Genomic DNA, 114,497 nt, shown 5'->3' with positions numbered 1-114,497 from the left:
TTCTTCAGCGCGGTGACCGCGATCTTGCCCTGGATCTGGCTGAGGCTGGTGACGGCGTTGGCGGACAGCCAGCGCTTGGGCAGCGAGATCTTCTTGAACTGGCGCGGGCTCAGCGTGGTGTACGGCGTGACGTCGGAGCGGAGTTCGTACGCGGTGACCTTGGGACCGACCTCGGACTTCGCGTTGTCGATGACCGAGAGCACGCCGGCGAACGCGGCGAGCGCGCAGATCACCGACAGGATCAGGAGTATCACGCCGCGGCGCTGACGGGAGTTCATGGACCGTGCGACCTCATCGGGGAAGCGGGGAGAGTGGGGGAACCGAGCGATGGCGGGGGGTACGGGTCAGGCGGGCGTCCGCTGTTCCAGCGCGCGGGGCGCCGGCGGGTCGTAGTCGGGCGGGGTGGCGGAGCAGAAGACGCAGCGGTCGCCGATGACGTCGACGCCGCACCAGTGGCAGCTGGTCTGCCGTACCGAGGTGACCAGTTGGTAGAGGACCGACAGGTCGGCGAGGTAGCTGGTGAACTCGATCATCCGGCCGGTGCCCCACCACACGGGCGACTCGGCGGGCAGCGGGGTCTCGCGCAGGCCGTGCGCGCCCCAGGACTTGGCGAGACCGCCGATCCAGTCGGACTGCAGCTGCCCCCGGGCGACCAGCATCCAGGTGCTGAACTCGGGGCCGTTCAGCACGGCCTCCGGGGCGATCCGGACCAGTTGCGGCTCGGGGTGGGCGACGACCCCGAAGTGGGTGCCGGGCATCCAGGACTTGGCGTGCGCCTTGAGGCCGACCGGGACGCGGTCCAGCTTGGCGACGGAGCCGAGGACGGCGCCGGAGTGGATGTAGTGGGTGAGCAGCCGGCCGGCCGACGCGAGGACGCCGGGGCTGAGGTCGCAGGAGGCCAGCTGGCGCAGCTGCCGGGCCAGGACGGCGATGCCGAGCGGCGGCAGGCCGGGGCGGAACAGCGCGATGCGGTCGCTCTCCAGGAGGGAGCGCAGGGTGTGCAGGCGACGGACCACGGCCTCGGGCACGGCGTCCGAGTACACGACGACCACATACCCGTACTGCTCGATGAGGGCCACGAACTCGGCGAGGGTGTGGTCGAGGGGCCGCCGGTCGAGGTCCTTGAGGACGACCGCGGGCATGGTCCGCTCGTCCTGGACGGGCAGCGCCATGTCGGCACTGGTCACGGCAATGGCAGTTGGCACGCGCAGCTCCCCGCTCTTCACACCCGGCGGCCCACCGGCGTTACTCCAATGAGCCGGGACGACTTCATTGCGTGACTTCCTCAGCACTGTAACCACGCGCCTGTGACCGGAGAACAGCGTTTGTGTAGCTGTCTGGGATCCGTGACCGCACAAGTGACGCCAAAACGGGACAGGTTGAGCATATGACCGGGGCTCGTTCCGCCTCGCGGGTACTTCCCCGGACCTTTGAATTTGGTCTGGACCTATTGACACGTGAATTGGTCTGGACCACCTTGATTGTCATGCCCAGACTCATCCCCCGGCTCGCGTCCCGGCATGCCGGACAGCGACGCATCCGCATCTGGTCGGCCGTGGCCTCCCTCGCCACGGCACTCGCGATGGCGGGCCTGGCCTCCGCGCCGGCCTCCGCCGCCGACGTCAACAACGTGAAGAACCCCGGCTTCGAGTCGGGTCTGTCCAACTGGACCTGCTCCGCGGGCAGCGGGACCACGGTCTCCTCCCCCGTGCACTCCGGCGCCGCCGCCCTGAAGGCGACCCCGGCCGGGCAGGACTACGCCCAGTGCAGCCAGACGGTGGCGGTGAAGGCCAACTCGACCTACACGCTCAGCGCGTGGGTGCAGGGCTCCTACACCTACCTCGGGGTGACCGGCACCGGCACCACGGACGTGTCGACCTGGACCCCGAACACGTCCTGGACGCAGCTGTCGACGACCTTCACCACCGGCGCCTCGACCACCTCGGTGACGGTCTGGACGCACGGCTGGTACGGCCAGCCGGCCTACTACGCCGACGACGTCTCGGTCTACGGCCCCGACGGCGGGGGCGGATCCGACCCGGCCCCGACCGTCCCGGCGACCCCGACCGGCCTCGCGGTCTCGGGTACGACGTCGTCCTCCGCCTCCCTCTCCTGGGGCGCGGTGTCGGGCGCGACCGGCTACAACGTCTACCAGAACGGCACCAGGGTCTCGGCGGTCACGGGCGCCTCGGCGACGGTCACCGGGCTCGCGGCCTCGACGTCGTACTCGTTCCAGGTCAGCGCGACCAACTCGGCGGGTGAGTCGGCGAAGTCGTCGGCGGTGACGGCGACCACGACCGCGTCCGGCGGCAGCGGCGGCGGCTCGCTGCCCAAGCACGCGGTGACGGGCTACTGGCAGAACTTCAACAACGGCGCCACCGTCCAGAAGATCTCCGACGTGCCGTCCTCGTACGACATCATCGCCGTCGCCTTCGCGGACGCGACCAGCACACCGGGCGCGGTGAGCTTCACCCTCGACTCCGCCGGGCTCGGCGGCTACACGGTCGACCAGTTCAAGGCCGACATCCAGGCCAAGAAGGCGGCCGGCAAGAAGGTCATCATCTCGATCGGCGGCCAGAACGGCACGATCTCGGTGAGCGACTCGGCCTCCGCGACGAACTTCGCCAACTCCGTGTACTCCCTGATGCAGACGTACGGCTTCGACGGCGTCGACATCGACCTGGAGAACGGCATCAACGCGACCTACATGAGCCAGGCGCTGCGCTCGCTGTCGTCGAAGGCGGGCTCCTCGCTGATCATCACGATGGCCCCGCAGACGATCGACATGCAGTCGACGTCCAACGGGTACTTCCAGACGGCCCTGAACATCAAGGACATCCTCACGGTCGTCAACATGCAGTACTACAACAGCGGTTCGATGCTGGGCTGCGACGGCAAGGTGTACAGCCAGGGCTCGGTGGACTTCCTGACCGCGCTCGCCTGCATCCAGCTGCAGGGCGGTCTGTCGCCGTCCCAGGTGGGCCTCGGCCTGCCGGCGTCGACCAGCGCGGCGGGCAGCGGCTACGTGTCGCCCACCGTCGTCAACAACGCCCTCGACTGCCTGACCAAGCTCACCAACTGCGGCTCGTTCAAGCCGTCGACGGCCTACCCCGACCTGCGGGGCGCGATGACCTGGTCGACGAACTGGGACGCGGCGGCCGGGAACGCGTGGTCGTCCTCGGTGGGCGCCCACGTGCACGCCCTGCCGTAACCCCTGCCCGGGTCCCGCCGGCCGGACCGGCCGCCGGGACCCGGGCCGTGCGGCGCCCCGGCCGTCGCCGGCTCGTTCACGCGTACCGCGTGCTCACACGTACTGGACGCGGATCCTCGCCCCGTCCCCTGGCACCCCGTCCCGGACATCGACGTACGCGCACACCTGGCGCGTGAACCACAGCCCCTGCCCCGGCTCCGGTTCCCCGCCGGGCGGCGGCACGAACCCGGCCAGCGGGTCGGCCACCGCCCGGCACAACCGCAGCTCGCAGACGCAGGCCGGGGCCTCGCCCCAGGCGAGGACCTCGACCACCGGCCCGTGCGCGGCCGCCGCCGCCCCGACGGCCCGGCCGAACAGCCCGGCGTCCACCGCCGGCAGCCCGCACCCGGCGGCCCAGGCCGCGACCGCCTCCGGCGCGGGCAGCCGGGCCGCGGACTGCGGCGGCGGGGGCAGCGGTACGGCGTCCAGCTCCCGCACCAGGACCGGTGGCTGCTCGTACACCCCCGTACCCGGGTGGGCCCTGCGGGCCGCGTCGACGACGGCCGGGCCCGCCGTACGGGTGTCGTACGCGCACAGGGCGGTGGTGGCGAAGGGGGCGAACAGCAGGTTGGCGAGGGACTCGTAGCGGATCCACTCGATGCTCTCCCGTGCCGAACGGCCCGCGCGTCCCGCCCAGTCGGGCTCCATGAGGAGGTGGACCCGGCCCCCGGGCCCGGCGTTCGCCGCGAGGTAACCGGCGCCCTGGGCCACGGCGTTGGCGGCCGTACCGGTGTACCAGTCGGTGTGGTCGATGAAGCCGACGTCCCGGGCGTCACCGCCGAGCGCGTCGCGCAGGACGGCCAGCAGACCCGGGGCGGCGATGGCGACGGGCGGAGGCTCGTCCGGAGCGGCGAGGCCCTCGGCGAGGAAGGGCAGGGCGGCGGCGACGAACCCGTCGTCCGACCCGAACACGGCCATCCGGTGGTCGAACTGCCCGTGGGACGCGGCGGGGCGCCCGCCCGTACTGGTGCTCATCGGGTCTCCTGTGCGTCAGCGCCGGGCGGTCACCAGGGCGGCAGCCAGCAGGCCCCGCGCGGCGCCGATCCGCCCATGATCAGCCAGCCCTCCTCTTGGCCGTCCGACCACGGTCTCCCGGCGGACCGGGAGAACGCACACGGACGTCACGCGGGTGGGTGCACTTCGGCGGGGTCCGCTTGCGGCGGCAGGTACGCGCGTACACTGCGCGGCCGATTCGCGCGGCCAATTTTACTATCTTGACCTGTCCATGCCATTCCCTGGACGATGAGCGGCACTCGCACAGCCATCACACAGGTACACAGGCACGTCGCACTGAACCACCCCCACCTCCCCAGGAGACTTCATGCGACTTCGCATACGCGGCTCCGGTGCCCGCACCGGCAGACGGACCGCCGCCCTCGGCGCCCTGCTCGCTCTCGCCCTCGCGGCCCCCGTGTCGGCGACGGCGACCCACGCGACGGCCGACAGCGCCCGCCCGTCCGCCCCGTCGGCCGACGACGTCCGGCAGTACGAGATCCACCAGAGCACCACCCCGGTGACCCGTGCCGCGATCCAGCAGGCCGGCGTCTCCGTGGACGAGGCCGACGAGGAGACCGTGGTCGTCTCCGGGCGGCCCGCGCAGATCGCCGCGCTGAAGCGCCTCGGCTACGACGTCGCACCGCTCGGCGCGGCCCCGGACCGGTCGTCCGCCGCGGACCGCCTGCGCCTGTTCGACTTCCCGACGGCCGACTCGAAGTACCACAACTACGCCGAGGCGAACGCCGAGATCGACCAGCGGCTCGCCGCCTACCCCTCGATCATGAGCAAGCAGGTGATCGGCAAGTCGTACCAGGGCCGGGACATCGTCGCGATCAAGGTCAGCGACAACGTGGCCACGGACGAGAACGAGCCCGAGGTCCTCCTCACCTTCCACCAGCACGCGCGCGAGCACCTCACGGTGGAGATGGCGCTGTACCTGCTGCGGGAGCTGGGCGCCGGATACGGATCGGACTCCCGGGTCACGAACATCGTCAACAGCCGGGAGATCTGGATCGTCCCCGATCTCAACCCCGACGGCGGCGAGTACGACATCGCCACCGGCTCCTACCGGTCGTGGCGCAAGAACCGGCAGCCCAACTCCGGTTCGTCGTACGTCGGTACGGACCTGAACCGGAACTGGAACTACAAGTGGGGCTGCTGCGGCGGCTCGTCGGGCTCGACGTCGTCCGAGACGTACCGGGGCGCGTCCGCGGAGTCGGCACCCGAGGTCAAGGTGGTCGCCGACTTCGTGCGCAGCCGGGTGATCGGCGGCAAGCAGCAGATCAAGGCGGGCATCGACTTCCACACGTACAGCGAGCTGGTGCTGTGGCCGTTCGGCTACACGACCGCCGACACGGCCACCGGGATGACCGCGGACGACGCCGCGGCGTTCAAGGCGGTCGGGCAGAAGATGGCGGCGAGCAACGGCTACACGCCGGAGCAGTCGAGCGACCTGTACATCACCGACGGCTCGATCGACGACTATCTGTGGGGCACCCAGAAGATCTTCGACTACACCTTCGAGATGTACCCGACGTCCAGTTCCGGGGGCGGCTTCTACCCGCCCGACGAGGTGATCGAGCGGGAGACCTCGCGGAACCGGGACGCGGTGTTCCAACTGCTGGAGAACGCGGACTGCATGTACAGGTCGATCGGGAAGGAAGCGCAGTACTGCGGGTAGCCGACGGGTGAGCCCCTCCGGCGGTGGGGCAGCCACCGGGGCCGGAGCGGCTCGGCCGCGGACGGGACGGGGCTACTCCTTGCGGAGGGCCCCATCCTTGTCCGCGGTCTCGTCGACGGCCTTGTCGCCGGCTTCGGCCTCGGCTTCACCTTCGTCCGCGGCCTTGTCCTCCGCTGCCGCCTCCGCCTCCTGGGCGTCCTCGGCTTCGTCTTCCGCGCCGTCGTCGAAGTACGCGTCGAGGACCTCGTCCAGCTGCTCCTCCCACTCCTTGAAGCGGGAGCGGGACGTCGCCTCGATCTCGATGGGGTACCAGCGGCGCTCCGGCGTGTGGACGGTGATCGTGAAGCGCTTGCCGAAGCGCGGCGCCTCGGTCTCGACCGCACCGATCTCGTCCCAGCGGAACTCGCACTTCTCCTCGTCGAGGCTGAGGCGCACGCCCTGGTGGTCGGCCACTATCCGGGCGCGCCGGTCGGCGGCCTCGAAGACGGGGCCCGAGGAGGTCTCCGCGGCGTCGTCGGTGTCGCCGTCGGCGGCGTCCGCGTCGACGGCGGCGTCCGCGTCCACCGTGGCCTCGGCACCGGCCGCGGCCACGGGTTCTGCCGCCGTCACCGCCGCCTCCGCGTCCACGGTCTCCTCGGCCTCCGCCGGCCGGGCGTCCTCCGGCTGCGCGTCCGCGGGCTCGGCGGACGCGGGTGCGGTGAGCCCGGGGATGAAGGCCGGGTCGAATCCGGCGCCCTCCAGGGGCTGGCTGTTGGCTCCTATGCGCTGCTCCACAGCGGGCAGTATGGTCCAAGAACCTGTGCTGGACACAGCCAGCCCCGGACTTCGTTATCAGACGCCTACACGAAGACGCTGAGCACGCCCGCCACCGCGAACCCGGCCACCGACAGCACCGTCTCCAGCACGGTCCAGGTCTTCAGGGTGTCCCGCTCGCTGATGCCGAAGTACTTGGCCACCATCCAGAATCCGCCGTCGTTGACGTGCGAGGCGAAAATGGATCCTGCCGAGATCGACATGATGACGAGGGCGACGAAGGCCTGGGAGTGGTGGCCCTCGCCGAGGAGCGGCGCGACGATGCCGGCCGTCGTCACGATCGCCACCGTCGCGGAGCCCTGGGCGACCCGCAGCACCACCGAGATCAGGTACGACAGCACGATCACCGGGAGCCCGACGCCGTGAAAGGTGTCGGAGAGGGCCTGGGCGACGCCGCTCGCCTTCAGCACGGCGCCGAAGATCCCGCCCGCGCCTACCACCAGCAGGATGTTGCCGACCGGCTTGAGGGACGCGGTCGACACGGTCTCCAGGGACTTGCGGGACCAGCCGCGCCGGATGCCGAGCAGGTAGTAGGCGAGGACCAGGGCGATGGTGAGGGCGACCATCGGCGTGCCGAAGAACTCGAGGACCGAGCGGCCGGTGGAGGGGTCGAGGGCGATGGAGGAGAAGGTCGCGGCGAGGATGAGGACGAGGGGCGTGCCGATGATGGCGAGGACCGTGCCGAGCGGCACCGGCTTCTCCTGGGGCGCCACCCCGGCCGCCCGCTGCTCGGCCACCACCGCCTGCCTGGCCTCCTCGGCGGCCTCGACCATGTCCTGCGGTACGGCGACGAAGATCCGCCTGCCGATCCACGCCGAGTACGCCCACGCGGCCAGCACCGCCGGGATGCCGCAGACGACGCCCATGAGGATGACCCAGCCGAGCTGGACGTGCAGCAGCGCGGCGGCGGCCACCGGGCCGGGGTGCGGCGGCAGGAAGGCGTGGGTCATGGAGAGGCCGGCGAGGAGGGGGAGGCAGTACAGGAGGATCGACTTGCCACCGCGTTTGGCCGCCGCGTAGACGAGGGGGGCCAGGACGAAGATGCCGACGTCGAAGAAGACGGGGATGCCGAAGATCAGGCCGGTCAGGCCCATGGCGAGCGGGGCCCGCCGCTCGCCGAAGAGGCCGAGCAGCCGGCCGGCCAGCACCTCGGCACCGCCGCTGACCTCGAGGATCGCGCCGAGCATGGTGCCGAGCCCGATGATGATCGCGACGTGGCCGAGGATGCCGCCCATGCCGGACTCCACGGTGGAGACGGCGTCCGAGCGCTGGACGGTGCCGAAGAGTTCGGTGACCGAGAGACCGGCGAGCAGGCCGACGGCTATGGAGACGGCGAGGAGGGCCACGAAGGGCTGGAGCCGCGCCTTGATGATGAGGAAGAGGAGCAGGGCGATGCCGATGGCGGCGACGGTGAGGAGTCCGGCGGTGCCGTCGAGGAGGAGGAGCAGGCCTCCGGTGTGGGGTGGGGTCGTGGGGGTGGCGGAGGCGGCGAGCGGTAGGGACATGTGGGGGTCCTCTGCGTAAGTTCATCGGGCTTTCGGGCAGGGGGCATCGCGGCACGGCGCCGCGGGACGCGCCGTGCCGTGCCGTGACAGCCGTACGGCGTGCGGGAGTTGAGGGAGTGTCGGCCTCAGCCGCCGACCTCAGCCGAGGACGGCGAGGGCGTCGATCTCGATGAGGAGGCCGGCGGGCAGACCGACGTACACGGTCGTGCGGGCGGCGGGCGGCGCGGTGAGGCCCTGCTCCTCGAAGTAGATGTTGTAGATGCCGTTCATCTCGGCGAAGTGGTCCACGTCCGTCAGGTAGACGCGGATCATCATGACGTCGTCCCAGGATGCGCCGCCCTCCTCCAGGATCGCCTTGACGTTGGCGAGGGTCTGGAGGGTCTGCTCGCGCAGGGTGGGACCGGCCGGGGTCGGCGGCTTGCCCTCCTCGGCGGGCAGGAAGCCGACCTGGCCGGCGACCTGGAGGATGTTGCCCTTGCGGACGCCGTGCGAGAACTTCGCGGGCGGGGTGGTGTGGGTCGTGGGGGTGAGGGCGGTCTTCTCGGTCATCTGGTGCCGGCTTCCTTGATCGGTGTTCTGCCTGAGTACTCGCCGCTGATCGCGTCCGCCGTACGGCGCACCTGCGGGAGCAGGGTGAGGAGTTCGTCGGCGGTGACGACGACGTTGGGCGCGGAGACCGACATCGCGGCGACGACACGCCCGTCTGCGCCGCGGATCGGTGCGGCGACGCAGTTGATGGACTCCTCGTGGCCGCCGAGGTCGGTGGCCCAGCCCTGTTCGCGCACCTTGGCCAGTTCCCTGAGGAACGCCTCCGCGTTGGGCGTCGAACGGGCCGTGTACATGGGGTAGTCGAGCTTGTCAGCGAGGGCGCGCCGCTCGGGCTCGGGCAGGTCGGCGAGGAGCAGCTTGGCGACGGCGGCGACGGTGATGGCGACGGGCTTGCCGATGCGGGAGTACATGCGCACCGGGTAACGGCTCTCGACCTTGTCGATGTAGAGGACCTCGCCCTCCTCGAACACGGCGAGGTGCACGGTGTGTCCGCAGGCCGCGTTGAGGCGGGCCAGGTGGGGGTGGGCGATCTCGCGGACGTCCAGGTTCTCCATCGCCTCCTGGGCGAGGGCGAAGAGGCGGGCGCCGAGGCGGTAGCGCTGGTCGGACTGGCGGTAGACGAGGCCGTGTTCGTGGAGGGTGCGCAGCAGCCGCAGTGCGGTCGACTTGTGCACGCCGAGGCGGTCGGCGACCTGGCCGAGGTCGGCGGGGCCCTCGGCGAGCAGGGGCAGGATGCTGAGCGCTCGGTCGACGGTCTGGCTCATGGGGTGCGTTCCTCCTCTTCGGCCGCGCCGGCTTCGGTCCAGCCGGGGCCGAGTCGAAGTCTCTCCCACGCGCCGGCGTCCAGGGCGGTCAGCCGGTCGGTGGTGTCGCGGTCGGGGGGCGGGGCGAGGTCGGCGGGGGTGGTGAGGGCGGCGGCGGCGAAGAGGTGCCCGAGCCGGAGCGTCTGCCGGAGCGGGAGGCCGCGCAGGACCCCCGAGAGGAAACCGGCGGCGAAGGCGTCGCCGGCGCCGACGGTTGCCACGACGTCGACGACGGGGGCGGGTTCGAAAGTGCCGGGGGTGGGGGCCGGGGTTACCGGCGCTGGGAGGAAGCGGCGGCTGTAGCGCCCCTTGAGGGGCGCGGGGAACTGCGCGACCAGCCCCCACCGGGCCGCGGCCGACACGAAAGCCGTCGCCCCCGTTGCCCCCTGCTTCACCACCAGCACCTCAGGCTCGGGCAGCAGCTCCCGAACGGCCGCCGGTCCGCCCCCCACCCCCCACGCCAGCTCCGCCTCGTCCTCCCCCACAAAAACGATGTCGGCCCGGCGCGCCAGCTCCAGCAGCACCTCCGCGCCGTCGGACCCGCCCCACAGCCCCGCCCGGTAGTTCACGTCGAACGACACCACCGGCGGCCGTTCCCCGCCGGAAGCCGTCAGCTCGCGCAGCAGCCCCAGGCAGCCCTCCGACAAGGCGGCCGTGATCCCCGACAGGTGCAGGATCCGCCCGGCGCGCACCGCCGCCAGGTCCACCGTCGCCGCCGACATCGCGGACGCCGCCGAACCCGCCCGGTAGTACGCGACCTCGTGCGCGTCCGTCGCCCGGTCACCGGCCGTACGGAAGTACACCCCCGTCGGCCGCCCTGGGTCGCGGCCCACGTACGAGACGTCCACGCCGTACGCGCCGACGGTCTCCCGCAGGTGGTCGCCGAACCCGTCCGCGCCGACCCGGCTGACCCAGCGCACGGCGTGTCCGGCGGCGGCCAGCGCACAGGCCACGTTGGACTCGGCGCCGCCGATCGCGCGGTCGAAGGACGGCACGTCCGCGAGGCGCCCGGGCCGGGTGGGCAGAAACGTGACCATGGACTCGCCGAGCGCGACGACGTCCACGGCGTCGACCGCGCCGGTGGCCTTCACGATGGTCGTGGCTCCTCGTCGTCGGGGAAGGGTCGCTACGGGCTCCATTGACCCGGCGTTGGCGTGGATGTTAGACAGCGGTAAGCGACATACGCAATGGACGTTGCACAGCATGCAACCAACCTGATCAGGGAGGCTCCGTGTCCCTCGACACCGGCACCGAAGCGCTCGCCCGGCTCGCGGAGGAACGCGTCGACCACCGTTTCAAGGGCCTCCCGCCGGACGCAGAGGGCCTCACCGTCGGCGAACTGGCCGCCCAGCGCCGCAACCTGTTCTCGGACGGCTTCGCGACCCCGGTACTGGCCCTGTCCGCCGAGCGCCTGGAGCACAACCTCGCGCTGATGGAGTCGTACACCGAACGGCACGGACTGGCCTTCGCCCCGCACGGCAAGACCTCGATGGCGCCGCAGCTCTTCCACCGGCAGACCGGGCGCGGGGCATGGGGCATCACCCTCGCCGTGCCGCACCAGGTGCGGGTGGCGCGGGCGTTCGGCACCCGCCGGGTCTTCCTCGCCAACGAGCTCGTGGACGCCCCGGCGCTCCGCTGGATCGCCGCCGAGCTGGAGCGCGACGCGGACTTCCGGTTCGTCTGCTACGTCGACTCGGTGCGCGGGGTCGAGCTGATGGACGCGGCGCTGCGCGGGTCCGGCCGCCCGGTGGACGTCGTGGTCGAGCTCGCCGCCGGGGACGGCGCCCGTACCGGGGTCCGTACCGAGGCGGAGTGCGCGGCGGTCGCCGACGCGGTGGCCGGGACGGAGACCCTGCGGCTGGTCGGGGTGGCCGGGTACGAGGGCGAGGTCCCGCAGGCCGACCCGGACCGGGTGCACGCCTATCTGCGCCGGCTGGTCGCCCTCGCCGTCGAGTTCGACAAGGCGGGCCGGTTCGCGGGCCTGTCGGAGATCGTGGTGAGCGCGGGCGGCAGCGCCTGGTTCGACGCGGTCGCGGACGTCTTCGCCGGGATCCCGGAACTGTCCGCTCCTGTACTGAAGTTGCTGCGCTCGGGCGCGTACGTCTCGCACGACGACGGCCGTTACCGGGACGTCACCCCCTTCAACCGGGTGCCCGAGGAGGGCGCCCTGGAGCCCGCCTTCCGGCTCTGGGCGCAGATCGTCTCCCGCCCCTCCCCCGAGCAGGCCTTCGCCAACGCGGGCAAGCGGGACGCGGCCTACGACCTCGACCTCCCCGTCGCCCAGGTGATCCGCCGGGCGGGCACCGAGCGACCGGCGACCGGCATCGAGGTCACCGGCCTGTCCGACCAGCACGCCTGGCTGCGCACCGAGCCCGGGGCGGACCTGGAGGTCGGGGACTGGGTGGGTCTCGGCCTCTCCCACCCGTGCACGTCGTTCGACAAGTGGCAGCTGATCCCGGTGGCCGAGGCGGACGGCACGGTCGTCGACTACATCCGCACGTTCTTCTAGGAGGGGCCGTGGAGCAGCTCGTCATCCGGGACGCGGACGTCGTCGACGGCAGCGGGGAACCCTCCTACCGCGCCGACGTGGTGATCGACGGCGGCCGGATCGTGTCGATCGTCAAGGAGGCCGCTGCGGCGGGCTGCCAGCGCCCGCGCGCGATGCGCGAGCTGGACGCGGAGGGGCTGGTCCTCTCCCCCGGGTTCGTCGACATGCACGCGCACAGCGACCTGGCGCTGCTGCGGGACCCCGACCACAGCGCGAAGGCCGCGCAGGGGGTGACCCTGGAGGTGCTGGGCCAGGACGGCCTGTCGTACGCCCCGGTCGACGACCGCACACTGGCGGAGGTCCGCAGCGCGATCGCCGGCTGGAACGGCTCCGGTGACGACGTCGACTTCGACTGGCGGTCGGTGGGCGAGTACCTGGACCGCCTCGACCGGGGCATCGCCGTCAACGCGGCCTACCTCGTCCCGCAGGGCACGGTCCGTGCGCTCGCCGTCGGCTGGGAGGACCGCGCGGCGACCCCGGACGAGCTGGACCACATGCGTCGGCTGGTGGCCGAGGGCCTGGCCCAGGGCGCGGTCGGCCTGTCCTCCGGGCTCACCTACACCCCCGGCATGTACGCACCGGACGCCGAACTGACCGAGCTGTGCCGGGTGGTGGCGGAGTACGGCGGCTACTACTGCCCGCACCACCGCTCGTACGGCGCGGGCGCACTGGAGGCGTACGCGGAGATGGTGGCCCTGGCCCGTCAGGCCGGCTGCCCGCTCCACCTGGCCCACGCCACCATGAACTTCGGCGTGAACAAGGGCCGGGCCCCCGAACTGCTGGCCCTGCTCGACGAGGCCCTCGCCGCCGGCGCGGACATCACCCTCGACACCTACCCCTACACCCCCGGCAGCACGACCCTCGCGGCGATGCTGCCGAGCTGGGCCAACGAGGGCGGCCCGGCGGCGGCCCTCGCCCGTCTGACGGACGACGCGGCATCCGAACGCGTCCGCCACCACCTGGAGACCGTCGGCTCCGACGGCTGCCACGGCGTCCCCATCGAGTGGGACACCATCGAGATCTCGGGCGTGACCGACCCTGCCCTCACGGCGTTCGTCGGCCGGACGGTCCAGGAGTCGGCGGACGCCCGCGGGGAGTCCCCCTGGACGACGGCCCGCCGCCTCCTGCTCACCGACCGCCTGGGCACCACGATCCTGCAGCACGTCGGCCACGAGGAGAACGTCCGCACGATCATGCGCCACCCGGTCCACACCGGCGGCTCGGACGGCATCCTCCAGGGCACGAAACCCCACCCCCGCGCGTACGGCACGTTCCCGCACTACCTCGGCCACTACGTACGGGAGCTGGGCGTCCTCTCCCTGGAGGAGTGCGTCGCCCATCTCACCGCCCGCCCCGCGGCCCGGCTGCGCCTGCCGGACCGCGGACTCGTACGCGAGGGCTACCGCGCCGACCTCGTCCTCTTCGACCCGCGGACGGTGGCGGCGGGCTCGACGTTCGCGGACCCGCGCCGCCTCCCGACCGGCATCCCGCACGTCCTGATCGACGGCCGCTTCGTGATCGAGGACGGCCGCAGAACGGACGTACTGGCTGGACGAGCGGTACGAAGAGCGCCCCTTTAGGGGCGCTGGGGGTACCCCGGCCGAAGGCTGGGGGAGGAACTGCGCAACCAGCCCCGACGGCGCCGCACCCGGCAACGGCGCCCGCCACCCCCTACGGCTTGGGCAGGGTGCAACCACTCGCACCGAGGTTCAGCACGTTCCCCGTCGTGAAGCACGCCGGGATGATGTACGTCTCCTCGGCGTAGTTGATCCCCTGCCGAACCGTCACGTTCCCGTTCTGGTCCACCTCGCACGGGTTGTCGACGGTGCACCGCTCCCCGTCCTCGTTGCCCGTGTTGTTGACGGCGACGACCTGGCCCGTCGTGGTGTCGATCACCGGCGACCCCGACGTCCCCCCGATCGTGTTGCACGCGGAGGTGTAGCGGACCGAGTCCTTCCAGGTCCAGTCGCCCTCCTTCAGCCGGTACACGAACCCGTCGACGTTGCAGCTGTAGATCGTCTTCCAGTAGCCGGAGACGACCTTGATGGCGGTGCCGGCGACCGGGTGACTGGCGCTGACGGTGAGCGGGCTGATGCCGTAGGAGCTCTTGATCGCCGCGTACGTCGTGGTGGTGCGGTAGATCGTGATGTCGGTGTCGGTCATCGTCGAGTAGACGACCTGGTTGGCGCGGAGCGTGGCGACCTTGCTGCCGGAGGAGTTCAGCAGGCCGAAGGTACGGCTGGAGGACTGGCCGGTGATGACCTCGTCGGGCTCCGGGAAGCCGGTTTCCAGGCAGTGTCCGTTGGTGAGGACCAGTGCCGGGTCGCTGTCCGCGGAGTTCGGGAAGCGGATGACCGAGCCGGAGCAGTTGCTGAGCGAGACGGTGCCCGCGAAGTTGACGGTCACCGCGGCGGCCTTCGCCGTCTGCGGCACGGCGACCGCCGGGGCCGCGCCGATCCCGGTGATGGCCAGGGAGGCGAGCGCGGCGACGAGAGGCTTGTTCATGTGGGGGTCCCCTCTATACGACGAGGTGACCGGAGATCTTCCGGCCACCCGCTTCTTTGTCATGCACATTCTCATCGCAGAGGGCCGCACGGGCAAGGAGCTGTTTCAGGAACGGCGTTGGCGGATTTCCGCACAGGCGGCGTCGATGTGCTCGAAGAGGACCGAGGACCCGGAGGTGATGCGCGCGCCGAGTTCGCGGCAGTCGTGCAGCAGCGCGGCCATACGCCGGGCGGCCTGCCCGGCACCGAGCAGATCGGCCTCGGGGCCGGTCACGGGCTCGTCGTTGAGCAGCAAGAACCCCATGCGGCCCCCTTCGTCCAGGGGGTCGAACCATGTATTTCCGCGGCCACTTGGGGCCGCGCGCACCGCCCCGCCCGCGGCCTCGCCGCTAACGGCCCCTGCCGCCGCCTCGCCCGTGCCCCCAGCCGTGCCCCCCGTACGTGGGGCTCGCCGCCGGGGACGTGGTGGTGGCGGTCGGCGAAGGTGACGCGCTCGCGCTGCGCGTCGGGGCGGTACTCGCCGAGTGACCCTCCGATGCCGGCACCGGTGTCCCGGCCGGAGACGTGGAGCGGGCCGACGGCGACTCCACGACCGGCGCGGCCGACTTCACCGAGGGCGCGACGGACGCACTGCTCGAGTTCTCTCCCGGCACCTGCGCCGGCGCCGACGACTCGCCCACCGCGTGCTTCACGCGCTCCTGCTCCACCTGGCCGCCGCCGGACGACGGGGAGAAGGCGAAGCCGGCGACCAGCGCGGCCACGGACGCGGCGCCCACCGCACCCACGGCGACCGCCACGTGCTTCGCACGCAGGCCGCCCACGCCACGGGCCGCCCGCCGCCGCTCCGCCCGGCCCGGCCCTGGTGCCGGCGCCGCAGGCGCGATCCGGGGCAGCTCGCGCGTCTCGTCGTAGGCGTTGAGCCAGCCGTGCGCGGAGGCCGGATCCCGGTACTCCTCGTACACGGGGGCCGGTCCGCCCTCGGGTCGGTAGATGCTGGGCGCCCCGGTCTCGTCGTCGGCAGGTCTCGGCATGGACGCGGATTCTAGGGAGAGCAGGGCCCTTTGAGACAGCTACCGGCGATAACAGGCCAAAACGCCGGGGCCGCGCCCCACCCCCGCCTGTCACCCACACGTGTCTCACGTGGCGGAAAACACGACCCGACCGGCGTTACCGCCCCGTAAGCTCACGGACATGCAGGTGATCCAGTCGACCAAGCTCGCCAACGTCTGTTACGAGATCCGGGGTCCGGTTCTCGAGGAGGCGATGCGGCTCGAGGCGGCGGGGCACCGCATCCTCAAGCTCAACACCGGCAACCCGGCCGCCTTCGGCTTCGAGTGCCCGCCGGAGATCCTGGAGGACATCCTCCGCAACGTCTCCTCGGCACACGGCTACGGCGACGCGAAGGGTCTGCTGGCCGCCCGGCGCGCGGTCGTCATGCACAACCAGACCATCGGCATCGAGACCGACGTCGAGCACGTCTTCATCGGCAACGGCGTCTCCGAGCTGATCGTCATGGCCATGCAGGGGCTGCTCGACGACGGGGACGAGGTCCTCGTACCGGCGCCGGACTACCCGCTGTGGACCGCGGCGGTCTCCCTCTCCGGCGGTACGGCCGTGCACTACCGCTGCGACGAGCAGTCGGACTGGATGCCCGACCTCGCCGACGTCGAGCGCAAGGTCACCGACCGCACCAAGGCGATCGTCATCATCAACCCGAACAACCCGACGGGCGCGGTGTACGACGAGGCGATGCTGCGCGGGCTCACCGACATCGCCCGCCGCCACAACCTCCTCGTCTGCTCGGACGAGATCTACGACAAGATCCTCTACGACGGCGCCACGCACACGCCGACCGCCGCCGTCGCCCCGGATCTGCTCACGCTCACCTTCAACGGCATGTCGAAGGCGTACCGGGTGGCCGGCTACCGGGTCGGCTGGATGTCCGTCTCCGGGCCCCGGGCGCACGCCGACTCCTACATCGAGGGCCTGACGATCCTCGCGAACATGCGGCTGTGCGCGAACATGCCCGGTCAGCACGGGGTCGTGGCCGCGCTCAGCGGACGCCAGACGATCAACGACCTCGTCCTGCCGGGCGGGCGGCTGAAGGAACAGCTGGACCTCGCCTACGAGCTGCTCACCCAGATCCCGGGCGTGAGCTGCGTGCGCCCCAAGGGCGCGCTGTACCTCTTCCCGCGCCTCGACCCTCAGGTCTTCAAGATCAAGGACGACCGGCAGATGGTCCTCGACCTGCTGCGCCGGGAGAAGATCATGGTCGTCCAGGGCACCGGCTTCAACTGGCCGGAGCCGGACCACTTCCGGGTGGTGACCCTGCCGACGGTCGGGGACCTGCGGGATGCGATCACCCGGATCGGGCGGTTCCTGGACGGCTACGGCCAGCCGTGAGCGGTCGCCGGACCACTGTCCGTGAACCGGGTCAACTTTAGACTGAATCTAAGCTAGGATGGCTTCCTGACAGAGCACAGGAGGCCATCTCCCATGTACGAACCGATCCGCACCAAGTCGGTCCACAGCACGATGGCCGGCCCCCCTTCCGACTTCCCCCACCGGACGCGCGAGGAGGAGCTGGACATCCAGCTCGCGGGGCACCTCTCGGCACTCCTCGCCGTCACCGACGAACTGCGCGCCCTCACGCCGTCCACCGACCTCGACGCCGCCGCGACCCGGCTGGCCGAGCAGGTGACCCGGCTGCGGGGCGGTCGTACGCCGGTCCGCGCACCGCTGACGGCGGGCCGGGAACCGGCCGCGCTGCACGAGCGCGCGCACGCTGTCGCCGGTCGCGCCCTGCTGGTCGCGGCGTCCCGCGCGGACACCGCGGCGGCGATCCTCGCGGCGGAACGCATGGACGCCCACGCAGCGGCCACGGAACTCACCACAGCCGGCTGACCACCCCCGAACGGCCCCGGTCCGCGCGCTCCCGCAGCGACGCGCGGACCGGGTTGCCATATCTCAGTACGCTGAGGTCATGGGCATGGACTACCCGAAGATGCGCGCGATCGCCGAACAACTCGGGGCCTACGCGGAGCAGCTCGAAGGGACCTGGAGCGTCGAGATCGGACCGTCCGGCCCGCCACTGGCGATGATGTGCCCGTCGAAACGGCATGAGGGCACCGTCCGCCGCATCTGCAAGCAATTGGACCAGCAGCTCCTCACCACTCACCCGGGCTACGGCTGCATCCCCGGCCCCGAGGTCGAGCACCCGGCCCTCGGCCGCATGCGCCGCCCCGACGCCGTCGTGATCCCCGAGGACGTACTCGACGAGGAGGGGATCGCCGTGGACGCCTCCCACGTGCTGGCAATCGTCGAGATCGTGTCACCGTCCAACCCGGACAACGGCTACGTCGAAGAGATCAGCGAATACCCGGCCATGGGTATCGCCCACTACATGATCGTCGACCCCCGGAAGGGCACGATCGAGGTCCACTCCGAGCCGTGCGGGAACCGCTACCGGCGCATGGACCCGTACATCTACGGCGACCTGGTGCCCTTCGGCCCCTGGCAGGTGGAGACCTCCGCCTTCCGCCGATACGGCAAGGCCGGGAACGACCCCGCCTGACGGCGCCCGGCGGACTTCGGTGCTCCGGTTTCGTTCCGGGGCGCCCCCTTCACCCCTCGTTCACCCGTTCCACCCAGGACCGAGGGATTCCGGGAGCACTCTCCACCTCGTGAGACGTATCGCGGGAATCGTCCTCGCGGTGCTGCTGATCGGGGGCGTGGTGGCTGCCGTCGTCGCAGGCCGGCAAGGGGATGACAAGGGCACGGCAACGAAGACCGTGCGTGGTGTGATCGGTTCGGAGAAGTCGGACTTCTTCGCCGATCCCGATGTGGTGAAGGCCCTCGCCGCCAAGGGCTACACCGTACAGACGGAGGCGTCCGGGTCCTGGGCCATGGAGGATCTGGACCTGAAGGGCTACGACTTCGCCTTCCCGTCCAGCTCGGCACCCGCCGACACGCTGGCCGCGAAGTACCACGCCCGCCAGCCGCTCCCCCGCCCCTTCTACTCGCCCCTCGTGGTGGTCGCCCACCGCAGCGCGGCCGAGGTGCTGGCCGCCAACGGGCTCGCCGTGCTCGACGGCAAGGGCAAGGGGACCCTGAAGATGGCCGCCTACCTGGACGCCGCCCGGCACGACCGGACCTGGCAGCAGCTCAAGGGGGCCACGGCGCACGGGGAGCTGACCGGGACGCTGTACATCACCAGCACCGATCCGGAGACCTCCAACTCCGGCGCGCTCTATCTCGCCGCCGCCTCCTATGTCGCCAACGGGGGGAGGGTGGTGGCGAGCGATGCGGACGTCGCGGCAACCGCGCCGCTGCTGCGCAAGCTGGTCAGCGTGCAGGGGGCGCAACAGCCCAGCAGCGACTCGGTGTTCAGGGACTTCATCAGCGGCGCCGGCAACCCGCTGGTGTGCCTGTACGAGTCGCAGGTCGTGTCGCTCCTCGGCGACCGGGGCGGACAGCAGGGCGCCGACAGCGACCTCGTCGTCCTCTACCCGGACACCACGGTCAACAGCGACCACACCATCGTGCCGCTCGACGACGCGGGCCGGCAGCTCGGCGAACTCCTCAGCACCGACCCGGCCCTGCGCAGGCTCGCCGTCAGGCACGGCTTCCGGCCCCAGGGCGACTCCGCCGAGTTCGTCAAGGCCACCGCCGGCCGCGCCGCCTACCTCAACCAGACACTGACCGGCGTCCGGCAGGCGCCCGTGCCCACCTCCGCGGTGCTGCACGAGATGGCCCGCCGGGCGCGCGGCTGACGGGGGGATCCTGTGAGCAACTTCGACAAGACGAGGCCGAGCGGCGGCGAGTCGGCGCACCCGCCCACGCTCAGCGGCGACGACGTCTTCACGCTGACCCCGCCGGAGGCGGTGTCGCCCGTGCCGCGGGAGAAGGCGGGCGGGCTGGTGCCCGTAGACGACGACGTCCGTACGGACATGGCGCGCAAGGCCTCCGACTACGTCCGGGACCTCGCGGCCCTGGACGCCCGGTCGCCGGAGTTCGCGAGCAAGGTCGGCGAGATCACCGGCCTCGGCGCCGGCGAGATGCGCACCGCCGCCTCGCAGTCCAACCGCATGCTGGAGCGCGCCGTGCGCAGCCTGCCCGACAAGGGGGGTGACGCCCAGGCCAAGGTGGCCGGCTCGCTGGTCGAGCTCCGCCGGGTCGTCGAGGACCTGGACCCGCGCGACCTGCCCGCGAGCAAGGGCCGCAAGTTCCTGTCCCGGCTGCCCGGCGGCAACCAGCTCCGCGACCACGTCGCCAAGTACGCCTCCGCGCAGGGGACGTTGAACAGGATCGTGGGCTCGCTGCGCGGCGGCCAGGACGAACTGCGCCGGGACAACGCGGCGTTGCAGACGGAGCGGGTGCGGCTCTGGGAGACCATGGGCAAGCTCCAGGAGTACGTCGTCCTCACCCAGGCCCTGGACACCGCCGTCGAGCAGCACCTCGCCCGGATCCCGGACCCCCAGGAGGCCGACGCGGTACGGGCGGACGTGCTCTTCCCGGTCCGGCAGAAGCACCAGGACCTGCTCACCCAGCTCGCGGTGTCCGCGCAGGGCTACCTCGCGATGGACGTCGTACGGCGCAACAACGACGAGCTGATCAAGGGAGTCGAGCGCGCCGCCACCACCACCGTCTCCGCGCTGCGGATCTCGGTGATGCTGGCCTCCGCGCTCGACCACCAGAAGAAGGTGATCGAGCAGGTCAACGCGTTGCGCGGGACGACCGAGGACCTCATCCGGGGCAACGCCGAGATGCTCGCGACCCAGAGCGGGGAGATCCAGCGGATCGCCGCCGACCCTGCGGTGGGCGCCGAGACACTGCGGGCCGCGTTCCAGCAGATCTACCGGACCCTCGACGCCATCGACACCTACAAGGTGCAGGCGACCGAGGCGATGGCGACCACCGTGCAGTCCCTCACCGACGAACTCCACCAGGCCAGTGCCTACCTGGAGCGCAGCCGCTCGAAGAGCGCGCTGGAGGGCGGCCTCGGATGAGCAGACGCCCGCTCCTCGCCCTCCTCGCGGCGGCGGCCGTCGTCCTGACCGGCTGCACCACCGAGGACCACGGCGACGACTCCACGGCCCCGAAGCCCGGCACCCTGCGGGTCCTCGCCTCCTCCGAGCTCAGCGACATGACGGCCGTCTTCGACCGGGTGCGCAAGGACACCGGGGTCACCGTCCGGCCCACCTACATGGGCACCCTGGACGCCATCGACCTGCTGGCGAAGGGGCAGACGGACGGCAGGTACGACGCGCTCTGGCTGTCCTCCGACGACTATCTGCGGCTGCGCCCCGAGGCGGCGAAGAAGGTCGTCTCCGAGACGTCGGTCATGTCCAGCCCGGTCGCGATCGGCGTGAAGACGAGCACCGTTCAGGCGCTGGGCTGGAAGCCGGCCGACGTCACCTGGTCGCAGGTCGAGCAGGCCGTGGAAGCCGGCCGGCTGACGTACGGCATGACGGACCCGGCCCGCTCCAACTCCGGTTTCGCCACGCTGGTCTCGGTGGCCTCCGCGCTCTCCGGCGCCCAGTCGGCGCTCACGGACGACGACGTCACCAAGGCGACCCCGCGGCTGAAGAAGTTCTTCAAGGGCCAGACCCTGACCTCGGGCTCCTCCGGCTGGCTGGCCTCGGCCTACCGGCGGCGCGGCACCGTCGACGCCCTGCTCAACTACGAGTCCGTGCTGCAGGGCATCCCCGGTCTCACCGTGATCCGCCCGAAGGACGGCGTGGTCACCGCCGACTACCCGTTCTCCTCCCTGGCCTCGACCTCCTCCGCCACCCGCGAGGACGTCCGCCGGGTCACGGAGGACCTGCGCACCACGGCCGTGCAGAAACTGATCACGGACACCACCCACCGCCGCCCGGTCGTGGCCTCCGTCGCCCCGGCCGCCGGCCTGGACACCACCCGCCGCCGCGAACTCCCCTTCCCCGGCAGCCGGTCGGTGGCCGACGGGCTGGTCTCGGCCTACGAGAACGACCTGCGCCGGCCCTCCCGCACGGTCTACGTCCTGGACACCTCGGGCTCGATGGCAGGCGGCCGCCTCTCCCGCCTGAAGGCGGCCCTCACCGGCCTGACCAGCGACTTCCGCAACCGCGAGGAGGTCACCCTGATGCCGTTCGGCTCGGAGGTGAAGAGCGTCAGCACCCACGTGGTCGACGGCAAGGCCGATCTCACCGCGATCCGCGAGGACACCGACGCCCTGCACGCCGACGGCAACACGGCGATCTACACCTCCCTGGAGAAGGCGTACGGCAGGCTGAACCCCTCCGCGGACACCTTCACGTCGATCGTGCTGATGACCGACGGCGAGAACACCACGGGCGCCAAGGCCGGTGACTTCGACGACTTCTACAACAAGCTCTCCGCCGACCGGCAGCAGATCCCGGTCTTCCCCATCCTCTTCGGCGACTCCTCCCGCACCGAGCTCCAGCACATCGCCGACCTGACCGGAGGCCGTCTCTTCGACGGCCGGCAGGGCTCTCTGGACGGCGCCTTCGAGGAGATCCGTGGCTACCAGTAAGGCTCTCGCCTACCTCGAATCCCGTAAGAACCTCACGGGCAGCGGGGCCGGTCTCGTCGGCCTGGTCCTGACCTTCACGGGAGTGGCCGGCACGTACTGGCCGGTCGTGGTGGCCGGCCTGTACGGCGCGGGCGCGCTGATCGCCCCGCCGGAACGCCCCGCGCTGCCGGAATTCCCGACGCCCTCCGCCCAGCTGGAGGAGGTGCGGGCCGACTTCCGCAAGCTGGAGACCTATCTGGCGGAGGTCGGCCTGCCCGCCTCGACGGAGGCCCGGCTCGCCGAACTGACCGACCTGCTGACAGCGTTGCTGGACCCCGGCTGGGCCGCCGAACTCCTGGCCCAGGACCCGGAGGGCGTCCACGTGCTCTCCCGGACGGTCCGGCAGGACATCCCGGAGGCGGTGGACAGCTTCGTCCGTACCCGGTGGTGGACCCGCCTGACCCCCGGCCAGGAACCTCCGGAACGCCACCTGGAACGCCAGCTGGCCGTACTCAAGGAAGAGGCAGGCCAGTTGGCGGCCGGGCTGCGGGACACGGAGGCCAGGCGCCAGGAGACGCACACGCGGTACCTGGAGGACCGGAACAACTGAACCGGCCCCCCGCGTGCGCGCGAGGGGCCGGGCCGGAGCGGGTGCTCAGGGGCAGCTGATGCGGCTGTCCCCCGGGTCGGTGGTACAGGTGTCGAAGCCGAGGCCGCCGTTGGCCGTGTCGTTGCCGGACACACCGTCGGTGGTGATCACCCGGTCGTTGCCGGCGGACCCGTTCACCGTGTCGTTGCCCGGGCCGCCGTACAGCGTGTCGTTGCCGGGGCCGCCGTCGATGTTGTCGTTGCCGTAGTCGCCGTAGACGGTGTCGGTGCCGCCGTTGCCGTTGAGGGTGTCGTTGCCGCCCAGGCCGCAGATCACGTCGTTGCCGACCGTGCCGTTGAGGGTGTCGGCCCCGCTGGTGCCGATGATCGTGCAGCCCCGGGAGTTGTTGACGGTGCCGGTCGCGGTGGCGGTGTTGTTGCCCGACGCCGGGTCGGTCTGGGTGGCCGTGACCGTGGCCGTGTTCGTGAGCGTGCCGGTGGTGCGGGGTTCGGCGACGACCGTGACCGTGGCGCTCGCGCCCGGCGCGAGGGTGCCGAGGGCGCAGGTGGCGGCGGTCGCGGTGGTGGTGCAGCCGCCCTGGGAGGGCGTGGCCGAGATCGGGGTCGCGCCCGCTCCGGAAAGGGTGTCGGTCAGCGTGACGCCGGTGGCGGCCGCGGTCGAGGCGGTCGCGTTGGTCACGCGGACGGTGTACGTGGCCCGGTCGCCGATGGTGACGGTGGACGGGCCCGTCTTGGTGACGGAGAGGTCCGCGCTGGGCGGCGGGGGTGTGCTGCCTCCGCCGCCCAGGTAGCGGGCGAGCGCGAAGTCGTTGTCCGGTCCGCCCTGCCCGGCGGCGACGATCCGGCCGTCGGACTGGAGGGCCACGCCGTGGGCGGCGTCGCTGCCGCCGAAGCTCGTGGCCACCCGGCCGCCGCTGCCGAAGCCGCTGTCCAGGCTGCCGTCGGTGTTGTAGCGCAGCACGTTGAAGCCGCCCGGCCCGCTGCCGGAGACGACGATCCGCCCGTCGCTCTGCAGCTTCATGTCCTCGGCGCCGCCGCCGGGGGTGACGACCAGGCCGTTGCCGTCGAAGCTCGGGTCCAGCGTGCCGTTGGTGTTGTAGCGGGCCAGTGCGGCCCGGCCGCCGCTCGAACCGGCCGCGACGATCCTGCCGTCGGGCTGGACCGCCAGCGCCTCCGCCGAGTCGTAGTCACCGAAGTCGGTGCGCTGGATGCCGCCGGAGCCGAACCCGGTGTCGAGGCTGCCGTCGGTGTTGTAGCGGACGAGCACGAAGTCGAAGCGGGTCGTCCCGACCTCGCCCGCGACCACGATCTTGCCGTCGGGCTGTACGGCCAGGGCGCGCAGGTCGCCGCCCTCCTCGAGGGACCCGCCCAGAGCGGTGGTCACCTTGCCGTCGCCGCCGAAGGTGGGGTCCAGGGAGCCGTCGGCGTTGTAGCGGGCCACCGCGGCCTGGCCGCCCACATAGCCCGCGGCGACGATCTTGCCGCCGGGCAGCGCCACCACGTCCGTGGCCTCCTCGGGAACGCCGAAGTCGGTGAAGACCCGGCCGTCGCCGTTGCCGAAACTCGTGTCCAGCGAGCCGTCGCTCGCCTTGTACCGGACCAGCGTGAACCAGCAGCAGTTCTCGGGGCCTCGCCAGCTGCTGCCCGCCACCACGATGTTGCCGTCGTCGGGCTGCAGGGCCACGGCGTGCGCCTCGCTCCACTGGAGGCCCTCGTTCGACGGCAGGTTGTTGACGGCGGTCGTCACCCTGCCGTCGCCGCCGAAGGTGGGGTCGAGGGAGCCGTCGGCGTTGTGCCGGGTCAGCGCGAAGTCGCTCTCGGCCCCGGAGCTGTCGAAGGAGGTGCCGACGGAGACGATCCTGCCGTCGGACTGCACCGCCACGTCGGCGGCGGAGTCGTTGCCGCCGAAGTCGGTGAGGACCGTGCCGTCGCCGGCGAAGGCGGGGTCCAGGTCGCCGGGGGCGGCGACCGCGGTGCCGGGCAGGGCCAGGACGAGCGCCAGGAGGGTGGCCGCCACGGTTCCGGCTCGGACCGTGAGTGATCGAACACGAGGTGTGAACGATCGAACGTGAGGTGTGAGCATGGGCGACAGCGTTCCGACGCGGGCCCACACGTCGGCTCGCCACGAGCCGTGTTGCGCTCACCGGCCGCAGGGAATCCACCCGCGCGGGTGAGGCCCGCACAGGCGAGGGCCTGTCGCCGCCGGACGCCCGTCGGGGCGGACGGGAGCAGGTGGCGACAGGCCCAGGAGCCGCGCACGCCGTTGTGCGCGGCCTCGCCGTTTCACACCGCGGCCGGTCGTGACGATCGCTGGTCAGGGCACATCCAAACCGGCCGCGGAGTCTTTCGGAGGGGAGTTGTCCGGAGTTATCCCAGCCGCTCCACCAGCGCCCGGTACTCGGCCCACAGCTCCTTCGGCGTGTGCTCACCGAAGGTGTTGAGGTGGTCGGGGACGAGCGCCGCCTCCTCCCGCCAGACCTCCTTGTCGACGGTCAGCAGGAAGTCGAGGTCGCTGTCGTCGAGGTCGAGCCCGTCGGTGTCGAGAGCGTCCCGGGTCGGCAGCACGCCGATCGGCGTCTCCACGCCCTCCGCCTTGCCGTCCAGCCGCTCCACGATCCACTTCAGGACGCGGGAGTTCTCGCCGAAACCGGGCCAGACGAACTTGCCCGCGTCGTTCTTGCGGAACCAGTTGACGTAGTAGATCTTCGGCAGCTTGGCCTGGTCCTTGTCCTTGGCCACGTCGATCCAGTGGGCCATGTAGTCGCCCATGTTGTAGCCGCAGAACGGCAGCATCGCGAACGGGTCGCGGCGCAGCTCGCCGACCTTGCCCTCGGCGGCGGCGGTCTTCTCGGAGGCCACGTTGGCGCCGAGGAAGACGCCGTGGTTCCAGTCGAAGGACTCGGTCACCAGCGGGACGGCGGTGGCTCGGCGGCCGCCGAAGAGGATCGCCGAGATCGGCACGCCCTTGGGGTCCTCCCACTCCGGCGCGATGATCGGGCACTGGGCGGCGGGGACGGTGAAGCGGGCGTTGGGGTGGGCGGCCGGGGTCTCGGAGCCCGGCGTCCACTCGTTGCCCTTCCAGTCCGTGAGGTGGGCCGGGAGCTCCTCCGTCATGCCCTCCCACCAGACGTCGTCGTCGTCCGTGAGCGCGACGTTGGTGAAGACCGCGTTGCCCCACAGCGTCTTCATCGCGTTGGCGTTGGTGTGCTCACCGGTGCCGGGCGCGACGCCGAAGAAGCCGGCCTCGGGGTTGATCGCGTAGAGGCGGCCGTCCTCGCCGAACCGCATCCAGGCGATGTCGTCGCCGATCGTCTCGACGGTCCAGCCGGAGACGGTGGGCTCCAGCATGGCGAGGTTCGTCTTGCCGCAGGCGCTCGGGAAGGCCGCGGCGACGTACTTCGACTCGCCCTGCGGGGGCGTGAGTTTGAGGATCAGCATGTGCTCGGCGAGCCAGCCCTCGTCGCGCGCCATGACGGAGGCGATGCGCAGGGCGTAGCACTTCTTGCCGAGCAGGGCGTTGCCGCCGTAGCCGGAACCGTAGGACCAGATCTCGCGCGACTCGGGGAAGTGCGAGATGTACTTGGTCTGGTTGCACGGCCAGGGGACGTCGGCCTCGCCCTCCGCGAGGGGCGCGCCGAGGGTGTGGACGGCCTTGACGAAGAATCCGTCCTCGCCGAGCTCGTCGAGGACGGCCTGGCCCATGCGCGTCATCGTGCGCATCGAGACGGCGACGTACGCCGAGTCCGTGATCTCCACGCCGAGGGCGGACAGCGGCGAGCCGAGGGGGCCCATGCAGAACGGGACGACGTACATCGTCCGGCCCTTCATCGAGCCGCGGAACAGGCCGTTCTCGCCGGAGAAGATCTCCCGCATCTCCGCGGGGGCCTTCCAGTGGTTGGTCGGGCCTGCGTCCTGCTCGCGCTCGGAGCAGATGAACGTGCGGTCCTCGACCCGGGCGACGTCGGTCGGGTCGGAGGCCGCGTAGTAGGAGTGGGGGCGCTTGATCGGGTCGAGCTTCTTGAAGGTGCCCTTCGCCACGAGCTCCTCGCACAGTCGCTCGTACTCGGCCTCGGATCCGTCACACCAGACCACGCTGTCCGGCTGCGTCAGTTCGGCGATCTCGTTGACCCACGAGACCAGTTCCTGATGTTTGGTGGGGATGACGGTGGGAGCCGCGATGTCGCGCGCCACGATTGCTCCTAAATGAGGGATTTTTGATCTTGTGGCCGTGTTTCAGGCCTTGTCGCCCCGTGGGGGCTGCGACCCGGATGCTTCGTAGCCGCTCATCCGGTGCCGACCGCACTCATTTGATCCTCCGACTCGATCTCCCATCTGTCCAGAGGGAGTCACAGATGAGCGACGTGAGGAAGGCCACGGTTTCTGGGTCCACCTGCGTTTCTTTGCGTCCACATTGAGTTCGCCTCAAGGTCTTTTTGCTCACCGATATGAGCCGACGCGAGCGCAACCGGGACTCCGTGAGACGATGGCCACTATCAGCCGGTCATGGAGCGGGACTGATCCGTAACTTACGGTTCCGTAGGTACGATGCCCCTCATGACTGCGTCCGTCCCCGACGCGCCATCGGAACCGCCGGCCGCCGGCCGCGGTCCCGCTGCGCTCTCCTCCCTGTCGCAACAGGTCAAGCCCAAACTGCGCGGCTGGCTGCACCTGGGCATGTTCCCGGCCGTGCTCGTAGCGGGCCTCGTCCTCACCGCCCTCGCCGACTCGGCGCGCGGCCGTATCGCCTGCGGGATCTTCGCCCTGACGGCGTGCCTGCTGTTCGGCGTGAGCGCGCTGTACCACCGGGGCAACTGGAGCCCGCGCATGGACGGCGTGCTGCGCAGACTCGACCACGCCAACATCTTCCTGATCATCGCGGGCACCTACACCCCGCTGACCCTGCTGCTCCTGCCCGCGGCCAAGGGCCAGTGGCTGCTGTGGGGCATCTGGGCCGCGGCGGCCGCCGGCATCGCCTTCCGGGTCTTCTGGGTCGGCGCCCCGCGCTGGCTGTACACGCCGTGCTACATAGCGATGGGCTGGGCGGCGGTCTTCTACCTGCCCGACTTCATGCGCACCGGCGGCATCGCGGTCCTGGTCCTGGTGATCGTCGGCGGCCTGCTCTACAGCGCGGGCGGCGTGATCTACGGCATCAAGCGCCCGAACCCGTCACCGCGGTACTTCGGCTTCCACGAGGTGTTCCACTCCTTCACGCTGGCCGCGTTCGTCGTGCACTACGTCGGCATCTCCCTGGTGGCCTACCAGCACGCGTAGCCCCCACCGCCGCTCCTCGAAGCGGCCACGGCTTCACGAGCCGTGGCCGCTTTTTTCATGCCCGCCCACACATTACGACACCGACTTGCCATTGACAGCAACTAGATTTTGAGAGCTACTCTCATTTCATGGCTACTGTCACTCATCTCGAAGAGACGCACCAGAACCCCCGCCGGTGGTGGGCCCTCGGTGCCCTGGTCGCGAGCATGCTGGTGCTCGGCTTCGACACGACGATCCTCAACGTCGCTCTCCCGACGATGGCCGGGGAGCTCGGCGCCACCACCAGCCAGCAGCAGTGGATGGCGGACGCGTACGTCATCGTCTTCGCGTCCCTGATGCTCCCCGCCGGACTCCTCGGCGACCGCTTCGGCCGCCGCCGGATGCTGGTCGTGGGCCTCCTGGTCTTCCTGGCCGGGTCGGTGATGGGCTCGCTGGCCGGCGACGTGAACTGGGTGATCGCCGCCCGCGCCGCGATGGGCGTCGGCGCCGCGCTGGTGATGCCGCTCGCGATGTCCGTGCTGCCCTCGCTGTTCGGGCCCGCCGAGCGCACCCGGGCCGTCGGCATCGTGTCGGCCGCCTCGGCGCTCGGCCTGCCGCTCGGCCCGATCATCGGCGGCTTCCTGCTCAACCACTTCTGGTGGGGCTCGGTCTTCCTGATCAACGTGCCGATGGCCGCCATCGGCGTCGCCGCCTGCGTCTTCCTGCTCCCCGAGACCCGCGACCCCGCCTCCCCCAAGGTCGACGTCCTGTCCACCACGCTCACCGCGACCGGCCTCGGCGCCCTGGTCTACGCGATCATCGAGGCCCCCGCCCGCGGCTGGGGCGACCGGCTGGTCCTTGCCCTGTTCGCGGTCGCCGTCGTCCTCGGCGCGGCGCTGGTGCTGCGCGAAAGCCGGGCGGACCGGCCGATGCTCGACATGGAGCTCCTCACCCACCGCGGCTTCCTGCTCAACACCCTCGCCGCGACGCTCGTGATGTTCGTGCTGTCCGGCCTGCTGTTCGTGCTGCCGCAGTACCTCCAGGCGGTCCTCGGCAACGACGCCTTCGGCACCGGCCTGCGCCTGCTGCCCATGATGGGCGGCCTGCTCATCGCGGCACGCGCCGCCCAGCCGGTCGTCGCCCGCTTCGGCGCCCGCGCCGTGGTCGCCGCCGGACTGGTCGTGCTCGCCTTCGCCGCCCTGCTCGGCAGCCGCACCTCGGTCGGCGACGGCTACGGCTTCACCGCACTGTGGCTGTCCGTCGCGGGCCTCGGCTTCGGCTTCTCGGTGGTCCCCTCGATGGACGGCGCCCTCGGCGCCCTGCCCGCGGACCGGGCCGGCAGCGGCTCCGGACTGCTGATGACCACACGCCAGGTCGGCGGCGCGATCGGCATCGCCCTGCTCGGCAGCCTGCTGGCCGGTACCTTCCGCGACCGCCTCGACGTCACCGGCCTGCCCGCCCCGCTCGGCCACACCGCGGGCGAGTCGGTGGTCGCCGCCCACCTGGTCGCCGGGAAGACCGGCTCCGCCCACCTCGTCGCCTCCGCGAACGCCTCCTACGTCCACGGCATGGGCCTGGTCCTGCTGGTGTGCGGCATCGCCGCCCTCGCCACCGCCCTGCTGGCCGCCGCGCTGCTGCCCAACACCCCCGCCGAGCGCCGTACCGAAGGAGACGAGCCCCCGGCCGTGGCCCCCGCCACCGCCGATGCCGGACAATGACCGGCATGACGGCTCCGCACACCTCCCCCCAGCCCGGCCTCCGCGAACGGAAGAAGATCAAGACCCGCGAGGCCATCCGCGCGGCCACGTACGCGCTGGTCGAAGAGCAGGGCTGGGACGCCACGACGATCGAGCAGATCGCCGACCGCGCCGAGGTGTCGCCGTCGACGGTCTTCCGGTACTTCCCGACCAAGGAGGACATCGTCCTCACGGACGAGTACGACCTGTTGATCATGGAGGAGCTCCGGTCACGGCCCGCCGACGAGCCGTGGCCGACGTCCCTCCGCCATGTGATGCACCGGGCGATCCGGCTGGGCGTCAAGGACGATCCGGTGGTCTCACGGCTGCGCACCCGGCTGATGGTCGAGGTCCCCTCGGTGCGCTCCCGGATGATGGAGAGCATGTCGTCCACCGGGCGCCTGCTCTGCCAGGCCATCGGGGAGCGCACCGGCCGCGACCCCGACAGCCTGGAGGTCCGGGTCTACGCGATGTCCTTCGTCGGCGGGCTGATGGAGGTCTCGATGTACTGGGCGGAGAACGCGCACGAGGGCGACTTCGAGGCCCTCGTCGACCGCGCCCTGGACGTCATCGAGTACGGCCTGCCCCCGGAAAACCACTGAGGTCACGGCCGCCGCCCGTGCCATCCTGACCAGGTGAACGCTTCCGAGATCCAGGTCGAAGTCGCCCCCGAGCTGGCCCTGTTCGTCCCGCACGCCCGCCGCGTCGGCGTCCACCCCCTCACCGTCGACGGCGTCTCGACCCTCGGCCACGTCATCGAGTCCCTGGGCGTCCCCCTGACCGAGGTCGGCACCCTGGTGGTGGACGGCCGCGAGGTCCCCGTGGCCCACATCCCGGCGCACGGCGAGCGGGTGTCCGTACGCCCGGTCGCCCGCCCCCAGCACGTCCCCGGCGCCCCGCTCCGCTTCCTCCTCGACGTCCACCTCGGCACCCTCGCCCGCCGGCTGCGCCTGCTCGGCGTGGACGCGGCCTACGAGTCGACGGACATCGGCGACCCGGCCCTCGCCGCCCGCTCGGCGGCCGAGAAGCGCGTGCTGCTCAGCCGCGACCGGGGCCTGCTGCGCCGCCGTGAACTCTGGGCGGGCGGTTACGTCTACAGCACCGGCCCCGACGACCAGCTCCGTGACGTCCTCGACCGGTTCGCCCCCGACCTGCGCCCCTGGACCCGCTGCACCGCCTGCAACGGCCTGCTGAAGGAGGCCACGAAGGACGAGGTGGCGGACCAGCTGAAGGGCGGGACGCAGAAGTCGTACGACGTCTTCGCGCAGTGCGCCGAGTGCGGCCGCGCGTACTGGAAGGGCGCACACCACCAGCAGCTGGAGGCCATCGTGGCGCGCGCCCTCGCCGAGTTCGCCTGAACCGGTGTCGGTCCGGGGTCAGTTGCGGCCCAGCGCCCGGTACTCCCAGCCGGCCGCGCGCCACTGGGCCGGGTCGAGGGCGTGCCGGCCGTCCACGACCCGGCGCCGGTTCACCACCGCTCCCATGGCCGCCGGGTCGATCTCCCGGAACTGCGTCCACTCGGTGAGCAGGACCACGACGTCGGCGCCCGTGGCGGCCTGCAGCGCGTCGGTCCCGTAGTCCAGCTCGGGGTGGACGCGGCGGGCGTTGTCCATCGCCACCGGGTCGTAGACCGTCACCCGGGCGCCGGCCCGGTGCAGGGTGGCGGCGACGTCCAGCGCCGGGGCGTCGCGGATGTCGTCGGAGTTGGGCTTGAAGGCCGCCCCGAGCGCGGCCACCTTCGTCCCCGCGAGATCGCCGCCGACCAGCTCGCGGACCAGGTCGACGGTGCGGGCCCGGCGGCGCTGGTTGATCGCGTCCACCTCGCGCAGGAAGGCGACCGCCTGGGCGACGTCCAGTTCCTCGGCACGGTGGATGAACGCCCTGATGTCCTTGGGCAGGCAGCCGCCGCCGAAGCCGAGACCGGGCTTCAGGAACCGGCCGCCGATCCGGTCGTCGTAGGCCAGCGCCTCCGCCAGCCGGTGCACGTCGGCGCCGGTGGCCTCGCAGACCTCCGCCATGGCGTTGATGTACGAGATCTTCGTGGCGAGGAAGGAGTTGGCGGCGACCTTGACCAGTTCGGCGGTCGGCAGGTCGGCGACCACCACCGGGGTGCCCTGGGCGATGACCGGCGCGAATGCGGCGCGCAGCTGCTGCTCCGCCCACGCGGACTCGGTGCCGAACACCAGCCGGTCGGGGTGCAGGGTGTCCTCGACCGCGAAGCCCTCCCGCAGGAACTCCGGGTTCCAGGCCAGCTCCACGGCGTCCCCGGCCGGTGCGGTGGCGCGGACCAGCTCCGCGAGGCGGGCCGCGGTGCCCACCGGTACCGTCGACTTCCCGACCACCAGGGCCCGGCGGTTCAGGTGCCGGGCCAGTTCGGTCACCGCGCCTTCGACGTAGCGCAGGTCGGCGGCGTAGGAGCCGGGCTGCTGCGGGGTGCCCACGCAGACGAAGTGGATGTCGCCGAACTCGGCGGCCTCCGCGAGGCTGGTCGTGAAGTGCAGCCTGCCTGACTCCTGTGCCTTGACCAGGAGTTCGGGCAGTCCTGGCTCGAAGAACGGCACCTGCCCGGCTCTCAGCAGCTCGATCTTGCCGGGGTCGACGTCGACGCCGAGCACCTCGTAGCCGAGCGCCGCCATGCACACGGCGTGCGTGGCGCCCAGGTACCCGGTGCCGATGACCGTGAGACGGGGAGCGCCGACGGCGGATTCGGTGCCGTGGATGGCGGCGGGAAGAATGTCCATGATGCCTCCGAGGGGATTCCGGGCTGGAAGCGCGCATGCCGAGGACGCGCGTGGGTGCGGTGGGTGAAGGAGAGGAGCGGAGAGCGAGCCGCGGTCGCGTGGGGCCCGGGTGCGGGCCGGGCCCCACGCCCTCAGGAGGAGCAGGCGATGTTGGCGAGGCCCTTCGCCGCGTCGGTGACCTTGTTGTCGCAGGTGACCTTGTTGTTCTCGACGGGCGCGAAGTGGAAGCCGTAGCCGGGGCCGTCCACCTGCGCGGTGTTGGCCTGGAACACGTTTCCGGTGCCCCAGCCGTCGAGGATCCGGTGGGTCTGGAAGCCGTCCTCGTTGGAGTGCCGGCCGGTGTTGCCCTTGATCAGCCAGTCGTTGCCCTTGACGTCGACCCAGGAGTCGTCGTGACCCCCGCTGAGACCGGCGCCGTCGAAGGTGTTGCCGATGAGGGAGCCCCCGGTGGTGCCCTCCTTGATGTCGACGGACTCCGCGGTGGTGTCGCTGACGTGGTTGCCGCGGATCACGTTGCCGTCGCTCTTGTCGGGCTTGCAGTCGGTGACGGTGCACCAGTTGGACTCCGCCGACCCGACGTAGATGCCCTCGCCGAACTGCTCCTTGCGCTTGCCCGTGGCGCGGACGGTGTTGTTCTCGACCACGTTGCCGGAGCTGAAGTCGCGCAGGTGGATGCCCTCGTCGCCGATGTTCTCGACGGTCAGGCCCTGGATGACGGTGCCCTGGACCCTGTCGGCCATGACCCCCTTCTGGCCGTTGCGCACGGTGAAGCCGATCAGCCGCCAGTGGCTGGCGCCGTCGAGGTGGAAGGCGTAGCCGCCGTCGACACCGCCGGCGTCGATCACCGCGCCGGGACCGCCGCACAGGAAGATCGGACGGTCCGCCGTACCGGGTGTGGCGGCGGTGAAGCGGTCCGCGTAGACCCCGTCCCGCATCTCGATGACGTCACCCGGCCGCGCCTGGTCGAGTGCCCCCTTCAGGGACTTGGCGTCGCTGACGGTGACGGTCGCGGCCGGGCACTTCACGGGTCCGGAGGCGGCGGCCGGGCCGGTCGCGGTGGGCGTGGCCGGGCCATCGGTGGCCGCCGTGCCGCCCGGTGCCGGATCTGAGGCCGTGGCGCCGGCGTCGCCGGGGTCGCCGGTGTCCCCGTCGTCGGTGGGTTCGGCGACCGGGATGGTGGGGCCTGCGGTGGGGCCGGCGCCGTACACGACGGGCCGGTCGTCGCCGGCCGAGACGCCCGCCACGATCAGCGCCACCACCGAGATCAGCAGGGCGGCCGAGGCCACCCAGAGCGGCGGCCCGCCGGCGAGCCAGATCCGGCGCGCCCGCTCCGCGGCGGACTCGGCCGGTGCGGAGCCGCCACCGTCGCCCGGCACGCCGTGGCCGCCCGGACCACCGTCGCCGGGAACGCCGTCGCCGCCCGGGCCACCGTCGCCAGGAAGGCCGTCGTCGGGCGAAACGCCGTCGTCGGGCTGAAAGCCGTCGTCGGGCGGTACCGCGGGGTTCTCCTCGCTCATTCGCTCATCACCGGCTCCCGGCGGCGGCCGACCACGGCGATCTCGTGCGGCGGCGGGGCGGGCAGCGGCGCCTTGTCGGAGTACGGGTGCACGATGCCCGCACCCTGCCCGGCCGCTCGCCGCCTGCGCCGGCCCATGGCGGCCGAGAACAGGATGAGGAGCAGGATGCCCGTCCACAGCAGGGTCATCGGGCTGGCGTAGTGCTTGACCTTGACCCAGAAGGAGCTGGTGTCGTACCAGGCGAAGGTCTGGTTCTCCCTGATGTCGGCGCCGCCGTGGGAGCGGCTGGAGTCCAGGGCGCTGGGGCCGACCCCGCCGATCACGTTGTAGGAGACCGTGGTGCCGTCCACGCCGCCGACCAGGCTGACGCCGTGGTGGGTGGCGTCCTGGACGGTGTTGCCGCGTATCTCGGCGTCCGAGTCGCGGACGTAGACGCCGGTCCGGGGCCCGTCGATGATGTTGCCGGTGACGGTGGCGTCGGTGACGCCGTCGCGGACCGAGATGCCCTGCCGGTTCTGGCCGCTCAGACGGTTGCCGGTGATGGACACCTTGTCCGCCGCCAGGCGGGCCACTATGCCCATGTCGCCGCCCTCGATGCGGTTGTTCTGCACGCCGACGTCGAACCCGCCGAGCACCTCGACGCCGTAGCGGCCGTTGTCCTTGGCCACGCTGTTGGCGACCGAGTTGGAGCCGTAGCTGTCGACGGCCTGCCCGGAGGCGGAGGGGCCGTCGGCCAGCGGCTTGCCGCTGAGCGTGTAGCCGTTGCCGCCGTTGCCCTCGGCGATGGAGCCGCTGACCCGCACCTGCTGGGTGGCCCGGGAGAGGATGAAGCCGTCGCCGCCGTTGTCCTTGGCGACCGTGCGCTGCACGAGCGAGCTGGAGACGAACCGGTGCATGACCACCCCGTCCTGCAGGCTGTTCTCCACGGTCGTGTCGCTGATCTCGATCCCGGTGGCGCTGGAGATGAAGATCCCGAAGTCGTTGCCGGTGATGGTCGAGTGCGTGATCGACCCGGAGACGTAGGACATGCCGCCGGTCGAGAACCGGGCGTCGGGAGTGGTCAGTTCGCCCGAGGGCATGGCCGTGACGTCACCGCTGGAGGTGTTCTGGTCGTTCTCGTCGCCCTGCCGGTGGGCCCGCTCGCGCGCGGTCTTGCCGTGCACCTGGCCGGTGTCCTCCAGCGAACCGGTGTTCGGCCGGTCGGTGCCGGTGAGGCTGAGCCCGCCCGTACGGCCGCTCCAGAACCCGAGGTCCGCGAGTTTGGCGTGCGTCATCTCGAACTGCCCGCCGATGGTGCGGATGTAGGCGCGGCCGTCCCGGACGTCGCTGTCGGCCTTGTTGCCCTGCGGGTCCCAGCTGGTGACGGTCAGCGGCGCCTGGGCGGTGCCCTGCAGGACCAGTTCGCCGCCGAAGGAGACGATGGAGACGAAGCCGCTGCGGTTGCTGGCCATCCGCAGGGTGAGGCCGCCCGGGTTGGACAGCTTCAGCTTGGCGCCGACGTTGAGGTAGATGTTCTCGGTCAGCAGGTACGAGCCGTCCTTGCGCCGCACGAAGGTCTGCGGGGCGAGTTTGAGCAGGTCGGCGATGGTGTAGGCGTTGCTGCGCTGGGTGAGTACCAGGGTGTACCCGTTGTCGGTGTCCAGCCGGTACGGCACCGTCCACTTGGTGCTCTGCAGGGGCGCCACCGAGCTGAACGCCCGTACCTGGTTGAGCCGGTGGTCCTCGTCGGCGACCAGCGCGGCCTCGGTCTCCGCGTCCTCGACGGCCGGTTTCTGCTTCGTGTCGCCGTTCCCGCCGGCGTGGGCCGTGGCCGAGGTGCCCAGCAGCAGCGTCGCCGCCACCGCGAAGGCGCCCAGCAGGGCCGCCGTCCTGGCACCGGCCCGGCGCAGCCGGGTGCCGGGGCCGGGGCCGGGTCTTCTCTTCGTCGTGGGATGCGTCATGAGGGGGGTGGTCATGGCGTCAGATCACCTCGGGCTGGAGGGCGGTGTGGCTCTGGCCGCCGCCGGCGGATCCGGAGAGCGTGGCCGCGCTCTGGCCCTCGCCTCCGATGCTGGTGCTGGTGCGGGTGAGCCAGCCCTGCTTGTTCATGGTGACGAATGCGTAGAGCTTGATCGGCAGCGAGATCATGATGACCACGAGGGCCGTCAGGGGCAGCAGGAGGATCTCCTGCGGGTGTCTGCGCAGGTGCGAGTAGCCGCGGACGGCACGGCCCAGCAGCAGCCAGATCAGGGTGAGGACGATGCCGCGGCCGCTGAAGTCCAGCCGGCTCGTCAGCAGGTAGCCGAGGGCCATGCCCATGGTCACCGGGGTCAGCAGGATCTGCAGCACCGTGATCTTGGTGACCAGCGGGACCCGCCACAGCCAGCCCTTGTACAGCGCGGTCAGGTAGCACCGGTAGGAGTTGCGGCTCCACCGGACGCGCTGCTTCACGAAGGCCCGGAAGGAGGAGGGGAACATGGAGATGGCCCGCGCGGAGGACTGGTGCACGGTCTTGTAGCCCGAGGCGAGCACCAGCCAGGTCAGCCGGCCGTCGTCGCCCGCCACGCAGCGGCGGCCGAAGAAGAACTCGTTCTCCAGGTTCTCGAGGACCGGCAGGACCGCCTCGCGGCGGTAGGCGGCGGTACGGCCGGACAGACAGGCCACGGCACCGGCCCGGCCCATGGCCGGAACGTAGTCGTAGTAACGGAGGTTGACCAGCCAGTCGGCGACCCGGCGCCAGACGCTGGTGGTGCGCTGGTAGACGTTCTGCTGGGTGCCCACGCCGCCGACCGCCGGGTCCTCGAACGGCATCTGCACGGCGTCGAGGAGGCCCGGCTCCCAGCGGGTGTCGGAGTCCACCAGGACGAGGAGTTCACTGGTGGCGGCCCGTATGCCGACCCCAAGGGCGGAACGTTTCCCCCTGTGCTCGAAGGCGAGCACCCGGACCCGGGGGTCCTCCACCAGCGACAGCCGGTGCAGTACCTCGTGGTCCTCGACGTCAGGAACGATGATGATCTCGGCCGGATCCTGGGCGAGCCAGCTCTCCAGGCACTCCAGCAGGATCTCCGGGTCCTCCCGGTAGGCCGGGACCACCACGGAGACGCTGGTACGGAAGTCGTTGACGACTGGCTTGGCGAACCGGGAGAGCACCGCTCGGTACAACCACAGGGCCCAGACGAACAGTCCGGCCAGCCCCAGCGGCATCAGCTCTCGCCACGAAGTTTCCCCCACGGCCTCGACGATCCACGACCAGACCTGGTCGAAGAACTCGGACAATGTTGCGCTCTCCCCCCACATGACACGACTGCCGCGGTCCGAAATGCGACAGAACCGGGCACTGCTCCAGCGATGCTAGGGGCGTTCGAGTGAACGGCGATCACACTAAACACGAACTTCACTTACAGAATCTTCACGCCCACCCTGCCCCAACCGTGACGGCAGGTCACTTCCGTCACGGCACGGAGGGATCCTATGGGGACGATGTGAAGGGCGTGAACTCGGTTGATAAATGGCATGTTTCAGCCCGACGGCCGGAAAGCGCGCCCTGTGCGCCCCCGTGAGGGGCGCGGGGAGCTGCGCGAGCAACCCCCACGCGCCCGCAGCCGACAACGCACCCACACCCCTCGGCGGACTCGGCGGGCTCCGGCGGACTTCAGCCCCCCAGTGCCGCCCGCAGCCGCTCCGGATCAACGGTCGGCGCATCACACGTGAAGTTGCGGCACACGTACGCGGCCGCCTCCCCACCGACGAGCGGCCGCCCCGCGAGCAGCGGGAACTCGTCGCTCTCCACCGTCCCCACGGCCACCACCGCGCCGGGCGCGGTGCCCAGCAGCGCCGTACGGTGCAGATCGGCCGTGCGGGGATCCGCCGCGTCCGGTCCGACGACCGCGACCTCGCGCGGGCCGTCCAGCAGCGCCTCGGCGACGGCGAGCCCCCACCCGACGAAGCGCGGCACGCGCGGCCCGAGGGTCCGGACGATCCCCAACGCCCGCTCCGCCGCGATCCGGTGAGGCTCGGAACCGGTGTGGGCCGCATAGCCGAGCAGCGCACCGGCGGCGGCGGTCCAGCCCGAGGGCGTGGCGTTGTCGGTCGGGTCCTGCGGCCGGCGGATCAACTGCTCGGCGTCCGCTGCGGTGTCGTACAGGGCACCGGTCTCCGGGCTCTCCTGGTCGGTGAAGCGGGCCAGGACATGGCCGAGGAGGAGTCCCGCGAACTCCAGCCAGACACCCTCGCCGGTCACGGACGCGAGCGCGAGGAAGCCCTCGGCGACATCGCCGTAGTCCTCCAGCACGCCCGCGTTGGCGCCGACCCTGCCGTCCCGGCTGGTGCGGGCGAGCCGCGCGTGGTCGTCGAGGTGGAGACGTACGAGGAGATCGGCGGCGGCGACGGCGGCCTCGACCAGGTCGGGGCGGTCGAAGTAGGCGCCGGTCTCCGCGAGCGCGGCGACGGCGAGGCCGTTCCAGGCGGCGACGACCTTGTCGTCCCGGCCCGGGGCCGGGCGTCCGGCCCGTGCGGCCAGCAGCCGCCGCCGCACGGACTCGATCTGCTCGGCGTCGAACACGGCTTCCTGCTGCGGGAGTTGCAGGACGGACCGCCCCTCCTCGAAGGTGCCCTCCGCGGTGACCCCGAAGTACCGGGCGGCCAGGTCCGCGTCGTCCTCCCCGAGGACCTCGCGGAGCTCGGCGGGCGTCCACACGTAGTACGCGCCCTCGACGTGCCGCCCGCTCCCGTCCTCGCTGTCGGCGTCCAGTGCGGAGGCGAACCCGCCCTCGGCGGTGCGCAGTTCGCGGACCATGAAGTCGGCGGTCTCCAGGGCGACCCGGCGGGCCAGGTCGGACCCGGTGGCCCGCCACAGGTGGGCGTACACCCGGCAGAGCAGGGCGTTGTCGTACAGCATCTTCTCGAAGTGCGGCACGACCCAGTCACGGTCGACGGAGTAACGGGCGAACCCACCGCCGAGCTGGTCGTAGAGGCCGCCCCGGGCCATCCGCTCGCAGGTGTCCACGACCATCTGCAGCGCGCCCTCGGAACCGGTCCGGGCGTGGTGCCGCAGCAGGAACTCGATGACCATGGACGGCGGGAACTTGGGCGCACCGCCGAACCCGCCGCGCTGCGGGTCGTACTCACGGGTGAGCCCGAGCAGCGCCTGCGCCAGCTCCTGCTCCCCGGGCGGCCGCCCGCCCTGGTGCCCCAGCTCCCGCTGGGCGAGATCCCGGACGATCTTCCCGGCCACCTCGGCCACCTCGTCCCGCCGGTCCGCCCACGCGGCCCGCACCCCCTCCAGCACCTGCCGGAACGAGGGCATGCCGTGGCGGGGGGCGGGCGGGAAGTAGGTACCGAAGTAGAAGGGTTCGGCATCCGGGGTGAGGAACACCGTCATCGGCCAGCCACCCTGCCCGGTGGCGGCCTGCACGGCCTCCATGTAGACGGCGTCGACGTCCGGACGCTCCTCACGGTCGACCTTGATGCTGACGAAGTGCTCGTTGAGGTAGCCGGCGGTGGCCTCGTCCTCGAAGGACTCGTGGGCCATGACGTGGCACCAGTGGCACGAGCTGTACCCGACGCTCAGCAGCACGGGTCTGTTCGCGGTCCGCGCGACCTCGAAGGCCTCGGCCGACCAGGGCCACCAGTCGACGGGGTTGTCGGCGTGCTGGAGGAGGTACGGGGACGTCTCATGGGCCAGTCGGTTCACCCTCCCACTCTCCCACGGGGTCGGGAGCGGCGTAGAAGCGCAGATTCACCCGGCGCGCCCCCTCGGGGACGGCGTCGTCGGGGTGGCTGTAGCGGTCGAGGAGTTCCTGGTAGGCGCGGACGAATTCGTGGAGGTCGGTCTTCGTCATCCAGGTGGCGGTGCGCTGCACCTGGGCCCAGCCCTGCGGTCCGCGGTACTCCTCGTGGGCGCGGCGGAAGAGCCCGGTGTCGACCTCGATCTTCAGGAGGGCGAGGTGTTCGGCCGCCGCGTACTCCTCGGTCGTCATGGTGGCCGGGTCGGGCGTGGTGTGGCTGAAGGGCAGGCTCCGCCACCAGCGTTCCCGGCCGCCCGACTTCTCCGGGATCTCCTCGATGAGCTTCTGCTCGGCGAGTTTGCGCAGGTGGTAGCTGGTGGTGCCGGAACTCTCGCCGAGTTCGCGGGCGAGCACGGTGGAGTTGGCCTCGCCGTGCCGGCCGAGGTAGTCGAGGATCCGGCGGCGCAGGGGGTTGCCGAGGGACTTGTAGAGGGCGGTGCGTTCGAGGCTGGTCAGCTCGGCGGGCTTCTCGGTGAGCTTCCCGGCTGGCTTCTCGGCTGGTGCGGCGGGCTCGGTTGGTCCGGCCGTCCGGGGCGTGCCGTCGGTCATGCGGCCACCGTATCCCCGAGCCGGAGGGCCCCGAGGACCCCGACAGCCCCGAGAGTGCCGAGAGCCCTGAGACATCCCTGAGTCTCCCTGAACCTTCCCCGATGTCCGCCGAATTTTCTTTGCAGAATTTTCTCTGCCGTCTAGCGTGAAGACGAATGGCGGAGGAGCTGGACGGGCCGGACGTGCACGGAACGGATTCACAGGTTCCACAGCCTCGGATCCGGAACAAGGCGAGAGGGATCAGATGTTGGACCGGTTGACGGTGACGCAGACCCGAGGGGCGAAGCGGATGAGGCGGCTGAAGCGGTGGGCACTGATCCTGCTCGGGTCGTCCGCCGTGCTGCTCGTGCCGTGGATGGTGGTGCTGGCCCTGACGCTGCCCACCAAGACCGAGGTGCACAACTGGGCGGTGGCCTGGATCGGGCTGGACGTCCTGATGGCGGCGGGGTGCGCGGCGACGGCGGTACTGGGCCTGCGGGGCGACGCCCGGGCGCGGCTCACGGCGTCGGCGACGGCATCGGCCGCGGTGCTGGACGCGTGGTTCGACATAACGACGTCGGCGGTGGGCACCGAGTTGCTGGAGGCGCTGGCGAGCGCGGTGGCCGAGGCGGGGCTGGCCGCGGCCTGCGTGTATCTGGCGCTGTCCAAGGGGTGGGGCCGGATAGCCGCCCAGCCCGGATCGGCCACCCGGTAGGCAGGGCCGGCCGCCCGGTGGTCTCGACCACCACCGAACCCTCACCCACCCCTGATCGCCGCCCCCTCGCCATCGCGACCCTTCGCAAGGACACTTGTGGACAAAGGAGTTGCCGCTGGAGGGGGACGGAACATGCGGGACGCCCATCGGGCGGAAGCCGACCGGCTGCTGGTACGGGCCGTGGAGGAGGAGGTCCGCCGTTCGGGCGGCCGCGTGGACGGGCAGGTGCTGCTGTCCCGGGCGCGCGACGGGCTGGCGGAGATGGAGCGGACGGCCGCCGAGGAGTACGCGGCGTACACCCACGCCCTCGACGAGACGGAGGCCGAGCGGCCGAGCTTCGGCCGGCGCTACGCCAAGGAGGGCTCGGGAACTCCCCTGCTGGTCGCGGCCGTCGCGGCGGTCGCCGCCACCGTCGCCGACCTCTCCCTGGGCACCGGGGCGGCCACGGCGCTCGGCGCCGGCGTGGCCGTAGGGGTGATCGGGGCGGCCGCCACGGTCGTCAAGGCAGCCGCTTCCCATCTGCCCGCCGCTCATCACCACGCCGGTGCGGCGGGCCAGCCCGGCGGCCCCGAGCAGTTGCGGCTGCAGTGGCTGACCGCGCTGGAGGTGCGGGGCATCCGGCCGTTCCTCGATCAGCAGCGGGTGCTCAGCGCCTCCACGGGACCGAAGAAGCAGGGCCCGGGGCTGCGCGGCGCGGACAAGAGCGCGGCGGCCCGGCGGCGGTCGGTGCTGGAGCAGTCGTTCGGCCAGCTCCCCGACGCGGGCCGCCCGTTCGCCGGCCGGCAGCAGGAGCTGGCGCGGATCCGGCAGTGGGCGCAGGCGGCCCGGGCGGCCACGGAGACCCGGCCGACCGTCGTGGTGCTGCACGGGGAGCCGGGCTCCGGCCGTACCGCCCTCGCGGTCCGGGCCACCCACGAGCTGAAGGATCTCTTCCGGGGCGCGGTCGTCGTGGACCTGCGCGGCGCCAGCCGGGAGGAGCCGCCGCTGCCCACCCGGGACGCCCTGCTGCATCTGCTCAACCGGCTGGGCGCGCCGCGCGAGCAGTTGCTGTTCCGTGAGCGTTCCTCCGCCGACCAGCAGGTCAAGCGGCTGAGCGAGCTGTACCACCAGCACCTGACGGGGCTGCCGGTGACGATCGTGCTGGACGACGCCTCGGATCCGGAGCAGGTGCGCACCCTGGTGCCGGAGCGTTCCGACAGCCTGGTCCTGGTCACCGCCCGGGACCAGCTCGACCTGCCCGCCGACCTGGCCGCGTGGGTGCACCGGCTGCCGGTCACGGCGCTGGACGCGGCCGGCGCGGAGGAGCTGCTGGACGCGGTGGCCGAGGACGCGTCGGGGCCGTACGACGCGCAGTCCGCGGACCGGATCCGGGAGCTGTGCGGCGGGCTGCCACTGGCGCTGCGGGTGGCGGGGTCGTCGCTGGGTTCGCGTTCACCGCTCCAGCTGGCCACGGACCTGGGCGCGTACGGTCCGGTCGGGCCGGTGGAGCGGGTGCTGTGGCTGCGGTACACCGACCAGCCGGAGACCGGGCGGCGGCTGTTGCGCAGGCTGGCGCTGGCGGGCCGGGCCTCGATGGGCGCGGCGGCCGCCGCCGCCCTGCTGGGCGCCGACGAGGCGGAGGCCACCCGGCATCTGGTCGCGCTCACCCGGGCGGGCCTGGTCGACCACGTCCGGGGCAGCCGCTACCGCCTGCACGACCTGGTCCGCTCGTTCGCCCAGGCCCGGCTCCTGGACGAGGAGACCCCGGCCGACCGCACGGCGGCGCAGGAGCGGCTGATCGTGAACTACGCGGAGCTGGCCGACTCGGTGCTGCGGCTGGTCGACGGCAACATGTCGACCCGCTCGGACCGGTTCAGCCCGCACGGCTTCACCTCGCTCGACGAGGCGCTGCGCTGGCTGGACGACGAGTCGAGCTTCATCACGGCGGCGCTGCGGCACGCGGAGGGCGTGGACCAGACGGCCGTGCAGAACCTGCTGGGCGCGCTGTGCGACTACTGCCTGCTGCGTGGCGACCTCTACCGGCTCGGCGAGATCAGCGAGCTCGCCCAGGCCGTCGACCAGGGTCTTCTCGTGCGTTCGGTGCAGTGGCGTACCGGTATCGCGGCCCGTCAGCTGGGCGAGCTGGACAAGGCCCGCACCACGCTCACCTCCGTCGTCGACCTCTACCTGGAGGCGCATCACGACGCCGGCGCGGCCCGCGCGCTGTGCTCGCTCGGGATCACCCTGCACCACCAGGGCAACCTCACCGAGGCGGCCACCAAGCTCCAGGAGGCCCTGGATCTCCAGGCGGCCCCCGGGCTGGCCACCGACCGGGCGTGGACGATGCACGCGCTGGCGGCGGTGCAGCGCGACCGGGCCCGGCTGCCGGAGTCCCTCGACCTGCTCACCCGCTCGCTCGTCCTGCACCGGGAGGGCGGCTCGGTGCACGGCGAGGCCTGGGCGCACTTCCAGCTCGGCCAGCTGGCGCTGCGCATGGGCGACGTGCCGCGGGCGGAACAGGAGCTCGGGGCGGCGCTGGACCGGTACGGCCGTACCCGGGACGCCCGGGGCGAGGCGTGGGCGCTGACCCAGCTGGCGCGGGCCCGGCTGGTGGCCGGCGACGCGTCCCCGGCGGCCGACGCACTGCGCGCGGCGGCGGCCCGGCACCGGGAGAACGAGGACGCGCGCGGCGAGGCCTGGACGGTGTACTACCTGGGCCTGGCCCTGGAGGAGACCGGCACCCTGGACCAGGCGGTCCGCGAACTGGAGCGCTCACGGTCGATGTTCTCCCGGATGCGGGACGTCTACGGCCTGGCCTGCGCCCGCCACCACTCGGCCCGGGTCACCCGCGACCAGCGGGCGGCCCAGACCGGCTCGCTGCGCAACTCGGGCTTCGCCCGCCAGCTCCTGGTCGACGCCCGCGCCGACTTCCAGCGCATCGGCGTGGTCCACGGCGAGGCCTGGACCTGCCTGGAGCTGGCCGTCGTCGACGCCGGCAACAGCCGCACCCAGCAGGCCCTCACCCTGTGCGACGAGGCGGTGACCCTCTTCACGTCGTACGGCGACCGGCGCGGCGAGGACTGGGCGCGCTTCCTGCGCTGCACCCTGCTGCCGTACGCCGCGCCCGGTGGCGTGGAGGTCGGCACCGCCGTCGCCCAGGAGGACCTGGCCCTGCTCGCCCGCGCCGCACACCCGCTGCGCGACGAGAAGCTGGCCGAGTACGTCACGGCGTACGGCCTGCTGCTGGAGCGCGGAGTGCAGCTGGAGGCGGGCTGGCAGGCCTGGCGTCTGGGCATGGTGCCGGGCCGGCACGCCCGCGAGGTGATGGGCGTGCCGGTACCGGCCGCGATCTGACGCCGGTCAGCTCCTGGGGTCGGCCGTCGGCGTCTTGGAGTCCGCCCCGGTCTGGGCGGACTCCTTGAAGTCGACCTTCTGCATGTGCTTGTTCATGGACTTCATCAGACCCCAGACCGCGAGGGCCATCACCGCGAAGACGATGAAGCCGAGGACTCCGGGGGTGACCTTGTTCTCGTCGACCTCCTTGGCGAGGGGGACGAGGTGCGTCAGTGCCAGGCTTGCGCTCATGTCAGGCATTGTCGCGGATGCCCGCAAAGAGGTCGTCCTCGGGGAGGGAGGTGTCGACGAGCGACTTCGCCAGCTCGTACTCCTCGGTCGGCCAGACCTCCCTCTGGAGGTCCATCGGCACCTTGAACCAGCCGCCGTCCGGGTCGATCTGCGTGGCGTGCGCGATCAGCGCCTTGTCGCGGATCTCGAAGAAGTCCGCGCACGGGATGTGCGTGGTCAGGGTGCGCTCGGTGCGCTCCATCTCGCTCCACCGCTTCAGCCAGTCCCCGTACGGCGACTCCAGGCCGCGCTCCAGCATGGCGTTGTGCAGCGCCTCGGTGCGCGGGCGGTTGAAGCCCTGGTTGTAGTAGAGCTTCTGCGGCTGGAAGACCGGCCCGAACTCGGCCTCGGGGTACTTCTCGGCGTCGGCCGCGCCCTCGAAGGCCACCATCGAGATCTTGTGGGTCATGATGTGGTCGGGGTGCGGGTAGCCGCCGTTCTCGTCGTAGGTGGTGATCACCTGGGGACGGAACGCGCGGATCCTGCGCACCAGCTCGCCGGCCGCCTTGTCGACGTCCTCCAGGGCGAAGCAGCCCTCGGGCAGCGGCGGCAGCGGGTCGCCCTCGGGCAGGCCGGAGTCGACGAAGCCGAGCCACTGCTGCTTGACGCCGAGGATCTCGCGGGCCTCGTCCATCTCCTTCTTGCGTACCTCGTGGATGTGCTCCTCGATGTACTTGTCGCCCTGCAGCTTGGGATTGAGGATGGAGCCGCGCTCCCCGCCCGTGCAGGTCACGACCAGCACGTCCACCCCCTCGGACACGTACTTCGCCATGGTGGCCGCGCCCTTGCTCGACTCGTCGTCGGGGTGCGCGTGGACGGCCATCAGTCGCAGCTGGTCAGTCAAGACTCAATCCTTGGTAAGTCGGCGCCCCGGTAGCTCGGGGGCGATCGGCGGCTTCTATAGTGACCGAATCGGGGGGCGAATAATTCCGGGGGCCGGTTCCCGAACGGGTCCGGGGTGGTTCCTGCCAGGAGGACGATCATGAGTACCGCGAGCACGCGGCTGCCCGAGGGCCGTTACGGCAGCTCCTCGGACGAGCGCGCCGACCGCAAGCTCAAGGTCGCCGGTGCGGTGCTGGGTGCCCTGCTGCTCGCCCTGGTCGGCTACTGGGCCTACCACTATGTCGTACAGAGCAAGATCAGCGCCCAGGTCGTGACCTTCGCCGCCTCCGCCGACGCGGTCGAGGTGCACCTGGAGGTCCACAAGGACTCCGGCGCCTCCGGCTACTGCACGCTGCGCTCCCAGGCGGCGGACGGCTCCGAGGTGGGCCGGGCGGACTTCCACTTCACCGGTTCCGCGACCGAGATCGACCGGGTGGTCACCCTCCGTACGACGGCCCGGGGCACCACGGCGGAGCTGCTCGGCTGCCACGCCGACTGACGTCAGCCGGAATACGTAGGCGCTGACCTGCGTTGACGTAATTCTGATGGCTTATGTCCTCCCCCTTCCGTCGTTGAATTGTTAGGCTCGTGGTTTCGCCCTTCCAAGAAGGAACATGCTTCCGGGTAGGGCGATGCTTTGTATTCCCAGTACCGACGAGGAGCACCTGTGACCCAGACCAGCGAGAACGTCACCTGGCTGACCCAGGAGGCGTACAACCAGCTCAGGGCCGAGCTGGAGTACCTGTCTGGTCCTGCGCGCACGGAGATCGCCGCCAAGATCGCCGCCGCACGCGAGGAGGGCGACCTGCGCGAGAACGGCGGGTACCACGCGGCCAAGGAGGAGCAGGGCAAGCAGGAGCTCCGTGTGCGCCAGCTGACCCAGCTTCTGGAGAACGCCAAGGTCGGCGAGGCCCCGGCGTCCGCGGACGGCGCCGTCGCGCCCGGCATGGTGGTGACCATCGCCTTCGACGGTGACGAGGACGACACCATGACCTTCCTCCTGGCCTCCCGCGAGTACGCCAGCGCCGACATCGAGACGTACTCCCCGCAGTCCCCCCTGGGTACCGGTGTGATCGGCCACAAGGTGGGCGAGGACGCGGAGTACGAGCTGCCGAACGGCAAGAAGGCCTCGGTGAAGATCCTGAAGGCCGAGCCCTACTCGGGCTGACCCCCGGACAGACATCCGCCCCCGGCGTCCACGGGACGCCGGGGGCCTTGTCGTACCCCGGCGTAAAATGGCGCGAGGGTGTAGGTGCCCGCCTGTCCCCCGTAGGCGTAGGTCACGGTTCTCATGGACCTCAACACCATCACCGAAGTCATCCGGCGACCGCCCGAGCGGCCGGGCGCGGAGTGGCGGCAGGGTGATGCCTGGCTCGCGGGCGGGACCTGGCTCTACTCCGCGGAGCAGCCGGAGCTGCGACGGCTGATCGACCTGACGGCGCTGGGCTGGACGCCCCTGGTCCCGACGCACGCGGGGCTGGAGATCGGCGCCACCTGCACCGTTCGCGATCTGTACGCCTTCCCCTGGCCGATCGGCTGGACCGCGGGACACCTCTTCCGGAGCAGCTGCGAGGCGTTCCTGTCCTCGTTCAAGGTCTGGAACGCGGCGACCGTCGGCGGCAACATCTGCCTGTCCCTGCCCGCCGGTCCGATGATCACGCTGACGGTGGCGTTGCAGGCGCGGTACGAGCTGTGGGCACCCGACGGGTCCGTGCGCTTCGTCGACGCCCTCGACTTCGTGACGGGTGACCACCGCAACATCCTCGCCCCCGGGGAGCTCCTGCGGCGCGTCAGCGTCCCCGGGCGGGCGCTGCGCAGGCGCACCGCGCACCGCCGTTTCACGCTCACCCGGCTCGGCCGCTCGACGGTGTTCCTCGTCGGCACGCAGCGGCAGGGCGGCAACGACCTGCAGCTCACCGTCACCGCCGGCACCACCCGCCCGGTCCGCCTCGCGTACGACTCGCTGCCCGACGCCCGGACCCTGCGGCAGGACGTCGACGGCCTGCCGGCCGGCCTGTGGTTCGCCGACCCCAACGGGACCCCCGACCACCGCCGCCATCTGGCACGGCACTTCGCCGAGGAGATCCGCCGCGAACTCACGGCTGGGGACCTGTGATGAGCTACCTCGTGAACGGCGCCGAATTCGACCGGGAACCGGCCCCCGGCCAGTGTCTGCGCACCTTCCTGCGCGAGCTGGGCCACTTCGGCGTCAAGAAGGGCTGCGACGCCGGCGACTGCGGCGCCTGCACGGTGTGGCTGGACGGCGTTCCCGTGCACAGCTGCATCACCCCCGCGTTCCGCGCGGACGGCCGGGAGGTGACCACGATCGAGGGACTCGGTGGGCCCGGCGCACCGCACCCCGTGCAGCGGCGGTTCGAGGACGCCCCGGGGTTCCAGTGCGGGTTCTGCACCGCGGGCATGATCATGACGGCGGCAACCCTCACCGAGGAGCAGAAGGCGGATCTGCCCCGGGCGCTCAAGGGCAACCTGTGCCGCTGCACCGGATACCGGGCGATCGAGGACGCCGTACGGGGCGTCCGCGCGGTGGAGACGGCGGCACCGGGCGGGGCCGTCGGGACGAGCGTGGGCGCGCCCGCGGGCCATGACGTGGTGACCGGGCACGCCGAGTTCACCATGGACACGCACATCGAGGGCCTGCTGCATCTCAAGGTGCTGCACTCGCCCCACGCCCACGCCCGGATCCGCTCGGTCGACAAGCGTGCAGCGCTCGCGGTGCCCGGTGTGCACCGGGTCTACACCTGGGAGGACGTGCCGCGCCGACGCTTCACCACGGCGATCCACACCGACCACCTGGTCGACCCCGACGACACCTACATCCTCGACGACACGGTCCGCTTCGCCGGCCAGCGGGTCGCCGCGGTGCTGGCCGACACGGTCGGCGCGGCCGAGGAGGGCTGCCGGCGGCTCGTGGTCGCGTACGAGGTGCTGCCGGCGGTGTTCGACCCCGAGGCGGCGATGGCCGACGGGGCACCGCAGCTGCACGGCTCCCACGATCCGTTCGTCCGCGACCCGGTCCACAACGTCCTGCTGGAACTGCACGCGCACATCGGCGACGTGGACGCGGGGTTCGCCGCAGCCGACGTGATCCACGAGGGCACGTACTTCTCGCCGCGGGTGCAGCACGCGCATCTGGAGACCCACGGCTCGATCGCCTGGCTGGCGGACGGCCGGCTGAACGTCCGCACCAGTTCGCAGTCGCCGTCGATCGCCAAGGTCAAGCTGGAGTACCTGTTCGGGCTCCGCCCGGACCGGGTGCGGGTGTTCTGCAAGCGGGTCGGCGGCGGGTTCGGCGGCAAGCAGGAGGTGATCACGGAGGACCTGGTCGCGCTCGCCACCCTGGACACCGGACGGCCCACCTCTCTGGAGTTCACCCGTGCGGAGGAGTTCACCACGGCCTCGCCGCGGCATCCGATGACCCTGACGGTCCGGCTCGGCGCGAGGGCGGACGGCACGCTCACCGCCGTCCAGGTGCACAGCGTGTCGAACACCGGCGCCTACGGCAACCACGGCGGCGAGACGCTGTACGCGGGCGGCGCCTCCGTCATGATCTACCGCTGCCCCAACAAGAAGTACGACGCGTACTCCGTCTACACGAACACCGTGCCCAGCGGGGCGCTGCGCGGCTACGGCATGACCCAGCCGGCGTTCGCCGTGGAGTCGGCGATGGACGAGCTGGCCCGGGCCCTGCGTCTGGACCCCATGGAGCTGCGCCGGCGCAACATCGTGCGGCCGGGCGAGCCCCTGGCCGCCCTGCACGACGGCCCCGACGACGTGGTCTTCGCCGAGGACGGGCCGACCCGGTGCATCGATCTGGTGGACGCGGCCCTGGCCCGTACGGCGGGACAGCCGCCTCCCGGCCCCGAGTGGCTGGTCGGAACCGGCACGGCGAGTTCCCTGCACGAGACCGCGCCGCCGACGGAACACCTCGCCGAGGCCTGGGTCACCCTCGGCGACGACCTCGTCTATGAACTGGCCGTCGGAACCGTCGAGTTCGGCGAGGGCACCTCCACGGCCCACGTCCAGATCGCGGCCGGGCAACTGGGCACCACACCCGCGCGGATCCGTCTGGTGCAGTCCGACACCGACCGCACGGGATTCGACACCGGCGCGTTCGCGAGCGCGGGCCTCTCCGTGGCGGGCAACGCGGTCCTGCGGGCGGCCGACGCCGTGCGCGACCGCATCCTGGCCTTCGCCGCCGCGTACACAGGCGTCCATGTCGTGCTGTGCACGCTGGACGACGACGGTGTCGTCTGCGGGGACCGGCGGGTGCCGCTGGCCGAACTGGTCGCGGCGGCCCGGGCGGGCGGCATCCGTTTCACCGCCGCCCGCAAGGCCTACGGCTCGCCCCGGAGCGTCACCTCCAACGCTCAGGGGTTCCGGGTGGCCGTGCACCGTGTGACGGGCGAGATCCGGATCCTGTACAGCGTGCAGGCGGCGGACGCCGGGGTGGTCATCAACCCGGCGCAGGTGCGCGGCCAGATAGAGGGCGGGGTCGCACAGGGCATCGGGTTCGCGCTTACCGAGAACCACCACGTCGACGGCGACGGCGTGATGACCAACCCGAACCTGCGGAACTACCGCATCCCCAGCTACGCCGACGTCCCCCGTACCGAGGTCCTCCTGGTCGGCTCGACGGACTCGGTGGGCCCCCTGCGGGCGAAGGGGATGGCGGAGTGCTGCATCAACCCGGTCGCCCCCGCGCTGGCGAACGCGGTGCACGACGCCACGGGCGTCCGCTTCCGCGCGCTGCCCCTGACCCCGGAACGCGTCTACGGCCGGCTCTCCGCGGCGCAGTCGGTGTCGACGGGCCGACGGCCATGAACACCGGGCCGGCAGCCATGCACACCGAGAAGAACGCGGCCTCCGCGGCGACGGCGATCATCGGCCAGAAGGTGCTGCCCGGCAGGGAGCGGGAGTTCGAGTCGTGGCAGAAGGACCTCAACACCGCGGCCGCCCGCTACCCCGGTTTCCTCGGCGCCGAGATCTCCCCGCCGACACCGCTGCAACCCGACTGGGTCATCGTGTACCGGTTCGACTCGGTGGCCCACCTGCAGGCGTGGATCAACAGCGGGACCCGGCAGCGGTATCTCGACACCGGTGCCGAGTACTTCGACGGCCCGGCGACCCAGCAGGTGGTCAGCAGCGGCACCCGGTCACCGGATCCGCTGGTCACCGTGGTGGTCACGCACCGCGTGCACCCGGACCACGTCGACGACTTCCTCGACTGGCAGCGGCGCATGGTCCGGGCGGAGAGCAGGTTCGAGGGGTTTCGCGGGACCGAGCTCTTCCGTCCGGTCGAGGGGCTCCAGGAGGAATGGACCACCCTGTACCGCTACGACAGCGCCGAGCACCTCGACGCCTGGCTGACGTCGCCCGAGCGGCAGGAGGTCCTGGCCGAGGGCGAGAAGTTCAGCGACTTCGAACTGCGGACGATCGACAACTCGTTCGGCAGCTGGTTCGCCTTCGAGGGCAACGGCCGGGACACCTCGCCACCGCCCTCCGAGACCAGGACCTCCCTCGCCATCTGGGTCGGCCTGTACCCGACCGTCGTGCTGCTGTCGCTGGCCCTGTCCCCGCTGCACCTGCGGCTGTGGATCGGCCTGCTCGTGGGCAATCTGCTGTCGAGTTTCCTCATGAGCTTCCTGACCATGCCCTACTACGTGAACCCGCTGCTCGGCCGCTGGCTACGGCCGTCGCCGGACGAGCCCCGGGCCCGGAGCGATCTCCGGGGCCTGGGCATCGTCGCGGCGGCGCTGGGGTTCTGGGCCGTCGTCTTCTACCTCGTCACGGTCCGGTTCTGGACGCTTCCCTGACCGGCGCTGCCGCTGCCGTCAGCCGGCCGCCCGCCGGTACTTGCGGACCGCCAGCGTCCGGAAGGCCAGGATGATCGCGACCGACCAGATCAGCGAGGCCCAGACCGGGTGCTGCATCGGCCAGGCGTCGGACGCGTTGAAGCCCGGCGGGAGGTTGCCGAACAGCTCACGGCAGGCCTGCACGGTGGCGCTGAACGGGTTCCACTCCGCGATGTGGCGCAGGAAGGCCGGCAGGTGGTTCGCGTCCACGAAGGCGTTGGAGATGAAGGTCAGCGGGAACAGCCAGATCAGACCGCCTGAGGTCGCCGCCTCGGGAGTGCGTACGGTCAGGCCGATGAGTGCGCCGATCCAGGAGAACGCGTAGCCGAGCAGCAGGAGCAGGGCGAAGCCGGCGAGTACCTTGCCGAGGTTCTCGTGCGTGCGCCAGCCGACTATCACCGCGACGATCGCCAGGACGACGAGGGTGAGTGCCGTCTGGACCAGGTCGGCGAGGGTGCGGCCGGTCAGGACCGCGCCGCGGGCCATGGGCAGGGAGCGGAAGCGGTCGATGAGGCCCTTGTGCATGTCGTCGGCGATGCCCGCGCCGGCTCCCGCCGTGGCGAACGTGACGGTCTGCGCGAAGATGCCGGCCATCAGGAACTCGCGGTAGGCCTGAGTGGAGGTGGAGGAGCCGACCGTGATCGAGCCGCCGAAGACGTAGGTGAACAGCACCACGAACATGATGGGCTGGATGAGTCCGAAGATCAGCATCTCGGGAATCCGGGACATCCGGATCAGGTTCCTCTTCGCGACGACCATCGAGTCGCGGAACGACTGGGTCAGGGCGTTGCCGGGGGCGGCCGGCACCCGCACGGTGTCGCTGACGGCACTCACTTCACGGCCTCCTTGCGGCTGTCCTTGCGGGTGTTCTTGCGGGTGTTCTTCTTGGTACCCGGCTCGCCGTTGCCCTCGGGCTTCTCCTCGGCCACGTGTCCGGTCAGGGAGAGGAAGACGTCGTCGAGGGTGGGGCGGCGCAGGGCGATGTCGTCGATCTCGATGCCCCGGGAGTCCAGCTCGCGGATGACCTCGGCGAGCAGCTTGGCACCGCCGGTGACGGGGACGGTGAGCTTGCGGGTGTGCTCCTCGACGGTGGTGTCGCCCTTGCCGAACCCCGCCAGCACCTCGGCGGCGGTCCGGATGTGCTCGCGCTCGTGCACCACGACCTCGACGCGCTCGCCGCCGGTGCGGGCCTTGAGTTCGTCGGAGGTGCCCTGGGCGATGACCTTGCCGTGGTCGACGACCGCGATGTCGTGGGCGAGGTGGTCGGCCTCTTCCAGGTACTGGGTGGTGAGGAGCAGGGTGGTACCGCCGGAGACCAGTTGCTGGATGACCTCCCACAGCTGCTGGCGGTTGCGCGGGTCGAGTCCGGTGGTCGGCTCGTCCATGAACATCACCGGCGGGGAGACGACGAGGGCGGCGGCGAGGTCGAGGCGGCGGCGCATGCCGCCGGAGTAGGTCTTGGTGGGGCGGTCGGCGGCGTCGGTGAGGTTGAACTGCTCAAGCAGCTCGGCCGCGCGTGCCTTGGCCTGCTTGGCCCGCATCTGGTAGAGCTGGCCGACCATCTGCAGGTTCTCGCGGCCGGTGAGGTATTCGTCGACCGCCGCGAACTGTCCGGACAGGCCGATGGAGCGGCGTACGGCGTCCGGCTGCCCGAGGACGTCTATGCCCGCGACGACGGCCTTGCCGCTGTCGGGGCGGAGCAGGGTCGTCAGGCAGCGGACGGCCGTCGTCTTGCCCGCGCCGTTCGGCCCGAGCAGTCCGAGGACCGTGCCTTCGGGGACGTCGAGGTCGACGCCGTCCAAAGCCCTTACGTCGCCGAAGGTCTTGACCAGACCTTCGGCATAGATGGCGCCTGGCATATGGGTCTCCACGTCGTCGGGGGATTCTGTGAGAAGGCTAGGTATGCGGCCCTCGGTCCGCCTATGGTTTTCCGCCTGCGCGACGGCAGGCGGGGGCAGCGGTGGCCACGCGACACACCATAACGCGATGTATCGCGTCCGTCGACGGATTTCCCCGAACGAGTGAATGAACAGGCGCCGACCTGGGCCTTTACCGCCGGGGACGGCCGCCGCGCTCAGTCGATGACCGTGTACCCCGCCTCGCGCAGCGACCGGCCGACCTCGGTGCAGTGGGCCGGGCCCTTGGTCTCCAGGTGGAGTTCGACCTCCGCCTCCGCGAGCCCGAGGCGGGGGTCGGTGCGGACGTGGCTCACGTCGAGGACGTTCGCGTCGACCGCGGACAGCACCCCGAGCAGGGTGGCGAGCGCGCCCGGCCGGTCGGTCAGCCGCAGCCGTACGGCCAGGTAGCGGCCCTGCGCGGCCATGCCGTGCCGCAGCACCCGCTGCAGCAGCACCGGATCGACGTTGCCGCCGGACAGCACGGCGACCACCGGTCCGGCGAAGGCGCCGGGCTCACCGAGCAGCGCCGCGACCGGGCTGGCCCCGGCCGGTTCCACGACCATCTTGGCCCGCTCCAGGCAGAGCAGCAGCGCGGCGGACAGCTGGTCCTCGCTGACCGTGCGGACCTCGTCGACCAGCTCCTCGACGAGCGCGAACGGCACGTCACCGGGCCGTCCGACCCTGATGCCGTCGGCCATCGTCGCCGGGTTCGCCACCGTGACCGGACGCCCGGCCGCCAGCGAGGGCGGATACGCGGCCGCGCCCGCCGCCTGGACGCCGACGATCCGGACGTCCGGCCGGACCGCCTTCACCGCGACCGCGATCCCGGCCGCGAGCCCGCCGCCGCCGATCCCGACGACGATCGTGCCGACCTCCGGGCACTGGTCCAGGATCTCCAGCCCCACCGTGCCCTGACCGGCGATGATGTCCGGGTGGTCGAAGGGGTGGATGAACACCGCGCCGGTCTCGGCCGCGTACTCCTCGGCGGCGGCCAGTGTCTCGTCGACCACCTGGCCGTGCAGCCGCACCTCCGCGCCGTACTCGCGGGTGGCACTGATCTTGGGCAGCGGGGCGCCGTTGGGCATGAACACGGTCGAGTGCACGCCGAGCAGCGACGAAGCCAGCGCCACACCCTGCGCGTGGTTCCCGGCGCTCGCGGCGACCACCCCGGCGGCGCGCTCCTCGGGCAGCAGCCCGGCGATCCGGACGTAGGCGCCGCGCAGCTTGAACGAACCGGTCCGCTGGAGGTTCTCGCACTTGAGGTGCACCGGCGAGCCGACCAGCTGGGACAGATGCCTGCTGCCCTCCATCGCGGTCGCCCGCGCCACGCCCGTGAGCATCTTCTGGGCGCCGCGTACGTCGTCGAGGGTGACGGGGCGCAAGGGGTCAGCCGTGCTGTAGCTCATGACTCAAGTCTCGCAGTTCACAGGCCGGAGGCGCGGGTGTGACCAAGCTCCGAGACCGGTTTGCGCAGCGCCGGTACGGCTCGCCCCCTGTCCGCGTACTCTGTCCCCCACATCAGCACTCCTTTCATGAAGTGAGCCCCCCGCCATGCCCACAACACCTGAAATGTCGATGGACATGACGACCGTCGGTGACAGCGGTCTTCTCGACACGCTTCAGCACGAGGTGGCGGTGTTCGCCCGACGTGCCGAACAGACCCGGCTCGGCGGCGTCGGCCAGGTGCGCAACTCCATGGACCGCGCCGCGTATCTGCTGCTCAACCGCCTCGACAAGGAAGGCCCCATGGGGGTCAAGGCGCTCGCCGCGAGCATGGGGATCGACTCGTCGACGGTCACCCGGCAGGTGGCTCCGCTGGTCGACACCGGGCTCGTCAAGCGCACCTCGCACCCCGAGGACGGCCGGGCCGTGGTGCTCCAGCTGTCCCCGCGCGGGCTGTCGCGGCTGGAGGAAGTGCGTTCGTCACGGCGCCAGTTGATGGCGGAGCTGACGCAGGACTGGGAGCCGGCGGAGCGCGAGACGTTCTGCGCGCTGCTCACCCGCTTCAACAGCGCGCTGTCGGCGCGGATGGCGGTGCCGCCGGGCACGGACACCCCGCCGGCCTCCTGACCGCCGACCGGCCCCCGGACGCAGCCGCCGCATCCGCCACGCGCGCGTGTCGCACGTATCCGCCACGCACGCGTACCGCACGTATCCGCCACGCACGCGTACCGCGCGGCTCTTGACCGTGGGCCCGGCCCTGGCCTCATATGAGACCGGGCCCCGGTGTGACCGTGTCCGGGCCCTCACAGCCGAGGAGGGGCGGTGCGTGATCGGCAGGCTCTGCAGGACGCCCGCCGGGCCCGGGAGTTCGAGGCGTTCGTCGCGGGCGCGGCCGGCCGGCTGCTGCATGCCGCCACCCTGCTGACCGCCGAGGCGCCGGACGCCAACCCCCGCGCGCGGCGCCTGCTGACCCTCGCGCTCGCGCACACGTACGCGGGCTGGGACCGGTTGCGCGGCGAGGACCCGTACGACCTGGCCCGTCAGCACCTCGCCCTGCGCTTCGCGAACTCCGCCTGGCACCAGTACGGCGGTCCGCTCAGCCGCACCCGCCCGCACCCAAGCAGCGCCCTCGCCGCGCTCACGCCCCAGGAGCGCCTGATCCTGGTGCTGCGGCTGTACGAGGGGGTCGCCGAGGAGCAGACGGCGGCGCTGCTCGGCCTGCCCGCGGAGCGCGTGCACGCCCTCTGCGACCGGGCGACGGCCACCCTGCTGCATCCGCCGCGGAAGGCGGCGCCCGCGGTGCTGGGAGCGAAGGTGGCGCCGTCGTGAACCGTGCCGAACGCGAGGCGGCGGCCCGGCGGGTCATGGAGCGGACGCCGCCGCCGGTACCGCCCGACCTCTACGGCGAGGTGCTGCGCCGGGGCGGGCGGATGCTGCGGCGCCGGCGCAGGGCCCGCCGCCTGCTGTGGCTGCTGCTGTGCGCGGCGGCCGTGGCGTTCACGGTCTGGGCGGCGACGGTGCATCCGTGGGTGGAGCCGCCGTCCACGACGACTCCACCCATCGTCGGCTGGTAAGACCGGGCGACAGCCTCCGCACCGGTCGTCAGCCTCCGCACCGGTCGGCAGCCGGCGGATCCGTCGTCAGCCGGCGGATCCGTCGTCAGCCGGCGGATCGGTCGGCGACCGGTGAAACGATCAGCCGAGCGCCTGCTGCAGGTCTTCCAGCAGGTCGTCGACGTTCTCGATGCCCACGGAGAGACGCACCAGGTCGGCGGGCACCTCCAGGGCGGAACCGGCCGCCGACGCGTGCGTCATGCGTCCCGGGTGCTCGATCAGGGACTCGACGCCGCCCAGGGACTCGCCGAGCGTGAACACCTTCGCGCGGTTGCAGACCTCGACGGCCGCCTCCTCGCCCCCTGTGACCTGGAAGGACACCATGCCGCCGAACGCCTTCATCTGCTTGGCCGCGGTCTCGTGCCCCGGGTGCTCGGGCAGGCCCGGGTACAGGACCCGCGTCACGCGCGCGTGCCGGCTCAGCATGTCGGCGATCCGGGTGGCGTTCTCACTGTGCCGGTCCATGCGCACCGCGAGCGTCTTGGTGCCGCGCAGCACCAGCCACGAGTCGAACGGTCCGGCGACCGCGCCCATCGCGTTCTGGTGGTAGGCCAGCTCCTCGCCGAGCGTCTGGTCGGAGACGATCAGCGCGCCGCCGACCACGTCCGAGTGACCGCCCATGTACTTCGTCAGCGAGTGCACGACGACGTCCGCGCCGAGCGCGAGCGGCTGCTGGAGGTAGGGCGTGGCGAAGGTGTTGTCGACGACGAGCCGGGCCCCGGCGTCGTGGGCGACCTGGGCGACGGCGGCGATGTCGGTGATGCCGAGCAGCGGGTTGGAGGGGGTCTCCACCCAGACCGCCTTGGTCTTCGGGGTGATCGCGGCCCGCACCGCGGACGGGTCGCTGGTGTCGGCGACGGACCACTCCACGCCCCACCGGGAGACGACCTTCGCGAACAGCCGGAACGTGCCACCGTAGGCGTCGTTCGGGATGACCACGTGATCGCCGGGGCTGAGCAGCGTGCGCAGCAGGGCGTCCTCGGCCGCCAGCCCGGACGCGAACGCGAGCCCGCGCCGGCCGCCTTCCAGGGCGGCGAGGTTCTCCTCCAGGGCGGTCCTGGTCGGGTTGGCGCTACGGCTGTACTCGTAGCCGCCGCGCAGACCGCCGACGCCGTCCTGCTTGTAGGTCGAGACCTGGTAGATCGGCGGTACGACCGCACCGGTGAGGGGGTCCGCCGTGTTGCCCGCGTGGATGGCGAGCGTCTCGAAGTGCTGACTGATGTGGTGCCTGTCGCTCATGGTTGACGAGCCTAGTGCTCCGACGGCCCCGGTGCGTCGTCCACAGGCCGGGGTGCCGGTTGTCCACAGGTCAGGGCACCGGTTGGCCAATTGTCGGCGCCGTCTGGTTCGCTTGACGCATGGCGATTCTCTGGGCCCTGATGGCGGCGCTCCTGCTGAGCTTCGTGCTGCTCCCCGTCCTGCGACGGCGGCGCGGCATGATCGAGCAGGTCCACCCGAGCCACCCGGACGCCGCCGACCCGGCGGACTACGGCTTCGTGCGCGAGGAGGAACTGGACATCCGCATGCCCGGCCCCGACCAGGACCTGCTGGACGTCCTCGACGTGGTGCAGCGCACCCAGGACTACCGGGCGGCCTCGCAGCTGCTCGCGGGCACGGAGATCGCGGGCGAGCTGCGCTGGCAGCGCGTGCAGGCCTTCGCCGGCGCGGCCGCGCTGGAGCTCAAGGAGCGGCCGGGCGGGGTCAGCGAGACGCCGGGCGGGCAGTGGCTGCGGGTCTGGCGGGCCGAGCAGCCCAAGGACGCCGGCGGCGCCGCCGTCCACGCGGAGTTCCTGGTGCAGCAGGCGTGGCGGACGTCGGTGCCCGGCACCGACGACTTCCGGATCATCATGGAGGAGGCCAGGGACGCCTGCGGGCAGGCCGCGCTGCTCTCCCCCGGCGACCCGGTGCCGTACATCGTCGAGCTGTCGGTCGCGCGCGGGCTGAACTACCCGCAGCCGGAGTTCGAGCAGCTGTGGCTGAAGATCCTGGACCGCGCTCCGACGCACATGGGGGCGCACCTCGCGGCGCTGCACTACTGGTGCGAGAAGTGGCACGGCTCGCGCGAGCTGGCGTACTCCTTCGCCGAGGCCGCCGCCGCCCGCGCCCCGCAGGGCTCGCTGCTGGCCGCGATGCCGCTGTTCGCGGTCTTCGAGCACCTGCCGGAGGTGAACCTGGTGGTGAGCTTCTACCAGAGCGAGGTCGTCACCAAGGCCGTGCACGGCGCCCTGCACGCGGTGCACTCGGCCCGGCAGGACGACCCGATGCTCGCGCACGTCCGTCACCTGCTGGTCTTCTTCCTGGTCTGCTCCGAGCGCTGGGCGGAGGCCATGGGCGAGCTGATACGGGTCGACGGGCATGTCGGGGCCCTGCCCTGGACGCTGTCGGCGAACCCGGCGGCCGAGTTCGCCCTCTTCCGCGCACTGGCGGTGGCGGGCTACGAGGCGAACGGCGGGAGCCCGGCGACGCTGCACATCTGAGGGAGCCGACGAAAAGACACGTCGGGTGTCGGCTGCGGGTGAGTGGGGGCTGATCGCGCAGTTCCGCCTCCCCGCCTTCGACTGGGGGTACCCCCAGCGCTCCTTCGGGGCGCTTGAGTTCGGTTGGTTTCCGTTGGTGGGGGGATCTGCCCGATGGGCGCAACTCTGCGGGCGCTGCGCGCCCTTGTTCTGCTCTGCGGTTTCTATCTGCTGAGCTTCGTTCTGCTGGCGGTGGCGGCCGTCGTCGACGTGGCGGCGGTGACGTGGGCGCCCGACGCCTTCGCCGGGAAGATCGTGATCGTCTCGCTGCTGCTGGCGGTCCCGGTCGTCAGAGGCATGTTCATGCTCCGCACCCCCAGGGGCGAGGACCCGCCCGGCCTCCCGGTCACGGAGGCCGACGAGCCCCGGCTGTGGGCGCTGGTGCGGGAACTCGCGGCGGCCACGGGCACCCGCGCGCCGGACGCCGTCGTCCTCACCGGTGACGTCAACGCGGGGGTCGGCGAGGAGCCCCGGCTGCTCGGTCTGCGCCCCGGACCGCGCCGCCTCTACCTGGGCGTGCCGCTGCTGACCGGGCTGACCGAGGCCCGGCTGAAGGCCGTACTCGCCCATGAGTACGGCCACTTCACCGGCGGGGACACCCGGCTGTCGGTGCTCGCCGTGCGCGGCCGGGCGCAGATCGCCCGGACCGTCGGACACTTCCACGCGCAGGCCGACGGCAAGGAGGCCGCCGAACGCGCCCGGCAGGAGAAGGCCGCGGCCAGGCGCACCGCGAAGGGCGGACAGGCCAGGAAGATCGACACCGCCGGGGCCGGCATCACGTACCGGCTGATGGCGGCGGTCTACACGGCGTACGCGAAGCTCTACATGCGGGCCACGCTGTCGACGGCCCGCGCGCAGGAGTACGCCGCCGACATGGCCGCCGCGCGGATCGCCGGCCGGGAGGCGACGGCGTCGGCGCTCCGTGAGCTCCCGGTCCTGTCCGCCGCCCACGACTTCTACCTCGACGCCTACGCGACGCTCGGCCTGCCGGCCCGGCAGCTCCCGCCGCGCGGGCAGTTCTTCGGCGGCTTCGGCCGGATGCTGACGGCGCGCGAGACGGAGCTGGCGGGGCTGCGGGAGCAACTGCCGACGGAGCCCGGATCGCCGTACGACTCGCATCCGCCGATCGCCGACCGGGTGCGGCGGATCGAGGAACTGCCCGCCGACGGGCGCGACGCGGACGACGACGGTCCGGCCCTCGCCCTGCTCACCGACCCGGCCCGGACCCTGGCCGAGCTGGAGGACGCGGTGCTGACCGACGAGGTACGGCGGTTCGAGCGGGCCGGGGGGTGGGAGCAGTTGCTGAGCGCGTCGATGGCGGCGGGGCTGGCCTCGCTCGACACCCCCCTGCACCGGGCGCTCGCCCTCCACACCGAGGGCCGGCCGACGCTGCCGGCGCTGCTCCGGCTGATCGACGACGGCCGGCTGTGGCAACTGGCACAGCGGCTGCCGTCGCCCGAACAGGCGGCGAACGCGCAGGACCCGGCGTTCCGGGAGTCCGTACGGCCGGTGCTGCGCGACGCGCTCCGGAGCATGGTGCTGGCCGAGTTCAGCGCCCGGTCGCTGCTGCACTGGGAGTTCTCCTGGTCACGCCCGGCGGCGGTACGGCTGCCCGGTTCCGCGTCCGACCTCGACGGCGAGAGGGGCACGGAGGCCGCGCTGCACGCCGCGGTCGCCGCCGCCCTGGCCGACCACCCCGACACCGGCCCCCTGCGGGCACTTCTGCCACCGGCCCCACAGCCGGTCTGACCCGGCCGCGGAGCGGCCTCCCCCGAGGCCACCGCGGCACCGCCGGAGATCTCCCCGAACCGGTCCGCGGGCGGCGGGACCGCCGCCCCGCCGCCTGTGCGCGGGCGGCTCCCGAGCGAGGGGACACGCACCCCGCAACGTGAACGCGTGCGCCTCGTGGGCTCCCTCGGCGCACAGCAGCGTGCCGACACGTTCCCGTTCCTGCTCTCCCCTTGGCCGTCGCCACACCGATCGGACAGGGAACACCGGTTCACCGCGTCCGTCGATGTTGCGGTCAAGACGCTGCTGGTGGATGCGGGCTGCGCCCGCCCCGTGGACCGGGGTCACCTTGGGGCCGGCTTCTCGATGCGAGGATCATGGTCCCGTGACGAAGTGGACGAAGGAGACGCCCCCGGTCGGGCAGTCCGAGCATGAGCCCGAGCTCTCGGCCTACCAGCGGGCGATGCGGAACCGGCTTCTCGCGGCCCCCGTGGTGCCCGCGCCCGCACCGTGGCGGCCCGTCTTCAGGTACGAGTACGGCGTCCCTGTCGGCGGACTGCTCGGGATAGGTTTTGCGACGGACCCCGGCACCGGCCGCGATCTGGTGATGGTCGTCTCCTACGACGGGCACGGTCTCTTCGACGCCGTGACCGGCGAGAAGATCGCCAGGGACCGTGACCCCGCTCCCGAGGACAGCACCCCCGACGCCGTCGCCGACCTGTCCTGCCCCGGGCTCGGGCCGATCACCGGAGAGCGCGTGCGCATCGCCGGGCTCTTCGGCGGCGGGCTGCACACCACGACCGAGGACGGCTGGACCCTGGAAGTCGTCACCCCGGCCTGGCCGCACGAACGGGTCCTGCTGTCACGCGACGGCGGGCTCCCGCACGCCGGTCCGCACGGAGAGAAGTGGTGGCACATCTTCCACTCGAGCTACTCCACGTTCCGTGCAGCCGGCTTCTCCCCCTCCGGGCGAACGATCGCCGTGGCGACGAGCAGCGACCTCTCGCTGTGGACCCGCCGTACGGACGGCCGTCCTACCGGCGGCTGAGAATGCCCGAGTTCGGGTGGCAGTGCAGAAGGAGGCGCAGTTGAGCGTCACAGGTGTGTGGATCATCGGCGCGGTGCCTGACCAGGAGGTACGGAATGTGCTGAGCGCTTCGGCTCGGAACTCGGTGCCGGCACCGGTGCACTGTGCCGTGCCTGGGGGGCTGGAGTGGTGGCGCAGCAAGGGGCAGGCATCCATGTTCACTCCGTCGACGAGTTCTCCGGGCGACTGGAGCGCCGACGAGGACGCCTTCCGGCTGAGCGCGTTCTTCGACGCCTGTCACGACGACTCCGACCAGGCGGAGGAGTTGCGTGACGCGGTCATGGCCCAGTTTCCCCCCGATGTCGGGGAGGGCTTGTTCGTGGCCACGGCGCGCAAGGCCGACCCGTTCTCGGCCCTGGCTTACGCACTGGGTCCCGATGCGGCGCTGCGGCTGCCGGGCCGGTTCGGGGACTTCCTTCTCGATGCCGGGCAAGTCCGCGCTCAGCTGCCCGCGGTCGAGGAGACGCTCGTCCTGACCGGAACCCCGCGTCGCGACGCGATCGAGCGCATGCACGCGTGGATGACCGGTGTGGGGGACGACCCCGACCACGACGCGGACGAACTTCTCGCCGGCCCGCTCCGCGTTCTCCGCCACGCCGCCTCCACGGGCAGTGGAGCAGCCGGCCAAGTGCGCTGGTACTGACGTGAGCCGTCGTTTTGGTCCCGCTCGACCGGGGCGTCGGCCGATGCGGCGAGAGCACCGCGGTGAGGCGCACCGGCCCCGGCGCTGAAACCGTTGCCCCATTGCCGTCGGACGCCTTCGATGTCCGTGGCCCGTCCTACTGTGCCGACCATGAGCAGATGGATGGCGAACACCCAGGTCCTGGCAGAACAGGCCGCTCAGTTCCGCGCCCTCGCCGAGCGTGGCGGTCTCTTGGAACTGTCGCGCGCGGTCATGCGGGCCGCCTGCAACAACGGCTCCATGACCGGCGTGGGGGTCGAGAGCATGCAGCTTCTCCGGGGACTGTCCGACCAGGACCGGCTGGAGCTCGGTGGTATGTGGGCCCGTTGGTACGCCCACGTGGAAGACGACTGGTCGGTCGAGGAGTTCGGGCGGGATTCGGGATACCTCCGCACCGAACTGCTCATGGTCGCCTCCGGTGTTGTCCGTGACCTTGACGGAGACCTGTTGGCTGCCGAACGTCAGGAACTGCTCTCCCGGTTGGGGGACCAGTTCGTCGTCTGGTCCGGCCACCGGATCTGGGAGCTGGCCGATGCGGAACTCGCAGCCGGGCGTACTCCCGGTGGGGCCGTCCTGGCCGCCTTCCGGCGCACAAGCGCGGCCGTGCACCTGCCTGCTTTCCGGCGCACGCATGCGGCCGCGAACGGCAGGGAATCCGGGATGCGGAACCTGCTGGCCCATTTCCCCGGTCCGGTGCTCAACCCCGGTGAACCGTGGGCCGACGCGGCTCTCCGCGAGGCAGCCGCCCGAGGAGAGCCGTGGCAGCGACTGCTGGAGCATGCGGCTCCCGCGACGGCCGACGCCCCCTCCGCGAAGTGGAGACGCGCTGGATCGGCACTGCTGGACGCCGTGGGCCCGGAGGAGGCGCGGCGCGCGGTGCTGAGGTGGTTCGAACTGGTCGGGCTGGAGCGGACCCTCCCGCTCCTCGGCCATCCGCATCTCCGGTTCGATGTGAACGTGTGCTTCGACCCCTACAACTCCCACGTGCTGCGTGGACTCGCCTGGATGCTCTCCTTCCTTCCGCCTCGGTCGGACACCGTCCGTGCTCTCGTCGGCCTCGTCGAGACCTCCCTGGACCATCGGTCCGGGGACGCTCCCCGCGCCCCTCAGGTGGCCGAAGCGGGCATTGTCGCCCTGGGTCTGATCGGAGACCGGACAGCACGGATCGAGCTGGAGACGCTGAGCAGGTGTGGTGTCCGGCGGAACGGGCCGTGGCGGAGCCGCAGGCCGGCGTCCGGCGGCCTGCCGGTGAGCGGGCGGAGGCGGCTGCCCCCGCCCGCCGCCTAGTGATCAGGGAGCGTCGATGAGGCCGTACTTCGGCACGGTCACCGTGCGGGCGCCCGGCGTGCCGCCGAGGACGACCTTGCGGTAGGTGACGTTGTTGGCCGTGCTCTGCTCCTTGAGCCGGTTGTCGGGGTTGGCGATGACCTGGATGTAGTAGGTGCCGTTCGGCAGGTCCGTGACGTCGAAGGACTGACCGGGGCGGTACTGGCTGTAGGTGTCGCCGTTGCCGACGTCGAGGACCTCGCGCACCGAGACGGCGGTCTCCTCACCGCAGGCGGTGGCCAGGTCGGTGTTGTACGGGTGCCAGTTGGCGTTCTTCACCGTGTAGTCGATGGCGTCGGTGTTGGCCAGGCAGAACGCCTCCTTGCCGCTGCGGACGATCTCCTTCTTGTCCGCACCGAGCAGCCGGTAGCTGGCGAAGTCGCTGAAGTGCCAGTGCTGGTGGCCCTCCCGCGGGTCCCACTCCATGGTGCCGGTGGGCGTGTACCCGACCTGCTTGCCCTTGGCGTCGTAGAAGTACTGGTACGCGTCCATCTTCTCCGCGCCGGGCTTGCGGAACCCGTCCACGACCAGCGGCGAGGGGCCGCCGTTCCAGACGGTGGCGCTGAAGGCGAGGTAGTCCTTGCCGGCGGCGGCACCCTCTCCGCCCTCTCCCCCGTCGGTGATCGCGATGCCGTACGCGGGGAGGGCACGCAGGTCGGGCTTGGGCATGTCGGCGGCGACGGCCGCCTTGCCGACCGGGCGGCCGGCGGGCGCCTTCAGGCTCTTCGACGCGCCCTTCTGCCCGCGCTTTGCGCCGGCCAGACCGTGGCCGCCGCCGGAGTCCTGCTGGCGGACCGTCACCTTGATGGTCTGCGTCTTGTCCGGTATCCCGAACAGGTCGCGGTACTTTTTCGCCACCGACACCTTCGCGGTGTAGACGCCGGCCGGCAGGTCGACCGGGTTGTCCCCACGGAAGCCCTGGGACGTGGCGGCCGCCCAGCCCTTCTCGACACCCCACACGCCGCCGAGCGCGAACGCGTTGTCGGAGCAGCCGTCGGGGTACTTCGAGGTGGCCGGAGCATCCGGCCGGATCCGGCCCGCCCGGTTGTTCGGGCAGAACGACTGCGTGGTGTCGACCTTCTTCGCGCCCGACGCGTCGCTGATGCTGACCTTGAGGAAGCCCGGCAGGCCCGAGAAGTCGTTCACCAGACCTTTCGGCAGGGTCCTGGTGATCGTCCGGCCGCCGGAGTGGATCACCTGCGACGCGACGACGGGGTCGTTGTAGGACTTGCGCGTCACCCGAACTTCGAACGGTCCCCCGTCGACCGTGATGTAAGTGCCGAGGTCCAGGTAGACCCCCGGCTCGCCCTCCCATCGGTCGACGGTCACCGCGGGGGTGGCGGCGATCAGTTCGAGCTTCGGCATGCCCGGCGGTGTCGCCGCTCCCGCGCCGGGCGCGGCGAGGGTCGCGGCGGCGCCGACGGTGAGTGCGGCAGCGGCGATGACCGCCGAACGCCGTAAAGCGGTGGGGTGGTGTCTGGTCATGGGTGCTCTTTCTGCGTCTGGTCGGGACGAGTCGTGCACGTCTTGAGGCACGGAAGGAGGTGTCTGTGTGCCATCTGTGAAAAGGGTGAGAAGCCGACGCCGGTTGCCTGGCAAGGCAAAGTCGCCCTGAATGTCGGCTCGTTGCCGCCGTCGCCCCCATGACCGACGACCGCCTGCCACTCGGCCGGGCCGGCACGTGCCCAGGACGTGCTCTCGGGCTCAGGGCCCTGCACGAGAGGCGGTGGGGGCAGGAGCGTGCCCGGTGCCGGTATTCCGAGGCGGCAGCGGCAGGGATGAAGATCCGTCCCACGACGGGCGAGGATCTCGACGTCTTCGTCGACACGGTGCACGCCGCGTTCGGGCTCTTCCCGGAACCTCCGGTCGACGGCGACGGGCTCTGGTGGTCGGCGCTGGAGACGGACCGCTGCCTGCTCGCCGTGGCGGCGGACGGGCGGCCTGTCGGCACCGCTGCCACGCACGCCTTCGAGCTCACCCTGCCCGGTGGGGCCCTCGTCCCGGCAGCCGGGGTGACCGCCGTAGGCGTCCTGCCCTCGCACCGGCGCCGGGATGTGCTCAGCGCGATGATGCGGCGACAGCTCGCCGACCTGCGGGACGGCGGGGAGTTCCTTTCCGCGCTACCGGCCTCCGAGGCGCCGGTCCACGGCAGGTTCGGCTACGGACCGGCGACGTACACGGGCCGGCTGACGGTGCCGCGCCACCGGGCCGCCCTCGCCGTTCCCCGGGCGCACGCGGTGGCCTACGCACCGGCGCCCCGCTTGGCCGGCGGCCCGGACGACGGGTACCTCGGCGGCACCGCCCCGAGCACGCTCGTACGCGCCGGACACGTCCGAGCCCGCCACCCGGACGCGGCCGCCCCCGCCGAGGCCCTCTTCCGGGCCGACCGCCCGCCGCACCGCCTGCACTGGTTCTGACCGCGCGCTCCCCGGCCCCCGCGCCCCCCGGCACCGCGCTCCCCGACCCCGCACGGTTCCCGTCGGCCCGTGGCCGCCCGGCAGGCGGGTGCCGCCCGGCGACCACGGCTGCCGGCTCGTCGTCCGGACGATCGGGCTCGCCGCACGTCACACCATGGGGGAAAATGGGAGTTCCGCGCCGGGTGAGGTGATGGCGATGCCCGCTTGGCATCTGCGTGACTATCACGACGACGATCTCGACCAGGCCATCCAGATCTGGGACCAGAGCCGGCAGGCCGACGAACACCGGGTGTTTCCGGTCTCCGAGGTGATGGCCGCGGCCAAGGCCGGTCAGACGGCGGTGGTCGCCGTGGTCGGTGACCAGTTGGTGGGCATGGCCGTGGCGCAGGCCCACGACAAGCGGGGATGGATCCTGCTGGTGGCACTCGCCGCACGATGGCGGGAACGCGGGATCGGCAGCGCGCTCCTCACCGAGCTGGAACGGCGTCTGCGGGCACTGGGCGTGCGCCACGTCAGTGCCCTGCTGCCGGCCGGCGCCGCCGGGACGAAGGCTCTGGAGAACTCCGGCTACCGGTCCCGCGCCGACCTGACCTACTACGAGAAGCTCGAGCCGCCCGGCACCGCCAACGCCGACGTCCTGGCCGCGCTGGGCGGTCGCATGCTGCCCGAGGGTCTCTGGGACGCCATGGCCGGCATGGACCGGGAGAAGCAGATCGTCGAACGTCGTGTCGTGCTGCCGCTCACCGAACCGGCGCTGGCGGACCGCTACGGCGTCGTACCACCCAAGTCGATCATCCTGTTCGGTCCGCCCGGCACCGGAAAGACCAGTTTCGCCAAGGCGGTGGCCTCGCGCCTCGGCTGGCCGTTCGTCGAGCTCTTCCCCTCCCGGCTCGCGGCCGACACGAGCGAGGGGCTGGCCGTGGCGCTGCGGGAGGCCTTCGCGGACCTGGCGGAACTGGACTCCGTGCTGCTCTTCATCGACGAGGTCGAGGAGATCGCCGGCGTCCGCTCGGGGAAGGCTGTCGACCCCGGGCACGGAGTGACCAACGAACTGCTCAAGCTCATCCCCGTCTTCCGTGAGCACGACGCGCGGCTGCTGGCCTGCGCCACCAACTCGGTGCGCTCCCTTGACGCGGCGTTCCTGCGGCCGGGCCGCTTCGACTACGTCATCCCCATCGGCCCGCCGGACCCCACCGCCCGCGCGGCGATCTGGGCCCGCTATCTCAGGTCCACGGGCGACTCGGTGGATCTCGGTCAACTGGTCGAGGCCAGCGAGCTGTTCACCCCCGCCGACATCGAGTTCGCCGCCCGCAAGGGTGCACAGGCGGCGTTCGAGTACGAGGTCACGCACCGTCAGGGGCGAGCGGCCACCACCGAGGACTACATGGCCGCCATCGGTGAGACCCGGCCGACTCTCACCCCGCACACGATCGAGGAGTTCACCGAGGACATCGACAAGTACAGCCGGCTCTGAGCACGGTCAGCCGCGTGATCGCACGCGGAAAACCCGGCGCCGTCCGTGGACTCCCCATACTGGTCGGCCACGGATGAGGTCAGAGTCGTCGTCGCCCATTCCGAGCGCGCGACTCTGCGCCTCGGCGACGCGTTCCTGAAGGCGGACGCCGATCAGGCGCGGGTCGATGCCGAGGTCGAGACAATGGCGCCGGTCCCGACCCCGGAGGTCCTGTGGCGCAAGCCACCTTCACGCTCGGCCACGAGGAGCGCCTCGGCCACGAGGGGCACCTCGGCGACGCCTCGCCGGCTACGGCGCCGACGTCGGCGTCGACGTGATCCACGCGTGGTGGTCGTTGCGCAGCCTGCTGGCAGTCCGCCGGCTGACCGAGCACGGCTTCGACCGCTTCGCGCCGGGCTGTGGGGTCGGCGTGCCGAGATCCCGGATGTGAGGCTGCTCGGACCCCGACCGCCACCTACGGTTTCCGGTGCGTCGAGCGGAGAGTCGCGGACGGAGGGCGCGGGGAGGACCATCGAAGGCACGGAGGCAAGGTGATGGCCATGGGGATGCCCTCGGCGCATTTCAGCGAGAGTCCCGAGGATCCGTTCGCGCTCGGGCGCGGTGCCTCGGCCGTGCTCGACGCTCGAGGCACCGTGGTCGGCTGGAGCGCACGTGCGCAGGAGTTGCTGGGCTACCCGGCCGGCAAGGTGCTCGGCCAGGCGTGGCAGGACGTCCTGGTGGACGCCGCGGACCTGCACGTCGTGCGGTCCGTCGTCGTGGACGCCGTGAAGGCGGAGGGCTGGTTCGGTGTGCTGCCCGTCCGGCACCGCGACGGACACCGCGTGCAGATGGGCTTCAGGGCCCGCGTGATCACCCGCGAAGGGGGCGGTCAGGAGTGGCTCCTGGTCGGCGCTCCGGCCGCGGAGGTCATCGCCTGGCAACGGGACCGTGCGCTGCTGGACGGCCTGTACCGCCGCTCCCCGATCGGTCTGGTCACCTACGGCCCGGACAGGACGGTGATCCGGGTCAACCGCGCCGTCGAGAAGGCGAGCGGCGTCCCGGCCGAGGCACCGGTGGGCCGTCACCCCCGGGAGTTCATGGTCGCCGAGGACGCGGGTCCGACCGACGACCGGGTACGGCACGTCCTGGAGACCGGCGAGCCGTTGATCTTCACTGAGCAGTCCGCCCGGGCACTCCACGACCCCGGCCGGGAACGGATCGTGTCCGTCTCGGCCTTCCGGATGGAGGACTCCGCGGGCCGGGTCCTCGGCGTGGCGGAGACGATCCAGGACGTCACCGACCGTCACCGGGCGCAACGCAGGCTCGCACTGCTCAACGAGGCGAGCAGCCTGATCGGTACCTCACTGGACGTGACACAGACCGCTCGGGAACTGGCCCAGGTGGCGGTCCGCGGCCTGGCCGACCACTGTTCGGTGGACCTCCTCACATCGGTGACACTCGGTGACGAACCCGTTGCTGGTACGGCGGGTCCGCTGCTCCGTGCCGCCCTCGCGCCGCCGGAACCGCGGGTGCCGTACCAGGAGGGCGAGGTGGTCCCGCTGCTTCCGGACTCCCCGCAGGCACGGTGCCTGGCCGAACGCCGCCCGATCCTGGAAAGCCTGCTGTCGCTGCGCCCCGAGTGGTACGCCATGGACCGGCGGCGGATCGAGATCGCCTCCGGTCTCGGCGTTCATTCACTGATCGCGGTGCCCCTGGTCGCGCGCGGCCTCGTCCTGGGCGTGGTGAGCCTGTGGCGGTCGCGCCATGCGGAGCCCTTCGAGGACGACGATGCCGCGGTGGCCCAGGAGCTGACCTCGCGTGCGGCCGTGTGCATCGACAACGCGCGCCGCTTCACCCAGCAGCAGAGCGCCGCGCTGACCCTGCAGCGCAGTCTGCTGCCCAGCGTGGCGTCCGACCTGCCGGCCGTGGAGGTGGCCTGCCGGTACCTGCCCGCGAGCGGAGAGCCGGGGATCGGGGGCGACTGGTTCGACGTGATCCCGTTGTCGGGGGCCCGGGTGGCCCTCGTCGTGGGGGACGTGGTCGGCCACGGGATCCACGCCGCGGCCTCGATGGGCCGGCTGCGGGCCTCCGCGCGCACCCTGGCCAGCCTCGACCTGGAACCGGACGAGGTGGTGGCAAGGCTGGACGATCTGGTCAGCCTGCTCGCCTCCGAGCTGGAGGCGAACGCCGAGGGCAACCACTCGGCGGTCGAGCAGGTCGTCGGGGCCACCTGCCTGTACGCCGTCTACGACCCGGTCTCCCAGCGCTGCTCCCTCGCGCGCGCCGGCCACCCGGCGCCGTTGGTGTCCTCCCCGGACGGCGAGGTGACCGTGCTCGAACTTCCCGCGGGGCCGCCGCTGGGCCTGGGCGGCCTGCCGTTCGAGACGCACGAACTCGACCTCCCGGAGGGCAGCCTGCTCACGCTGTACACCAACGGTCTGCTGGAGGCGCGCAACGGCAACGTCGACGCCGCGCTGAAGGACCTGCACACGTGTCTCAGCTACGTCACCGAACCCCTGGAGCAGACCTGCCACGCCGTGGTCGAGGCGCTGTTGCCCAAGGACCACCGGCCCATCGACGACATCGCGCTGCTCGTCGCGCGCACCCGGGTGCTGCGGCCGCAGAACGTCGCCTCGTGGCAGCTGCCTCTGGAGCCGACCGCAGCCGCCCGGGCCAGGGAGCTGGTCGCGGCGAAACTGACCGAATGGGGGCTGTCCGAGCTGGCGTTCACCACCGAGCTGGTCGCCAGCGAGCTCGTCACCAACGCCTACCGGTACGCGACCGGCCCCGCCACCCTGCGCCTCATCCGCACGCACTGCCTGATCTGCGAGGTGTCCGACACCAGTCACACCTCGCCGCACCTCCGGCGGGCCCTCAGCACGGACGAGGGCGGCCGCGGGCTCTTCCTGGTCGCGCAGCTCACCGAGCGGTGGGGCACGCGCTACACCCACGACGGCAAGACCGTCTGGACGGAACAGCCCCTGCCACCCACGTGAGTGACCCACGGCCCGGCCGCACGCCTTCAGCCGGACACCGCCACCACCGGTACCCGGACCGTGGCGGCACCGTACGTGCGTGCGAGACTCGGGCGGTCTGTGACACCAGCGCACCGCCGCAGATCGAGTGACACGTCCGCCCCTACGAGTCGTCCTGCCTCCGCCGACCGGCAGGCGCGGGCCGACGTGCCCACGGTCGCCGCAACTCCACCGCGGCACGGACCAGTTCGCCCACGACGTGCAGTGCCGTGCCGTCGTCGCCGCACATCGCGACCTCACAGGGGACCTGCCGTCACCGGGTGGGCGGTCCACCGTACCGGTGGTCCCTGCGACTCGGCCTGTGGGGCGGCTGCCGCCGCGGGCGCTCCGGCGCGCAGGTGTGCCCGGCCCCGCTAAGCCGGATGGCGTCCTCGGGGTGCGTGCCGGGGCGGACCGCCACAGGATCCTGGTCATGCGGACAACTTCTGGGATACGGCCCTGTTCTCCTCCGGCGCGGCGCGGCGGGGCGCGCCATGCCATACCCGCGGCTCTCGCCTGTGGTGTGCTGCTGGCCGCCACCACGGCGTGCGCCGGAGCCGACGGGCACAGGAGCCACGTCGGTGCCCCGGGTGTCAACAACCCGGCCGCGTCCGGGTCCCCCGGCACGGAGGTGGGCCCGCGCCTTCCGGGCGTCGGAAGCCGCATGGGCAAGCGCGTACCGGCGGACGCCCGCCAGGCCGTGGTCGTCTACGGCGACGACGCGGACTCCGCCGAGAGCACCGTCGTGCTCTACGAGAAACAGGGCGCCGCCTGGAAACGCGAGGGCAGTTGGCCCGCGCACAACGGCAGGCTGGGCTGGACGACCGACCATCGCATGGACGACGAGCGCAGCCCCGTCGGCGTGTTCTCCCTGACGGATGCGGGAGGGTCGCTCGATGATCCGGGCAGCCGCCTGCGCTACTGGTACGACGACAACGCCTTCGCCTCCATGATCGAGGACGGCGACGAGCACGTCCACGACTTCGACTACGTCATCGCCATCGACTACAACCGGCTCAAGGGCGTCCCGCCGTTCGACTGGAGCCGCCCCGACGGAGTGGAGAAGGGCGGTGGGATATGGCTGCACCTGGACCACGGCGACGGCACGTCCGCCTGTGTCACCGTTCCCGAGTCCGGCATGAAGGCCCTGCTGCGCGCCCTCGATCCCCGTCGCCACCCGGTCGTGGTGATGGGTGACCGGAAGCGGCTGAGCGCCTGAACGCCTGGCGACCGGGCTCGCCGTCGCGGCTACGGGGCGGCAACAGGCGTGCATCGGGTGGGTGGCGACGCCGCCCACCCGACGGCGCTCGCCCCTAGCATCCGGGGACAGGGGGGCCTGGGCGCCCTCCGGGCGGGGGGAGTTGTGCGGTTGGCCACTTCGAGGCCGGTGTTCCGGCGCTCCGTCGGTGCCGTAGTGGCCGGCGTCGCCCTGGCCGCGACGTCCGGGTGCACGGTTCCCGTCGACGCCGTCGCCGGTGTCTCCGTGACCGTCGACGGGCGTCTGCTCGGCGTCATGATGATCTGCGGGCATCACATCGACGGCGCGACCGTCTACGTGGACAGTGCCGACGCCGACAAGTCCGTGACGGTCGGTTCGTGGACGGCCGCTCGCCCGCACAAGGCCGGTCTCGTCATCTGGCCCCTCGAGTCTCATGCCGCCGGCTGGACCACGACCAGGGCGCTCACCCCGCTCACCGCCGGGACCACCTACACCCTTTACGGCGGTACCAAGGACAACTCCTGGTCAACGACGGACGTCTCCTTCACCCGGGCCGACCGGGACCGGCTCGCGCCGGGAGAAGTCCTGTACGACGACGTCTCCGACGACGGCGACGAATTCACAGCCGTCGTCCCCCTGACGCGGTTCAAGGCCACGGCCTGCCGCGACATGTGACGCCACGGCTCTCCGGCCGGGCCGGGGCTCAACCGACGCAGCGCCGGGCCGGCGGCGCTACGCTGCCGTGTCATGCGGGGGACGCGTCTCGACACGGCTCGGATCCGGGCGGCTCGCCGGGTGATCGACCCGGTCTTCCTGGACACTCCGCTGTACCGCTGCGAGGCGCTGGAACCCGGCCTGGGATGCACGGTGAGCATCAAGCTCGAAACGGCGCACCCGGTCCGCAGCTTCAAGGCCCGCGGCACGGAGGTGGTCGCGAGCCGGCTCGCCGAAGGCGGGGCAGCGGCCGTGGTGTGTGCGAGCGCGGGCAACCTCGGCCAGGCGCTCGCCTGGTCCGGTCGCGTCCGGGGACTCGACGTGACCGTCGTGGCGTCGCGCTTCGCGACCGTGGCCAAGCTCGATCGCATCCGCGCGCTGGGCGCCAGGCTGGAGCTGGTGGACGGCGACCACGAAATGGCCCGTGAGCGGGCGGCGGCCATCGCGCGCCGCGACGGCATCCGGCTGGTCGAGGACAGTCTGGACATCGAGACCTGCGAGGGCGCGGCGACCATCGGCCTCGAACTGGTCGGTACCGCGCCGTCGTTCGACACCGTCCTGATCGCTCTCGGCGGCGGGGCGCTGGCCACCGGTGTGGGGCATGTGGTGAAGGCCCTGGCGCCCGGTGTCGAGGTGATCTGTGTCCAGCCGCTGGGCGCACCGGCGATGACACGCTCGTGGCGCGAGCGGCGCGTCGTCATCACCGACTCGGCCGACACCATCGCCGACGGCGTCGCCGGCCGGTGTCCCGTCCCAGCCGTCCTGGACGACCTTCTCCTGGTCGCCGACGACGCCGTCCTGGTCCGGGAAGAGTCGATCATGGCCGGTATGCGGATGCTCCTCCATCACGCCGGGCTCGTCGTGGAACCGTCGGCCGCGCTCGGCATCGCGGCGGTCCTCGAAGACCGCGGCCGCTTCGCCGGCCGGCACGTGGTCACCATCGTGTGCGGCAGCAATGTGGATGTGGACGCCTACCACCGCTGGGTCGGTGCCGCCGCCCTCCACGGGTCCTGACGACCGGTCCAGGCCCTCTGCCCGGTCCGGACGAACGGGGCGCCCGGAAGTCGGACCGCCTGCCCGACGGTTCGTGCGCCGGTTCCGGCCGGGCGACGGAACAGCCTGTGGTCCCCGGCCGGCGATGCGGTCACACAGAGCGGTTCTCCGCGCTGACCATCCACGCGTGCTTCTCCAGGGAGTCGATGATCCCGTGCAGCAGGTCGGCGGTGGACGGGTCCTCGGCGTCCACCTGGTCGTGGACGCGCCGCACCGTGTCGACGACGGCGCGCAGCCGCGCGGTGATCAGGTCGACCACGGCACTCACGTTCTGCTCGTCCGGCGGAAACTGCGGGAGGGTGGTGGTCGCCGCGACGGTGTCGGAGCGCCCGTCCGGGCAGGAGCCCAGGGCCCGCATCCGCTCGGCGATCGTGTCGGCCGCCTCCCGCGCGTCGTCGACGACCTCGTCCAGCTGCAGGTGCAGGTCGCGGAAGTTGTGCCCGACCACGTTCCAGTGGGCCTGCTTGCCCTGCAGATGCAGCTCGACCAGATCGACCACGATCTCCTGCAGGTTTCCGGCAAGCTCCGCCGAGGCCGTGAACTGCGGCGCGTCTTCCTTGCGGCGGCGGGAGGCGCCGTTCGAGCTGCTGGGGGGCATGCCTTTGCTCCTTCGACGGGAAGATCCGCGCTGTCTGTGGATCCGCTGACGATCGACGAGGACTCGACGGGGATCGCCGGGGTCTCACGACCAGGAGGTCCTACGACCAGTCGGATTCAGCCTGATGAACGGTGCCCGTCGCCGCCATCCGGGGCGTCCATCCGCGTCATGACACGGCCCGGCACCGGCGGAGCCTCGTGCGAGGGCCTCCGCCGGGTGCCGGGCCGTCCGTCGTCAGCCCTCCGCGCGGACGGGCAGCTTCCAGCCGGGGCGCGGGAAGTGGCAGGTGTAGCCGTCCGGGTAGCGCTCCAGGTAGTCCTGGTGCTCGGGCTCGGCCTCCCAGAAGGGGCCGACCGGTTCCACCTCGGTGACGACCTTGCCCGGCCACAGCCCGGAGGCGTCCACGTCCGCGATCGTGTCCTCGGCGATCCGCTTCTGCTCGTCGTCGACGTAGTAGATCGCCGAGCGGTAGCTGAGGCCGATGTCGTTGCCCTGGCGGTTCCTGGTGCTCGGGTCGTGGATCTGGAAGAAGAACTCCAGGAGGGCGCGGTAGTCCGTCTTCTCGGGGTCGAAGAGGATCTCGATGGCCTCCGCGTGCGTGCCGTGGTTGCGGTACGTCGCGTTCGGCACGTCACCCCCGGTGTAGCCGACCCGGGTGGCCGTCACCCCCGGCTGCCTGCGGATCAGGTCCTGCATCCCCCAGAAGCATCCGCCCGCCAGCACGGCCCGCTGCGTCTGCACAGTCATCGTGACCCCTCCAGTTCTCGTCGGCCCGGTCACTCGGGCTCCTCGGCTTGCACACCGGCGGCCTCCGATGTCCACCCCCCTCAACGCGTGCGGGTTCCCGGCGATTCCGTGCCCGCCACCCGGTCCGTCGCCGACGCCGACGCCGACGCGGGGGCGGGGGCCGGGTCCGCGTCCTCGTCGAAGGTCATCTCCGGCGGGGCCTTGCGGAAGCCCCGGGTGAGCCAGGCGAGGTAGCAGACGCCGAGGGCCAGCCAGATCAGGCCGAGGGTGCGGGCCCGGTCGTCGAGGTGGCACAGCAGCCACACGTCGACGACGGCGCCGACCGCCGGGAGCAGGACGTACGACCACACGGCGGGGCGGCGGCCCGCGCGGCGCTCCCGGACGTAGGTGGCGATGACGGAGAGGTTGACGAAGGTGAAGGCGGTGAAGGCGCCGAAGTTGATGAAGGAGGTGGAGGTGGCGACGTTCAGGTGCAGCGCGATCAGGCCGACCGCACCGGCGAGGAGGATGTTGAAGGCGGGGGTGTGGTACTTGGGGTGGATGCTGCCGAAGACCTTCTTCGGCAGCACGGAGTCGCGGCCCATCGCGTAGAGCAGCCGTGACGTGCTGGCCTGGGCCGCGATCCCGGAGGCGAACTGGGCGACGACCAGGCCGGCCAGGAACACGGAGGAGAACAGGTCGCCGCCGACCGCCTTGGCGATCTCGAACGCGGCCGAGCTGGAGTCGGTGAACGCGTATCCGGGGTGGGCCAGCTGCGTGGTGTAGGCGACGACGACGAAGATGCCGCCGCCGATCAGTGCGGTCAGCAGGATGGCGCGGGGGATGGTGCGCTGCGGCTCGACGGTCTCCTCGGTCAGCGTGGTGACCGCGTCGAAGCCGAGGAAGGAGTACGCGGCGATGGCGGCGCCCGCGGAGATGCCCGCGAGGCCGGTAGCGTGGTTCGCGAACGGGGTGGCGCTGACGAGTCCGGCCGCCCCCCGGTGCTGGAAGACGTGGTGCAGGCAGAGCAGGGCGAAGATCGCCACGACCAGGACCTGGAAGACCATCAGCAGGTCGTTGACCCGCTCCGCGGTCTTGATGCCCCGGATGTTGAGCGCGGTGGTGACGACGATGAACGCGATGATCCACACCCAGAACGGCACCGAGGGGTACTCCGCCTGGAGATAGGCCCCGCCGATGAGCCAGATGACCATGGGCAGGAAGAAGTAGTCCAGCAGGGTGGCCCAGCCGACGAGGAAGCCGACCCGGGAGTCTATGGAGCGCCGTACATAGGTGTAGGCGGACCCGGCGACGGGGTGGGTCGCGGCCATCTTCCCGTAGCTGTGCGCGGTGAAGAGCATGGCGACCAGGGCCAGCAGATAGGCGGTCGGCACGGCGCCGTGGGTGCTGTCGGCGACGACGCCGAAGGTGCCGAGCACGATGATCGGGGTCATGTAGGCGAGCCCGAAGAGCACGACGGATCTGAGGGTCAGGCTGCGGGAGAGGGTGGGCGGGGCGGAGGGTGCGGACATGGCGTTCCTTGCGCGAGGAGGGGACGGAGCGGGTCAGTCGCCGGCCGGCCGCCAGCGGCGGGGGTCCAGTCGGCCGTCGTAGAGCGGGAGGTCGATGGGGGCGTCGGCCTCGGTGAACTGGTCCCACATGCGGTTGAGGCCCGCGGTGCCGTAGGTCCGTACGCGGGTGACGTCGTCCAGGTCGAGGACGTCGGTCAGCACGGTGGGCGCGGAGTCGGCGGCCTGGACGCGGACGCGTCCCTCCGGGTCGACGACCAGGCTGCGCCCGGTGCCGACGGGGCCGGCGGTGTTCACGCTGACCACGTACACCTGGTTGACGATGGCGTTGGCCCGGGCGAGGACGAGTTCCTGGGCGCGGTCGGCCGAGGTGGTCATGACCGGGTTGACGATGACCTCGGCGCCCATCCAGGCCAGGTGCCTGGCCACCTCCGGGAACCAGGCGTCGTAGCAGATGGCGAAGCCGACGCGGCCGGTGTCCGGGAGGTCCAGGACGACGAAGCGGTCGCCGGGGGTGTACGGCTCGAAGGGCCGCCACGGGAAGAGCTTGCGGTAGTGGGCGGCGAGCCGTCCCTCGGGGGAGAAGGCGAGGGCGGTGTTGAACAGCTCGCCGGCCGGGCCGCGCTCGGCCACGGTGCCCGGGAACAGCCAGACGCCCAGGTCGCCCGCGAGCTCGGCGAGCCGTCGCACCCGGGGGCCGTCGAGGGGCTCCGCGGCGGCCGCCAGGCGGGCCTCCGACTCGGCGGCCGGGCCTTCGGTGCCGCACAGGTGCAGCTCGGGGTGGACGACGAGGCGGGTCTGCGGGAAGCGCGCCAGTACGTCCCCGACGTCTTCGGCGAAGCCGGACAGCGGGTCGGTGGCCGGGTGGGGAGGGGCCTGGACCAGGGCGACGGGGAGGGGTCGGGACATGGCCAGGAAATTAACTCAATATGAGCCCTTATACAATGGTCTCATTATGAGCAGTTTTACTGGTCGCTACATTGAGGGCATGACCGGCACCCCGAACGGATCCGCACCGGCGCACCCCGAGGCACACTCCGACGGCCCCGTCCTCGCCCTCAACTCGCCCAAGCTGAACGGGATCCGCCGGCTCACCGCGCTGGAGACGGTGCGCGCCCGGATCGCCATGGCGGTCGACCTCGGACTGCTCTCCCCCGGCGAGCGGCTGCCCCCGACCGACGCCATAGCCGAGGCGCTCGGCGTCGGGGAGATCACCGTGCGCCGCGCGCTCGGCTCCCTGTGCGCGGACGGCGTCCTGGAGCGCAGGCGCGGCCGCAACGGCGGCACGCTGGTCGCCGAGCAGCCGGCCCGGGGGGTCGTCGGCGCGGCCGAGGCCTACCACGGCCAGAGCGCCGAGGTGCACCACCTGATCGACGAGCGGACCGTCCTGGAGTGCGGGATCGCCCATCTCGCCGCCCGCGGCGTGACCGGCGCGGCCCTCGACGAGCTCGACACGCTGGTAGCGGCCATGGACCGGGCGGAGAGCTGGGCGGAGTTCCACTCCTGCGACGAGCGGTTCCACCTCGCCGTGGCCCGCGCCACCGGCCTCGACGCGAGCGTCGGGACCTACGGGACCGTGCTGCGCCGGCTCTACGCGTACTACCTCCCCTACCCCCTCGCCGCACTGCGCGACTCCAACGACGAGCACCGGGCCCTGGTGGCGGCGCTCCGCGCGGGTGACGCAGCCGAGGCGGCCGACATCGCCCGCCGCCATGTGGAGACCCTGCACCGGACGATGTTCGTGGGGTTGATGGGCTGAGCACTTCGGTGGAAGTGCCGGGCGGGGGTACCGATATTCGGTTGCCGGGCCGCTCCCCCGCGGGCTCAATGGCAGGCATGGCCGACATCCAGGGCTCTTACGACGAGTTGTTCTCCGCCGTGCCCTCCGCACTCGCCGGATTCGTCGACGACGGTGACGTGGGCGGTGCCGTGGCCGTCTTCGTGGACGGGCAGCCGGTGGTGGACGTGTGGGCCGGGTTCGCCGACGCCGGACGGACCCGGGCGTGGGAGCGGGACACGATCGTCAACGTGTTCTCCGTGACCAAGACGATGACCTCGCTGTGCGCGCTCGTCCTGGTCGACCGGGGGAAGCTGGACCCGGACGCACCGGTCGCCCGCTACTGGCCGGAGTTCGCGGCGGCCGGCAAGCGGCACGTGCTGGTGAGGCATCTGCTGTCGCACACCGCGGGGCTGCCCGACTGGGAGGGGCCGATCGAGGAGCTGTACGACTGGACGACCGCCACGAAGCGGCTCGCCGGGCAGGCCCCGCAGTGGGAGCCGGGGACCACGGCCGGGTACCACTCGCTCACCCAGGGGTTCCTCGTGGGCGAGGTGCTGCGCCGGATCACCGGGCGGAGCGTGGGTGAGTTCTTCGCCGCGGAGGTGGCCGGGCCGCTCGGCGCGGACTTCCACCTCGGCCTCGGATCCGAGCACGACTCCCGGGTGGCGCTGACCGTGCCGCCGCCGGGCAAGGACGAGGACTACACGGCCAGTGCGCCAGGCCGCGACACGCCCCCCGCCGCACCCACCACCGCCACCGCCGTCCGCGTCCGCGACGGCAACAGCCTCGCCTGGCGCCGCGCGCAGATCCCCGCGGCGAGCGGCTACGGCAACGCCCGCTCGGTGGCCCTCGTCCAGTCCCTGCTCGCCTGCGGCGGAACCGTGGGCGGCGTGCGGGTGCTGTCCCCCGAAGGGTGCGAGCGGGCCAGGGAGGTGCAGTTCGAGGGCGAGGACCTGCGCCTCGGCATGCCGGCCCGCTACGGCCTCGGCTACGGCCTCTTCGGCAGCGCCCTCGGCTGGGGCGGCTGGGGCGGCGCGCTGGTCTGGGTCGACCCCGACGAGCGGACGGCGATCGCGTACGTGACGAACCAGATGCGCGAGCCCGCCACCGACAACCGGGGCATCGAGCTGGTCATGGCCGCCCAGGACGGCATCACGGGGCTGCGGGCCTGACCGGCACCGGGGTCAGCCGCCGCTGCCGTAGGGGCGGGTGAGGATCTCCAGGCGGTGGCCGTTGGGGTCGTCGAAGTAGGTGCCGCGGCCGCCGTCGTTGGTGTTGACCTCGCCGGGACGGCTGTGGGACGGGTCGGCCCAGTAGTCGAGGCCGGCCTCCTGGACTCGGGTGAAGATCTCGTCGAAGTCGTCCTCGGAGACCAGGAAGGCGTAGTGCTGCGGCGGGATGTTCCCCGGGGTGTCCATGTAGTCGAGGGTGACGCCGTTGGGCAGTGCGACCGGGGCGAAGGGGCCGTAGTCCGGGCCGACTTCGAGACCCAGGATGTCGGCGAGGAACCTCGCCGAGGCGTGCTTGTCGTGTGCGGCGACGATGGTGTGGTTCAGGTTCACGGTCATCGTGGGACCTCCTCCCGTCCAACGTAACCCCGGTACCAGCTAAGGTAAGGCTCACCTTAGTCGTTGATCGGGAGTGTCAGTCGTGCGTGCGTTGAGGTTGAGGGCCGTCGTGGCCGTGTCCGCCGTGTCCGTGGCCGGCGGCCTGCTGGCCGGCTGCTCGTCGTCCGGCGGTGACGACGGCGCCGGTGCCGCCGCCCACGGCGACGGAACCGTGAACAAGGTCGCCGGCACCTCCGAGGGCCCCTCCGCCGCGCCGAGCGCCCTCGCCGACGGGATGGGCTCCGACACCGACACCGACGGCGTCTTCCCGCGCACGGTCACCCACTTCGAGGGAAAGACCACCGTCAAGGCGCGGCCGAAGCGGATCGCGGTGCTCAGCACCGGGCAGCTGGACGACCTGCTCACCCTCGGCATCGTCCCGACGGCCGGCACCCGCGCCGACAACGCAGGACTGGTCCCCGGCTACCTCGCCGACGCCTTCCCGCAGTACAAGAAGAAGCTCGCCGCGATGACCGACGCGGGCACCCGCCAGGCCCCCAACCTGGAGTCCCTGGCCGCCGCGAGGCCCGACCTGATCCTGGTCAACGACTCGCTCGCCGACCTCTACCCGCAGCTGTCGAAGATCGCGCCCACCGTGGTCACCGCCGGCCAGGGCATCAACTGGAAGCGGGACCTGCTGCTCGTCGGGGACGCGGTCGGCGAGGGGCGGAAGGCGCAGGAGCTCCTCGACGACATCGTCGGCAACGCCGAGGAGAGCGGCTCCGCCCTCGACGGCTCGGCCACCGTCTCCATGGTCCGCTTCACGCCCGACCGGACCCGGATGTTCGGCGTCTCCTCCTTCACCGGCTCGATAGCCGTCGACATGGGCCTGTCCCGCCCCAAGTCCCAGCAGTTCAACGCTATTTCGCAGGACATCAGCGCGGAGAAGGTCGACACCGCCGACGGCGACCGGATCTTCTACTCCGTGCAGGGCGACGCGAGGAAGACGGACGCGGCGACCGTGCTCGCCGGGCCGCTGTGGAAGTCGATGAAGGCGGTCGAGGCCGGGCACGCCGTGCAGGTCGACGACGACCCCTGGTACCTCAACGCCGGCCCCACGGCCGCGCGTCTGGTCGTACGACAGCTCGCCGAGCACCTCCGGTAAGTGCGCCGCGCCCTGCTCTGGCCGACGGCCGCCCTCGCGGTGGCCGTCGTCGCCGTCCTCAGCCTCGCCGTCGGCACCCGTGCCGTACCGCCCGCGACCGTCCTCGACGCCCTGCTGCACGGCGGCTCCTCCCCCGACGCGCTCGTCGTCCGCTCCCTCCGGCTGCCCCGTACCGAGGTGGGTCTCACCGCGGGCGCGGCGCTCGGCCTCGCCGGGGCCACCCTCCAGGCGGTCACCCGCAACCCGCTCGCCGACCCCGGCATCCTCGGCCTGAGCCAGGGGGCGGCGGCCGGGGTCGTACTCGCCGTCGTCCTCGGCGGCGCCGGGTACGGCTTCGGGGCCTACGTCTGGTACGCCTTCACCGGCGCCGTCGCCGCCGCCTGCCTGGTGTACGGCGTCGCGGCGCGCGGGCGGGGCGGGGCGTCCCCCGTGAAACTGGCCCTCGCCGGCACCGCCCTCTCCGCGATGACCGCGGGCGCCACGACCGTCGTCCTCACCTCCAGTTCCGCCACCCTCGACCAGTTCCGGTTCTGGCAGGTGGGGGCGCTGAACGGGCGGGACGCGGGGACGGTCGTACGGATGCTGCCGTTCCTCGCGGTGGGCGCCGTGCTGGTGCTGTCCTGCGCCCGTGGGCTCGACGCGCTCGCGCTCGGCGACGAGACGGCGCGGGCGCTGGGGCACCGGGTCCATCTGGTCCGGGGGTGCGCGGCGCTGGGCGCGACGCTGCTGACCGCTGCCGCGGTGGCGGCGGCCGGGCCGATCGCGTTCGTCGGGCTGGTGGTGCCGCATCTGGCACGGCGGCTGGTCAGGGGCGGGGGTTACGGGCGGGTACTGCCGCTGTCGGCGCTGCTGGGGGCGGGGTTGCTGCCGGCCGCGGATGTCCTGGGCCGGGTGGTGCGGGCTCCCGCGGAGGTGCCGGCCGGGGTGATGACGGCGCTGGTGGGGGTGCCGGTGCTGGTGGCCCTGGTACGGCGGAAGGGAGCCGTGACGTGAGGCGCACCCGAGGCTGGGGCCGGGGGGTGGGGACGCTTACCGGCGCTGGCAGGGTGCAGCCTGCGCCCACCCGTGCCGCCCCAGCGGCACGACTGCCCGCAGCAAGGTTGAAAAGCACGGCTGGGCAGCGCCCCGTCAGGGGCGCGGGGAACTGCGCGATCAGCCCCCACCGGCCGGCAGTCGTCGTACTACGGCCGCACCCCCGCTTCTCCCTCGTCCTCAACAAGCGGTCGATCCTCGTCGCCGTCGCCCTGCTCGCCCTCCTCGGCCTCGCCATGACCGCGTCCGCGTGCCTCGGTCAGACCTACATCTCCCCGGCCGACGTGTGGCACACCCTGCGCGGCACACACACCCCCTACGACCTCGTCGTCAACGAGCTGCGCGTCCCCCGGATCATGCTCGGCGCTCTCGTCGGCGCCTCCCTCGGCCTCGCCGGGGCCCTCGTGCAGACCGTGACCCGGAATCCGCTCGCCAGTCCGGACGTCATCGGCGTCGGGCACGGCGCCGCCGCCGCGACCGTGCTCGCGCTGGCGACGGGCGCCGTCGCCGCGCCCGGTGCGATGCCCGTCGTCGCCGTCGGCGGCGGGCTGACCGCCGCCGCCCTCGTCTACCTGCTCGCCTGGCGCCACGGCATGCAGCCCAGCCGTTTCGTGCTCACCGGCGTCGGTATCGGCGTCGCCCTGTCCGCCGTCGTCCAGCTGTATCTTACCGACAGCGAGCTGGACGCGGCCGAGCAGCTCAAGCTGTGGCTGACCGGCAGTCTGAACGGGCGGGGCTGGGAGCAGGCCGGGCCGCTCGCCGTGGTCGTCGTGCTCGCCCTGCCGGGACTGGTGTGGGCGAGCCGGGCGGCGCGACCGCTCGGGCTCGACCCCGACACCGCCGCCGCGCTCGGCCTCCGCGTCGACCGGGCCCGGCTCGGTCTCACCGCCCTCGGCGTCGTGCTCGCCGCCGCCGCGACCGGTGCCGCGGGGCCCATCGGGTTCGTCGCGCTGACCACGCCGCAGCTGGCCAGACGGCTCACCCGCACCCCCCAGCTGCCGCTGGTCTGCTCGGCGCTGACGGGTGCGGTCGTGCTGGTGGCCGCCGACCTGGTGGCCCGCACCCTGGTCCCTCCGCTGGAGATCCCGGTGGGTGCGCTGACCTCCCTGGTCGGCGGCCCCTGTCTGCTCTGGCTCCTCGGCCGGAGGCAGCGGCGGTGACTCAGATCGTCGCCGTGTCGATCACGAAGCGGTAGCGGACGTCGCTGTTGACGACCCGGTCGTACGCCTCGTTGATCTGGTCGGCGCCGATCAGCTCGATCTCGGCGCCCAGGTCGTGCTCGGCGCAGAAGTCGAGCATCTCCTGGGTCTCCGGGATACCGCCGATGCCGGAGCTGCTGAGGCTGCGGCGGTTGCCGAAGACGGAGGAGAGCAGGATGTGCACCGGCTCCTCGGGGATGCCGACGTTCACCATGGCACCGTCGGTCTTCAGCAGCGACAGGTAGGCGTCGAAGTCCAGCGGGGCCGACACCGTGTTGAGGATGATGTCGAAGGTGCCCTTGAGGTTCTCGAAGGTCTTCGGGTCGCTGGTCGCGTAGTAGTGCGTGGCGCCCAGCTTCAGGCCGTCGTCCTTCTTGCGGAGGGACTGGGACAGGACGGTGACCTCGGCGCCCAGGGCGGCGGCGATCTTCACGCCCATGTGGCCCAGGCCGCCGAGGCCGACGACCGCGACCTTCTTGCCGGGACCGGCGTTCCAGTGCTTGAGCGGGGAGTACGTGGTGATGCCGGCGCACAGGAGGGGGGCCGCCACGTCGAGGGAGAGGCCGTCGGGGATGCGGACGACGTAGTTCTCGTCGACGACGACCTTCTGCGAGTAGCCGCCGTAGGTGGGCTGGCCGTCCTTGCCGACGGCGTTGTACGTCCAGGTCGGGCCGCCGCCGGTGCAGTACTGCTGGAGACCGGCCTTGCAGTTGTCGCACTCGCGGCAGGAGTCGACCATGCAGCCGACGCCCACCCGGTCCCCCACCGCGTACTTGGTGACACCCGGGCCGACCTCGGAGACGACGCCCGCGATCTCGTGTCCGGGCACCATCGGGAAGATCGCCGTACCCCAGCCCTCGCGGGCCTGGTGGATGTCGGAGTGGCAGATACCGGCGAACCGGATGTCGATGAGGACGTCGTGTTCGCCGACCGCGCGCCGCTCGATCGTGGTCCGCTCCAGCGGTGCCTTGGCGGCGGGCGCGGCGTAAGCAGCAACAGTGGTCATGAGGGGGGTTCTCCTAGAGGTGGCTTCGCACCCGGTCGCCTTCATCCGTCCCGGGCACGTTTCCAGGCTCCTCCACGCTACGTCCGTCACCCAGCCCCCGCCTCTGCGTACGTCTGCCGTGCCTACCACTGGCGGGGTCAGGTTCGGGGGCGTACGACCGTGAATACTGGATGTATGGAAGACCAGTCCCTGCCCGCCACCCCAGCCCCCGCCTCCGCCTCCCCGTCCCTGGACCGGCGTGCCGAGCTCAGCGAGTTCCTGCGTACGCGGCGGGCCCGGCTGCGCCCCTCCGACGTGGGGCTGCCGGACTTCGGGCGGCACCGCAGGGTGCCGGGGCTGCGGCGCGAGGAGCTGGCGCAGCTGGCCGGGGTGTCCGTGGCGTACTACACGCGCCTGGAACAGGGCAACGGACGGAACGTGTCGGCGGAGGTGCTGGACTCGATCGCCCGCGCGCTGCGGCTCACCGACGCCGAACACGCGCATCTCACCCACCTCGCCAAGGGCAAGCAGCACAAGAAGAAGGCGTCGGCGCGGCCGCAGCAGGTGCGGGCCTCGCTGGGGCAGCTGCTGCAGTCGATGGAGAACGTGCCGGCGTACATCGTGGGACGGCGCTCGGAGATCCTGGCGTGGAACCGGATGGCGGCGGCGCTCTTCGGCGACTGGGCGGAGCTGCCGGTGGCGGAGCGCAACTGGGCCCGGCTGACGTTCCTGCGGCCCGACTACCGCGAACTGTTCGCCGAGTGGGAGCAGAAGGCGATCGACATCGTCTGCCAGCTGCGGATGGACGCGGGCTGCTACCCGGACGACACCCGGCTCTCCGCGCTGGTGGGCGAGCTCTCCGTCAAGAGCGAGGAGTTCCGCCGGCTGTGGGCGACCCACGACGTCAAGGAGAAGTCGTACGGCGTGAAGCGGATGCACCATCCGCTGGTGGGGGAGCTGTCCCTGAACTACGAGTCGTTCCGCATGTCCGGCGACCAGGACCAGGCCCTGGTCACGTACCACGCGGAACCGGGCTCGCCGTCGGCCGAGGCGCTGCGGCTGCTGGCCAGCTGGGGCACGGACGCCACCCGGGTCGCCCCGGCACCCTGACCGGCGGCCTCCACGGCATGGAGAACGGCCCGCCGGAAGCCGCGCTTCCGACGGGCCGCCCGCTGGGGTGCTACTCAGCGGCCACGGCTCACTTGCCGTAGTACGCGTCGTAGATCGAGACCGACGACGTGTTGCCCTTCTTGTCGGCGATCGTGGCGCGGAGCGAGACCGCCTTGCCCCTGGCCGGGTTCTTCACGGTGATCTTGCCGTGGCTGACCGTCACCTTCCGCCAGTTCCGGCCGTGGTCGTAGGACACGTACACCGTGAGGGACTTGAGGTTGCGGCCGGCGGCCGCGCCCTCGACGGTGACCGGGAAGGTGTTCTTCCTGCCCGCCGCGACGCGGCTGTCCAGGCCGGTCTCGGCACCGAAGTGGACGGTGGAGGCAGGCAGCTGGGCCAGTACGGTGCCGCTGCCCGGCTTCTTCGAGCGGAAGGTCCAGCTCGCGTCGATCCGGGTGGAGGCGGCGGCGACCCTGGCCGAGCGGACGACCGAGGTGGTCAGCTTGTACGCCGCGTCACCTGACGGCACCGTGAACACGCCGTCCCCGAAGAGCGGGTCCTTGTTGGAGCCGACCTTGGCGCCGTTGCGGTACAGGGTGGTCTTCACCGACAGGAAGTCGGAGGACCCGGCGTGCCGCGCACCGTCGGAGAAGAGCGGGACGATGCCGTAGATCTGGTTGCCGTCCCGGTACAGGCCGAACCCGCGGCTCAGCTCCGGCCCGAAGACGGCCGTGTTGAAGGTGTTCCGGTAGGTCTTGCCGGCCTTGTACGTCTTCGGGTCGCCCAGTGTGTAGAAGGCGTCGGCGATCGGAAAGCCCTTGGCGTCGTGGCCGGAGTACTGGGTGGCGTCGAAGGCCCACTGGGCGCCGTCCACGGTGGAGACGTGGAAGGTGCGGGTGCCGGGCAGCCTCTGCTCCACCGCGTCGCCGGAGACGAAGTCCTCGCCGACGACGCCCCACGGGCTGACCGCGCCGGTCTTGCCCGGGGCGGAGGCGCCGACGGTGTTGCGCACCGTGGCCAGTTCGCTCGTCGTGAAGTGCCGGACCTTGCCGCCCTGCAGCTTCCTGACCTGCGCGCTGGTGGCGACGTCGTACTCCTCGTTGCCGCCCTTGGTGAACTGGCCGCTCCAGGTCTGGGTCAGACCGCTCGCGACCTCGCCGCCCAGCGGCGCGACCCGGATGTTGTCGAAGCTGTCGAAGCCGACCCCGAATCCGACGCCCGCCGGGTCGTACATGTAGTCGATCGTCGCCGTGTGCGGCTTGGCCCCGGTGTCCGGCACGGTGATGTCGGCGGCCTTCGCGGTGCGGGCGTCGACGGTGAGCGTGAGGTCCTTGGTGACGTCCAGCTTCGGGTCGACCAGCCAGTCGACACCGCCGTCGAAGGTGGTGAAGTCCTTGGCGATCAGGGCGTCCAGCAGGTACGTGCCCTTCGGCACCCGGAACGTGGCGGTCCCGGTGCCGGAGACCGGCACGGCGTAGTCCCGGCCGTTGCCGAGGCCCGCGTAGCTGACGAGGTCGGTGCTGTAGACACCGGTCGGGTTGCCGTCGCGTCCGATGTGCTTGACGGTGACGTTGTACGACTGCACCTCGCGCTGGACCGCGGCCGCCGTGCGGATGGCCTGGCCGCCGCCGGTCGCCGTGACGTACGCCGAGTAGGCGCCGTCGAGGGTGCCGCCCAGCTTGGTGTCGACGGTGAGGCCGACGGAGGCCGTGCCGCCCGCCGGGACGGTGACCCGGGTCGCGCCGAGCTTGAAGAAGCCGGCCGGGGCCGCCGCGCCCCTGGGGCCGGTGGCGGACGACGTCAGCGTGAGCGTCACGTCGGACGTGCCGGTGTTGCGGTACGTCAGCTGCTTGGTGACCGGGGTGTCGTCGGTGTGCGGCCACTGCTGCACACCGAAGTTCACCGACACCGGATCGGCGAGCACGGTCTGCTTGATGGCCTTGTCGACGGCGATCCGGCCCGAACCCTGCTGGAACGGCGTGTAGTTGCCGCCCTTCGCGGAACCGGTCAGGGCCGCCTTCAGCTCCTGGAAGCCCCAGTCGGGGTGCTCCTGCTTGAGGATGGCGGCGGCGCCCGCGACGTGCGGGGTCGCCATCGAGGTACCGGAGATGGTCAGGTAGCCGGGCGGGTTCTCGCCGACCTCCTGGTCGATGACACTGCCCTTGGCCGCGGCCGCGGTGATGTCGACGCCGGGCGCGGTGACATCGGGCTTGATGGACCCGTCGGCGGCGGGGCCGGTGGAGGAGAAGTCGGCCAGCTTGTCCTTGCCGTCGACGGCGCCGACGGTGAGCGCGTCTGCGGCGCTGCCCGGCGAACCGATCGACTCGGGGCCCTCGTTGCCCGCGGCGATCGCGAACAGGATGCCCTTCTGCTCGGACAGCTTGTTCACCTCGGCTTCCAGCGGGTCGATCTCCGGGGTGTCGAAGCCGCCGAGGCTGAGGTTGACGATGTCGGCGCCCTCGGCCGCCGCCCACTCCATGCCGGCGAGGATGCCGGAGTCGTCACCGGAGCCGGTGTCGTCCAGGACCTTGCCGTTGAGGATCTTCGCGCCGGGCGCGACACCCGTGTACTTGCCGTGCGACTTGGCACCGGTGCCGGCCGCGATGGACGCGACGTGCGTGCCGTGCCCGAAGTGGTCCAAGGCGTCGGCGGCCGCGCTGAAGTTCTTGGACTCGATCACCTGGTCCTTGAGGTCCGGGTGGCTCGTGTCGACTCCGGTGTCCAGGACGGCGATCTTGACGCCCTTGCCGTTGTAACCGGCCTTCCATGCCGTGGGCGCGCCGATCTGCGGCACGGACTTGTCCAGGCTGGCCTTGCGGACGCCGTCGAGCCAGACGTGCGCGATGCCGGCGGCGGCCTTGTCGCCGTTGGTGACCGCGTCCCACAGCTCGGGCGTTTCCTTGGCCGGGGTCTGCACGGCGTCCGCGTTCAGCGCCTTCAGGCTGTGCCGCAGGGTGCCCGCGTCCCGGACGTCGGCCCGGGTGGCGGTGGCGGCACCGCTGTAGCCGACGATGACCTTGAGGCCGTTCCGCTGCGCCCTGCGGGTCGCGGCACTGTTCAACTCGGTGACGTCGAAGAGCCGTTGGTCCAGCTTGCCGGAGGCCACCAGCTGGACGGCGTCACCGGGGACGACGAGGGTGTGCCCGCCGGCCTTGCTGATCCGGAAGGGTATGTGCTGCCGCCCCTTCGCCCGCTCCAGGCCGACGACCCGGCCCTTGGCGTCGAGGGCGACCCGGTCGCCGGTGATCAGGGTGACGTGGTGCTTGGCGGTGAGCGAAGAGGCGGCCGCGGCCGAGGCGGCAGGCGATTCCGGCTTCGCCGACGCCGGGCTGGTCATGCCCGCGGCGAGCGCGACGGCGGCTGCCGTGGCCACGGTGGCCACGGCAGCTCTTTTCACTTGTCTGCGCAAGACTCCCCCAGGAGACGGTGTACCGGGCGAATTCCCCGTTCACCCGGCCGGGGGCAGTCCCGTACGCACATACGTCAACCCCCCGGAATACGGAGTATGCCGGGGGGTGATCAGCGGGCTCAATAGATGAGAGGCCGGTAAGAGGGGTGTGGGACAACTGTTACGCGCCGGGGTGAACACCGTTACACAACCGCGCGGTTGCGTGCGGCGCGGCGGTTCTATGCTCCGGCGTTCTCCTTGACGGTGATCTTGCCCTTGCGGATGGTCGCGAGGCGCGGGGCCTTCTTCGCTATCGCGGAGTCGTGGGTGACCATGATGAAGGTCAGCCCGTGCTCCTTCCACATGCGCTCCAGTACGTCCATGATCTCGTCGCGCATGCCCTCGTCGAGGTTGCCGGTGGGCTCGTCGGCGAGCAGCACCTTGGGCTGCTTGACGAGGGCCCGGGCGATGGCGACGCGCTGCTGCTGGCCGCCGGACATCTCGCCGGGCAGGTGGCCGAGGCGCTCCCCGAGGCCGACCGACGTCAGCGCCTCGGCGGCGCGCTCTCGCCGTTCCTTGGTCTTGACGCCGAGCGGGACGAGGGCGGTCTCGACGTTCTCCTGGGCGGTGAGCGTCGGGATGAGGTTGAACGACTGGAAGACGAAGCCGATGCTTGCGCTGCGGACCGACGTGAGCTTCGTTTCGGAGAGCTTGGCCAAGTCGGTCCCGTCGAGAACGACTTCGCCGGAGGTCGGGCGGTCGAGTCCTCCCAGCATCTGCAGGAGGGTGGACTTGCCGCCGCCGGTGGGGCCCTGGATGACCAGGCGGTCGCCGTCGGCGATGGTGAGGTCGATGCCGTCGAGGGCGCGGACGGTGTCCTTGCCGCGTGAGTAGAGCTTGGTGACGTTTCTGAGTTCGTACATGGTGGCTCCTGGAGGGTTTTCGGGGTGGGGCGGTGCGTTGTCGGCCGCGGGCGGGTGGGGGCTGGTCGCGCAGTTCCCCGCGCCCCTTACGGGGCTACATAGCCGCGGGCAGTCGTGCCGCTGGGGCGGCACGGGTGGGCGCTGGGGGTCCCCCCGGCCGAAGGCTGGGGGGGCACCCTGCAAGGGCCGGTGAGCGTCCCCACCCCCCGCTCCGGCCGACGTCAGCTACTCGACGCGCCGCAGTGCATCCGCCGGCCGCAACCTGGACGCGCGCCAGCCGCCGAACGCGCCCGCGATCAGGCCACCGGCCACCGCGAGGCCCACCGCCAGCCCGATCGTCGTCACGCTGACCGGTGCCGTGAGGGCGACCTCCAGGGTCTTCGCGGCCTGCCGGCCGGGACCGCCGCCGAAGCCGCCGCCCCCACCGCCGCCGAAGCCGCCGCCACCGGTGCCGCCACCACCGCCGCCCAGGGAGGCCTGCAGCGTCGGGCTGATCGCGGTGACCACGTACGCCCCTGCCAGGCCGAGCCCGATCCCGAGCGCACCGCCGACCAGGCCGTTGACCATGGCCTCGCCGATGACCTGCCGGGTGACCCGGCCGGACTTCCAGCCCAGCGCCTTCAGCGTGCCGAACTCACGGACGCGGCGGGACACCGCCGAGGAGGTGAGCAGGCCGGCGACCAGGAACGCGGCCACGAGCACCGCGATGGACAGCCACTTGCCGACGTTGGTGGCGAGCGAGGACGCCGTGGACAGCGAGCCGGAGACGGTGTCCGCGAGGTCGGCGGAGGTGGTGACCGTCGTACCCGAGACGTTGCTCTGGATGGTCTTCTTGACGGAGGAGATCTGCTTGGAGTCGGTCGCCTTGACGTAGATCGTGGTGACCTTGTTCTTCTCGTCGGCGAGCGTCTGCGCCTGCTTCAGCGGCATGTAGAGGTTGGCCGCCGCGTCACCGCTGTCGGCCGTCGCGATGCCGATGATCGTGAACTTGACCTTGTTGATGGTGACGGTCGAACCGACCTTGTACTTCTTCTCCTTGGCGTACGCCGAGTCGGCGACCAGCACCTTGGCGTCCGTCTCGGTGGCCTTGAAGGTACGGCCGCTGGTGATCTTCGACGAGGTCAGCGGGCCGACCTCGGTCTGGGTGACGTCGGTGCCGTAGACCGTGTACGAGTTGACGTCGAAGTTGGCGCCGCCGCCCTTGACCTCGCCCTGCGGCTGGCCGTTGCCCCCGCCGCCGAAGCCGCCGCCGTTGCCGCCGGAGCCCTGGTTCTGCTGGAACTGACCCCGCGTGAACTGACCGCTGATCTTGACCACGTTGAGGTTCAGCCCGCCGACCGCGGTCGCGACGCCCTTCTGGTCGCCGACCTTGGTGACGGTGGTGGAGGCGAGGGTGGTGAAGCCCTGCACCATGACGCGGTCACTGCTCTGCGTGCTCGACGAGTCGTTGTTCTGCGCGTCGAAGTTGAAGCGGGGCCGCTGGGAGGCGCTCGTGGACGCCGACGCCGCCTTGGTGACCGTCATGTCCGTACCCAGGCCGTACAGCGACTGGAGGACCTTGTCCTGCGCCTTCCCCATGCCGTTGGACACGGAGTTGACCACGATGACCAGTGCGATGCCCAGCGCGAGGCCGGAGGCGACGACGAGAGCCGCCTTTCTGCGGCGGCGCAGTTCGCGCCTCAGGTAGGTGAAGAACATGACCGCAAGGTAGGGACGCACCGTGATGGCTCGATAAGGCCCAAATAAGAGATGCATGAGAAGGCTGTACGGAGGCCAGGAATGCCCCCGCACCGGGCTGTCAGCGCAGGGCGTGCCGGAGGAGGGCCAGGCCGGCCAGGAGCATGACCAGGCCGCAGACCCCGTTCCAGCCGAAGGCGGCGTACGCCCGCACACCCAGCCAGGAACCCGCGCTGCCGCCGAGGAACGCGCAGGTCATGTAGGCGGTGTTGAGCCGGGCCCGGGCCTCGGGGCGGAGCGCGAAGATGCGCGCCTGGTTGGCGACCTGGCCGGACTGCGTCGCCACGTCGAGCAGAAGCATCCCGGCCCCCAGACCGGCCAGGCCGGCGGCGCCGCCGAGGTGACCGGTCAGCAGCAGGGCGCCGGCCGCGACGGCGCCCACCGCGCACACCAGGTTGACGGCGTCGGGGCCCTGGCGGTCGGTGCGGCGCCCGGCGACCGGGGTGGCGAACATGCTGCCCGCGCCCACCAGGGCGAGCACGCCGACGGCCGGGGTGCCGAGGCGGTAGGCGGGGCCGGTGAGGTACAGCGCGAGGGCGGTCCACGCGCCGCTGAAGGCGGCGAACACCAGCACCTGGTTGAGGGCGGAGCGGCGCAACTGCGGCTCGGTGCGCAGCAGGTGCAGTGCGGTCGCGAGCAGCGCCGGGTAGGGCCGGCCGGTGCTCGGTGTGGTGGTGGGGAGCGCGGCGGCCAGGGCCAGGGTGAGGACGAGCACCAGGCCGGCGGCGACCAGGTAGGGGGCGCGCCAGCCGAGCCACTCGCCGAGGGTGCCGGAGAAGGTGCGGGCCAGCAGGATGCCGCCGATCAGGCCGGACAGCAGGGTGCCGGTGACCGCGCCGCGGTGCTCCGGCGCGGTCAGCCCGGCGGCCATGGGGATGAGGATCTGCGGGACGACGGTGGTCAGGCCGACCAGCGCGCCGGCGGCGGCGAGGACGGGCAGCGAGGTGGCGGTGCCCGCGAGCACCAGGCCGGCGCAGGTCACCAGCAGCAGGGTGGTGACCAGGCCGCGGTGGCGCAGCCGGTCGCCGAGCGGGACCAGCAGGAAGATGCCGGCCGCGTAGCCGAGTTGGGCGCAGCTGACGACGACGGCCGCGGACTCCGGTGAGACGTGCAGGTCGTCGGCTATGAGCGGGCTGATCGCCTGCGGGAAGTAGATGTTGGCCACCGCGACGCCGCAGGCGACGGAGAGCAGCAGGATCAGGCGCCGGCTCAGCGTCGGCGACGAGGGGGCGGAAGTCCCTGCGGACACGACACACCTCTGGCGAGGAAGGGGACGGGAAGGGAACTGGGAACCCGTATAACAGGTTCCTGGACGGTACCAGTAAAACCGGTTCCGCAGTAGGGTGGTTCCCATGCCCGCCGCACCCGCGCCCACGGTCCCCCGCTTCCGCAGCGGAGCGGGCCGGATCTGCCTGGACTTCATGCGCACGCTCCGGCTGCGCGGTACGGACGGCGCCACCGAGGAACTGGACACCCCCGGGGCCTTGGCCGCCTGGGTCGCCCAGCTGGGGCCCTATCCCGACGGCACGGCGATTCCGGCGCCGGCACCGGACGAGCTCCGGAGGGCGCGGGCGGTACGGGAGGCGGTGCACGCGCTGCTGACCGCGGCCCGTTCCTCCGCCGGCCCGGCCGGCTGCCCGCCCGGGGAGCGGGAGTTGCTCAACCGGGCCGCCGCCGCGGCTCCCCCGGTTCCGGTGCTCGCCGCGGACGGCACGGTGGCCTGGAGCGCCGCGGACCCGGTCGGCGCGCTCCTCGCCGACATCGCGCGCGACGCGCTCTCGCTGGCCACCTCGCCCGCCCTCGACCGGGTGCGGGCCTGCTCCGGACCGCACTGCGCCGCCTGGTTCCTGGACACGTCCCGCCCGGGCAACCGCCGCTGGTGCTCGATGGAGACCTGCGGCAACCAGGCCAAGAAGCAGACCTGGCGCACCAGGCACGCGAGCCCGGCCGGCGGCTGACGCACCGGCCGGGCGGTTACCGCCAACGCCGAAGGCGGCCGTCCCCCCAGGGGTACGGCCGCCTTCGCTGCGCTGCCCGGACGGCTCAGACGGCCGAACCGGCCTTCCAGTCGGCCCAGTTCATGTTCCAGCCGTTGAGGCCGTTGTCGGGGGCCACGGTCTTGTCGCCGGTGTGGGATATGACCACCACGTCGCCGACGATCGAGTGGCTGTACATCCAGTAGGCGGGCGTGCTGGTGTCGTTGGCGCCCTTGGTGTCGGACAGGCCCACGCAGCCGTGGCTGGTGTTCACGGAGCCGAAGACGGACTTGGCGCCCCAGTAGTTGCCGTGCAGGAAGGTGCCGGAGCTGGTGAGGCGGATGGCGTGCGGCACGTCCTTGATGTCGTACTCGCCCTTGCCGTCGCTGTCGGTGAAGCCCACGGTCGCGCCGTTCATGCGCGTCTCCTTGAACTTCTCGGACATCACCATGGTGCCGTTGTACGTCTTGTGCTCGGGCGAACCGGCGGAGATCGGGATGGTCTTGACGGTCTTGCCGTCCTGGGTGACCTTCATCTCCTTGGTCTGGGCGTCGACGTAGGAGACCTGGTTGCGGCCGATGTGGAAGGTGACCGTCTTCTGCTGGACGCCGTAGACACCGGAGGCGCCCTCGACACCGTCGAGCGCCAGCTTCAGCGTGACGGTGGAGTTCTCCTTCCAGTAGTCCTCGGGGCGGCAGTCCATGCGCTGGGTGGAGAACCAGTGGCAGGCGACCTCCTGGCCGCTGCTGGAGGTGACCGTGATGCCCTTCTGGACGGCGGCCTTGTTCGTGATCTGCTTGTCGAAGTTGATCGACACGGGCATGCCGACGCCGACGGTCGAGCCGTCCTCGGGGGTGAAGGTGCCTATGAAGCTGTTGGCCGGGGAGACCGTGGTGAAGGAGGCGTTCTCGTGCGCGACCAGGCCGGCGGAGTCCTTGGCCTCGGCGGCGACCTTGTAAGTGGTGGACCGCTCCAGCTGGGTGGAGGGCTTCCAGCTGGTCTTGTCGGCGGACAGCGCGCCGGCGACCGCGGTGCCGTCGGCGGTGGTCATGGTGACGCTGGTGAGCGTGCCCTTGCTGACGGTGACGGCCGCGGAGTTGTTGATCGACGCGTTGGACGAGCCGTCCTTGGGTGTGATGGTGATGTCGGCCTTCGACGACTTCTTGGCCGCGGCCTCGTCCGCCTGGGCCTGCGAGCTCTGGCCGCCGCCGGACGCCTTGTCATCGCTGCCGGAACACGCCGTGAGCACCAGTACGCCACCGAGCAGTGCGGACGCGGCCACCAGGCCCTTGCGCCGCTTACTGTCCGTCATCACACGCTTCTCCATCGTTGCCGAGTCCGCGAACACACCGAGAGTCCCCGTCAGGAAATCCCAACGCTGGGGCCGCGTCGTCCCGTTCCACTTTCTCCGGATCTGTGGGGCACAACACGCCCACGGGGGCGGCCGGTGCGGAAGTGACCGGTCCGCGCGCCCCCCGAGACGACGAAACCCCGGACGGCGGTTGCCGCCCGGGGTCACCGGTTCCCCGGATCGCTCAGCCGATGCCGCCCTCTTCGTCGTCGCCGTCGTCATCATCCTCGTCGAGATCCCAGTCCGGCGAATCGGGATCGTAGGAAATCCGCTCGCTGGACCAGGAGGCCTGCTGGAGTTCGACCCCGGGCACCTCGCTGACCAGGTCGAACGGATCGACGAGGTAGGCGAGCGCCTCGGCGGTGTCTTCCGTCACAGCGGCCTCGGCCTGGGCCCGCTCCTCGCCGGGCAGGTCGGGATCCCCGGCGATCCGCCGCAGCGCGGCCTTGGTGACCTCGCCGCCGTCCTCCACCTCGAGGACCAGCTCCACCCGAAGCCGCACAAAACGTGATGTCTCTGGAGTGCTCATGGCGGGAGCGTACGACTGAAACCTCCCGTGACTTTCCCGTGACCCGCGATTTTCACTAACATCAGCCCACACGGCCAATTCGCCAGCGTCACAAGGGGATCGATATTCCGTGTCATCCGCTCGCCGCCCGTTGCTGACCGCCACCGCCGCAGGCACCCTCCTGTGCGCGCTGTGGTTCGTCCCGTCCGCCCACGCGTCGCAGGACGCCACGGCGAGAACCGGCACGTCGGAGAGTACGGCGACCCGGGTCACCCAGCAGGCGAGGGCGCTGTCCGAGGCCACGTCCGAGGCGACCGGGGACGCCACCCACCTCGCCGACACCGGCAGCCCGGACACCACGCCGTACGTCGTCGGCGGCACCCTCTTCCTCGCCGTCGGCGCGGGCTTCGTGGTCTACTCGGTCCGCCGGGAGCGCCTGGAGTTCTAAACGACTTGACCACTCTTTGACCGGGGACTCACAGTCCTCTCATGAAGAGATCACCGGGCGTGCGGACCTGCGCCCTCGCCGTCGGCGGCGCGCTGTCCCTCGCCCTCATCACGGGCTGCTCCGGCGGGAGTTCCACGGGTACCTCGGGGACCGCGCGGGAAGCGTCCACCGTCAAGGCGCTGAACACCGCGGAGTTGAAGCAGCGGATCCTCGCGCAGGGCGAGGTGGACGGCTACAAGGTCAACGCGATCGGCAAGGCCGCGCCGAACCGGAGCACCGTCAAGTCCAGCGACGACAAGTGCCGCCCGCTGGCCTACGTCCTCACCGGCCTCTCCCCCGCCGACCCGGCGTCCGAGATCGGCCGCACGGTACGCGAGGACAAGAAGGACCCCACCGACCACGCGACCTCCCTCGACGACATGGCCGACGGCAAGTTCGAGAGCGCCCTCAAGGACTCCCTGAACCTGGACGTCACCTCCCTCGACCTGTCGTCGTACGACGGCGACGGCGCCCAGCAGGCCCTGCGCGCGCTCTCGACCGCCCTCGAGTCCTGCACCAAGGGCTTCACGGGCGGCGCCGCCGGCGACGAACAGAAGGTCACGAAGGTCACGCCGGCCAAGGCATCCGGATCGGGCGACGAGTCGATCGCCTTCACCGCCACCACCGACATGGACGGCGACAAGGGCCCCCTGCACGCCGAGGTCGTCCGCTACGGCAACACGGTCGCCACCTACTTCACGATGAACATCGGCGCCATGATGACCAACAAGCCCTACACAGTGCCTCCACCAGTGATCAAGGCCCAGTCGACCAAGCTGAAGTAGAGCGCGGTTCCCCGCGCCCCTCTGGAGGCGCGGGGAACCGCGCATCTCGGGGGGCGAGGAACCGCGCAATCTCGGTGGCGCGGGGAACCGCGCAGTCTCGGGTCGCGAAGAACCGCACAGTCTCGGGACGCGGAGAACCGCACATCTCGGGACGCGGAGAACCACACAGTCTCGGGACGCGGGGAACCGCGCAGTCTCGGGGCGCGAGGAACCGCACAGTCTCGGGGCGCGAGGAACCGCACAGTCTCGGGGCGCGGGGAACCGCGCAGTCTTGGGGCGCGGGGAACCGCGCAGTCTTGGGGGCGCGGGGAACTGCGCGACCAGCCCCCCACGCACCCGCGGCCGACGAACTACCGCAGCGGCCCGGTCACCTTCTCCGCCGCCGCGACGACGCCCCCGCCCCGCACGAACTCCTCCGCCGCGGCCAGATCCGGCGCGAGGAAACGGTCGGGCCCAGGCCCCCGCACCCCAGCCGAGCGCACCGCGTCGATCACGGCCCGGGACGCCGGCGCCGGCGCCAGGCCCTCCCGCAACTCGACGGCCCGGGCGGCCGCATACAGCTCGACGGCGATGATCCGCGTCAGATTGTCCACGGCCGTCCGCAACTTGCGCGCCGCCGACCACCCCATCGACACGTGGTCCTCCTGCATCGCCGAGGACGGGATCGAGTCGGCCGACGCCGGAACGGCCAGCCGCTTCAGCTCGCTCACCAGCGCCGCCTGCGTGTACTGGGCGATCATCAGCCCCGAGTCGACGCCCGCGTCGTCCGCCAGGAACGGGGGCAGCCCGTGACTGCGGTTCTTGTCCAGCAGCCGGTCCGTCCGCCGCTCGGCGATCGACCCGAGGTCGGCCACCGCGATCGCGAGGAAGTCGAGGACGTAGGCGACCGGCGCCCCGTGGAAGTTGCCGTTCGACTCCACCCGCCCGTCGGGCAGGACCACCGGGTTGTCGACGGCCGACGCCAGCTCCCGCTCGGCGACCAGCCGCGCGTGCGCGAGCGTGTCCCGCCCGGCCCCGGCCACCTGCGGAGCACACCGCACCGAGTACGCGTCCTGGACGCGCGGCGCGTCGTCCTGGTGGTGACCGGTCAGCTCGGAACCCTCCAGCACGGCGAGCATGTTGGCGGCGCTGTCGCCCTGCCCCGGGTGCGGCCGGATGGCGTGCAGCTCGGGCGCGAGCACCTTGTCCGTACCGAGCAGCGCCTCCAGGCTCAACGCGGCCGTGACGTCGGCCGACTTGTAGAGCATGTCCAGGTCGGCGAGGGCCATCACCAGCATGCCGAGCATGCCGTCGGTGCCGTTGAGGAGGGCCAGCCCCTCCTTCTCGCGCAGTTCGACGGGGGCGATCCCGTGCTCGGCGAGCAGCTCACCGGCGGGCCGCACGACCCCGTCGGGGCCCTCGGCGTCGCCCTCGCCCATCAGCGTGAGGGCGCAGTGCGAGAGCGGGGCCAGGTCCCCGGAGCAGCCCAGGGAGCCGTACTCGTGCACGACCGGGGTGATACCGGCGTTCAGCACGTCGGCCATGGTCTGGGCGACCTCGGGACGCACACCGGTGTGTCCGGAGCAGACGGTCTTCAGCCGCAGGAACATCAGGGCCCGGACGACCTCGCGCTCCACCCGCGGCCCCATCCCGGCCGCGTGCGAACGGACGATGTTGCGCTGCAGCTGGGCCCGCAGCTCCGGGCTGATGTGCCGGGTCGCCAGGGCACCGAAGCCGGTGCTGACGCCGTAGACCGGTTCCGGCTTGGCCGCCAGCGCGTCCACGATCTCGCGGGCCGCCGCGAGGGCCGCGACCGCCTCCGCGGACAGTTCGATCCGGGCGCCGCCGCGCGCCACGGCGAGAACGTCGGACGCGGTGACACCGGACGTCCCCACCACCACAGTGTGCATATCCATATTCAGGAGCGTACGCATTGAATGCAGGGGCTGTCACTACTGGGGCACGGGTTCGCCCCTTACTTGTACGTCACAGCCGTACCTCACGGCCGTACCTCACAGCCGTGCGTCACAGGCCCCGGCGTCCGCGGAAGCTCCGCCGCTCCGCCCGCTCCGGCGGCGGCGCGTCGGCCAGCCGCACCACGGGATCGTCGGGCCCCTCCCGCCCGGCCACCACCGGCCGCCCGGCGCGCAGCGCCTTGGCCCGGTACTGGGCCGCGTCGGCCAGCCGGAACAGCCGGCGCCCCGAGCGCACCGGCCCGATCGGGTCCGCGGTCGAGGCGACCCCGCACGCGACCCCCTCTCCCAGCTCCAACTCCCCGGCCCGACGGCAGAGTTCGTCGGCCGCCTTGACCACGTCGTCGGCCGGCGGACCGACCGCGAGCAGACAGAACTCGTCCCCGCCGAGCCGCGCGGCCAGCGCACCCGGCAGCATCGCCCCGCACAGCGACAGCACCGAGCCGAAGCGTTCGAGGAGACGGTCCCCGACGGCGTGCCCGCAGGTGTCGTTGACCTTCTTCAGCCCGTTGAGGTCGCAGACGACGAGACTGACCACGGCCCCCTCCGCACGGTGCCGCTCGACCGCCTCGTCGAGGCGTACGTCGACGGCACGGCGGTTGGCGAGTCCGGTGAGGGCGTCGGTGTACGCGAGCCGGCGGGCCTCCTCGAGACGCTCGGTCTGCGCGATCCCCGCGGCGACGACGGAGGCGAGGACGGTGGCGAAGTCGGCGTCGGCGCGGCCGAAGACGGGGGCGCGGACGGCGCGGGCCACGTACAGCTCGCCCCAGGCCCTGCCGTGCAGCACGATCGGGGCGACCAGGCAGCAGCCGCGGCCCCGGCGGCGCAGGGCGGCGACACGCTGGTGGGAGTAGCCGGGGCGGCCGGCGGCGGGGCCCTCGGCCGTCTCGACCCAGGCGTTGGGGCCGCCGCCGCCCGCCCAGCGTTCGTGGAGGAACTCGGTGATCTCCGGGAACTGGTGCACCGGGTAGGCCTCGGCCTCTGGGAACTCCTCCTCGTCCGGGGCGCGCTCCCCGACGTTCACGAGGACCCGGAGCCGGCCGAGCTCGCGCTCCCAGACGGAGAGCGCGGCGAAGCTGCCGTCCAGCGCACGGCAGGCACCGGCCGCGGCGGCGTGCCAGCACTCACGTGGGGTGTGAGCCGCAGCCATGCCCTGGGCCAGCGCCACGACGGCGGCGAGCCGGTTGTCCTCACCCATCACTCCAGGTTAGGGAGAATCTGGTTCATTCGGGACATTGGTGCGGCGAACAGGTGTTGCGAGGCGGGCGCATCGCCGCGGGCCGCGGGCCGGTGGGGGTCGCTCGCGCAGTTCCCCGCGCCCCTTACGGGGCGCTACCCAGCCGCATCCCGAAACACCTGGCACCCCGCAAGCGCGGTGAGCGTCCCCACCCCCGGCCCGACCCACCGCGCCTCACTCCCCCGGCCACTCCGGACGCCGCTTCTCGTTGAACGCCGCCACCCCCTCCGCGCGGTCCCCCGAGAACGCCACCGTCCGCCAGGCCGCGTCCTCGACCTCGAGCCCCGTCGGCAGATCCAGCCCGTGCCCCAGTCGCAACGCCCGCTTCGCCGCCCGCAGGCCCACCGGCGAGTTGGCCGCCATCCGGGCCGCCAGCTCCAGCGCCGCCTCCCGGTCCCGCCCCGCCTCCACCAGCTCGTCGACGAGACCCAGCGCACGCGCCTCCGGTGCCTCCACCCGCCGCGCCGAGAAGATCAGCTCGGCCGCGCGGGCCGCACCCACCCGGCGCGGCAGCAGCTGGGTGCCGCCGCCGCCCGGGATCACGCCCACCGACACCTCGGGCAGGCCCACCACGGCCGTGCCGTCGGCCACGATCACGTCGCAGGACAGGGCCAGTTCGAAGCCCCCGCCGAGCGCGTAGCCGTGCACGGCGGCGATCGTCGGCATCGGCAGCTCCAGCACGCCGGTGTACGCCCCGCGCGACAGCGGCCGCGACCGGAGCAGCTCCGCGTCGCTCATCGCGTTGCGCTCCTTCAGGTCGGCGCCGACACAGAACGCCCGCTCGTGCGAGGAGGTCAGCACGACGACCCGGGCGTGCCGGTCGGCGCTCAGGGCGGCGCACGCGGCCACGATCGAACGCGCCATCTCCGCCGACACCGCGTTCATGGCCTGGGGCCGGTCCAGCACGAACTCGGCGACCTTGCCGTGCCGTCGTACCAGCACGAACTCCCCGAACCGCTCCTCGCTCACGACACGCCCTCCGGTTAACGCGGGTTAACATCCTGGCCCCGATCATCGCAGCCGAGGTGCGAACGGGAAAGAGCGGCCACCCGGTTCCCGCACCGAACCCCGGCAACCCGTTCGAGTGACATCCCGCCCAAGTCACGCCGCACCGCCCAGGGGAGCGCATAACGTGCGCTCGCCATGGCGCATCGGGGGCGCGAGCGCACGGGGAGGGATCGTGATGAGCGAGACGTCGAGGCAGCCGACGCGAGACACCGACCTCACGGCAGCGGAGCCGGCGTCGGCCACGGACCCCACCCCGGCCGGCCCGCGCCGCTTCGTTGCGCACCCCAGGGGCCGGCACCGCCGTCCCCGCCCCCGCCGGGTCCTGCTCGTCGCCGGCGGTATCGCGCTGGCCGCCGGGGCCCTGAGCCTGGTCCGGGTGAGCGTCGATCCGGGCGCCGGCGGCCCCGGCGCCGCCGAGGCGGAACCACGGCTGGATCCGGGCAGCGGGACGGACCGGTCGGCCCCCGCCGCCGTCACGGTCGCCACCGCCACCGCCATCCCCCGGCCGGACCGCTCGCCGACCTCGTTGCCGGTCGGGGCGAGTCCGGCGCCGACGACGTCCTCCACCGACGTACCCCCGAAGACCGCGCCCGCGAGCCGGCCCACCGCACAGGCCACCCCGGGCCCGACCACCATCCCCGAGGCCCCCAACACCCCGGCCCCCTCGGCCAGCCCGCGGCCGACCTCGGCACCGCCCGGGAACACGCCCGCCCCCACCCCGGCACCGCGGCCCTCCACCCCGGCCGGGTCCGGCCTCTGCGTCCCGATCATCGGCCTGTGCGTCGACGCGGCGGCGGCGGCGCCGAGCGGCTGACGCGGGATCTGCGAGGCCGGATCTGTGAGGCCGGGCGGGGCCGGGCCATGAGGCCGGACCTATGCGGACGGGACCGCCTCGTCCCTGCGGGTGAGCAGCCAGGGCTCGACCACGCCCAGGCCACGGACCGGACGCTGCCACATCGGCTGCAGCGCGAAGCGGTACACCGGGGGCTCCTCGCCCTCCTTCTCGGCGGCCGCCGCCTCCTCCGCGGCGGCCGCCTCCGAGGCCGGCGCCTCGCCGACCCGGATCAGCTCCTCCGCGAACGCGCTGTCCACGAGCACGGCGTCGCGCGGGGCTATCGAGGTGAGGCGGGAGGCGAGGTTCACGGTCGTTCCGAAGACATCGCCCATTCGGGTGGTGACCGTGCCGAAGGCCATGCCGACCCGCAGCTCCGGCATCGTCTCGTCGTTCGCCATGGTCTCCACCAGGCGCAGCGCGATGTCGGCGGCGACACCGGCGTCGTCGGCCGCGTACAGGACCTCGTCGCCGAGGGTCTTGATGAGCCGGCCGCCGCGGGCCGCCACCAGGTCGGCGGCGGTGGTCTCGAAGGCCTCGACCAGCTCGCCGAGTTCCTCCTCCTCCATGCGCCGGGTCAGCCGGGTGAACCCCACGAGGTCGGCGAAGCCGACGGCGAGGCGGCGGTCGACCATCTCCTCGTCGTCGGTGGCCTGCACGACCCGCCCCGCCGAGGCGGCGAGCTGGCGGCGCCAGACGTAGACGAGGAACTCCTCCAGTTCGGGCAGGAGCAGTTCGACGATCGGGTACGTGACCTCGGTGCGGGTCATGCCCGGCTCGGGCGGCTCGGTCAGGCCCTCCAGGAAGGAATCCATCTGCCACTCGGCCAGACGGGCGGTGGTCTGCCCCGTGGACCGCGCCACCTGCACGGCCATGGCCTCGCTGAGCAGCCCCGCCTCGACGAGACCGGCGAGCCGGCGCAGGGCCAGCACGTCGGCCTCCGTCAGCGCCTTGGCCTGGCCGATGTCGGCGAAGCCCATCGCCCGCCAGAACCTCGACGCCAGCTCCATGGAGACGCCGGCGCTGCGGGCCGCCTGGAAGGGGGTGTAGCGGCGCTCGGCCCCGAGGATCAGGCCTTCGAGACGCAGCGCGAGGGGGTCCTCGCCGGAGTCGGCGGCGTCCGCGCCCTCGCCGGAGCCCGTGTCGTCGACGGTCACGCCTGCTGCCCTTCCGATCTACCGCGGTCGCATACCGACCAGGCTCAACTCTACGGCAGCTGTGCGGTAGCTCACTTCGTGAGGTAAGCCGACATCGGGGTGGTGAGGGGTCGATTTCCGGGTGCGGGCCGGTGGGGGTCGCCCGCGCAGTTCCCCGCGCCCCTTACGGGGCGCGGCACGGGTGGGCGCTGGGGGTCCCCCCTGCCGAAGACTGGGGGAGGCACCCTGCAAGCGCCGGTAAGCGACCCATCCCCGGCCCCAGCCCGCCCGCACCCGCCCTCACGCCGGCCGCAGGTGCACGATGTCCCCCGCGCCCACCGGCTCCTGGACGCCCTCCTTCGTGGCGATCACCAGCCTGCCGTCGCCGTCGACCGCCACCGCCTCGCCGACCAGCGCCCGGTCCCCGGGCAGTTCCGCCCGCACCGCCCGCCCCAGCGTCGCGCAACCCGCCGCGTAGGCCTCCTGGAGCCCGCTCACGGCCGGATCGCCGCCCGCCGCGCGCCAGCGGCCGTACCAGTCCTCCAGGGAGCGCAGGACGGCTCTCAGCAGCGTCTCCCGGTCCGTGCTCACCGCCCCGGCCAGCGCCAGCGAACCGGCCTGCGGCACCGGCAGCTCGGCCGCGCGGAGCGTGACGTTGATGCCGACGCCGACCACCACCCCGTCCTCGCCGGCCCGCTCCGCGAGGATGCCCCCGGCCTTGCGTTCCTCGTCACCGACGGTGACGAGGAGGTCGTTCGGCCACTTGAGCGCCGTGTCGACGCCCGCGCCCCGCGCCAGCCCCGTCGCCACCGCCACCCCCGTGAGCAGCGGCAGCCAGCCCCAGCGGGCCACCGGCACCTCGGCCGGCTTCAGCAGCACAGAGAAGAACAGGCCCGAGCGCGGCGGCGCCGTCCACTGCCGGTCCAGCCGGCCCCGCCCCGCCGTCTGCTCCTCGGCGACCAGCACCGCACCCTCGTCGGCGTCCCCCGCGACCGCCCGGGCCACGAGGTCGGAATTGGTGGAGCCGGTACGGCCCACGACCTCGATGTCGCAGTACAGGCCCCCGCGGCCGCCGTCCCGCACCAGGTCCCTGCGCAGCCCGGCCCCGTTCAGCGGTGGACGGTCCAGGTCGGACCAACGATTGTTGTTCGCATCTGCTGCGTCTCGCGGCGTCATGCAAGCCACCCTAGGTGTGTTGTACGCCGCACTGCCGTTTGGTAGGCACCCCACTACGCTACGGATGAGTAACCGTCCCCCCTTTTGAGCAGGCAGGGAGCCGCATCCCGATGTCCGAGCCGGAAGAGATCGACATTCACACGACCGCGGGGAAGCTCGCGGATCTCCAGCGCCGTGTCCACGAAGCGACACACGCCGGTTCGGAGCGCGCCGTCGAGAAGCAGCACGCCAAGGGCAAGCTGACGGCCCGTGAGCGGATCGAGCTGCTCCTCGACGAGGGCTCCTTCATCGAGCTGGACGAGTTCGCCCGGCACCGCTCCACCAACTTCGGCCTGGAGAAGAACCGCCCCTACGGCGACGGCGTCGTCACCGGGTACGGCACGGTCGACGGCCGTCCCGTCGCCGTCTTCTCGCAGGACTTCACCGTCTTCGGCGGCGCCCTCGGCGAGGTCTACGGCCAGAAGATCGTGAAGGTCATGGACTTCGCCCTGAAGACCGGCTGCCCGGTCATCGGCATCAACGACTCCGGCGGCGCCCGCATCCAGGAGGGGGTCGCCTCCCTCGGCGCGTACGGCGAGATCTTCCGCCGCAACACCCACGCGAGCGGCGTGATCCCGCAGATCTCGCTCGTCGTCGGCCCCTGCGCGGGCGGTGCCGTGTACTCCCCGGCCATCACCGACTTCACGGTCATGGTCGACCAGACGTCCCACATGTTCATCACCGGCCCTGACGTCATCAAGACGGTCACCGGCGAGGATGTCGGCTTCGAGGAGCTGGGCGGCGCCCGGACCCACAACTCCGTCTCCGGCGTGGCCCACCACATGGCCGGCGACGAGAAGGACGCCGTCGAGTACGTCAAGCAGCTGCTGTCGTACCTGCCGTCCAACAACCTCTCCGAGGCCCCGGTCTTCCCCGAGGAGGCCGACCTCACGGTCACCGACGAGGACCGCGAGCTGGACACCCTGGTCCCGGACAGCGCGAACCAGCCGTACGACATCCACACGGTGATCGAACACGTTCTCGACGACGGCGAGTTCTTCGAGACGCAGGCCCTGTTCGCCCCGAACATCGTCACCGGCTTCGGCCGCGTCGAGGGCCACCCGGTCGGCATCGTCGCCAACCAGCCGATGCAGTTCGCCGGCTGCCTGGACATCAAGGCGAGCGAGAAGGCCTCCCGCTTCGTCCGCACCTGCGACGCCTTCAACGTCCCGGTCATCACCTTCGTCGACGTCCCCGGTTTCCTGCCCGGCGTCGACCAGGAGCACGACGGCATCATCCGCCGCGGCGCCAAGCTGATCTACGCCTACGCCGAGGCCACCGTCCCCCTCATCACCGTCATCACCCGCAAGGCCTTCGGCGGCGCCTACGACGTCATGGGCTCCAAGCACCTGGGCGCCGACCTCAACCTCGCCTGGCCGACCGCCCAGATCGCCGTCATGGGCGCCCAGGGCGCGGTCAACATCCTGCACCGCCGCACCATCGCGGAGGCGGAGGACTCGGGAGAGGGCGAGGCCACCCGGGCGCGGCTCATCCAGGAGTACGAGGACACCCTCCTCAACCCCTACACGGCGGCCGAACGCGGCTACATCGACGCCGTCATCATGCCCTCGGACACCCGCCGCCACGTCGTACGGGGCCTGCGCCAGCTGCGCACCAAGCGCGAGTCCCTGCCCCCGAAGAAGCACGGCAACATCCCCCTCTAAGGAGCCGCTGTGACGATCAAGGTCATACGGGGCAACCCGACCCCGGAGGAGCTGGCCGCCGCCCTGGCGGTCGTAAGGGCACGCGCGGCCGCCCTGGCGGCCGCCCCGCCCGGCACCCCGCGACCGACGAGCGCCTGGTCCGACCCGGGCCGCATCGCCCAGCAACGCCTCCCCCAGCCAAGCCCGAGCGCATGGACCCGCACCTACTGGCCTGCCTAGGAGCAACTGACTCAGGGGGCGCGGGGAACCGCGCACAGAAGTACAACCCCGGGCTCCGATTTGAGTACCCCTACTCAGGCGCCGCCCCCGGCCAAGCCCCACGCTGGTGACATGCTGTGGTCGGACCCCGAAGACGAGCCGCCGAAGGACCTGCAGGACATGCAGAACACCCTCCGGCGGCTCGGCGTCTTCCTGGCCCTGGTGATGGTCGTCCTGATGATCGTGCTGGGCGTGAGGTGAGCAACCCTCTGTCGGCCCCCACCGATACGCTGCCCCCATGCGCAGACTCGTCCTCGCCTCCCAGTCCCCCGCCCGGCTGAACCTCCTGCGCCAGGCGGGCCTCGCCCCCGAGGTGATCGTCAGCGGCGTCGACGAGGAGGCCGTCACCGCCCCCACCCCGGCCGAGCTGGCCCTCGCCCTCGCGGAGGCGAAGGCGTCGGTGGTCGCCGCCCGCCCCGAGGTGCAGGGCGCGATCGTCATCGGCTGCGACTCCGTCCTCGACCTCGACGGCCGCGCCCTCGGCAAGCCGGGCGACGCCGAGGAGGCCACCGCCCGCTGGAAGTCGATGCGCGGCCGGGCCGGCACCCTGCAGACCGGCCACTGCGTCTGGGACACGGCGAGCAAGCGCTGGGTGTCGGCGATCGCCTCCACGGTCGTACGGTTCGGCGAGCCCACCGACGAGGAGATCGCGGCGTACGTCGCCACCGGCGAACCCCTCTACGTGGCGGGAGCGTTCACCCTGGACGGCCGCAGCGCGCCGTTCGTCGAGGGCATCGACGGCGACCACGGCAACGTGATCGGCATCAGCCTGCCCCTGGTCCGCCGGCTCCTGGCGGAGCTCGGCGTCGGCATCACGGAGTTGTGGGCGCCGGTGGAGTGAACGGCCCCGCGGGCGGCGTGTCGTTCTTCGCCTCCGCCGCCGGCCCCGGCTCCGGTTCCGGCTCGCCCGCGGGTCCGGAACCGCCCTCGCCCCCGCCGTCGGCTCCGGCCCCTGCCCCACCGGCCCCGTCCACCTGGTCGTACGTCATCAGCAGCAGGACGACGAGCGCGAGGACGATCACCATGAACAGGAACGCCCGCCAGCCGATCAGCCCCCACGACACGGCGCCCAGGAGGGCGTGCACGACCGCCACGCTGATCAGCAGCACCCGGCCGAGGCCGGCGGGCGGCCGGTTGCGGACGGCGACCAGCAGCGCCACCAGGCCGCACAGCGCGAAGTAGAGGCCGAAGACCACCGCGCCGGCCTTCGCGGACACCGACATCTTGTCCGGGTCGAGGCCGGCCAGGGACATGTCCTGGCGGTCGACGACCACCCCCATGAACCAGTTGAGTGCCGCGATGCCCAATGCCTCGGCGAAGAGTATGACCGCCACGGCCCACGCCACCGGTCTGCGCACCACCGGTCCCCACCCACTTTCGTTCACGGCCCGGACCTGAGCCGGTGTTACTTGAAGTACGCCCACCCGCCGCCCGGCCACCACCCCTCAAGGAGGCCCTTCGGGCCGAAGCGCCTTCTTCGGCATCGCGAACGCTACTAACGGGTAAACCGCGGGACAAGGGTCCGGTCGGCAGCAAAGAAACGTTGGGCCATTCGTAGGGACTCAACAAAGAAACCGAGTGGGGCGCGGCACGCTCTCACAGAGACCTTGGCCACATGACGGGGCTAGGGTTTTCCGAAGGAGTCCTGCGTACCGAGGTGCGACAAGGGATTTCGCGGGTCGGGTGAGCTTCGCATCACGCTCCGTGTGGGCAAGGTCACCATTGGGGACGGGTCGAAGTGCCGTGTCGGCAGTCCCTAAACTCGGCTTGTTTCAAGGAGGGAGCCTCAATCGTGCGCAAGGTGCTCATCGCCAACCGTGGCGAAATCGCTGTCCGCGTGGCCCGGGCCTGCCGGGACGCCGGGATCGCGAGCGTGGCCGTCTACGCGGAACCGGACCGGGACGCTCTGCACGTCCGCGCCGCGGATGAGGCGTTCGCCCTGGGCGGTGACACCCCCGCCACCAGCTACCTGGACATCTCCAAGGTCCTCAACGCCGCCCGCGAAGCCGGCGCGGACGCCGTCCACCCCGGCTACGGGTTCCTCTCGGAGAACGCCGAGTTCGCGCAGGCGGTCCTGGACGCGGGCCTGACCTGGATCGGCCCGCCGCCGCAGGCCATCCGCGACCTGGGCGACAAGGTGGCCGCCCGGCACATCGCCCAGCGCGCCGGCGCCCCCCTGGTGGCCGGCACCCCGGACCCGGTCTCGGGCGCCGACGAGGTCGTGGCGTTCGCCGAGGAGCACGGCCTGCCGATCGCCATCAAGGCGGCCTTCGGCGGCGGCGGGCGCGGGCTGAAGGTCGCCCGGACCCTCGAAGAGGTCCCGGAGCTGTACGACTCCGCCGTCCGTGAGGCGGTGGCCGCCTTCGGCCGCGGCGAGTGCTTCGTGGAGCGCTACCTGGACCGTCCGCGGCACGTGGAGACCCAGTGCCTGGCCGACACCCACGGCAACGTGGTGGTCGTCTCCACCCGTGACTGCTCGCTGCAGCGCCGCCACCAGAAGCTGGTCGAGGAGGCCCCCGCGCCGTTCCTCTCCGACGCCCAGGTCGCCGAGCTGTACCGCGCCTCCAAGGCCATCCTCAAGGAGGCCGGCTACGTCGGCGCGGGCACCTGCGAGTTCCTGGTCGGCCAGGACGGCACGATCTCCTTCCTGGAGGTCAACACCCGCCTCCAGGTCGAGCACCCGGTGACCGAGGAGGTCGCCGGCATCGACCTGGTCCGCGAGATGTTCCGGATCGCCGACGGCGAGGCGCTCGGCTACGACGACCCGGAGCTGCGCGGTCATTCGTTCGAGTTCCGGATCAACGGCGAGGACCCGGGCCGCAACTTCCTGCCCGCCCCCGGCACGGTCACCCGCTTCGACGCACCCTCCGGCCCCGGTGTCCGCCTGGACGCGGGCGTGGAGGCCGGCTCGGTCATCGGCCCCGCCTGGGACTCCCTGCTGGCCAAGCTGGTCATCACCGGAAGGACCCGCGCGGAGGCCCTGCAGCGGGCCGCCCGTGCCCTGGACGAGTTCCAGGTCGAGGGCATGGCCACGGCGATCCCGTTCCACCGCGTCGTCGTCCGTGACCCGGCGTTCGCCCCCGAGCTGACCGGCTCCGAGGACCCCTTCACGGTCCACACCCGCTGGATCGAGACCGAGTTCGTCAACGAGATCAAGCCCTTCACCGCCCCGGCCGACGCCGAGGCCGAGGAGGAGGCCGGCCGCGAGACGGTCGTCGTCGAGGTCGGCGGCAAGCGCCTGGAGGTCTCCCTCCCGGCGTCCCTGGGCATGACCCTGGCCCGCACCGGCCTCGCCGCGGGCGCCAAGCCGAAGCGCCGCGCCGCCAAGAAGTCCGGCCCGGCCGCCTCCGGCGACACCCTCGCCTCGCCGATGCAGGGCACGATCGTCAAGGTCGCGGTCGAGGAGGGCCAGGAGGTCAAGGAGGGTGAGCTGATCGTCGTTCTCGAGGCGATGAAGATGGAGCAGCCCCTCAACGCCCACAAGGCCGGCACCGTCAAGGGCCTCGCGGCCGAGGTCGGCGCGTCCCTCACCTCCGGCGCCGTGATCTGCGAGATCAAGGACTGACGCCACCCCGCACCACACCGCCCGGCGAACGTCACCCGTTCGCCGGGCACCCGACTTTCTGGACGGCTTCCCGGAACATGGAACGCCCCATGCGTGCGGACGCCCGCCGCAACCACGACCGGCTGCTGGCCGAGGCCCGCGCCGTCTTCGCCGAGCACGGCACGGACGCCTCGCTGGAGGACGTGGCCCGCCGGGCGGGCGTGGGCATCGGCACCCTCTACCGCCACTTCCCGAACCGGCACGCCCTGATGAGCGCGGTCTTCGAGGACTCGGTGCGCGAACTTTTGGCCAGGGCCACCGACTTGCAGACCGCGGCCAACCCCTGCCAGGCCCTGCTGACCTGGCTCCGCGAGGTGGTCGCCCATGCGGCGGCGTACCGGGGCCTGTCGAGGGCCCTGATGTCAGCCACCCCGACCTCGGCCCTGTCCCGCTGCGGCACCCCGATGCGGGAGGCGGGCAACGCCCTGCTGACCCGCGCCCAGAACGCGGGCACGGTAAGGGCGGACGTACGGATCACCGACCTGCTCCAACTCACCCACGCCATCGCCCTGGCAGCGGAGGAGTCACCGGGAGACCCGGATCTTGCAGACAGATTGCTGGAACTGACGTTGCGCGGACTCACTCAGGCGCGCGCGGGTAACTGCGCGACCAGCCACAGCGGACCCGCACCCGCGTAACGACCGGCCCCCGCGGCGCCTGGGCACCCTCACCGCCGCCGCATGTCAGCGACCCGTCCCCGCTCGCCCCCCGTCGGCTGCTCGCCCCCCAGCATCGAAGCCGACCGCAGCCCCGCCCCCGGCCCCTGGCTGCGCCGCGGCCCCGGCAGGGCGACGTCCCGGCGCTGTTGGTGCTGCTGGCGCGCCGGGACCTGATCACCCCCCGGGTTCCCGGACGCCCCGGCCACGGCGATCTGCACCCCCTGGTCGGCAAGGGCCTGCAGCTCGGTGACGGCACGGTCGTCGTGGGGCGGCGGCTCGTCGGTGACCAGCCGGGTGATGACATCGGTCGGCACGGTCTGGAACATCGTGTCCGTGCCGAGCTTGGTGTGGTCGGCGAGGATGACGACCTCCGCGGCGGCCTGCACCAGCGCCCGGTCGACGGACGCCGACAGCATGTTGGACGTGGACAGCCCCCGCTCGGCGGTGAGCCCGCTCCCGGACAGGAAGGCCTTCGACACCCGCAGCCCCTGGAGGGACTGCTCGGCACCGGAGCCCACGAGGGCGTAGTTGGACCCGCGGAGCGTCCCGCCGGTCATCACGACCTCGACCCGGTTGGCATGGGCCAGCGCCTGCGCCACCAGCAGCGAGTTGGTGACGACGGTCAGGCCGGGCACTCTCGCCAGCCGGCGGGCGAGCTCCTGCGTGGTGGTACCCGCCCCGACCACGATGGCCTCGCCCTCTTCGACGAGGCTCGCGGCGAGATCGGCGATGGCCGTCTTCTCGGCGGTCGCGAGATGAGATTTCTGCGGAAAGCCGGACTCCCGCGTGAACCCGCCCGGCAGTACCGCACCGCCGTGCCGGCGGTCGAGGAGTCCTTCTGCCTCCAGTGCGCGCACGTCCCGCCGTACGGTCACTTCGGAGGTCTGGACGACGCGGGCGAGCTCACGGAGCGACACGGCCCCGTTCGCTCGCACCATTTCGAGGATCAATTGGCGACGTTCTGCAGCGAACACGAAACTGACAGTAACCCCAACGACCGTCTGCTTTCAGCAGTTTGCGCCGAATAGCAGAAGTTGTTCGCACAGCAGGGTCAGGAGTGGTATAGGACCTACCCACCCCGCCTATGCCGCACGCATGACCGACAACTCCCCGTGACCAGCGGGGAGTCGGTTCCGGCCGTCAGGCTTCCCCGGTCGCCTTCCGCGTGTGCAACTGCCGCGCCACCTCGGCGATCGACCCCGAAAGAGACGGGTACACGGTGAACGCGTTCGCGATCTGTTCGACCGTCAGATTGTTGTCGACGGCGATCGAGATCGGATGGATGAGCTCCGAGGCCCGCGGCGAGACGACCACACCGCCGACCACGATCCCGGTGCCCGGCCGGCAGAACATCTTCACGAAGCCGTCCCGGATGCCCTGCATCTTCGCGCGCGGGTTGCGCAGCAGCGGCAGCTTCACCACGCGGGCGTCGATCTTGCCCGCGTCCACGTCGGCCTGCGTGTAGCCCACCGTCGCGATCTCGGGATCGGTGAAGACGTTCGACGAGACGGTCTTCAGGCTCAGCGGAGCCACCGCGTCACCGAGGAAGTGGTACATCGCGATCCGCCCCTGCATGGCGGCCACCGACGCCAGCGCGAACACACCCGTCACGTCACCGGCGGCGTACACCCCCGGAGCCGTGGTCCGCGACACCTTGTCGGTCCAGATGTGCCCGGAGTCGCGCAGCTTCACGCCGGCCTCCTCCAGCCCCAGCCCCGCGCTGTTCGGAATGGCACCGACGGCCATCAGGCAGTGCGAACCGCTGATGACCCGGCCGTCCGCGAGCGTGACCTCGACCCGGTCCCCGACCCGCTTCGCCGCGGCCGCCCGCGACCGCGCCATGACGTTCATGCCCCGGCGCCGGAAGACATCCTCCAGGACGGCGGCCGCGTCCGGGTCCTCACCCGGCAGCACCCGGTCCCGCGAGGACACCAGCGTGACCCGCGACCCCAGCGCCTGGTACGCACCGGCGAACTCGGCACCGGTCACACCCGACCCGACCACGATCAGCTCTTCGGGCAGCTCGGTCAGGTCGTACACCTGGGTCCAGTTCAGGATCCGCTCGCCGTCGGGCAGGGCGTCGGGCACCTCGCGCGGATGCCCGCCGGTCGCGATCAGCACCGCGTCCGCGACCAGAGTCTCCTCACTGCCGTCCGCGGCGCTGACGACGACCTTCCGCGACCCGTCCAGGGCCTGCATGCCCTCCAGCCGCCCACGCCCCCGCATGACCCGCGCACCGGCCCGAGTCACCGAAGCGGTGATGTCGTGCGACTGCGCCAGCGCAAGCCGCTTCACACGCCGGTTGACCTTCCCCAGGTCGACTCCGACCACCCGGGCGGCCTGCTCCAGCGGCGGGGTGTCATCGGCGACGATGATCCCCAGTTCCTCGTACGACGAATCGAAGGTCGTCATGACCTCGGCCGTAGCGATAAGGGTCTTCGACGGCACGCAGTCGGTCAGCACCGACGCTCCGCCCAGACCGTCGCAGTCGACGACGGTCACCTCCGCGCCGAGCTGCGCGGCCACCAGCGCCGCTTCATAGCCGCCGGGTCCGCCACCGATGATCACGATCCGAGTCACGTACTCCATTGTCCCGCACGCTTCAAGGTGCTATTGCCCCGGGGCGGCGCCGGGCGCTCACGGGGACGGGAGTGACACCCGTGACGCCTGCCGTACCCTCTCCCCATGTCGTCGCTCTACGCCGCGTACGCCGGCAATCTCGACGCGCGGCTGATGTCCCGCCGCGCCCCGCACTCGCCCCTGCGCGCCACCGGCTGGCTGAACGGCTGGCGGCTGACCTTCGGCGGCGAGCAGATGGGCTGGGAGGGCGCCCTGGCGACCATCGTCGAGGACCCCGTCTCCCAGGTCTTCGTCGGCCTGTACGACATCGCCCCGATGGACGAGGAGTCCATGGACCGCTGGGAGGGCGTCGGCCTGGGCATCTACCGCCGCGCCAAGGTCCGCGTGCACACCCTGGAGGGCGAGGAGACCGCCTGGCTCTACGTCCTCGACGGCTACGAGGGCGGCCTGCCCTCCGCCCGCTACCTGGGCGAGATCGCCGACGCGGCCGAGTCCGCGGGCGCACCACACGATTACGTGATGGAACTGCGCAAGCGGCCCTGCTGACACACCGCGTCCCCACGCTTGTGTGACCGCCTGGACGACCGCGCCCCCATCGACGAGTGACATCCCGGAACCGGCACAGACCCCCCACAGCCAGTTCAAAAGTCGTCCGCGTCACGCCCTCTCGTCGGAAACGACAAGACAACGATCGCAATCCCATGAGCTCCGTCATCTACGCGCGTAGGCCCAGACCGGCTACTCTCATGCGCGTGAACGCATCTCTTCTTCCGGACGACATCCAGGGCGACCCCCACGCCGCCGCCGACGCGGCCGCCGCCCGCCTGCGCGAGCTCACGGGCGCCGACACCCACGACGTCGCCCTCGTGATGGGCTCCGGCTGGGGCCCGGCCGTCGACGCCCTGGGCGCTCCCGACGCCGAGTTCCAGGTCACCGAGCTGCCCGGCTTCCCGCCGCCGGCCGTAGCGGGACACGGCGGCAAGATCCGCTCGTACTCCTCCGGTGACAAGCGCGCGCTGGTCTTCCTGGGCCGCACGCACTACTACGAGGGCCGGGGCGTCGCCGCCGTCGCCCACGGCGTCCGCACCGCCGTGGCCGCCGGCTGCAAGACGATCATCCTGACCAACGGCTGCGGCGGCCTGCGCGAGGGCATGCGTCCCGGACAGCCGGTCCTCATCAGCGACCACATCAACCTGACGGCGACCTCCCCCATCGTCGGCGCCAACTTCGTCGACCTCACCGACCTCTACTCGCCCCGCCTGCGCGCCCTGTGCAAGGAGATCGACCCCAGCCTCGAAGAGGGCGTCTACGCGCAGTTCCCCGGCCCGCACTACGAGACTCCGGCCGAGATCCGCATGGCCCGCGTGATCGGGGCGGACCTGGTGGGCATGTCGACGGTCCTGGAGGCGATCGCTGCGCGCGAGGCGGGCGCCGAGGTCCTCGGCATCTCCCTCGTCACCAACCTCGCCGCGGGCATGACGGGCGAGCCCCTCAACCACGAGGAGGTCCTCCAGGCGGGCCGCGACTCGGCGGCACGCATGGGCGAGCTGCTGGCGCAGGTACTGGGCAGGCTCTGAGGACGCCATCCGGGTTGCCACGTACGGTCCGACCGCGTCCACAGGACCGTCGTGGCTGATCGCGCAGTTCCCCGCGCCCCTTACGGGGCGCTGCAGTCACCCCGGACAGAAACGGAACGGGACGCCGCAGTCACCCCGGACAGAAACGGAACGGGACGCTGCTGTACCCCCGACAGAACGAAACGGGACGCCGCAGTCACCCCCGACAGAACGGAACGTGACGCCGCAGCGGGATGCTGCGGGCGCCCCGACAGAAATGGGACCGGAATGGGACGGGGTGCTGCGGACGCGCACGGCGGGAAGGGGACGGGGCGGGGAGTTTCCGCCCGCAGCGGCCGGCGTTCGGTACCCGCACCCCTCAGGATGGTCCACCGCCGGCCCGAGGACGGAGACTCCGCGCCCCGG

Annotated in this window: 99 protein-coding genes and 2 pseudogenes (1 of these 101 cut by a window edge); 55 read left to right on the top strand and 46 right to left on the bottom strand. The window is 71.7% G+C overall.

The window, feature by feature from the left end; genetic code table 11:
• Together cpaB and ACFY0K_RS18020 are read right to left on the bottom strand one after the other, a co-directional pair.
• On the bottom strand, positions 1-278 hold the 5' portion of the coding sequence (gene cpaB, locus ACFY0K_RS18025; protein WP_390640661.1) for a Flp pilus assembly protein CpaB. It extends 427 nt beyond the left edge of the window; the window shows 278 of its 705 coding nt (coding positions 1-278); its start codon is at positions 276-278; its stop codon lies off the left edge, out of view.
• A gap of 66 nt (positions 279-344) precedes the next feature.
• Positions 345-1,172, bottom strand: a complete 828-nt coding sequence (locus ACFY0K_RS18020) for a hypothetical protein (RefSeq protein ID WP_390640961.1) — start codon at positions 1,170-1,172, stop codon at positions 345-347.
• 314 nt (positions 1,173-1,486) lie between these two features.
• Between ACFY0K_RS18020 and ACFY0K_RS18015 the strand changes: the two genes are divergently transcribed.
• The gene (locus tag ACFY0K_RS18015; RefSeq protein WP_390640660.1) at positions 1,487-3,211 is read left to right on the top strand and encodes a chitinase; all 1,725 of its coding nucleotides are present in this window, start codon (positions 1,487-1,489) and stop codon (positions 3,209-3,211) included.
• Positions 3,212-3,304: 93 nt separating this feature from the next.
• On the opposite strand, the gene ACFY0K_RS18010 is transcribed toward ACFY0K_RS18015, so the two are convergent.
• A complete protein-coding gene (locus ACFY0K_RS18010) occupies positions 3,305-4,225 on the bottom strand; it encodes an anti-sigma factor RsbA family regulatory protein (protein WP_390640659.1) in 921 nt (306 codons plus the stop codon).
• Between the two features lie 346 nt (positions 4,226-4,571).
• Between ACFY0K_RS18010 and ACFY0K_RS18005 the strand changes: the two genes are divergently transcribed.
• Positions 4,572-5,927, top strand: a complete 1,356-nt coding sequence (locus ACFY0K_RS18005; protein ID WP_390640658.1) for a M14 family metallopeptidase — start codon at positions 4,572-4,574, stop codon at positions 5,925-5,927.
• A gap of 72 nt (positions 5,928-5,999) precedes the next feature.
• Here the strand turns inward: ACFY0K_RS18005 and ACFY0K_RS18000 are convergent, their stop codons facing one another.
• The 5 genes from ACFY0K_RS18000 to ACFY0K_RS17980 all read right to left on the bottom strand — a co-directional run bounded on the left by ACFY0K_RS18000 (position 6,000) and on the right by ACFY0K_RS17980 (position 10,634).
• Entirely contained in the window at positions 6,000-6,701 is a 702-nt protein-coding gene (locus tag ACFY0K_RS18000; protein WP_390640657.1) for a hypothetical protein, read from the bottom strand.
• Between the two features lie 65 nt (positions 6,702-6,766).
• On the bottom strand, positions 6,767-8,245 hold the full coding sequence (locus tag ACFY0K_RS17995) for a GntP family permease (RefSeq protein ID WP_390640656.1): 1,479 nt from the start codon (positions 8,243-8,245) through the stop codon (positions 6,767-6,769).
• Between the two features lie 138 nt (positions 8,246-8,383).
• Positions 8,384-8,794 carry a RidA family protein gene (locus tag ACFY0K_RS17990; RefSeq protein ID WP_390640655.1) on the bottom strand — a complete coding sequence of 137 codons (411 nt, stop codon included), beginning with the start codon at positions 8,792-8,794 and terminating at the stop codon, positions 8,384-8,386.
• Positions 8,791-9,558: an IclR family transcriptional regulator gene (locus ACFY0K_RS17985; RefSeq protein ID WP_384029928.1), complete on the bottom strand. Its 768-nt coding sequence runs from the start codon at positions 9,556-9,558 to the stop codon at positions 8,791-8,793. The genes ACFY0K_RS17990 and ACFY0K_RS17985 overlap by 4 nt, the downstream gene beginning before the upstream one ends.
• Entirely contained in the window at positions 9,555-10,634 is a 1,080-nt protein-coding gene (locus tag ACFY0K_RS17980) for a sugar kinase (RefSeq protein WP_390640960.1), read from the bottom strand. Before ACFY0K_RS17980 ends, ACFY0K_RS17985 begins: the two co-directional genes overlap by 4 nt.
• A gap of 194 nt (positions 10,635-10,828) precedes the next feature.
• On the opposite strand from ACFY0K_RS17980, the gene ACFY0K_RS17975 reads away from it, so the two are divergent.
• On the top strand, positions 10,829-12,106 hold the full coding sequence (locus tag ACFY0K_RS17975; protein ID WP_390640654.1) for an amino acid deaminase: 1,278 nt from the start codon (positions 10,829-10,831) through the stop codon (positions 12,104-12,106).
• Between the two features lie 8 nt (positions 12,107-12,114).
• Positions 12,115-13,725, top strand: a complete 1,611-nt coding sequence (locus ACFY0K_RS17970; protein ID WP_390640653.1) for an amidohydrolase family protein — start codon at positions 12,115-12,117, stop codon at positions 13,723-13,725.
• A gap of 91 nt (positions 13,726-13,816) precedes the next feature.
• Here ACFY0K_RS17970 and ACFY0K_RS17965 read toward each other — a convergent pair whose 3' ends face one another.
• The 3 genes from ACFY0K_RS17965 to ACFY0K_RS17955 all read right to left on the bottom strand — a co-directional run bounded on the left by ACFY0K_RS17965 (position 13,817) and on the right by ACFY0K_RS17955 (position 15,680).
• Complete coding sequence (locus tag ACFY0K_RS17965; protein WP_390640652.1) at positions 13,817-14,650, bottom strand: trypsin-like peptidase domain-containing protein; 834 nt, start codon at positions 14,648-14,650, stop codon at positions 13,817-13,819.
• 105 nt (positions 14,651-14,755) lie between these two features.
• The gene (locus ACFY0K_RS17960) at positions 14,756-14,953 is read right to left on the bottom strand and encodes a hypothetical protein (protein ID WP_390640651.1); all 198 of its coding nucleotides are present in this window, start codon (positions 14,951-14,953) and stop codon (positions 14,756-14,758) included.
• A gap of 85 nt (positions 14,954-15,038) precedes the next feature.
• Positions 15,039-15,680 (bottom strand): hypothetical protein, encoded by a 642-nt coding sequence (locus tag ACFY0K_RS17955; protein ID WP_390640650.1) that lies wholly within the window; start codon positions 15,678-15,680, stop codon positions 15,039-15,041.
• Between the two features lie 160 nt (positions 15,681-15,840).
• Here ACFY0K_RS17955 and ACFY0K_RS17950 point away from each other — a divergent pair, with 160 nt between their 5' ends.
• The 7 genes from ACFY0K_RS17950 to ACFY0K_RS17920 all read left to right on the top strand — a co-directional run bounded on the left by ACFY0K_RS17950 (position 15,841) and on the right by ACFY0K_RS17920 (position 22,772).
• Positions 15,841-17,052: a pyridoxal phosphate-dependent aminotransferase gene (locus tag ACFY0K_RS17950; RefSeq protein ID WP_390640649.1), complete on the top strand. Its 1,212-nt coding sequence runs from the start codon at positions 15,841-15,843 to the stop codon at positions 17,050-17,052.
• A 93-nt stretch (positions 17,053-17,145) separates the two neighbouring features.
• Complete coding sequence (locus ACFY0K_RS17945; RefSeq protein WP_390640648.1) at positions 17,146-17,553, top strand: hypothetical protein; 408 nt, start codon at positions 17,146-17,148, stop codon at positions 17,551-17,553.
• A gap of 85 nt (positions 17,554-17,638) precedes the next feature.
• The gene (locus ACFY0K_RS17940) at positions 17,639-18,223 is read left to right on the top strand and encodes a Uma2 family endonuclease (RefSeq protein WP_390640959.1); all 585 of its coding nucleotides are present in this window, start codon (positions 17,639-17,641) and stop codon (positions 18,221-18,223) included.
• 109 nt (positions 18,224-18,332) lie between these two features.
• Positions 18,333-19,421 (top strand): hypothetical protein, encoded by a 1,089-nt coding sequence (locus tag ACFY0K_RS17935; protein ID WP_390640647.1) that lies wholly within the window; start codon positions 18,333-18,335, stop codon positions 19,419-19,421.
• A gap of 93 nt (positions 19,422-19,514) precedes the next feature.
• Positions 19,515-20,657, top strand: coding sequence for a toxic anion resistance protein (locus tag ACFY0K_RS17930; protein WP_390640958.1), 1,143 nt, complete (start codon positions 19,515-19,517; stop codon positions 20,655-20,657).
• A complete protein-coding gene (locus ACFY0K_RS17925) occupies positions 20,654-22,183 on the top strand; it encodes a substrate-binding domain-containing protein (RefSeq protein WP_390640646.1) in 1,530 nt (509 codons plus the stop codon). Before ACFY0K_RS17930 ends, ACFY0K_RS17925 begins: the two co-directional genes overlap by 4 nt.
• On the top strand, positions 22,170-22,772 hold the full coding sequence (locus tag ACFY0K_RS17920; RefSeq protein ID WP_390640645.1) for a hypothetical protein: 603 nt from the start codon (positions 22,170-22,172) through the stop codon (positions 22,770-22,772). Before ACFY0K_RS17925 ends, ACFY0K_RS17920 begins: the two co-directional genes overlap by 14 nt.
• A gap of 45 nt (positions 22,773-22,817) precedes the next feature.
• Here ACFY0K_RS17920 and ACFY0K_RS17915 read toward each other — a convergent pair whose 3' ends face one another.
• Both ACFY0K_RS17915 and ACFY0K_RS17910 read right to left on the bottom strand, forming a co-directional pair.
• On the bottom strand, positions 22,818-24,788 hold the full coding sequence (locus ACFY0K_RS17915; RefSeq protein WP_390640644.1) for a calcium-binding protein: 1,971 nt from the start codon (positions 24,786-24,788) through the stop codon (positions 22,818-22,820).
• 350 nt (positions 24,789-25,138) lie between these two features.
• A complete protein-coding gene (locus ACFY0K_RS17910) occupies positions 25,139-26,962 on the bottom strand; it encodes a phosphoenolpyruvate carboxykinase (GTP) (protein WP_390640643.1) in 1,824 nt (607 codons plus the stop codon).
• 363 nt (positions 26,963-27,325) lie between these two features.
• On the opposite strand from ACFY0K_RS17910, the gene ACFY0K_RS17905 reads away from it, so the two are divergent.
• The 4 genes from ACFY0K_RS17905 to ACFY0K_RS17890 all read left to right on the top strand — a co-directional run bounded on the left by ACFY0K_RS17905 (position 27,326) and on the right by ACFY0K_RS17890 (position 31,115).
• Complete coding sequence (locus tag ACFY0K_RS17905) at positions 27,326-28,042, top strand: hemolysin III family protein (RefSeq protein ID WP_351959471.1); 717 nt, start codon at positions 27,326-27,328, stop codon at positions 28,040-28,042.
• Between the two features lie 128 nt (positions 28,043-28,170).
• Positions 28,171-29,739: a DHA2 family efflux MFS transporter permease subunit gene (locus ACFY0K_RS17900; RefSeq protein ID WP_390640642.1), complete on the top strand. Its 1,569-nt coding sequence runs from the start codon at positions 28,171-28,173 to the stop codon at positions 29,737-29,739.
• A gap of 5 nt (positions 29,740-29,744) precedes the next feature.
• Positions 29,745-30,359, top strand: a complete 615-nt coding sequence (locus tag ACFY0K_RS17895) for a TetR/AcrR family transcriptional regulator (RefSeq protein WP_390640641.1) — start codon at positions 29,745-29,747, stop codon at positions 30,357-30,359.
• A 33-nt stretch (positions 30,360-30,392) separates the two neighbouring features.
• Positions 30,393-31,115, top strand: a complete 723-nt coding sequence (locus tag ACFY0K_RS17890; protein WP_390640640.1) for a Mut7-C RNAse domain-containing protein — start codon at positions 30,393-30,395, stop codon at positions 31,113-31,115.
• An 18-nt stretch (positions 31,116-31,133) separates the two neighbouring features.
• Here the strand turns inward: ACFY0K_RS17890 and ACFY0K_RS17885 are convergent, their stop codons facing one another.
• The 6 genes from ACFY0K_RS17885 to ACFY0K_RS17860 all read right to left on the bottom strand — a co-directional run bounded on the left by ACFY0K_RS17885 (position 31,134) and on the right by ACFY0K_RS17860 (position 40,329).
• Positions 31,134-32,498, bottom strand: a complete 1,365-nt coding sequence (locus tag ACFY0K_RS17885; protein WP_390640639.1) for a UDP-glucose dehydrogenase family protein — start codon at positions 32,496-32,498, stop codon at positions 31,134-31,136.
• 131 nt (positions 32,499-32,629) lie between these two features.
• Positions 32,630-34,015 carry a right-handed parallel beta-helix repeat-containing protein gene (locus ACFY0K_RS17880; RefSeq protein ID WP_390640638.1) on the bottom strand — a complete coding sequence of 462 codons (1,386 nt, stop codon included), beginning with the start codon at positions 34,013-34,015 and terminating at the stop codon, positions 32,630-32,632.
• Positions 34,012-35,970 (bottom strand): right-handed parallel beta-helix repeat-containing protein, encoded by a 1,959-nt coding sequence (locus ACFY0K_RS17875; RefSeq protein ID WP_390640637.1) that lies wholly within the window; start codon positions 35,968-35,970, stop codon positions 34,012-34,014. The genes ACFY0K_RS17880 and ACFY0K_RS17875 overlap by 4 nt, the downstream gene beginning before the upstream one ends.
• Positions 35,971-35,974: 4 nt before the next feature.
• Positions 35,975-37,270 carry a glycosyltransferase family 2 protein gene (locus tag ACFY0K_RS17870; protein WP_352354570.1) on the bottom strand — a complete coding sequence of 432 codons (1,296 nt, stop codon included), beginning with the start codon at positions 37,268-37,270 and terminating at the stop codon, positions 35,975-35,977.
• 376 nt (positions 37,271-37,646) lie between these two features.
• Positions 37,647-39,686 (bottom strand): thioredoxin domain-containing protein, encoded by a 2,040-nt coding sequence (locus tag ACFY0K_RS17865; RefSeq protein WP_390640636.1) that lies wholly within the window; start codon positions 39,684-39,686, stop codon positions 37,647-37,649.
• Positions 39,667-40,329 (bottom strand): ArsR/SmtB family transcription factor, encoded by a 663-nt coding sequence (locus ACFY0K_RS17860; RefSeq protein WP_390640635.1) that lies wholly within the window; start codon positions 40,327-40,329, stop codon positions 39,667-39,669. Before ACFY0K_RS17860 ends, ACFY0K_RS17865 begins: the two co-directional genes overlap by 20 nt.
• A gap of 289 nt (positions 40,330-40,618) precedes the next feature.
• On the opposite strand from ACFY0K_RS17860, the gene ACFY0K_RS17855 reads away from it, so the two are divergent.
• Both ACFY0K_RS17855 and ACFY0K_RS17850 read left to right on the top strand, forming a co-directional pair.
• The gene (locus ACFY0K_RS17855) at positions 40,619-41,023 is read left to right on the top strand and encodes a hypothetical protein (protein WP_390640634.1); all 405 of its coding nucleotides are present in this window, start codon (positions 40,619-40,621) and stop codon (positions 41,021-41,023) included.
• Positions 41,024-41,155: 132 nt separating this feature from the next.
• Positions 41,156-44,356: a tetratricopeptide repeat protein gene (locus ACFY0K_RS17850; protein ID WP_390640633.1), complete on the top strand. Its 3,201-nt coding sequence runs from the start codon at positions 41,156-41,158 to the stop codon at positions 44,354-44,356.
• A 6-nt stretch (positions 44,357-44,362) separates the two neighbouring features.
• Here ACFY0K_RS17850 and ACFY0K_RS17845 read toward each other — a convergent pair whose 3' ends face one another.
• The gene (locus ACFY0K_RS17845; protein WP_351959458.1) at positions 44,363-44,596 is read right to left on the bottom strand and encodes a hypothetical protein; all 234 of its coding nucleotides are present in this window, start codon (positions 44,594-44,596) and stop codon (positions 44,363-44,365) included.
• Positions 44,589-45,470, bottom strand: coding sequence for a mycothiol conjugate amidase Mca (gene mca / locus ACFY0K_RS17840; protein ID WP_390640632.1), 882 nt, complete (start codon positions 45,468-45,470; stop codon positions 44,589-44,591). The genes ACFY0K_RS17845 and mca overlap by 8 nt, the downstream gene beginning before the upstream one ends.
• A gap of 138 nt (positions 45,471-45,608) precedes the next feature.
• Between mca and ACFY0K_RS17835 the strand changes: the two genes are divergently transcribed.
• From ACFY0K_RS17835 to ACFY0K_RS17815, 5 genes are all read left to right on the top strand, one after another.
• The gene (locus tag ACFY0K_RS17835; protein ID WP_351959456.1) at positions 45,609-46,007 is read left to right on the top strand and encodes a DUF4307 domain-containing protein; all 399 of its coding nucleotides are present in this window, start codon (positions 45,609-45,611) and stop codon (positions 46,005-46,007) included.
• A 168-nt stretch (positions 46,008-46,175) separates the two neighbouring features.
• Positions 46,176-46,676 carry a transcription elongation factor GreA gene (greA, locus tag ACFY0K_RS17830; RefSeq protein WP_390640631.1) on the top strand — a complete coding sequence of 167 codons (501 nt, stop codon included), beginning with the start codon at positions 46,176-46,178 and terminating at the stop codon, positions 46,674-46,676.
• Positions 46,677-46,799: 123 nt separating this feature from the next.
• Positions 46,800-47,624 (top strand): FAD binding domain-containing protein, encoded by an 825-nt coding sequence (locus ACFY0K_RS17825; protein ID WP_390640630.1) that lies wholly within the window; start codon positions 46,800-46,802, stop codon positions 47,622-47,624.
• Positions 47,624-50,350 carry a molybdopterin-dependent oxidoreductase gene (locus tag ACFY0K_RS17820; protein ID WP_390640629.1) on the top strand — a complete coding sequence of 909 codons (2,727 nt, stop codon included), beginning with the start codon at positions 47,624-47,626 and terminating at the stop codon, positions 50,348-50,350. The genes ACFY0K_RS17825 and ACFY0K_RS17820 overlap by 1 nt, the downstream gene beginning before the upstream one ends.
• Positions 50,347-51,342 carry an antibiotic biosynthesis monooxygenase gene (locus tag ACFY0K_RS17815; RefSeq protein WP_390640628.1) on the top strand — a complete coding sequence of 332 codons (996 nt, stop codon included), beginning with the start codon at positions 50,347-50,349 and terminating at the stop codon, positions 51,340-51,342. The genes ACFY0K_RS17820 and ACFY0K_RS17815 overlap by 4 nt, the downstream gene beginning before the upstream one ends.
• An 18-nt stretch (positions 51,343-51,360) precedes the next feature.
• Here the strand turns inward: ACFY0K_RS17815 and ACFY0K_RS17810 are convergent, their stop codons facing one another.
• The 3 genes from ACFY0K_RS17810 to ilvA all read right to left on the bottom strand — a co-directional run bounded on the left by ACFY0K_RS17810 (position 51,361) and on the right by ilvA (position 54,685).
• Positions 51,361-52,215, bottom strand: coding sequence for an ABC transporter permease (locus ACFY0K_RS17810; RefSeq protein ID WP_390640627.1), 855 nt, complete (start codon positions 52,213-52,215; stop codon positions 51,361-51,363).
• On the bottom strand, positions 52,212-53,240 hold the full coding sequence (locus tag ACFY0K_RS17805; protein WP_390640626.1) for an ATP-binding cassette domain-containing protein: 1,029 nt from the start codon (positions 53,238-53,240) through the stop codon (positions 52,212-52,214). Before ACFY0K_RS17805 ends, ACFY0K_RS17810 begins: the two co-directional genes overlap by 4 nt.
• A gap of 215 nt (positions 53,241-53,455) precedes the next feature.
• Entirely contained in the window at positions 53,456-54,685 is a 1,230-nt protein-coding gene (ilvA, locus tag ACFY0K_RS17800) for a threonine ammonia-lyase (RefSeq protein ID WP_390640625.1), read from the bottom strand.
• Positions 54,686-54,848: 163 nt separating this feature from the next.
• On the opposite strand from ilvA, the gene ACFY0K_RS17795 reads away from it, so the two are divergent.
• From ACFY0K_RS17795 to ACFY0K_RS17785, 3 genes are all read left to right on the top strand, one after another.
• Positions 54,849-55,349: a MarR family winged helix-turn-helix transcriptional regulator gene (locus ACFY0K_RS17795; protein ID WP_390640624.1), complete on the top strand. Its 501-nt coding sequence runs from the start codon at positions 54,849-54,851 to the stop codon at positions 55,347-55,349.
• A 195-nt stretch (positions 55,350-55,544) separates the two neighbouring features.
• On the top strand, positions 55,545-56,051 hold the full coding sequence (locus tag ACFY0K_RS17790) for a sigma factor-like helix-turn-helix DNA-binding protein (protein WP_390640623.1): 507 nt from the start codon (positions 55,545-55,547) through the stop codon (positions 56,049-56,051).
• Positions 56,048-56,296, top strand: a complete 249-nt coding sequence (locus ACFY0K_RS17785; RefSeq protein WP_390640622.1) for a hypothetical protein — start codon at positions 56,048-56,050, stop codon at positions 56,294-56,296. Before ACFY0K_RS17790 ends, ACFY0K_RS17785 begins: the two co-directional genes overlap by 4 nt.
• Positions 56,297-56,416: 120 nt before the next feature.
• On the opposite strand, the gene ACFY0K_RS17780 is transcribed toward ACFY0K_RS17785, so the two are convergent.
• Positions 56,417-57,574: a cystathionine gamma-synthase gene (locus ACFY0K_RS17780; protein WP_351959446.1), complete on the bottom strand. Its 1,158-nt coding sequence runs from the start codon at positions 57,572-57,574 to the stop codon at positions 56,417-56,419.
• Positions 57,575-57,693: 119 nt separating this feature from the next.
• Here ACFY0K_RS17780 and ACFY0K_RS17775 point away from each other — a divergent pair, with 119 nt between their 5' ends.
• From ACFY0K_RS17775 to ACFY0K_RS17755, 5 genes are all read left to right on the top strand, one after another.
• Positions 57,694-58,812 (top strand): hypothetical protein, encoded by a 1,119-nt coding sequence (locus ACFY0K_RS17775; protein ID WP_390640621.1) that lies wholly within the window; start codon positions 57,694-57,696, stop codon positions 58,810-58,812.
• 153 nt (positions 58,813-58,965) lie between these two features.
• Positions 58,966-60,600, top strand: a complete 1,635-nt coding sequence (locus ACFY0K_RS17770) for a M48 family metalloprotease (RefSeq protein ID WP_390640620.1) — start codon at positions 58,966-58,968, stop codon at positions 60,598-60,600.
• Positions 60,601-60,964: 364 nt separating this feature from the next.
• Positions 60,965-61,627 carry a hypothetical protein gene (locus ACFY0K_RS17765; protein ID WP_390640619.1) on the top strand — a complete coding sequence of 221 codons (663 nt, stop codon included), beginning with the start codon at positions 60,965-60,967 and terminating at the stop codon, positions 61,625-61,627.
• A gap of 22 nt (positions 61,628-61,649) precedes the next feature.
• Positions 61,650-62,309 carry a hypothetical protein gene (locus tag ACFY0K_RS17760; protein WP_390640618.1) on the top strand — a complete coding sequence of 220 codons (660 nt, stop codon included), beginning with the start codon at positions 61,650-61,652 and terminating at the stop codon, positions 62,307-62,309.
• Between the two features lie 150 nt (positions 62,310-62,459).
• Positions 62,460-63,635: a hypothetical protein gene (locus ACFY0K_RS17755; RefSeq protein WP_390640617.1), complete on the top strand. Its 1,176-nt coding sequence runs from the start codon at positions 62,460-62,462 to the stop codon at positions 63,633-63,635.
• A gap of 3 nt (positions 63,636-63,638) precedes the next feature.
• On the opposite strand, the gene ACFY0K_RS17750 is transcribed toward ACFY0K_RS17755, so the two are convergent.
• Positions 63,639-65,159 carry a lysyl oxidase family protein gene (locus ACFY0K_RS17750; protein WP_390640616.1) on the bottom strand — a complete coding sequence of 507 codons (1,521 nt, stop codon included), beginning with the start codon at positions 65,157-65,159 and terminating at the stop codon, positions 63,639-63,641.
• Between the two features lie 293 nt (positions 65,160-65,452).
• Here ACFY0K_RS17750 and ACFY0K_RS17745 point away from each other — a divergent pair.
• The 7 genes and pseudogenes from ACFY0K_RS17745 to ACFY0K_RS17715 all read left to right on the top strand — a co-directional run.
• A pseudogene (locus tag ACFY0K_RS17745) lies at positions 65,453-65,926 on the top strand (GNAT family N-acetyltransferase); the annotation flags it as partial.
• Positions 65,927-66,281: 355 nt separating this feature from the next.
• Positions 66,282-67,565 carry an ATP-binding protein gene (locus ACFY0K_RS17740; protein WP_390640615.1) on the top strand — a complete coding sequence of 428 codons (1,284 nt, stop codon included), beginning with the start codon at positions 66,282-66,284 and terminating at the stop codon, positions 67,563-67,565.
• A gap of 45 nt (positions 67,566-67,610) precedes the next feature.
• Positions 67,611-67,995 (top strand): annotated as a pseudogene (locus ACFY0K_RS17735) (hypothetical protein).
• Between the two features lie 109 nt (positions 67,996-68,104).
• Positions 68,105-70,540, top strand: coding sequence for a SpoIIE family protein phosphatase (locus ACFY0K_RS17730; protein ID WP_390640614.1), 2,436 nt, complete (start codon positions 68,105-68,107; stop codon positions 70,538-70,540).
• A 682-nt stretch (positions 70,541-71,222) separates the two neighbouring features.
• Positions 71,223-71,777, top strand: coding sequence for a hypothetical protein (locus ACFY0K_RS17725; protein ID WP_390640613.1), 555 nt, complete (start codon positions 71,223-71,225; stop codon positions 71,775-71,777).
• A 150-nt stretch (positions 71,778-71,927) separates the two neighbouring features.
• Complete coding sequence (locus ACFY0K_RS17720) at positions 71,928-72,452, top strand: hypothetical protein (protein WP_390640612.1); 525 nt, start codon at positions 71,928-71,930, stop codon at positions 72,450-72,452.
• Between the two features lie 72 nt (positions 72,453-72,524).
• A complete protein-coding gene (locus ACFY0K_RS17715) occupies positions 72,525-73,505 on the top strand; it encodes a threonine/serine dehydratase (RefSeq protein WP_390640611.1) in 981 nt (326 codons plus the stop codon).
• Positions 73,506-73,635: 130 nt separating this feature from the next.
• Here ACFY0K_RS17715 and ACFY0K_RS17710 read toward each other — a convergent pair whose 3' ends face one another.
• From ACFY0K_RS17710 to ACFY0K_RS17695, 4 genes are all read right to left on the bottom strand, one after another.
• Complete coding sequence (locus ACFY0K_RS17710; protein WP_390640610.1) at positions 73,636-74,142, bottom strand: Dps family protein; 507 nt, start codon at positions 74,140-74,142, stop codon at positions 73,636-73,638.
• A gap of 234 nt (positions 74,143-74,376) precedes the next feature.
• Complete coding sequence (gene msrA / locus ACFY0K_RS17705; RefSeq protein ID WP_351959435.1) at positions 74,377-74,889, bottom strand: peptide-methionine (S)-S-oxide reductase MsrA; 513 nt, start codon at positions 74,887-74,889, stop codon at positions 74,377-74,379.
• 80 nt (positions 74,890-74,969) lie between these two features.
• Complete coding sequence (locus tag ACFY0K_RS17700) at positions 74,970-76,400, bottom strand: APC family permease (protein ID WP_390640609.1); 1,431 nt, start codon at positions 76,398-76,400, stop codon at positions 74,970-74,972.
• Positions 76,401-76,433: 33 nt separating this feature from the next.
• Positions 76,434-77,306 (bottom strand): carbon-nitrogen hydrolase family protein, encoded by an 873-nt coding sequence (locus ACFY0K_RS17695; RefSeq protein WP_390640608.1) that lies wholly within the window; start codon positions 77,304-77,306, stop codon positions 76,434-76,436.
• A gap of 79 nt (positions 77,307-77,385) precedes the next feature.
• Between ACFY0K_RS17695 and ACFY0K_RS17690 the strand changes: the two genes are divergently transcribed.
• Both ACFY0K_RS17690 and ACFY0K_RS17685 read left to right on the top strand, forming a co-directional pair.
• Positions 77,386-78,156 (top strand): FadR/GntR family transcriptional regulator, encoded by a 771-nt coding sequence (locus ACFY0K_RS17690; RefSeq protein ID WP_390640607.1) that lies wholly within the window; start codon positions 77,386-77,388, stop codon positions 78,154-78,156.
• Positions 78,157-78,233: 77 nt separating this feature from the next.
• Positions 78,234-79,349: a serine hydrolase domain-containing protein gene (locus tag ACFY0K_RS17685; RefSeq protein WP_390640606.1), complete on the top strand. Its 1,116-nt coding sequence runs from the start codon at positions 78,234-78,236 to the stop codon at positions 79,347-79,349.
• Positions 79,350-79,361: 12 nt separating this feature from the next.
• On the opposite strand, the gene ACFY0K_RS17680 is transcribed toward ACFY0K_RS17685, so the two are convergent.
• Positions 79,362-79,745, bottom strand: coding sequence for a VOC family protein (locus tag ACFY0K_RS17680; protein WP_382726327.1), 384 nt, complete (start codon positions 79,743-79,745; stop codon positions 79,362-79,364).
• Positions 79,746-79,860: 115 nt separating this feature from the next.
• On the opposite strand from ACFY0K_RS17680, the gene ACFY0K_RS17675 reads away from it, so the two are divergent.
• From ACFY0K_RS17675 to ACFY0K_RS17665, 3 genes are all read left to right on the top strand, one after another.
• Positions 79,861-80,889: an ABC transporter substrate-binding protein gene (locus ACFY0K_RS17675; protein WP_390640957.1), complete on the top strand. Its 1,029-nt coding sequence runs from the start codon at positions 79,861-79,863 to the stop codon at positions 80,887-80,889.
• Positions 80,890-81,882, top strand: a complete 993-nt coding sequence (locus ACFY0K_RS17670; RefSeq protein WP_390640605.1) for a FecCD family ABC transporter permease — start codon at positions 80,890-80,892, stop codon at positions 81,880-81,882.
• A gap of 158 nt (positions 81,883-82,040) precedes the next feature.
• Positions 82,041-83,081: a FecCD family ABC transporter permease gene (locus tag ACFY0K_RS17665; protein WP_390640956.1), complete on the top strand. Its 1,041-nt coding sequence runs from the start codon at positions 82,041-82,043 to the stop codon at positions 83,079-83,081.
• Position 83,082: 1 nt separating this feature from the next.
• On the opposite strand, the gene ACFY0K_RS17660 is transcribed toward ACFY0K_RS17665, so the two are convergent.
• Entirely contained in the window at positions 83,083-84,126 is a 1,044-nt protein-coding gene (locus ACFY0K_RS17660) for an NAD(P)-dependent alcohol dehydrogenase (RefSeq protein ID WP_351959428.1), read from the bottom strand.
• 174 nt (positions 84,127-84,300) lie between these two features.
• On the opposite strand from ACFY0K_RS17660, the gene ACFY0K_RS17655 reads away from it, so the two are divergent.
• Positions 84,301-85,215: a helix-turn-helix domain-containing protein gene (locus ACFY0K_RS17655; protein WP_388604994.1), complete on the top strand. Its 915-nt coding sequence runs from the start codon at positions 84,301-84,303 to the stop codon at positions 85,213-85,215.
• A gap of 88 nt (positions 85,216-85,303) precedes the next feature.
• Here the strand turns inward: ACFY0K_RS17655 and ACFY0K_RS17650 are convergent, their stop codons facing one another.
• From ACFY0K_RS17650 to ACFY0K_RS17635, 4 genes are all read right to left on the bottom strand, one after another.
• A complete protein-coding gene (locus ACFY0K_RS17650; protein ID WP_390640955.1) occupies positions 85,304-88,552 on the bottom strand; it encodes a S8 family serine peptidase in 3,249 nt (1,082 codons plus the stop codon).
• Positions 88,553-88,842: 290 nt separating this feature from the next.
• The gene (locus ACFY0K_RS17645) at positions 88,843-89,526 is read right to left on the bottom strand and encodes an ABC transporter ATP-binding protein (RefSeq protein WP_390640604.1); all 684 of its coding nucleotides are present in this window, start codon (positions 89,524-89,526) and stop codon (positions 88,843-88,845) included.
• Between the two features lie 225 nt (positions 89,527-89,751).
• Positions 89,752-91,224, bottom strand: coding sequence for an ABC transporter permease (locus tag ACFY0K_RS17640; RefSeq protein ID WP_390640603.1), 1,473 nt, complete (start codon positions 91,222-91,224; stop codon positions 89,752-89,754).
• Positions 91,225-91,324: 100 nt separating this feature from the next.
• Positions 91,325-92,512 (bottom strand): MFS transporter, encoded by a 1,188-nt coding sequence (locus ACFY0K_RS17635; protein WP_390640602.1) that lies wholly within the window; start codon positions 92,510-92,512, stop codon positions 91,325-91,327.
• 103 nt (positions 92,513-92,615) lie between these two features.
• Here ACFY0K_RS17635 and ACFY0K_RS17630 point away from each other — a divergent pair, with 103 nt between their 5' ends.
• Positions 92,616-93,221: a CGNR zinc finger domain-containing protein gene (locus ACFY0K_RS17630; RefSeq protein WP_390640601.1), complete on the top strand. Its 606-nt coding sequence runs from the start codon at positions 92,616-92,618 to the stop codon at positions 93,219-93,221.
• A gap of 85 nt (positions 93,222-93,306) precedes the next feature.
• Here ACFY0K_RS17630 and ACFY0K_RS17625 read toward each other — a convergent pair whose 3' ends face one another.
• Entirely contained in the window at positions 93,307-94,551 is a 1,245-nt protein-coding gene (locus ACFY0K_RS17625; RefSeq protein WP_390640600.1) for an Ig-like domain-containing protein, read from the bottom strand.
• Positions 94,552-94,774: 223 nt separating this feature from the next.
• Positions 94,775-95,119 carry a hypothetical protein gene (locus ACFY0K_RS17620; RefSeq protein ID WP_351959421.1) on the bottom strand — a complete coding sequence of 115 codons (345 nt, stop codon included), beginning with the start codon at positions 95,117-95,119 and terminating at the stop codon, positions 94,775-94,777.
• A gap of 109 nt (positions 95,120-95,228) precedes the next feature.
• Between ACFY0K_RS17620 and ACFY0K_RS17615 the strand changes: the two genes are divergently transcribed.
• On the top strand, positions 95,229-95,546 hold the full coding sequence (locus ACFY0K_RS17615; RefSeq protein WP_390640599.1) for an LAETG motif-containing sortase-dependent surface protein: 318 nt from the start codon (positions 95,229-95,231) through the stop codon (positions 95,544-95,546).
• A 41-nt stretch (positions 95,547-95,587) separates the two neighbouring features.
• On the top strand, positions 95,588-96,370 hold the full coding sequence (locus ACFY0K_RS17610; protein WP_390640598.1) for a hypothetical protein: 783 nt from the start codon (positions 95,588-95,590) through the stop codon (positions 96,368-96,370).
• 350 nt (positions 96,371-96,720) lie between these two features.
• Here ACFY0K_RS17610 and hutH read toward each other — a convergent pair whose 3' ends face one another.
• The 3 genes from hutH to ACFY0K_RS17595 all read right to left on the bottom strand — a co-directional run bounded on the left by hutH (position 96,721) and on the right by ACFY0K_RS17595 (position 100,528).
• A complete protein-coding gene (gene hutH, locus ACFY0K_RS17605) occupies positions 96,721-98,259 on the bottom strand; it encodes a histidine ammonia-lyase (protein WP_390640954.1) in 1,539 nt (512 codons plus the stop codon).
• 115 nt (positions 98,260-98,374) lie between these two features.
• Positions 98,375-99,520, bottom strand: coding sequence for a diguanylate cyclase domain-containing protein (locus ACFY0K_RS17600; protein WP_390640597.1), 1,146 nt, complete (start codon positions 99,518-99,520; stop codon positions 98,375-98,377).
• Between the two features lie 213 nt (positions 99,521-99,733).
• The gene (locus ACFY0K_RS17595; RefSeq protein ID WP_390640596.1) at positions 99,734-100,528 is read right to left on the bottom strand and encodes an enoyl-CoA hydratase/isomerase family protein; all 795 of its coding nucleotides are present in this window, start codon (positions 100,526-100,528) and stop codon (positions 99,734-99,736) included.
• 214 nt (positions 100,529-100,742) lie between these two features.
• Between ACFY0K_RS17595 and ACFY0K_RS17590 the strand changes: the two genes are divergently transcribed.
• A complete protein-coding gene (locus ACFY0K_RS17590; RefSeq protein WP_390640595.1) occupies positions 100,743-101,381 on the top strand; it encodes a hypothetical protein in 639 nt (212 codons plus the stop codon).
• Positions 101,382-101,440: 59 nt separating this feature from the next.
• Here ACFY0K_RS17590 and ACFY0K_RS17585 read toward each other — a convergent pair whose 3' ends face one another.
• On the bottom strand, positions 101,441-102,556 hold the full coding sequence (locus ACFY0K_RS17585; RefSeq protein WP_352354669.1) for an adenylate/guanylate cyclase domain-containing protein: 1,116 nt from the start codon (positions 102,554-102,556) through the stop codon (positions 101,441-101,443).
• Positions 102,557-102,835: 279 nt separating this feature from the next.
• On the bottom strand, positions 102,836-103,711 hold the full coding sequence (locus ACFY0K_RS17580; RefSeq protein WP_390640594.1) for a biotin--[acetyl-CoA-carboxylase] ligase: 876 nt from the start codon (positions 103,709-103,711) through the stop codon (positions 102,836-102,838).
• A gap of 110 nt (positions 103,712-103,821) precedes the next feature.
• Here ACFY0K_RS17580 and ACFY0K_RS17575 point away from each other — a divergent pair, with 110 nt between their 5' ends.
• The 4 genes from ACFY0K_RS17575 (at position 103,822) to ACFY0K_RS17560 (ending at position 106,513) form a co-directional block, all read left to right on the top strand.
• The gene (locus ACFY0K_RS17575; RefSeq protein WP_390640593.1) at positions 103,822-105,414 is read left to right on the top strand and encodes an acyl-CoA carboxylase subunit beta; all 1,593 of its coding nucleotides are present in this window, start codon (positions 103,822-103,824) and stop codon (positions 105,412-105,414) included.
• Positions 105,415-105,423: 9 nt separating this feature from the next.
• A complete protein-coding gene (locus ACFY0K_RS17570; RefSeq protein WP_351959412.1) occupies positions 105,424-105,633 on the top strand; it encodes an acyl-CoA carboxylase epsilon subunit in 210 nt (69 codons plus the stop codon).
• Positions 105,634-105,744: 111 nt separating this feature from the next.
• Positions 105,745-105,873 carry a morphogenic membrane protein MmpB gene (gene mmpB / locus ACFY0K_RS17565; protein WP_093499434.1) on the top strand — a complete coding sequence of 43 codons (129 nt, stop codon included), beginning with the start codon at positions 105,745-105,747 and terminating at the stop codon, positions 105,871-105,873.
• A 37-nt stretch (positions 105,874-105,910) separates the two neighbouring features.
• Positions 105,911-106,513, top strand: a complete 603-nt coding sequence (locus tag ACFY0K_RS17560) for a nucleoside triphosphate pyrophosphatase (protein ID WP_351959411.1) — start codon at positions 105,911-105,913, stop codon at positions 106,511-106,513.
• Here ACFY0K_RS17560 and ACFY0K_RS17555 read toward each other — a convergent pair.
• A complete protein-coding gene (locus ACFY0K_RS17555; RefSeq protein WP_390640953.1) occupies positions 106,485-107,033 on the bottom strand; it encodes a hypothetical protein in 549 nt (182 codons plus the stop codon). The two genes, ACFY0K_RS17560 and ACFY0K_RS17555, sit on opposite strands and share 29 nt — an antisense overlap.
• 431 nt (positions 107,034-107,464) lie before the next feature.
• Here ACFY0K_RS17555 and ACFY0K_RS17550 point away from each other — a divergent pair, with 431 nt between their 5' ends.
• The gene (locus ACFY0K_RS17550; protein ID WP_390640592.1) at positions 107,465-109,237 is read left to right on the top strand and encodes an acetyl/propionyl/methylcrotonyl-CoA carboxylase subunit alpha; all 1,773 of its coding nucleotides are present in this window, start codon (positions 107,465-107,467) and stop codon (positions 109,235-109,237) included.
• 89 nt (positions 109,238-109,326) lie between these two features.
• Positions 109,327-109,914, top strand: coding sequence for a TetR/AcrR family transcriptional regulator (locus ACFY0K_RS17545; protein WP_390640591.1), 588 nt, complete (start codon positions 109,327-109,329; stop codon positions 109,912-109,914).
• Between the two features lie 29 nt (positions 109,915-109,943).
• On the opposite strand, the gene ACFY0K_RS17540 is transcribed toward ACFY0K_RS17545, so the two are convergent.
• Together ACFY0K_RS17540 and ACFY0K_RS17535 are read right to left on the bottom strand one after the other, a co-directional pair.
• Positions 109,944-110,909: a DeoR/GlpR family DNA-binding transcription regulator gene (locus ACFY0K_RS17540; RefSeq protein ID WP_390640590.1), complete on the bottom strand. Its 966-nt coding sequence runs from the start codon at positions 110,907-110,909 to the stop codon at positions 109,944-109,946.
• 166 nt (positions 110,910-111,075) lie between these two features.
• Positions 111,076-112,524 carry an NAD(P)H-quinone dehydrogenase gene (locus ACFY0K_RS17535; RefSeq protein WP_351959407.1) on the bottom strand — a complete coding sequence of 483 codons (1,449 nt, stop codon included), beginning with the start codon at positions 112,522-112,524 and terminating at the stop codon, positions 111,076-111,078.
• 96 nt (positions 112,525-112,620) lie between these two features.
• Here ACFY0K_RS17535 and ACFY0K_RS17530 point away from each other — a divergent pair, with 96 nt between their 5' ends.
• Both ACFY0K_RS17530 and ACFY0K_RS17525 read left to right on the top strand, forming a co-directional pair.
• Complete coding sequence (locus ACFY0K_RS17530) at positions 112,621-113,061, top strand: gamma-glutamylcyclotransferase (RefSeq protein ID WP_390640589.1); 441 nt, start codon at positions 112,621-112,623, stop codon at positions 113,059-113,061.
• A gap of 206 nt (positions 113,062-113,267) precedes the next feature.
• Positions 113,268-114,092 (top strand): purine-nucleoside phosphorylase, encoded by an 825-nt coding sequence (locus tag ACFY0K_RS17525; RefSeq protein ID WP_352354687.1) that lies wholly within the window; start codon positions 113,268-113,270, stop codon positions 114,090-114,092.
• Positions 114,093-114,497: the final 405 nt, after the last annotated feature.

The organism is Streptomyces sp. NPDC001507 (genome assembly GCF_042894765.1).
Lineage (GTDB): Bacteria > Actinomycetota > Actinomycetes > Streptomycetales > Streptomycetaceae > Streptomyces.
The sequence above is the reverse complement of the archived record's forward strand: the minus strand, read 5'-3'. Positions and strand labels throughout refer to the sequence as shown.

Coding starts and splice junctions, on each gene's coding strand:
- ACFY0K_RS17750 (WP_390640616.1), bottom strand. CDS start 65,159: ATGACCAGACACCACCCCACCGCTTTACGGCGTTCGGCGGTCATCGCC.
- ACFY0K_RS17860 (WP_390640635.1), bottom strand. CDS start 40,329: ATGACCGACGGCACGCCCCGGACGGCCGGACCAACCGAGCCCGCCGCA.
- ACFY0K_RS17925 (WP_390640646.1), top strand. CDS start 20,654: ATGAGCAGACGCCCGCTCCTCGCCCTCCTCGCGGCGGCGGCCGTCGTC.
- ACFY0K_RS18015 (WP_390640660.1), top strand. CDS start 1,487: ATGCCCAGACTCATCCCCCGGCTCGCGTCCCGGCATGCCGGACAGCGA.
- ilvA (WP_390640625.1), bottom strand. CDS start 54,685: ATGAGCTACAGCACGGCTGACCCCTTGCGCCCCGTCACCCTCGACGAC.
- ACFY0K_RS17700 (WP_390640609.1), bottom strand. CDS start 76,400: ATGTCCGCACCCTCCGCCCCGCCCACCCTCTCCCGCAGCCTGACCCTC.
- ACFY0K_RS17875 (WP_390640637.1), bottom strand. CDS start 35,970: ATGACCACCCCCCTCATGACGCATCCCACGACGAAGAGAAGACCCGGC.
- ACFY0K_RS17990 (WP_390640655.1), bottom strand. CDS start 8,794: ATGACCGAGAAGACCGCCCTCACCCCCACGACCCACACCACCCCGCCC.
- ACFY0K_RS17895 (WP_390640641.1), top strand. CDS start 29,745: ATGACGGCTCCGCACACCTCCCCCCAGCCCGGCCTCCGCGAACGGAAG.
- ACFY0K_RS17730 (WP_390640614.1), top strand. CDS start 68,105: ATGGGGATGCCCTCGGCGCATTTCAGCGAGAGTCCCGAGGATCCGTTC.
- ACFY0K_RS17855 (WP_390640634.1), top strand. CDS start 40,619: ATGAGGCGGCTGAAGCGGTGGGCACTGATCCTGCTCGGGTCGTCCGCC.
- ACFY0K_RS17965 (WP_390640652.1), bottom strand. CDS start 14,650: ATGAACAAGCCTCTCGTCGCCGCGCTCGCCTCCCTGGCCATCACCGGG.
- ACFY0K_RS17820 (WP_390640629.1), top strand. CDS start 47,624: ATGAGCTACCTCGTGAACGGCGCCGAATTCGACCGGGAACCGGCCCCC.
- ACFY0K_RS17845 (WP_351959458.1), bottom strand. CDS start 44,596: ATGCCTGACATGAGCGCAAGCCTGGCACTGACGCACCTCGTCCCCCTC.
- ACFY0K_RS17940 (WP_390640959.1), top strand. CDS start 17,639: ATGGACTACCCGAAGATGCGCGCGATCGCCGAACAACTCGGGGCCTAC.
- ACFY0K_RS17545 (WP_390640591.1), top strand. CDS start 109,327: ATGCGTGCGGACGCCCGCCGCAACCACGACCGGCTGCTGGCCGAGGCC.
- ACFY0K_RS17995 (WP_390640656.1), bottom strand. CDS start 8,245: ATGTCCCTACCGCTCGCCGCCTCCGCCACCCCCACGACCCCACCCCAC.
- ACFY0K_RS17985 (WP_384029928.1), bottom strand. CDS start 9,558: ATGAGCCAGACCGTCGACCGAGCGCTCAGCATCCTGCCCCTGCTCGCC.
- ACFY0K_RS17780 (WP_351959446.1), bottom strand. CDS start 57,574: ATGAGCGACAGGCACCACATCAGTCAGCACTTCGAGACGCTCGCCATC.
- ACFY0K_RS17770 (WP_390640620.1), top strand. CDS start 58,966: ATGGGCGCAACTCTGCGGGCGCTGCGCGCCCTTGTTCTGCTCTGCGGT.
- ACFY0K_RS17710 (WP_390640610.1), bottom strand. CDS start 74,142: ATGCCCCCCAGCAGCTCGAACGGCGCCTCCCGCCGCCGCAAGGAAGAC.
- ACFY0K_RS17630 (WP_390640601.1), top strand. CDS start 92,616: ATGCCCGCCGCACCCGCGCCCACGGTCCCCCGCTTCCGCAGCGGAGCG.
- ACFY0K_RS18010 (WP_390640659.1), bottom strand. CDS start 4,225: ATGAGCACCAGTACGGGCGGGCGCCCCGCCGCGTCCCACGGGCAGTTC.
- ACFY0K_RS17945 (WP_390640648.1), top strand. CDS start 17,146: ATGTACGAACCGATCCGCACCAAGTCGGTCCACAGCACGATGGCCGGC.
- ACFY0K_RS17530 (WP_390640589.1), top strand. CDS start 112,621: ATGTCGTCGCTCTACGCCGCGTACGCCGGCAATCTCGACGCGCGGCTG.
- ACFY0K_RS17695 (WP_390640608.1), bottom strand. CDS start 77,306: ATGTCCCGACCCCTCCCCGTCGCCCTGGTCCAGGCCCCTCCCCACCCG.
- ACFY0K_RS17655 (WP_388604994.1), top strand. CDS start 84,301: ATGGAAGACCAGTCCCTGCCCGCCACCCCAGCCCCCGCCTCCGCCTCC.
- ACFY0K_RS17905 (WP_351959471.1), top strand. CDS start 27,326: ATGACTGCGTCCGTCCCCGACGCGCCATCGGAACCGCCGGCCGCCGGC.
- ACFY0K_RS17680 (WP_382726327.1), bottom strand. CDS start 79,745: ATGACCGTGAACCTGAACCACACCATCGTCGCCGCACACGACAAGCAC.
- ACFY0K_RS18005 (WP_390640658.1), top strand. CDS start 4,572: ATGCGACTTCGCATACGCGGCTCCGGTGCCCGCACCGGCAGACGGACC.
- ACFY0K_RS17620 (WP_351959421.1), bottom strand. CDS start 95,119: ATGAGCACTCCAGAGACATCACGTTTTGTGCGGCTTCGGGTGGAGCTG.
- ACFY0K_RS17645 (WP_390640604.1), bottom strand. CDS start 89,526: ATGTACGAACTCAGAAACGTCACCAAGCTCTACTCACGCGGCAAGGAC.
- msrA (WP_351959435.1), bottom strand. CDS start 74,889: ATGACTGTGCAGACGCAGCGGGCCGTGCTGGCGGGCGGATGCTTCTGG.
- ACFY0K_RS17560 (WP_351959411.1), top strand. CDS start 105,911: ATGCGCAGACTCGTCCTCGCCTCCCAGTCCCCCGCCCGGCTGAACCTC.
- ACFY0K_RS17660 (WP_351959428.1), bottom strand. CDS start 84,126: ATGACCACTGTTGCTGCTTACGCCGCGCCCGCCGCCAAGGCACCGCTG.
- ACFY0K_RS17590 (WP_390640595.1), top strand. CDS start 100,743: ATGAGCGAGACGTCGAGGCAGCCGACGCGAGACACCGACCTCACGGCA.
- ACFY0K_RS17685 (WP_390640606.1), top strand. CDS start 78,234: ATGGCCGACATCCAGGGCTCTTACGACGAGTTGTTCTCCGCCGTGCCC.
- ACFY0K_RS17815 (WP_390640628.1), top strand. CDS start 50,347: ATGAACACCGGGCCGGCAGCCATGCACACCGAGAAGAACGCGGCCTCC.
- ACFY0K_RS17740 (WP_390640615.1), top strand. CDS start 66,282: ATGGCGATGCCCGCTTGGCATCTGCGTGACTATCACGACGACGATCTC.
- ACFY0K_RS17805 (WP_390640626.1), bottom strand. CDS start 53,240: ATGCCAGGCGCCATCTATGCCGAAGGTCTGGTCAAGACCTTCGGCGAC.
- ACFY0K_RS17795 (WP_390640624.1), top strand. CDS start 54,849: ATGTCGATGGACATGACGACCGTCGGTGACAGCGGTCTTCTCGACACG.
- ACFY0K_RS17610 (WP_390640598.1), top strand. CDS start 95,588: ATGAAGAGATCACCGGGCGTGCGGACCTGCGCCCTCGCCGTCGGCGGC.
- ACFY0K_RS17775 (WP_390640621.1), top strand. CDS start 57,694: ATGGCGATTCTCTGGGCCCTGATGGCGGCGCTCCTGCTGAGCTTCGTG.
- hutH (WP_390640954.1), bottom strand. CDS start 98,259: ATGCACACTGTGGTGGTGGGGACGTCCGGTGTCACCGCGTCCGACGTT.
- ACFY0K_RS17835 (WP_351959456.1), top strand. CDS start 45,609: ATGAGTACCGCGAGCACGCGGCTGCCCGAGGGCCGTTACGGCAGCTCC.
- ACFY0K_RS17980 (WP_390640960.1), bottom strand. CDS start 10,634: ATGGTCACGTTTCTGCCCACCCGGCCCGGGCGCCTCGCGGACGTGCCG.
- ACFY0K_RS17725 (WP_390640613.1), top strand. CDS start 71,223: ATGGGCAAGCGCGTACCGGCGGACGCCCGCCAGGCCGTGGTCGTCTAC.
- ACFY0K_RS17825 (WP_390640630.1), top strand. CDS start 46,800: ATGGACCTCAACACCATCACCGAAGTCATCCGGCGACCGCCCGAGCGG.
- ACFY0K_RS17880 (WP_390640638.1), bottom strand. CDS start 34,015: ATGAGCGAGGAGAACCCCGCGGTACCGCCCGACGACGGCTTTCAGCCC.
- ACFY0K_RS17900 (WP_390640642.1), top strand. CDS start 28,171: ATGGCTACTGTCACTCATCTCGAAGAGACGCACCAGAACCCCCGCCGG.
- ACFY0K_RS17885 (WP_390640639.1), bottom strand. CDS start 32,498: ATGGACATTCTTCCCGCCGCCATCCACGGCACCGAATCCGCCGTCGGC.
- ACFY0K_RS17575 (WP_390640593.1), top strand. CDS start 103,822: ATGTCCGAGCCGGAAGAGATCGACATTCACACGACCGCGGGGAAGCTC.
- ACFY0K_RS17690 (WP_390640607.1), top strand. CDS start 77,386: ATGACCGGCACCCCGAACGGATCCGCACCGGCGCACCCCGAGGCACAC.
- ACFY0K_RS17960 (WP_390640651.1), bottom strand. CDS start 14,953: ATGGGGTTCTTGCTGCTCAACGACGAGCCCGTGACCGGCCCCGAGGCC.
- ACFY0K_RS17625 (WP_390640600.1), bottom strand. CDS start 94,551: ATGACGGACAGTAAGCGGCGCAAGGGCCTGGTGGCCGCGTCCGCACTG.
- ACFY0K_RS17580 (WP_390640594.1), bottom strand. CDS start 103,711: ATGACGCCGCGAGACGCAGCAGATGCGAACAACAATCGTTGGTCCGAC.
- ACFY0K_RS17600 (WP_390640597.1), bottom strand. CDS start 99,520: ATGGGTGAGGACAACCGGCTCGCCGCCGTCGTGGCGCTGGCCCAGGGC.
- ACFY0K_RS17755 (WP_390640617.1), top strand. CDS start 62,460: ATGAGCAGATGGATGGCGAACACCCAGGTCCTGGCAGAACAGGCCGCT.
- ACFY0K_RS17535 (WP_351959407.1), bottom strand. CDS start 112,524: ATGGAGTACGTGACTCGGATCGTGATCATCGGTGGCGGACCCGGCGGC.
- ACFY0K_RS17650 (WP_390640955.1), bottom strand. CDS start 88,552: ATGACCAGCCCGGCGTCGGCGAAGCCGGAATCGCCTGCCGCCTCGGCC.
- ACFY0K_RS17950 (WP_390640649.1), top strand. CDS start 15,841: ATGCAGGTGATCCAGTCGACCAAGCTCGCCAACGTCTGTTACGAGATC.
- ACFY0K_RS17640 (WP_390640603.1), bottom strand. CDS start 91,224: ATGTTCTTCACCTACCTGAGGCGCGAACTGCGCCGCCGCAGAAAGGCG.
- ACFY0K_RS17955 (WP_390640650.1), bottom strand. CDS start 15,680: ATGCCGAGACCTGCCGACGACGAGACCGGGGCGCCCAGCATCTACCGA.
- ACFY0K_RS18020 (WP_390640961.1), bottom strand. CDS start 1,172: ATGGCGCTGCCCGTCCAGGACGAGCGGACCATGCCCGCGGTCGTCCTC.
- mmpB (WP_093499434.1), top strand. CDS start 105,745: ATGCTGTGGTCGGACCCCGAAGACGAGCCGCCGAAGGACCTGCAGGAC.
- ACFY0K_RS17715 (WP_390640611.1), top strand. CDS start 72,525: ATGCGGGGGACGCGTCTCGACACGGCTCGGATCCGGGCGGCTCGCCGG.
- ACFY0K_RS17850 (WP_390640633.1), top strand. CDS start 41,156: ATGCGGGACGCCCATCGGGCGGAAGCCGACCGGCTGCTGGTACGGGCC.